Below are 106,870 nucleotides of genomic sequence, written 5' to 3' on the forward strand. Positions count from 1 at the left end.
AAGCGCTCTCGTGTACGAATTCAGCCGCATGAAACTCAATCGCAACTGCAGTTTGCTCAAATTGAGTCCCGGCATAAGAAGGAGCAAGCACGCTGCCCTCAAACGGACGCGGTTCACGCCTGCGCTCAGCGAAGAAATCTCCCGATATGCCTTCGACGTGCCCGTTCGCTTCAAAGCGCAATGTTTGCGTCGTATTCAATGGAACGGCCAGCGCCTCCGGCCAAATCTCCTGCAATGCCAGGAAGGAAGCATAATTAAGAGCCCGGTTCGTAAGCGGAACTGCATCACTGATTGCTGTCACTTCCGAGTCCACAAGGGGGTATAGGACCTGGCATTCACGGTCCGTCTGGCTCGTTTGAGCTTCCAGATAGCGGCTGGAACGCTGATCACGGGCGAAGTTGTAGAGGACCTCCACATTCGACACTGCCGCCATCGAACTCATCCAGTCCTCCACGACGCGAGCACAGTGCTCTGAATTCTCTTCATTCACAAGCCCAGCGGCACGCGTGGCAATGCGGAAGGCAACGATTGCCTCTTCTGCCGTCGGGATCTTGTCCAGATAGCCTTTAAATAACGGCCACTGGCCGAGAGAAATCGCCCCACCACCGTGAAAAGGTGCCGTCGGGGAAAACGGCGCTACCAGTGATTCCGACGGGATCAGGCCTCCGCTGTCGAGGATCGACTTCGTGAGAGACGCGAAATAGTCCCCCTCCACGAGCGGCTCAGGTGCTTTGACGATGTGCTCGACGCCGGCGAGAGCAGTGATCTCAGATGCAATCGCTACCTCGCGGTCAGATTCAACACCGTGCGTGACGCAAATAATATTCTCTTTCCCGCTTCTGCGGAACAAGCCGAGCAAAAGACGAGAATCGAATCCACCACTGAGTCGAATTTGGAGCTCAGGATACGCGGAGCGCTCCATGCAACGCTCTGCTGCGTTGATAAGCGCATGCGCTAGCTCGGGTGCAGCTTGAAAACGCGCGTCATCGCGTTCCTCGACGTCGTGGGATGCTTGCTGCGGAGCCGGAATGAACGAATAGCTGGAACCGTAGATGGACAACGCGCTTCTCGATGGCAAAGTCCGGACGCCTTTGAAAGGCGAAACCCCCGAGAAGGAATATCCGAATTCCAAATACTCGACCATGTAGGTGTGGTCCAGGTCCTCCGGCCCAAGGTCTTTCCTGGCCATGGCCAGCTTGCACATCACTGGCCGGTTGCTGATGTAAAAATAGTCCTCGTCTTCTCCGAAGTAGATGGGATCGATGGACGGTACGGTGTTCCACGCGATGATCCGCGACGAACCCCTGTCACCGTGCACTGCTGCAAACGAACCCCACACTGGCTCCGAGAAATAGATTGATCCAGCTCGGGAGCGAATCTTCTTCATGAGATCGTGCGCAGTCTTATTGGCTGTAGACGCCGCCCACTTCCCGCCTTCAAGAGCGAAGATATCGTCATCATTCCCGTTGGCCGCAGTCCACTGGGCGAGCCATGTACCCGTGTCGTTGAGGTCAGTGTGAACCTCGGGGGTGTCCGCATACCGTGAGCCGAGAAACAGTCCCGTGCTGCGGCCCAAATGCTCTAGGATCTCGTCCCGAGTTTCCTCGTTGCCAGGTAAGTATCTCTTCGGCGCAACGACGAGGATTAACGACATCTAACTCTCCCCCTGCGCTGGATTGCCACCATCTGACTCAGAGTGTCCCAAGAATAACTCGGCCCATTGTGCGGTGAGGACCTGCGAATCCCACTTTTGAGCTTGAGATTTAGCTTGTGCGGAGGCTTTCTCGAAGGCCGCCGACTCACGCAACGCCGTAATTCTTTCGACGGCCTCACCCAAGGATGCGACCACATAGTCCCCGAAGATTTGTCGGGCCCCTTCGCGCTCCCAAACGACCGGGATCGAGCCCGACGCCATTCCTTCTGCTGGCGCCAAATGGAAACTCTCGAGCGAACTCGGTGACAACGTGAACCCCATTCCGCGCTGCCACGAAGCGATGTCCGCACTGAACGGTTCCACAACCACGCTCTTCCTGAGCAGCGGATCACGAGAGATTCTGTCGAATAACTCCAAATACGCTTGTTTCTGAAGCGCTTTGTTCCACTCATACGAATAATCCCACGGCAGCCTGCCTTTGAGATGCAACGTGTAGCGGCTGTCCGCTTCGAGGAGCATGCTCAAAAGGTCGACGGCTCGATCCGGCCGCTTAAGGAAAGGCACGTACCCGACCATGCCCACGTGGAATTGTGCGTTCGGCAGTTTCGGACGGTCGAAATCCGCTGTATCAATCGCATTCGCAATGATGTGCGTCTTGCTTTCTTCAATGCCGAAGCGCTGCACAACCTGGTCTCTGATGAAGGATGAGACGAACACGAGGCCGTTGACATTGTCCCAGGCCACATCGTCCATCCACGCGCCGTTCATCTCGAAACGGTGCAGGCGGGAATACAATCTCGTCCTGGCAGGCGCGTTCACGGAATACCAACGCAAAGCTGGCCCGGCCCACTCGCAGAAGACAATGTCGGCCCACTGCGCAAGCTTCGTGGACTTCTTCTCGTCGTGGGTGTGCAAGGTCTTCCATTCGTCGACCCTGACTTCAAAACGACCATCCTGTTGGAAGAACTGCATGAGTTCGCCCATGAACTTCATGTCGTGGGAAGCCACGACCAATTTAAGTGGGCGGGCGCCAGGATCCTTGCTTCCTGTAGCACTCACCGTAGCTTTGCGGCGGAACACCTCCCGCAGGTACACAGCTGCTTCGTCCATTGTGTAGGCCGAAGTAGCGTCTGCGGCTCTCCTCACAGCTTCATCGAGGGAACCGATTTTCGCGACCAAAAGCTCAGCTAGGTTGGCTGCTGTGGTATCTGACGTGACGAAGAACGGATAATCTGCACCGAACAAAGCCTCGTGGTCCACGGTGCGGTTTATCACCGGAACCGTTCCACTCAACGAGTACTCGAGTGCCTTCGTCGAGATTTCCAAGCTCGAATCCAGTTCCCGAGAGCGCCACCCGATTCCAATATCGGAACGAGCGATTTCCTCCAACGACTTCTCGCGTTCTAAGGCACCGAGCCAACGGACACCCGAATGAGGATCATTAGCCGCCGTCGTCAGCGCATCGCGCATTCTGGAAACCCAGCTCGGGTCCGCGCTATCGCGATTGTATTTGTCTCCCACAACCACCAGCTCAGAGTGCACGCCCCTTTTTTCCAGCTCTCGCGGGAGCTCGAGCATTTCGAGCGTCTTCCACGGCTTTGCGAATTTTCCTGAATACACGAGACGCAGTGGATTTGCTGCTGTTCCCAGTCCGCTGTGATCCCGTGTGCGGAGTTGAGTCGCGGGAATCATAGGCCGCATGAGGCTGGTCTTCCCCGCTGCCGCCGGACAAACGGCTTCAAGGTACGAACGAGAGGCTTCAGTTTGGGAGAACATGCCCCGGCTCGCAGTGGCGATGTCGTTCAGTAGTTCCAGCCGCTGTGGTGCAGCATTCTCAAGTGGGTACGGGAGGTCAGTGACGTAGCTGTAGAGCGTTTTCGCAAGCGTGGGACGCTTGGCGAATTCCCCGCAGGCGTCTAAACCGCGCACAACAATGGCATCCACTGGGCCCCGCTGCACACGATGTTCTGCGCTCTGCGCCGCTTCAGCTGCGGTTAGAACACGACCCGGAGGTTCGTGAAGCCACACATTCGGAATGCCGCTCACCGAAGAGATCAATCTCTCGTTTTCGATCGGAGCTTTAAGAATGATGTCTACTCGGTCGAAGACCTTAGAGAGGACTTCTGCCGCGGACACGAGCCAAACTGACGAACCGTCGATGATATTCAGATTGACATCGCCGTAAAGGATGACAGCTTCGGTACTGGAACTCACGGTTCGACCACCTCACTGTGCTTCCCGCTTCTTCCCATGACACCGCGAATGAAATCAAAGACCGGCAGCGAGTCGTATAGGTCGTCTGACTTAACATCTAGCGACCCATCGAGTGCGATATCCGCAATCTGTTCCAGACCCGCCGACAGATTGCTCGGCACATCTTCCCTGATAAGCACGATTGCTGCGCCATTGCGCTTGGCTTGCATCACAAACTCGTAGACAGAATGGAAGGACAGGACATTCAGTGAAGAGGTCAGGTGCTCCCACGCGGAGCACGCGGTATCGGCGAGGTTCAGGACCACGTACGACGCCCCCGGGTTCGGCCTCCCCATAGCAACGCCCGGGGCGATCGTTTCAATGATCCAGCCTTCCTGCTCCGGCACATCGCCTGGCACAGGCCCAAGCCAAATGACCCGGCGTTGTCTTTGACTGTCGGAAGCGTGATAGATACGCCCCAGCTGCAAGCTGCTATCGGCTCCCATCTCCTGGGTCGCCGCAAGACGCCCTGCGGTATGAGCATGGGGCTTATCTTTCACCGGTGTTGTTGTGATGACTCCAGGAGAATAAACAGTCCCATTCCCACGCGAACGAAGTGGATCAACGCCTAGGTGCTCTGTCTCGCCTGCTTCCACGTGTGACGGAATTCCTCCGTATTCGAAAGCACCGTTCAAAGCCGCGAGCTGGTCAGCTAGCAGCTTCTGGCTCGCGTTTTGTTCTGCTCTGGCCGATCGGGCAAGGGTCGCTTCATGTTTGAAGGATGTGATAGTGCCAACGACGACCAATGCCCCGATCCCTGCGCCGAGGACGAGAAAAAGCTTGCCCAGCACCCCTGGTAGCAGCGTGCCCATAACCAGGAACAAGGCGGAAACCGCAGTCAGGCCGATTAACCACCGCCCGGTAGAAAGCTTTCGCGCCAGCTTCCGCATATTTCTCCTCACTTTGTCCATCACCTGAAACTATAGATCAGCCCTCCCGCGGCCGATGCAGGCGAGAGAGCCACTTGCGGCTGCGCAAAGTCACCTGGTTAGTCGCGCGGTAATCTACACCTATGTATTTCCAGCCGCCCCTTCACGCATCACGGGCGGTCTAGCGAAAGCACGCGAAGGAGTGGAACAACCATGCGGCTTGGCTCGGTCGACAGCGCTCAGCTTTTGAGACGCATCAAAGCGAAGTCTCGGCGAGCATTCTTCCAGCACGCTCCGAAACCCGTCATTGTCCAGGCGCGCAAGATCGTCTCGCGGCAAAGGAGCCGGTCCAAGGCTCGTGCGGAAGCGGGGGGTTTTCCAGCGGTCACCACGAACAGCCCGCTCCATGCACCTGTGAAGCAACCCCATTTTCCGTTTCGCGTCGGTTACATCATGGATGAGTTCTCCCTTTCCGCATGGGGGCCAGAATTCAATCTAGTGCCAGTCACACCTGGCGCAACCGAAGAAGAGCTGTCTGATCTGGACTTTTTCTTCGTTGAATCAGCCTGGAATGGAAATGACGGGCAATGGCAGTATCAACTCACTGGCCCGAACTCGCCGTCTGCTGAGCTGACACGAGTCGTGGATGCCTGCAAGAAGATCGGAGTGCCCACTTTCTTCTGGAATAAAGAAGATCCCCCGCACTACGACGACTTCTTGAACACTGCGAGGCTGTTCGACGTTGTCGCCACCACCGACTCCAATTTGCTTTCGCAGTACGCCGCAGCTTTGGGCCACGAGAACGTGATGGTACTTCCCTTCGCGGCGCAACCTGCTGTGCACAATCCTGCTCGAAATGGAGTTGAGGAACCCGTCGGTGATGTCGCATTCGCCGGCACGTACTTCCGGGAGAAATATCCCGAGCGGAGAAAGCAGATGGATCTTCTGCTCGGCGCTGCACACAATGCGGCGGAAAGCTACGGTCTCAAGTTCACCATCTTCTCTCGGCATGCAGGTGGCGAGAAGAAATACCAATTCCCCCGCCGCTGGTCGAAGCATGTCGCCGGCTCATTGCCCTATGCCCAAATGCTCGGAGCATACCGCTCGTTCAAGACCTTCTTGAACGTGAATTCGGTGACGGAAAGCCCAAGCATGTGCGCGCGGCGCATTTTTGAAATCGTGGCATCCGGAACCCCTGTCATTTCCACCGAATCAGCAGCGCTTCGGAATTTCTTCACACCGGAGGAGGTTCCGTCTGCCAGCACAGAGGAGGAGGCTGAACTTGTCATTCGCGCGCTGACGAACTCGGACCAGCTCCGGCGCAGAACCGTTCACCGCGCCCAACGCCGTATCTGGGAAGAGCACTCTTACCGCCATCGTGCAGAATCCGTCCTGCACGCTCTCGGTTTTGAGCACGACGAACGCACAACGCCCAAGGTCTCCGTCATCTGCTCCACGAACCGCGACAGCGAGCTCGACCATCTCCTCGAGCAGGTCGCGCATCAGACTTATCCCGAAATCGAGCTACTCGTCGTGGGCCACGGAATCGACATCGCCGCGGACTTTACTAGCCGTGCACGCCGAGCAGGTATCGACGATGTGACTGTCCTTTCCGCCGATGGTTCAACCTCCCTCGGCTATTGCCTCAACCTCATGATCGCCCACGCCAGCGGAGATATCATCGCCAAATTTGATGACGACGATTACTACCTGCCCAATTACCTGCGTGACCAGGTGAACACTTTGTGCATCAGTAATGCCGATCTGGTTGGAAAAGCCTCGTTGTACTTCTACCTGCCAAGCATCGACTCTGTGGTTCGTCGATGGCCGCGGCGGGAGCACACGTGGCACCGGTTCGTATCTGGTTCGACCTTGGTGGGGTGGAAAGAAGTCTTTGACGAAACGCCCTTCGCCAACAGAACCAAAGGCGAGGACAGCGATCTGTTGATCGAATTGGAAAGCAAAGGACGACGCGTCTACTCGTCGGACAGCTTCAACTACCTGTGCGTGCGCGGGAATTCAGAACACACCTGGAATATCTCGGAGGCAGAGATTCTCGCTAACTCGGTTGTGGAAACACACGGTCTCAACATCGCGCACGTGGAGGTCTAAGCGGAGTATTCGGGGACTTTAAGAAAGGTCCCGGTACATCTCGATGAGACGCGAAGCACCCATTTCCCACGTCGAAATCTGCGACGGCGCACGTGTTTCCCGCCCGCGGTCGAGGGCACGAAGCACAGTGTCTGCTAAGGCACGCGGATCGTCCGGTGGGATATAGAAAGCCTCTCCCCCAGTCACTTCCCTGAGCGCGGGAAGGTCGCTGCACACGACGGGAATTCCGAAGGACTGCGCCCGTTGCATTTTCATCGGCGTGACCACGCGCGTCACCCGGGTGTCCTTCCTGGGGGCGACGAAGACATCGAGCGCGCAGTACCAGTCCGTGATCTCTTCTGGTGCCTGCCGCCCAGCGAAAACTACTCGGTCCCTTACGCCCAGTTCCGCGGCCAATTCTCTCAGTGCGGGAAGCACACTTCCGTCGCCGACGAAGAGAGCTTTGACGTTCTCTGGCAGGTAAGGGAGCGCGCAAATAACATTGTCGAATCCTTCGTAATCGACAATCGAGCTGACCGCCCCAATGAAGGGTCCAGAGCCAAGTCCCAGTTTCGCTCGGGCATCCTCTGGCGGGATAGCGCGGGAGAGCTCCGCTTCCCTGACGGAGTTAGGAATGATGTGTGCTCTACCCACGCCACGAGACCGCGCCTCGCTGAGAGACACCTCGCTCAAAACGACAACAGTGGCAGCAGCAAGCATCGCTTCTGTCTCTTTGCTTTTCGAGGACTGGTAGAACTCGCTGGCCAGCGCCTCCTCCGGATGAGGTTGAGCCGCTGCCCACGTTGATTCGGGTTCCCCTCTAACCTCGTACACCCACGGTATGCCCAGGATCTGAGCTGCTATCGACGTCGCGGCGGCATTGGGCCATGGCGTGGTCGTGTGCAGAACCCCCGCCCGACGTTGAACAGCCTCCTCGACGATGAGGTTCGCTTGGGCCCGGATGCTCCGTGAGAAACTCAGCGGGTGCCACGTCGGCAATGCTCGGGAGTATTCCACGTTGTCGATCACATCAGTTTCGCGCGACGGCCAACGACCGATGACGGCGGGATAACCAAGACGAGTGATAGCGGAAGCTTCAAACCCTCCGGAATTCAATGCCCTCAGTAGTTCATGGCTCCGGTGGGCGTAACCACCGTGTGAAAACGGTAACGAGTTCGTCAACACTTGCAGTACACGCTCCTCCCCGAGAGCCGCGGAGGAGGTGAGAATAGGCACATCGAAATCCCGTTTACGCGAGCCTCCGAGCGGGGCGAATGTCGCGTGAGAATTCATGGCCTGTCCACGCAGCCGCACCGACACTTTATTGGCGAGGTCTAACGGATCACGTGCCAGCTGATAGGCCATTGAGGACAGGAAAAGCGAAGCGGATTTCACTTCGAACACTCCGCAGCACGCTCAACGCTATGCAAAAAGACTGCGGGAGCGTTCTCTTCCCGCTCTTTTTCTAGCCATGCGGCTCCTTTATCTCCGACGCTCAGCCGCTCCGGATGACGGGCTAATTCGCACCAAAGGTCCGCCAGTTTTTCCGGTTGTTCCGGAGGCACTACGTCCCCGACTTCGAGGCGTGAAATGAGTCGTGCGGTTTCACCGGCGACCACTCCGGAGATATGAATTTTCTGACCGATCAGTTCGTACGTCTTTGAGGGGACGGCGCGGCGTAGCGGCTCCCAATCAGTCAGATGCACAAGTGCGGTATCCGCCCACAGATAGTGCTCGGCTAGATCGTTGCTGCTCCTGCGATGCACAAATTCGGCGTCGAGCCCCATCTGTTGCGCTGCTTTCTCCAATTCGTCTCGGGCTGCTCCAGCTCCAACAAAGCGGAGCTTGATATCCACGCCTTGATCACGCACAAGCTGTGCGGCATGCAGGGCATTCTTAAGATTCTGCGCACGACCGAGAGTCCCGGCGTAGAGCACACGCAAAGAATCTTTTTCAGTCTCATGCCTCCGACGGATGTCCGTCTCCGCGGGAAAGACGTTGCGAACTGTTACGACCGGCGGGCCGTCTACGTCATCTGTTCGGAGCTGTTCAGCAAGATCCTCTGCGGTCACGATGATCGCAGCCGCCCGTTTGTACACGAAGTGGAGCACATGGTGAGTCAGCGAAGAGACGAGCTGAAGAGGCCCTTTGGAAAAGACCTTCTGGCGGAAAGATACCCCTCCTGTAGCGGCATTCCACTGATCGGAATATTCGAGCAATTCCGGCCAAGCATCACGCAGATCGATGATGTACGGAGCATGAAGACGCTTTGACGTGACATACGTGACCACAGCCGTCGGTAGGGCGGGCACCGTGCCAATGATCACATCCGGCGCGAATACCTGGATTCGCCCGTTTCTGCGGGCCACCATCCGCATTGCCCCGAGTGCCACGGACGCCTGGTTGATCACTTTTTGCGTGATCGACATGCCACCAGGGAAATACCCCGAGCGGTAAATCGTCTCGCCGGCGGGGCCGGTGTCAACTGCATTTTTGACGCGGTCGACGCGGCTGCGCACCCACTCCCGAAAAGTCTGTTTCCTCAAATAGTGAGGAGGCGGAGCAAGCACTCGGACATCGTGACCAGCCTCGAGGAGAATCCGCGTCAACCACGACCACCGTCGTTGAGGAACGCCGTTTTCAGGAGCCCAGTATTGCGAGATGATCAGAATCTTCACGCCAGTCTCCTCCCTGGATTCTCGTACCACTAAGCCTGCTCCGCTTAATACGGTGATTCTGATCGTATCCGCTACGGATACTTCGGCTGGAACTCTTCTACTCGGGTGCCGACGCCTTTCAGCTCAGCGATCGCTTCAACTGCTCGATGCGCGGCTTGGCCGTCACCGTAAGGATTGACTGCGTTGGCCATCGCCTCGTAGGACACCGTGTTTTCCAGCAGATTAGTCACTTCTGCAACGATCAAGTCGCGGTCAGAGCCGACGAGCTTCACTGCTCCCGCCAGCACTGCCTCCGGCCGCTCGGTATTCTCGCGCATCACCAGCACTGGCTTTCCGAGTGAAGGAGCTTCCTCCTGGACTCCGCCTGAGTCTGTGAGCACAATATGCGCGCGATTCATCAAGGCGATGAACTGGTCGTACGGTAATGGATCAGCGATGATCGCATTCGGTAAATCCTCCAGCACCGGCAAAATACCTAGACGAACCTTCGGGTTCAAGTGCAGCGGCAACACAGAATAAGTGTCCTGGTGTGATGCCGCGAGGTCTCGGATCGCCCCAGCGATTTCCGCCATCACTTCCAAGTTTTCCCGGCGGTGTGTTGTCACCAGAACCATGCGGTCAGACGTATTGCTCAGAGCAGCAAGCCGTTCATCGTCAAAGGGAACATTCCATTGCGAGGCTTCGAGCAAGGAATCAATGACTGTGTTTCCGGTGACGACGATGTCCTTGCTGTGGATATTTTCCCGCCGCAAATTCTCTTTCGCGTCCGGAGTGGGAGCAAGATGAAGGCACGCCACCTGACTGATGATTTTGCGGTTTGCTTCCTCCGGAAACGGCGAGCTGATGTTTCCAGTGCGCAACCCAGCTTCGAGGTGCACAATATCCACACCGCGATGGAAACCAGCAAGGGCTGCAGCCATTGCCGTCGACGTGTCCCCCTGAGAAATAATGACGTCGGGCTGCTCGGTGTCGATGATCGCGTCGAGCCCGAAAACCGCCCGCGAAACTATCTCGTTGAGAGTCTGGTTCGGCTTCATCAGCGCTAAGTCATGATCAGGATCGATGCCGAAACGCTGGTTCACCTGACGCAGCATTTCGTGGTGCTGGCCTGTGGAAACGACGACAGACTCGAATCTCTCATCGGTTTGAAGACGGCTCACCACCGGCGCGACCTTGATCGCTTCAGGTCGCGTGCCATAGATCGTCATGATTCTAGGTCGTCGGGACACGTCTTCCTTACTTCACTGGGCGCGGCTAAACGCCCATCATAGGCGGGGCTTGACCCCTAATAATCTACACAGCTTTGAAACGGCAATGAACCGTCAACCGCTGCCACGGCTAGTCCTGATCCAATTCGGCAACTATTCCGTCAAGGATGTCCTTTTCGCTGATCACGAAGCTACTTACGCCCGCCTCACGCTCAATAACGTCCATGAGCTCTTCAACGATGACCGCGCCAGACCCAATGACATCCGCGCGCCCTGCGTGAACCACCGAATTCGCACGACGTTGTTCCGCAGTTTGGCTACGCACGTACGCAGTCATGACACGCATGTCATCGAAGGAAAGCTCCGACATGTGAATACGCTCGGCATCATAGACGTCTAATCCCTGCGCCAGCGCTGACAACGTAGTGAATGTCCCGGCGCAACCGATCACTTCACGGGCGCTCGCGAGAGGTACGGCAGCCAAAGCTTCGTGCACGCGCTGGCGGATATAGCGTCGCGCTGCTTGCGTTTCGGATTCCGTCGCAGGATCCGAATGCATGAATCGTTCGGTCATGCGCACGCATCCCATTTGGGTGGAAAGCGCGCGAATTGTGCTCTCGACTTCCATGACGAACTCAGTGGAACCGCCACCAAGGTCGATCACACAGAATGGTCCACGCCCTTCATCTATGTCGGCGGTGGCACCACGGAACGACAGCGCTGCTTCCTCCTCCCCGCTGATCACCTCTGCGCCGACGCCTGGCTCAATTTGGCCGAGCAGATCGCGAGACATCTCAAAGAACGCATCGCGGTTTGATGCGTCCCGGGTTGCCGAGGTTGCGACCATACGTACTCGGCTCACGTTCTCTCGCTGCATCTCCTCGACGTAGGACTCGAGCGCAGCGCGTGTTCGCGCAATGGCGCTTTCCGCGAACCGCCCGGTCTCATCGACCCCTTGGCCAAGCCGGACGATCGTGTTGCGGCGGGAAATTTCACCTGCTTCATCATCGTGGATGAGGAGGCGGATGGAATTAGTGCCGCAATCAACCGCAGCTACACGTGTCATGCCAGCCCCTCTCCAGCGCTTTCGAGTGAAATGCCGAGCTCAGCAAGGGTCGGCCAATCAGACGGAATAGCAGTTCCTCCCAAACCGGCGTGCGCGGCGGCAAGAGCCACTGCCTCCGTGCCAAGCTGAACCCGCTTTGGCCCTTCTGCCAGAGCATAAGCGATCAGCACATGGAGGCATTTGACGCGGCTTGGCATTCCGCCTCCCGAAAAGTCGGTGCCGAGATCGTGAATTGAGTTCCGCTCCCGCAGGTAGTTCTCGTGGGCAGCTTGATAGTCCGCACGGAGGACTTCGCCCTCCGGAGATTCTTCGTTGAGCCGGGCCTCCATCCACTTCATCACCTGGGCGACTTCCAGCCTGGATGCTTCTGCCGTCAGCCTGGGATCGGTGAGGTAGTAGAGAGTTGGGAACGGCGTGCCGTCGTCAAGCTTGGGTGCGGTCTTGACTACGGCTGGTTGCCCGTCAGGCGTGCGATACGCAACCTCAAGGACGCCTCGCGGCGCGCGCCCTAGTTGTTTCTCAACGATCGCAAGATCACTCTCACTCACTTTCATGTGCGCTATTGTTCCACAGCCAGTTTCATGCATTGGAGCGGTGCGGAGACACTGTGCAAACAGAGACACATAACACACCTCTAGCCCCAACAGACTCTGCGACATGTGGTAGTTTTCCAGAGAGTTGCCCGCTCTTTCACAGGAGCATTCTGGCTATAGGTTTATTGGCAATCGTGGACGTGGGGTCGAAATGTCAGCGCAACGCAAAATGGCGATGCTAGTAGGAAACTCGGTAGAAGGAGACTCCCGAGTGGAGAAGGCGGCAGTCTCCGCCGCTAAAGCCGGATACGATGTCTATCTTGTAGGCATCAAGGACAAGACCGTTCCGTTTTACGGTTCCTACCGATCTATCCCGATCCTGCGCCCACTTCCGGACTGGACAGAGTACAACCAGTGGCGTCGCGCGCTGAATGACGACTCGGAGCCCGCAGAGGACTTTGTCGACCGTAAACAAAAAGAATTCGAAGACAAGAGCCGCGAGTGGGGCGTGACGGTTGCCCGCTACTTCGCAGATGCCGACTCTGTCCGCTCTCTTCCGCACCTCCTTGCCCCGAATAAGTTCGCTGCACCGAACCGCCCGGCCAAAAACTGGTTGGGTGCGGTCAATAAAGTCATTCGCCCGGCAAACGCGGCCTACCGGCGCGGACTGCGTGCCACTGTCAACGCACGCAACGCAAAGCCTTGGCTGCGCAGCGGACTTCCCGGTGAGTGGCGTGAACTCTGGCCGCAGATCTCGGGCTTCGAAGGCGCATTCTTGGAAGCTCTCCGTACAATTCAACCGGACATTATCCACGTCCACGACCGGCACCCCATGTCGGCTGCCGCTACCTATCACGAAGATATGCTGGCGCAAGGAGTCTACGTACCGTGGGTTTACGATGCCCACGAGTACCTGCCGGGGCAGCGCTTCAGCGGACCGGCGCAGCACCGCTTCGGTTGGCTCAACTTGGAAGCCGACATGATCAAGCGCGCAGATGCCACTATCACTGTGTCCGATCAGCTCGCGGCTTCCCTTGCCAAGCGCCACCACCTTGAGGAGCGTCCGTTCGTTGTTGAAAACGCCCCTGTCGGTGCCTTTACCCCGAACCCCGACCCAGCGCGCGTGTCGCTGCGAGAGGAACTTGGAATTCCCGAAGGCGAGCCACTTGCTATCTACGTGGGCAAGCTTGCGGAGCGACGCGGTGTCTTCGACGCTGTTGCCGCGGCGGCTAAGGTCCCCGGACTCCACCTTGCATTCGTGGGTTCGCGCGACTCTGCTCCCCGCAACAAGATCCTCCAGATGGGCAATCAACTCAAGATTAGGAACCGTCTCCACATCGTGGACTACGTCCCATCTAGCAATGTCACCAGTTACATTTCTTCTGCTGATATCGGACTTAGCCCGCTGTTTAGCACCCCAGCCCACGAACAGGCTCTTGCCACGAAGATTCTGAATACATCGTTTCCGGTCTCCCGATCGTCGGCAGCGATCTGAAGGCTCAGGGGCAGTTCATCCGCCAGCACGACATCGGTGAAACACACGCGGCGAATGACCCAGCCGATATGGCTGCGGCCATCGAGCGGGCGATGAAGAGGCTGCCGCAGCTCAAGCAGAACGTCGAGAAAATCCGCGAAGAACACACCTGGGAGAATCAGGAGACAAGTCTCTTCGCCGCATGGGACGCCGCCGAAGCCAAGAGCAACGAGTCCGCGTCGTCTCCGGCTAAGACTGGTTCTATTCGAGCAGAGATCGAGCCGGCCCCCGAGTCCACCGGCCCACTGTTCGGACGGACTCCTCTTCGCCGGCTTGCGCCGCTTTTCACGGCAGTCGACGCAAGCGAGCAGCGCATTGCATACGCTGTGAAGTCCCAGATCGTCATGCGCACTGAAAACGGCGATTGGGAGGTTCTGGGGCCGGCCTCGGGAGACATCGAAGACACCTTCCAAACGTGGTCAAAGCTTGTGAAGCGTGCAGACGCTTTGGTCGCCACAGACTACGAGCCGTTGTTCGTGGAAGCTATGGGCACCGGATTAAACCTTGCGCATCAGCTCAGGAACAGCGGCCTCGGCTTCTTCAATTGGACTAGCCCGGATGCACTGTCTATCTCCGATGGAGAGTTCATCTCTCCGGAAGGCCAGCGAGCCGCGACGCTTGCACTCAAGATTGCTGCTCAGCGTGCTTCGACGATTCTTTCCGATGATGCTTCGGTTCTTCTCATCGAGCCAACCGCCAAGTGGTTGCCGCCGGTGCTTCCAGAAAACAGCTCCATCCAGAAACAGAGCGATCTGGATGACATCATCACCGCAATCATCGCTGTGCGCCACCGCACGGAAGAAGAGCAGGAGGCTCTCGAGTCTTTGCGCTCCCAGTTCCCGATGATCGACTTCGTCGAAGCGGACGGCTCTGAGCCGGTCGAGGGCACCATCTTCATTGATAGTTTGAGCGGTGGAGCGTGGAATACCCTTACAGAGGAGGCCTTCGTGGCGGGGATCCCAGTGCTCGCTAATTTCGAAGAAAAATTAGGAAAACTTCTCGATCTCCAGCCTCCGTACATCGCTACCCCGACCGACCTTTTGAACGTCAACTTCAGATTGGCACTATCCGGTCGATGCGAACTCCCCGATGCCTCCGAGTACTTCGAGCAAAGGGAGCACCTCCTGAACCAGGCGTTCCAGCCACGAGACCTCTAGGACATTTCATAGGAGTAGGAGTCCACGAGCTGCGACGGACACCGGGCAAAGTCGCTGCTGCGCTATTGTGGCTCCATGACAACAGGTATGTACCGCAAGGAACCTCTTTTCCTTGCGGTTTGCTCGGAGGAGCCGATTTCTTTCGAGCGGCTTAAGCGGGATTTGCGGGAGTTCTTCTCTATTCCCAACGACGAATTGGTCAGCCTCGAGACTGACCGTCTAGGGGCTTTCTACACACCCGGTTATTTCGAGCCCCTGGCTGGGTCATTTCTCAACCAGCAGGGAGAAGATGCCATGACGGTTTCTTCGCATTCAATTTATGAGGAAGAGTGTATCCAGAAGCCGGAGCATGGCCTCACTCGCTTTTTCGGGCGCGTGCATTCTGGCAAGGCCGATATCGCTGATTTTCCAGCTCCGTTGGCCATATTCCAGGTCAAGAAACCGAGCGAGAGCGTTGTCTGTTACAACGATTCATTTGGCGCGGGGCGGATTTATTACGCACGCGAGAAAAACTTCACCGTCGTATCAAACAGCATTCCGGCAGCAGCTCTTGCCCGACGGCGTCAGTGCGAATCCAATGAGGATTTTTGGGCGCCCTATTACTGCGGTGGCGCGGTAGGCGAAGCTACCTTCATTCGCGGTATATCACTCGTGCCTGCTGGCAGCCGCCTCGTCATCAAACCAGGAACGTTTTCCCTGCGCTCAACACCCCTTGGCACCCAGCTCAAGCAGCAGATCAACGAACCAGTCAAAGCAACAGGTACGTTGGAGACTCTTCTTTCTCCCCTCCGGGCACTTTCACAGCTGATTGAATTGCCTCGCCCGATTGTCGGTTTGAGTGGCGGGCGAGATTCACGTTTGGTCGCGGCATTGACGCTCAACGCGGGAATGGCAGCTCAATACCAAACGTGGTTCCCTCCGAAATTGGAAACTGAGATTGCCGCTGAACTCGTTGGAGCACTTTCCCAGGATGTCGACTGGGTTTCTATCGACCGATCGGAGTTGAAAGCGGACTCCCCTGTCGGCGATCTTCGTTCCCGAACCCGCGACTGGTTCACTTTCACGGGAGGAGATCACTGGTCGACGTTCATCCGCCGTGCTGCTCCCCCGAAAAACACCACAAGCCAAACGGTACCCGACTACTCTATTTCTGGCCTCGGTGGCGAGGTGACTAGGGGGTCGCTGTACCTTGAGTCGGAGGCGGCTGCAGGCGATGCCGAGCCAGCGCTACGGCGTTATATTGACCGTTCCTTAAAATACTGGCCGCTTATCTCCAGAGACATCCGGGAACGATCAAGAATCCTTTACCAAGAGGCTTTGCTTGAAAGTTTTGTCGAAGGATTCAACGGGTTCCATGCATTGGACTTGACGGAGATGAACACCAATTACCGCCGGATGATTCCTCCCCCGAATCCCGGCATCGTCGCTCCGCTTTTCAGTCTTTCCCTAGCGCGCGCGGCATTTGGGGCTTCCCCGCTGGAACGAATCCGTTCCCAACCGCTCAGAGAAATCACTGAGATGCTCGTACCAGAATGGATTGGTAAGCCCTACTACCATGAAGTCGCTGCCACGCGTAATGATCCAAAGGACAATAAGGTTACTATCCAACCAACGCACTGGGAGGTGGACCGTGCGGACTTCCTGGAATCCATGGAGGCAGCTCTGGCTGTCACGGATTTCGCAAACCTGACCATGGGAGAAGTAGAGAAGGAGATCGAATCCCCGTCCGACGGTAGAAATCGGACGAATATTCTCTTCGAAACGATCCTTTGGCACGGTGCAGCCACAGAACAGGTCATCGACATCAACCGCATATTGAGGCGTCCATAACTCCCCTATCTACGGCGACGAAGAGTCAGTTTCGTTTGGTTCTGGGTTCACACTTCCCGGGACCCAACAGCGGCGATCTCCCTCATTGCGTGGATTCGAGCATCCCAATTCTCCTCGGCCCACACCTTTCGCCATTCGATATTGGATGCCTTCTCACCACGTGTGATCTGCTGCATGACGGACAAGACGTCGCTAACATTCCGCTCAATGCTCTCGACAACACCATGTCGGCCGAACACCCGGTGCGCAGGACTTCCCTCGTAAACAAGGAAAGGGATTCCCTTCTCGATGTACGAAACCGACTTATACGGCAGCGCCCCGTTGGCATAGGCGGACTCCAGCAAAAGCACACCTACGATGCCCGCGGTGAGCGGGCGGTATTCGTTGAGGTTTCCGTTGAGCACGCGTATCGACGTGTGCCCGTGCAGTCTTCGGTCCCTCAACTGCCGCTTCAACGTCGACTGTTCAGTAGGCCGCACCAGGAAGTCAAAGAAAACTTCTTCTCCATCTGCATGACCGGAAAGGAATTCTGCAACAGCATCGAGGTAAATGCCCATCTTGTAGGCATCACCGATTCCTCCTGCGTAAAGGAAAGTCGTCCCTGCGGTCCCGCCACGCAGTAGCACGCAGTTCTCCCGCGAAACAGCTGGGGGCAGCTCATGTGGAGGGAACTTGATATCAATGTGGCCTTTGGTCAACTCGTTGAAAAGTTCAGCACTTTCGATAGACGGCGAGGCCACCGTTCCTGCGGAACGGGACATGCGCTCCAGTTCGAAGGCCCCAGCTTGACGAGCCTTCGCCGCGGCCTTCTTGGAGAACAGATCTGGGTCGAGCCAGTGGAGATCGCGAACGAACCAGCAGGAAGGCGTGGAGTAGCCCGACGCCAGTTCATCGAGGAACCGATAGGTCTGTATTACCGCATCTACGCTCTGAACAGGATTCGTGGAGTTTTCTCCGTAGACGACCTCACAATTGATCCCGTTATCAAGCCACGACCTGATGAGCTTTAAACGTCGTCCAAGGACCGTCGGATCGAGATTCACTTGAATGGTCGGGGTGCTCCTCGACAGCGCCAGATACATATTGCGGATTCGCTGCGGCCGCGCCCCGTCAGATCGGTTCTCAACCGCAGCGACTGTAAGGAACACCGCGAAAGAATCAAGATCGCCGAAATCCTCGAAATAGTCCGGAAGGACCTGCGCTTCCATGATCGAGTCGAGGATCTCAACCAGGGGGCGTCCAAGCGAAACACTCGACTCAGGCAAATCCGCCAGCACCTCGACTGTTCCTGCCAAACGTGCGGCCCACGTATCAGTGCTGGATACTGCGATGTTTGGCTTCTCCCGGCAGATGAGACCGGCAGCCACTGAAGAAGCGACCATCACCTCTCCCGGCTCATTGTCCATGCTCGCGTACGAGATGATGCTGTCCGCGTCCTCGTCCACGAACAGGGCGTGCGAAACGTCTTTCAACCTCAGTCTGAGCACATTGGCGAACTTACGACCCATCATGAAGTCGCTGTACCAGTAGAAAGAATTCGCAGGCATGAACTCGACGCTCTTACCGAGTTGCTCAGCTGTGTCCTTCAAACTGTCGAATGCGCTATCTGTCTCGATGTCAGTCGCTACCCGCTTGGAATCGTCGTAGATAACGGCGATCTTTCCGCCATCTGAATGAAGCGGTGCAACATGTGCCGAGAGGTCGGCAGGATTCCACAGGAAGTGCGGCGTAGTAGAACCGAGCGAAACCGCCTTCGTCATTTCCCACTCATTGACAAAGATAAAGCTACTGCTGTGTCGATTCACCGCAGCAAACGTCCGCGATTTCGCTCTATTCTGGGGGCTGAAATCAAGGTCGCCGGGAGTCATCAGGGTAACGAGGGGGAATCCGGCGAATTCATCGATAGCTTTGGACGCTGAAGCCAGCCCGAGCGCTAGCACTACAGCAGGTGCAGAGGCCCACTTCTCTGTTTCCTTGAGCCGTGCCCGCATGAGCTCATCACCAGCGTGTAGCCACGGAGGTTTATAAGGCGCTGGCCCAACGAAGCGGTCTTCCCTTTGGAAGTGCACAGTCGGCGAGATGCCAATTGACTCGACCTCGCTCAACACCGCTCCCAGCAGAGGGGAGATCCTGTTCGTCGTTATGAGAATGCTCACGCCAGTGCTCCCCCTTGCTTCTTCATCAATGCCAGTTCTTTTTCGACTGTCTGCAGTGCACCATTTTGCTTCCTGATCCGATCGGCTGCCGCTCGAGACATCTCGGTGAACTGCGCGGGATCATCGAGGATCTCGAGGTACTTGGACACCGCGGCTTGCGCATCTCCCTCGTTGAACAGGACAGATGACTTCTCATCTGTGAATTCGGGAACGGCTGTGACAGGACACGTTATCGGGATCAGGCCGGAAGACATCGCTTCGTCCCTGCTTACGCCTTGGGTATCAAATCGGGTAGGAACCAGGAAAAATCCATAGTTCTTGTGCAAAGCCGTAATTTCTTCTTGCCCGATGAATTCGCGACGAATGGTAACTACAGGATCGTCCGCGAATGCATCGAACTCGCCGAAGAACTGGCCGTCGCCGACGATGCAGATGTCCAGGTCGGACCACACGTCCGTGCCCCGGAGACGGCGCAGAAAATCTGCAGCGATATCAGCTCCGTAGCTGTGCGAGTGGGCGCTCCTGACCCATAGAATTTTGAATCGTTGGTCCTGATTCTTCTCTTCATAAGAGAACAGATCCGTGTCGACAAAATTGTGAATGACGGCGCTGTTTTCGGAGTCGAATACTTGATTCAGATCGTCCATCGCGGCCCGTCGCCACCAGTCGGACACAAAGACAAAGTGCGCTTCGCCAGTGCTGTTGATTTCACGCCAGACATCTTCGTTGCGCAGGGATCGTTCAATACGCGCGTTGAGATATTGAGAATCCTTGATGCCGTAGGGCAAACGCGACCAGTTCCGCGCCTCGTACCCGTGCACGTACACCAAAAGAGTCGTGCTGTGCGGAATGTTATCTTTCAGCACTTTCCACATTTCAGAATTCATGAAGTGGACGCTGATGGACTCGTACTCCCGCGCCGCGAGCAAGCCCGCTAGCTCGTTCCCGTACCCCGCAAGGACCTTGACTCCGTCGTAGTCGTACACATCCTTCTGGACGCGTTTACCAAAAGCCACGACATCCACCTGAACGCCCTTGGCCTGGTAGTACTTCACACGACGATGAATGAAGCCATTCGCGTAGCGCTTCGGTTTTGAGGGATACTCATTTGCAACAATGAGGTGCCGCGGCGGCACGGCATCCTCAGTTTCGCGCAGGAATTGTCTAACGAATGCGTACCGGGCATCGTCTTCAAGACTTTCCCGGTCGGGCAATTCGGCTCCATCCCCCACGTTGAACGCCGGCCGAAGAGACTTCAGGTAGGCATTTTCCAGGTAGAGCCGCGAAATCAATTCGTCGTCCGAATAAGACGGAGCGATGAGTTCGCGTGGAATGGGGAGATCGGAAGTCGGATGCATGCTTCGTAGACGCCTCTCTTCAGTGGGTGCGGAGGCAGTGATTCTAGCCGATGGTCAGGCGGGGAACTCCGTCCCATCTCTGCGGATCGGTGACACTGCGACCGTCGAAAAGAACCTTCACACCAGGAACGTCGGCCGGGGTGAGCTTGGCATATTCCTTGTGGTCCGCTTGAATGATGGCTGCAGCTGCGGATTCACCTTCGTGGTACGGCTCCCATCCGAATGCTTCGAGCTCCTCGTCGGAGTACATCGGGTCGTGAACCTTCACATTCGCTCCACGCTGACGCAATGCGTCGACGGTAGCGAAGATTCCGGAGAACGCAGTCTCCTTGACTCCACCTCGGTAAGACGCACCGAACACCGCGACAGTTTGTCCCTCGAGCGAACCAAGTTCGCCCTCCAGACGCCCCACACAGTATTCCGGCATGCCCGCGTTGTAGTGGCGGGATTCGCGGACAATCGACGCATCCGGATCCGTCGAAAGGTACAGTCTCGGGTACACCGGGATGCAGTGACCACCGACTGCGATGCCCGGGCGGTGAATGTGGCTGAACGGCTGGGAATTGCACGCGTCGATCACCGCGTTGACGTCAATGCCTTCCTTGTCCGCGTAGACAGCGAACTGGTTAGCGAGCCCGATATTCACGTCGCGGTACGTAGTCTCTGCGAGCTTAGCCAGCTCGGATGCCTCAGCGGTGCCCAAATCCCACACGCCGTTGTCACGGGGAAGATCTTCGCGCTCATCAAACTGCAGCGCTGCTTCGTAGAATTCGCGTCCGAGCTGCGCACCCTGCTCGGACAGCGCGCCGATCAGCTTGGGGTAGCGGCGGAGGTCCTGGAAGACTCGGCCAGTCAGCACACGCTCCGGGCTGAAGACCAGGTGGAAATCCTCGCTCTCCTTCAAGCCGCTGATTTCCTCGATCATCGGCTTCCAACGGTTCCGGGTGGTGCCGACAGGAAGCGTTGTCTCATAGGAAATAAGCGTATTCGGGGTCAGGTGCTCCGCCAGCGACTTTGTCGCAGCGTCCATCCAATCGAAGTCGGGCTGCCACGTCTCCTCGTTCACGAAAAGTGGGACGACGAGGACAATCACGTCTGCATCGGGAATTGCCTGGGAGTAGTCGGTGGTGGCTTTGAAATTGCCGCTTTCCACGACCTCCGGAAGGTACTCATCGAGATGAGCCTCACCCGGGAAAGGAATCTTTCCCTGGTTGACAAGATCGACAGTGGTCTCGTTGATGTCGACACCGGTCACATTGAAACCGGAGCGGGCGAACTGGACAGCGAGCGGCAAACCGATTTTGCCGAGAGCAACTACAGCGACGTTTTTCATTTTTAGTCCTCCACGTTGACAACGGAGTTGGATTTGGCAGATTCAAGGACAGCTTCGACCACGCGCATCGTACGGAGACCATCCGCGAACGTTGCGATGCTCGGTGTGCCGTTGAGAATCGCCTCACGGAAATTACGGTGTTCGACAGCCAGTGGCTCGGGCTTGTTGATCGCGTAGCGGGTGACCTCGCCTTCAGAGACACCGCGGAAGTTACTGATCTGGTCCCACTCAATACGGTCAACGCCGTTCTTGTAGTAGGTTAGGTCACTCAAAACTGTTTCTGCGACGAGCGCACCGTTTTCTCCGGTGACAACCGTCTTACGTTCCTTGTACGGGCTCATCCAGTTGACGAGGTGATTGACGATCACTCCGTTGTTCAACTGGCCGGACACAGTCACGAAGTCCTCGTGTTCCCTGCCGGAGGAATGCTTGGTCGAAGCGGACACAGACGCGTACGGGCTGTCGGCAACCCACGCAGTCAGATCGAGATCGTGTGTGGCGAGATCCTTCACCACTCCGACATCGTTAATCCTGGCCGGGAACGGGGACTGGCGCACAGTGGCGATCTGGTAGATCTCCCCGAGCAGGCCTTCCTCAATCTTCTGCCGCAAAGCGCTGATCGCCGGGTTGCAACGCTCGACGTAGCCGACGGCACCGACCACGTTTTTCTCCGCGGCGAGATCAGCGAGTTCTTGAGCTTCCGCAACGGTTGCAGCCAGGGGCTTTTCGACGAGCACGTGAATACCGTTCTCAATGAGCTTCTTCGCCACATTGTGATGCTCGGACGTAGGTACTGCAACCACAACCGCATCCACACCAGCTGCAATCACGTCGTCAACATTCGAGTACAAAGGCGTGTCGCCAGCGACCCCGAATTTGTCGCCAAACGGGTCTGCCAAAGCGACGAGCTCGGCCCCTTCGAGGGCTCGGACATTGCGGACGTGGTGCCGCCCCATCGAGCCAAGACCGATAACTGCGTACCTCAAGTCCGTCATTATGCTCCAGCCTTTCCAACAGCGTTGACTGCCTCGACGATTCGCTCGAGATCGTCCTGGGAAAGACTCGGGTGCACCGGAAGAGACAGGCACTGCTTGGCGTACTGCTCGGTGCGGGGCAGTTCGACGCCTTCGGCGAAGTGAGCCAAAGAAGGCAAGCGGTGGTTCGGAACGGGGTAATACACACCGGAGCCGATACCGTATTCGTCGTTAAGCGCCTTCTGGAAACCGTCGCGGTCGTCCTCAACCAGGACCGTGTACTGGTGGTAGACGTGGGTAGCTTTTTCATGGACCTTCGGTGTCACAGCCCCAGTGATATTCGCAGAGAGGAACTCCGCGTTCTTCTGACGGGTGGCAGTCCAGCCGAGGAGCTTCTCAATTTGGACCAGACCGATGGCGGCGTGCACATCGGTCATACGGTTATTGAATCCGACAAGCTCGTTCTGGTAGCGCACCTCCATACCCTGGTTACGCAGCAGCCGGACGTTCCTCCTGAGCTCGTCATCACCGGAAGAGACAAGGCCACCTTCTGCAGTAGTCATGTTTTTGGTCGGGTAGAAGCTGAAACCACCGAAAAGGCCGAACGTTCCGACCGGCTTCCCGCCCCAGGTGGCAAGGTGAGCCTGTGCGCAGTCCTCGAACAGGAGAAGGTTATTCTCGTCGGCAATTGCCTGAAGCTCATCGATATTTGCCGGGTGGCCGTAAAGGTGAACGGGCATGATGCCCTTGGTCTTCTCGGTCACACGATTCTTGACATCCACCGGATCCAGGCAGAAGTACTCGTCGACATCCGCGAAAACCGGGGTTGCGCCAACCGCGGCGACGGAGTTTCCGGTCGCGGCGAAGGTGAAGGACGGAACGATCACTTCGTCACCGGGGCCCACACCTGCTGCGAGGAGACCAAGGTGCAAAGCGGACGTACCCGAGTTGACGGCCACTCCGGGAACGCCACCCAGAGCGATCTCGGAGAACTTCTGCTCAAACTCCTCGACACGCGGCCCCTGGGCAATCATGCCGGAAGCAAGGACTGCGTCGACGGCCTTACGCTCGTCATCACCCACGATCGGCTTTGCAGCTGGAATGAATTCTTTGTCAGTCATTGACTTCAATCTCCTCAAGTTTGTCGTTACGCTCGCGGAACTTTTTTCCAGTCGTGGGGCACTCGTAAATATCTTCGGGATCCTGCAGCTTGGCCAAAGGCTGTCCCGCAGGCCCGACCCAACCGATCCGCTTCGCAGGGGTTCCTGCGACAAGCGCGTAATCCGGCACGTCCTTGACCACCGTTGAGCCAGCTGCGACCAGCGCCCAAGCTCCAATCGTGACGGGTGCTACAAGTACGCTCCGAGCGCCGATTGCAGCGCCGGTACCGACTGTGACTCCGACAGGCTCCCAATCTGAGGCGTCCTTCAGCGTGCCGTCCTCATTGATCGCGCGCGGGTACTGATCATTGGTCAGCACGACCGCAGGACCGATGAACACGCCGTTGCCGAGCACAGCAGGCTCGTAGACCTGAGCGAGATTCTGGATTTTGCAGTTGTCGCCGACCTGCACACCTTCACCGATATAAGCAGCTCTGCCGATAATGCAGTTTTCCCCGATCTGTGCATTCTCACGCACCTGCGCTAAGTGCCATACTCGGGTGCCGTCTCCAATCGTGCTCTCATTGGATACATCGGCATTGGGTTGAATGCTGACTGCCAAATTTGACTCCATCTTCTCGCTGTGAAACCTGTCGGATTTCACGCACGGTCTGCGACTTTTCATCATAACCCGTTTAGCACGATGCTGCGCGGCAGAGACTGGAAACAATCAGTGCTTAAGGAACCTCGCGCAGAGAGTTCCAGAGCACCTCGTTCCACGGCGCATGCGCGTCAGGATCCTCCGCCTGTTCACTTGTGATGGTCGTGCCCTCCATGCGGGGGTCGATAATGCGCCACGCTGTCTCACCGGGCTCCATCATGCCGAGGCGGCGGCGGGCTTCCTGCTTTACGTATTCAGGGTCACTGTACCGCTCCAAGTCCTCCTCTAGGCGTGCCTTTTCTCTTTCCTTGGCGGCAATAGACTCGTTGAGTCGAGCAATTTCTGCCCTGCCAGCGTAGTAATTGCGTAGCGGAACAGCGATGGCAATAAGCACGACAAGAACGACGGTGATGAGTACCGCGACGCCCACGATGTCGCCCTTGAGCAAGTCGGTGCGCCGGCGCTTCTGCTTCTTCGCAGCACGCTCGGCGTCACGGCTGGCCACCGGGACCGTCGTCGAGCGACGACGTGAGCCCCCAGCGCCTCCGGACATGCCGGTGCGCTGGGGGCTGGAGTCGCTGGCGGATGAAGTGGCCATAGTGACTGTGTAGTCTACGTGGCCGCGCTACCCGCTTTGCGTATGGCGCGCGATGTGCGCGTTACTTGTCGAAGCGCGGGAACGCGTCGCGGCCGGCATAGACGGCTGCCGGGCCAAGCTCTTCCTCGATGCGGATGAGGCGGTTGTACTTAGCCACGCGCTCGGAGCGTGCCGGAGCACCAGTCTTGATCTGGCCGCAGGACAAAGCGACAGCCAGGTCGGCAATGGTGGTGTCCTCGGTCTCACCGGAGCGGTGCGACATCATGGTGCGGTAGCCGTTGCGGTGCGCGAGCTCGACAGCGTCGAAGGTCTCGGTGAGGGTACCGATCTGGTTGACCTTGACCAGCAGAGCGTTCGCAGCGTTCTCCTCGATACCGCGGGCGAGGCGCTCCGGGTTGGTGACAAAGAAGTCGTCGCCGACGATCTGGACCTTGTCGCCGATCTCGGCGGTGAGCTTGGTGTAGCCCTCCCAGTCGTTCTCATCCAGCGGATCCTCGATGGACACGATCGGGTAGTTCTCGACGAGATCGGCGTAGACCTTGGCCATCTCCTCGGCGGAGTGCTGGCCGCCCTCGAAGTTGTAGGAGCCGTTCTCGAAGAACTCGGAGGAAGCGACATCCAGAGCCAGAGCAATGTCGGCACCCGGTTTAAAGCCAGCCTTCTCGATCGCCTCGACGATCAGGTCCAGAGCCTCCTTGGTAGAGCCCACGGACGGGGCGAAGCCACCCTCGTCGCCAAGCCCGGTGGAGAGGTCTTTTTCCTTGATGACGGACTTGAGTGCGTGGTAGACCTCCGCGCCTTGGCGCAGCGCCTCGGTGAACGTCTCGGCGCCGATCGGGGCGATCATGAACTCCTGGACGTCCACGCCGGAGTCGGCGTGCGCGCCACCGTTGAGAATATTCATCATCGGGACCGGCAGAACGTGTGCGTTCGGGCCGCCGATGTAGCGGTAGAGCGGCAGACCTGCAGAATCAGCAGCTGCCTTCGCCGCAGCCATCGAGACACCGAGAATCGCGTTCGCGCCGAGGTTTTTCTTGTTGTCGGAGCCGTCGACCTCGATCATGGTCGCGTCGAGCACGCGCTGGTCATCAGCTTCAATACCTGCGATCGCGTCGGCAATCGTTTCGTTGACGTTGCGCACTGCGTTGCGCACGCCCTTGCCCTGGTAACGGTCGTCACCGTCGCGCAGCTCGTGCGCCTCGTGCTCACCGGTGGAAGCACCGGACGGAACGGCGGCAAGACCGTGGGAACCGTCGTCAAGGAAGACCTCGACCTCGACGGTGGGATTACCGCGGGAATCCAGGATCTCGCGGGCGTACGTCAACATGATGTCAGCCATTGATGTTCTCCTTTAATCGAAGGTGGCTTGTACAGCTCCGATTGTTCCAGAAAATCACGTGGGCGGTCAGTGCGCTTTCCCCTGTAGAACCGCTCCATCTTCCCACTGTTCCCAGTTGGCTCATCGGGCCCGATCTTCATGCACCCCATGCTAAGCTCGCGCAGGCACCTTTACGCCGCCATCAGCTCCGAAAGGCCCCCATGCACCTCCTTCGCCGCACCGTCAAAACCACAGCTGTAGCAGCTGCGCTCGCTCTCACCGCCGGCATTGCAACTGCCACGCCCGCCCACTCCGCTGAACTCAACATGGAAAATCTGCGAAAGGTCGTGGCCAATGCCGACTCCATCTCCTGCCCCGACCTGAAGAAGCAGCTGGACAAGACCGGACGCGTGAACGCCAACACCACCCGAGCCGATCTGGTGAAGATGGCAAATGCTGAACTGGCCTCCAAGCCTCTCCTCCGTGCCGCCGCTGGCCCGACCATCAACAAGGTCGCCAACCGCGCACTCGCTTGCGGCTTGGTCAAAGCTAACAAGGCAAGCACTCCGGCAAAGCCGGCGCCGGCACCTGCACCTGGCAACCGCACACCTAGCGTCCCCGCCAAACCGAGCAAGGATGCTGGCAACACCACTTCCGAGACCCGCGACCAGGCTAAGAACTTCCGCAGCCAGGTCAGCTCCCTGTCTTCGATGTCCAGCCGCTAAGAAACGCCAGCCAGCCCCTTCAGCCCTTCCCGTCGGGAAGGGCATTTTCATTTTTCTTGCACTCGGCAACGAGCCCCACGCACCACATTCTTTCCATACGTCACTTGCGTTACGCCCTGCTAAGCTGTTCCACATACAAATCCCAGCCATGCCTGCCAAGAAAGGAAACCATGCGTTTTAATCCCGCCAAGATCGCGGCAGCCGCAGCTGCTGTCACCGTCTCCGCCGGCATTTTCGCCGCCGCGCCGGCCCAGTCCCAGACCGCCAACTACGAGAACCTCATGAAGGTCGCCGCCCAGGCCGACACCATCTCCTGCCCCGACCTGAAGAAGCAGCTGGACAAGACCGGACGCGTGAACGCCAACACCACGCGCACCGACCTGGTGAACATGGCTAACGCCGAGCTGGCTTCCAAGCCGAGCCTGCGCATCGCCGCTGGCCCGACCATCAACAAGGTCGCCGACCGCGCCGTCGCCTGCGGCCTGGTCAAGTCTGGCAACGGCGGCAAGTCTGCGCCAGCCCCCGCCCCGGCCCCGGCACCGGCCCCTTCTAACCGCGCGCCGAGCGCACCGGCCCGTCCGGCTACCCCGGCACCGGCAAACCCAGTCGACCAGATCGTCTCTCAGGTGAACCAGGCTATTGGCAATCCAGCGAAGATGTCCTCGGACATCCAGTCCCAGATCCAAGGCCAGATTAACGCCTACCGTGCACAGGTCAACGCTGTACTTCCTGCGGGTTCGAGTATCTAGGCGTAGCCGCTCCACCAACAGCACAACGAACCTCTCCCACAGGGAGAGGTTTTTTCATGTGCACTCCTTACCGGTGTGCAGGCTGCCCCACGGCATAGTTCGCGGCGGCGTCCCGCACGCGGATCACATAATCGTTGGAGCGGTTGTACCCGAGGATCGCATCTTGCCAATCTTCAGGCGTCGACAAATCTCGTCCGCCAGAACACAACAGGTTCGCCGCACCGAGTGCCGCATCGTCAATCTGCTGCGGGTCGGCATACCCGTCGCCATTAGCATCGCGCCCGTAGCGCGCCCACGACTCCGGAATGAATTGCATCGGCCCTACCGCTCGGTCAAATTCGGTGTCGTTGTCGTACTCGCCGCCGTCGGTGTCGGTCACGTGCGCGAAGCCATCGCCGTCCAACGCCGGTCCAATGATCGGCGGGAACGCCCGGCCGTTCTCGTCCAGCCGCGCACCTGCCGCAATCTTGCCGCTGTAGGTGCCGTGGCGCGTTTCCACCCAGCCCACGCCAGCGAGCGTGTTCCAGTGCAGGTTGCACTCCGGCCAGGCCTCGCGCGCGATCAGCTCAGCATTGCCGTAGGCGCGCACCGCCTGCGGGTCAATCTCGATGCCGTCAGCGATCGGCCCCGCCCACTCCCCCAGCAGGTCAGATGTACGCCCTGGCCCATGCACGTCGATGCCCGGCGGGCTCACGGCGGCAGCCGGCGGCACGTCCGCCGGCACCGGCGCACGTTTCTTCGTGCTCAACGGCGCATCGAGAATGCTGAACAGCCACATCAGCAACGAGATGATCAGCATGATCGCCATCACCACAGCAAACACAGCCCCGCACCCGCAGCCCGCGGCATAGCGCGGGCGCCCAGGGGTTCTACGAGACGGTTTCACGATCGCTCACTTTACCGCTGGCGACTCCACACCCAACTATTCGCACGCAATTTCCCAATCAGATCACAATTTTCACTTCAGTCACTGTAGTATCAATATTCGTCTGGAAAACCAGATTCAAACTGCTCCAGCGCAACCACCCCGAAAGGACCCTCACACATGCGTTTCCGTACCGCCGCTACTGCCTCTGCACTCGCCGCCATTGCCACAACCGGCATCATCAACGTCAGCCAGGCTGACGCACAGAACAACACCGTCGAGCTCGTCCGCGCCCTCAACGGCGGTATCGCCACCATGGACTGCAATTCTGTGGGCACCCTGCTCCGCGGCGCCAAGCTTGCCGACGACACCACGACACGCTCTGAGCTCACCACCAAGCTGAACCAGCAGTTCGGCGCCGATGCGACCCTCGCTTTGGTCACCACCCCCACGATCAACGCCATCGGTGACCGCGCCCTGGAGTGCGGCGTCGTCAAGGCCGACCCGGTCACCCCGCAGTCCCAAGCCATCGACTTCGCTTCGAAGCTCTCCTCCCAGGCTGGCCTGCCCGAGCTCCGGAATCTGGCCCCAGTGCTGTCGTCGCAGAACAACTCCAACTAAGCGGGGGCTTTAGGGTCCTGTCGGATAACCGCGCCTGTTCTACACGAATTCAACGTGCATGGGAGGGTAGGTCTCCCTGCACGCTTCCATCACTTGCTGAGCCTTGTCCGGATCATTAGTTTTCAGCAAAGCAGAGAATTCCTCGTACGCCCCGCTGACTTCTTCTGCAGGTCCGTCAGCGATGAGGTCCCCCTGATGGATCCAGAGCGCGCGCCCGCAGTTTTGTTTTACGTACCCGAGCGAGTGGGAAACGAGAAAGAGATTTCCGGCACCAGCCAAGAGACCTTGCATGCGTTCCTGCGCCTTTGCGGCGAATGCGGCGTCTCCTGTCGACAGCGTTTCATCCACGAGCAAGATCTCAGGGCTGATCGCCGTCGAAATGGCGAAGCTCAGCTTGGCGCCCATACCCGATGAATACGTGTTCATTGGGCGGGAGGCGGCTTCCCCTAACTCAGTCCACTCAATAATGTCGGGGATAGCCTCCTTTGCTTCCGCCGGCTTCATCCCAAGCGCAAGCAAACCGAGGTAGATATTCTGCTCGCCGGTCAGCCATCCCTGCAAAGCTGGTGAAACTCCAAGAAGGGAGGGCTGGGCCGAGACCATTATCTTGCCTGAAGTAGCGGCTTCTCCCCCGGCAATAATCCGCAAGAGAGTGGATTTTCCGGAGCCATTTCGCCCGACAATACCGACCGATTCGCCCTTCCTGACCACAAATGAAACCCCGCGCAACGCGTCCACGTCTCGGTCGTGCTTCTTCTTTCCGAGGCCGCTTCTCACCGCTGAACTCTGCAGCTTGTAGATCTTGCCGATGTTCTGGGCGACAACGGCGGGATCTTCGTATTTGGTTGCTTCCACGATTACTCCCACCTGTTATTTGACGTGAATATAGCGTTCTTCGGCACGCCAGAAGAATAAAAGTCCGATAAAGAACGCCCCGAAGGACCAAGCCGCCAGATAGCCCCATGTTTCGGCGCTCGGAATGGTGTCGTAGATGACGGTTTCTCGCACCGACTTGAGGAAAAGATAGGCCGGGTTATAGCAGAACATGCGGTACAGAGTCGGGTTGTCCGCGAAACGTTCGAGCGAGAAGAAGATGCCGGAGCTGAAGAACCATGCTCTCAATCCAAGATTAATGAGGACCTTGACATCCGGGATGAACGCGGTCAAGCGTGCCACGATGAACATCAATCCCGTGCCGAAAATCCAGATCATCAAAATCAGCGGAATGACGAGCACGATCTTCCAGGACAAGGGAGTTCCCCACTGCGCTCCGAGAGCAAAAGCGATCGCAATTATGAGTCCAGGAAGATTGTCCAACATGTAGCGCAACGACTGGGACAGAACCAGGGAAGCGCGAGGGAATTGGAACGTCTGCATGAGGTTTCTCGACGTCTGCAGCAGCGACTGCCCGCCGTTGAGCAGGGCGCTCATCAAACCGAAGAAAGTCACGCCGAGGACGAGGAACCCCAGGTAGTTGTCGATTCCTCGAGACGTCTTCAAAAGCAGCCCGAAAATGACACCGTACATCGCTGCTTCCAACAGCGGTTGAGCAATGATCCAGAACCGCCAGAGGTTGTAGCTCTTTGCTGTGCGAAATGCCCTGAAACGTGCATCTGCAAGCACAAAGAACCGACGTTCCCACAGTTGTGCGAGATACGCGAAAAACCCGGGACGGACATTCAGCCGTTTCAGGTTCGCTGAATCAACGCGGATGATTTCCCCGTCGTACTCGTCGTCGGTTGCCTGCTCGAGGACTTGGGCGCGCCGCGATGAACGTTTCCTGAGCCTGTGCTTGCCCATTGTCTCTTCCACCTTCGAAGAACGTCGCAGAGTTGTTTCTCTGCATTTTTCTCTGGTCTGCATTAGCAGGGTACTTCGCTATTCCTTGCGAGCTTGAATTCCGACAAGCCGCGACACTAGTTTTTCTCTTTGCGCTTCCCCTCCGCCCACAAGCGGTCCTGCTTGTCGACGGGGACGGTGCCCGTGGAACCGTCGAAGAGGTAAGGAGCGCGGTTCTTCATCTTGTCCACGAACGCTTGGGCGACATCGGGGAAAGCAAAGGCCCCACGACGAGAGGCAATCTCGGCGTGAAAGAGAATCTGAAGGAGCAAGTCGGACAGTTCCTTCTTCAGGGCCTCATCAGGATGCTGATTGCGGATAGCCTCGATGAGCTCATTCGTCTCTTGCTCCAGATATGTGATGAGCGTTTCGTGCGTCTGGGCCATCTCCCATTCGCCGCGGGAGCGGGCCGCGCGCATGATGGACTGCGCTTGCAAAAGCGGATCAGCAAGCGAGGGCGCCTCGATACGCCTCTCCCCCGCTGAGATGCGATCCTGAGCTTCCGGGTCGGCGGGGTCTGTGGTGACCAAGGTGCCCTGTGCGGACTGGGTGGCAGAAATGTCTTCCAAGTCCCAGCGGACTGAGACAGGTACCTCGTCGGTGTACGTGATCGGCCCTTCAAGGTTCGTGGCGGCTGCCAACGGGATCATGTCGGGCCAGCGGGGGTCCAAGACGAGAATGGTCATAGAACTGATAGTAGAGGGTGCACGTCAGCCGCGGAATGCCCGGTCGTTCAGCTCCCGCCGCGCCTGCTCGAGGGCGACGAGGTCGGAGAAGAGGGCGTTGTAGGCCATCTCGTCGTCGCTGGGTCGCATGCGCTGCAGCTGGGACTTGAGCTGGGCGATCTGGTTGCCCACGCGGACTTCTTGTAGACGGGACAGGACGGAATCGGCGTAGGAGGCGGGGTCTTCGGCGAGGATCTCCTCGACGGCGAGTTCGGAGACGAAATTGCGGCCGGCGGCGTCGGTCATCTCGTCGGCGATGTGCGCAATCCAGCTGGAACCGGCATTGGAGGCACCGCCGACTGTGCCCATGGCGTCGCGGACGGCGCGGTAGGCGGGGTGGGTGAACGCGTCGGGGTTGATGCCGTCGAAATAGCTTCCGGCGGCCTCCGGGAATTGCAGAGCTACCTTGAGTGCTTCGCGCTGGGCCCACAGCAGAGGGTCCTGCGGGTCGGGTAGATCAAATGCCGGTTGGTTGGGAGCAGGCTGGTTCTGCCGGGCCGTGGCGTCCTCCCACGCGTTGCGCTTGACCTGCTTCGGCTTTTTGGCTTCCTCGCGGACCTGGCGGATCACTTCGTTCGGGTCGGGCCAGCCCACCCAACCGGCGAGCTGACGGGCATATTCGGTCTGCAGCGGGGTGTCGCGGATCTGGGCGACGACGGGCACCGTTCGACGAAGCGCCTGCAAACGGCCTTCGGCGGTATCGAGCGAATAGTCCTGGAGGAGGGATTCGATGACGAACTCGAACATCGGAACGCGACTAGCCACCAGATCGCGGACGGCCGAATCGCCCTTGGCCATGCGCAGATCACACGGGTCCATGCCGTCGGGGGCAACGGAGACAAAAGACTGGCCGGTGAATTGCTGGTCGCCTTCGAAGGCGCGCATCGCGGCTTTTTGGCCGGCCTCGTCGCCGTCGAAGGTGTAGATCAGCTCGCCGCGGAAGTAATTGTCATCCAGCATGAGACGGCGGATGATGCTCATGTGGTCCTTGCCGAAGGCAGTGCCGCAGGCAGCGACAGCTGTTTTCACGCCTGCGGCGTGCATGGCCATGACGTCGGTGTAGCCCTCCACCACCACGCACTGGTGGCCGGCGGCGATATTCTTCTTCGCCAGGTCGAGCCCGAAGAGCACCTTGGACTTGTGGTACAGCATCGTGTCCTGGGTGTTCATGTACTTGCCCATCGGGTCGTCGTCGAAGAGCTTCCGGGCACCGAACCCGATCACGTTGCCCGCGACATCCTTGATCGGCCACAGCAGGCGGCGCCGGAACTTGTCGATGGGCCCGCGCCGCCCCATTGTCGACAAGCCTGCATCGACAAGCTCTTCGACCTCGAAGCCTTTGCGCAGCAGGTGCTTCGTCAGCGTGTCCCAGCCATCGGGGGCGTACCCACACTCGAAGTGGTGGATAATGTCGCGGTCGAAGCCGCGGTCGAGGAGGAAGCGCCGGCCCACTTCCGCTTCCGGCTGCTCCAGCATGTCGCGGTAGAACTCGTGCGCCGCCTTATTCGCTGCGATGAGACGGGCACGGGTCCCGGGCTTCACATCGCGCGCGCCCGTGGATCCGCCCTGGTAGTTGATGTGGTAGCCGATCTCCTCCGCGACGGCTTCGACCGCCTCGGGGAAGCTCAGCTGCTCCATCTCCATCATGAAGGAGAAGACGTCGCCGCCTTTGCCCGTGGAGAAGCAGTGGTAGTATCCGCGTACCGGACGCACGTGGAATGACGGCGTCTTCTCGTCCTTGAACGGGCTCAGCCCCTTCAACGAGTCGTGTCCGGCGGGCTTGAGCTGGACGTACTCCCCCACAATGTCCGCGATATTGGCGCGCTCGCGGATAGCCTCGATGTCACTATCCGGAATTCTGCCCCTAGCCATGGCGCACATCCTACCGCGCGGGGGTGTGTTTAAAATGAACCCATGTCTACTGAAGGAGACAGTTCGAGCCATTCAGTGGCTCTGCCGTTGATCCTCATCATCGGCCTCATCACGCTCGTTGCCACCGTGTACTCAATCGTGCACGATCCGGACAGCACCGACGGCATCAGCGAGTGCAGGTCAGTGCCGCAAGAAGCAACACAGCTTATCGACGTCATCCATGCCGGCGGCCCCTTCCCCCACCCCTCCAACGACGGCAAACACTTTGGCAATTACGAGCAGATCCTGCCGGCGGAGAACTCCGATTATTACCGCGAGTACACCGTGGACACACCCGGCGTGAACCACCGCGGGGAACGCCGCATTGTCACCGGCGGCGGCACCGAAACCGACCCGGACGTGTACTACTACACCGACGACCACTACGAGTCCTTCTGCGAAATGGTGGTGGAGTAATGCCCGTGAACACCATCGTCATCGCCCGCCCCGTCCACTCCATCGAGGACCTCGGCGTCGGCATCATCGATGCCGTCTACGCCTCCGACGAGCGTCCCATCCCGCGCAACCTCGATTCACTCGCCGACCTCCTGCGCGAAACCCGGACGAGCCGCCTCGTGGTCTCGGATTGGCGGGTCCCCGAAGAACTGACCGGAAAGCTACACAACGTGTTCTCCCGCGAAAGCATCATGCTGGTGCGGTAGCATCAGGATCATGCAACCCACTTCTGTCCGTGGCACTTTCGACGTTTCCCTGACCCCCGCTGAAGCTAGCGGCCAGTTGGGCCGATTCCAATTCACCAAACAATGGCATGGATCACTGTCCGGTACGAGCTCCGGCGAGATGCTCTCCGTGGGCGATCCGAGCACCGGCACTGCGTCGTACACTGCGCTCGAGGTATTTGAGGGCGAGCTCGACGGGCGCAGTGGCGGCTTCGCGTTCCACCAGTACGGCACGATGGTCGATGGCGCCGACGAGCTGCGTTACACCATCGTGCCGGCGTCCGGCTTCGGCGACCTAGAGGGTATCTCCGGTGCACTTGAGCTAGACGTCGATGCTGACGGGACGCATTCCTACACCTTGAGCTACGAGCTGACCGCGTCCTAGAGGTAGCCCTCGAAAGATGCGGTCTTTTTCGCCGTGCGCTCCAGACGGGACTCGGTCATGGACGCGATCTGGTCGATGATCACGCGCTCGCGCTCGGCGTCCGTGCTGGCCTCGTGCCACCAGGCTGCGAACATGGTGTCCAACGAGCCCGGCGCGCCGGCGAACAGGTAATCGTAGACACGGACGATGCGGTCACGCTGGCGGTCTTGGCGGGCGATGTGGGCAGGCATGTCCATCACGTAGAGGACCGCGACGGTCTTGAGTAGGCGAACCTCGGCCTCAGCCTCAGGCGGAATCACGAGCGTGCCGTGCATGCGGCCGACGGGGAAAGGATTAGCAGCCTCCGTAGCGGTGATCACCGCGCCAACGTAACGCCCGACCAGCTCAGACGTCATTTTCTTCAAGGTGACGTAGCCGGAAAGCGAGAAGTCGAAATCAGCGGCGGCGGCGACGATGGGAAGGGAACGGAGGCGGGCGGCGGCGTCGATAAGCTCGTCTGCTGTGCCCCCGAATGCCGCCGCTCCTTTCGCTGCGAGCGCGGCGAGCTCGACGAGATCCCACAGCACCTTCAAATCCACGCGGCCAGAAACGATGCCGTCCTCGACATCGTGGACGCTGTAGGCGATGTCGTCGGAGCAGTCCATCACCTGCGCCTCCATGGGCGGCATCTCATCGGCGTGCCCCTCGCGCAGCCATGCCAAGACCTCAGCGTCCTCGTCGTACGCGCCGTATTTGCGGTTCACTGACCCGTCCGGGTTCGTGCGGGTACGCGGGTATTTGCACGCGGCATCCAGCGCCGCGCGGGTGAGGTTGAGACCGAAAGAGCCACCGTCCCCGAGAATCTTCGGCTCCAGGCGCGACAAGATCCGCAGGGTCTGCGCATTACCTTCGAAGCCACCACATTCACGGGCAAGCTCATTGAGCGCCACCTCGCCGTTGTGCCCGTAGGGCGGGTGGCCGATGTCGTGGGTCAGGCCGGCCATCTCGCACAGGTCAGGGTTCAGGCCCAGCCCCATGCCGATGCTGCGGGAGATCTGCGCGACCTCCAGCGAGTGTGTCAGGCGCGTGCGCGGCGTGTCTCCGTCGCGCGGGCCGACCACCTGGGTCTTGTCCGCCAGGCGGCGTAGTGCCGCGGAGTGCAGGACGCGGGCGCGGTCGCGGGCGAATGCGTCGCGGTGCTCCTCCATATTGGCGAGCTGCGAGCCTTTCTCCCCCTCCGCCGTGCGGCGCGCAAGGTCCGCGGAATCATACTGGTACGTCATAGCGCCATCGAGCCTAGACGTGTTTGTTTCTTGTCCCCGGTCACCACGCGCACGGGTACCCTAGTGGGCATGACTTCGCGTTACGTCCGTATTGCTCTCGCCGCCCCGATGATCGCCGGCGGCCTCGCATTTTCTGCTGCTCCCCTGGCGCTCGCTGCCACTGATTTCGTGGATGCCCAAGCCACCACAACGGCGGAAGCGTCACTGGCGCCGACGGAGTTGAAGGACAAGGTCACCGACGAAGCCGGTGTGCTCTCCGGCGGGGAGAAGGCAGAGATCGAGGACGCGATCGCGCAGCTGCAGCAGTCCAAGCAGCTCAACGCCTACGTGGTGTACCTGAGCACCTTCGGCGGCGAGGACCCCGCGGAGTGGGTGCGCGCAGCGATCACGGACAAGGGCCCGAACACCGCTGTGATCGCGATTTCGCCGGATGACGGAAAGTACAACGTCAACGCCGGCTCCCAGTGGTCCAGCAGCGATGTGGACGCAATGTCGAACGCTGGTTTCGACCAGCTGACCGCGAAAAACTACGGCGCGGCGGGCTTGGACGCGATCAATGCGGTCAACGGCTCCTCCAGTGGCGATGGTGCTGGCCTCGTCGCCGGCGGTCTCGGCGCGGCGGCTCTCGCCGGCGGCGGCTTCTGGCTCTACGGGCGCAACCGCAACAAGAAGCGGGACAGGGAACAGTTGGCCTCGGCACGCGAACTCAATCCGGGAGATGCCGATTCGCTCGGCCGCCTGCCCACGCCGACCTTGGAACAACTGGCCCAGGACACGCTGGTCAACACCGACGAGTCCATCCGCGAGGGCAAGGACCAGTTGGAGGTGGCCACCTCTGAATTCGGAGCCGAGCGCGTCCGCCCGTTCACGTCCGCGATGAATGAAGCGACCTCCGCATTGCAGCGCGCATTCGGTATTCATCACCGCCTCTACGACGCGATCCCGGAGACCGAGCCGGAAAAGCGCGCGATGCTGATCGACATCATCACCTCCTGTGGCAAGGCCGACCAGGCACTGGCCGACAAGAGCCAGGAGTACGAGGACATGCGCAATGTGCTCATGAACGCCGACAGCGAAATCAACTCGATCTTCCAGCGCACGGTCGACCTGCGCGCACGCGTCGAACCAGCGCGCAACACGTTGGAAGGCCTGCAGTCCCGCTATTCGGAGCAGATTCTGAGCTCGATCACGAACAATGTCGACATCGCTTCCGAGTCCATCGACGAAGCGGAAAAGCAGTTGGAAGAGGCACGAGAGCTCTCCTCGCAACCTGCCGGCAAGCAGGGCGCACTCGTGGACATTCTGCGTGGGGCGCAGCGCACAGTCGAAGTCGCGGATAAGAACCTCGGCGCGATCGAGCACGCCGACACCAATATCCGTACGGCAAAGACGAACCTGCCCGCGCTCATTCAGGAAATCGAGGACGAGCTGCGCGAGATCGAGCAGCTCAAGAACGAGCGCGAGCACGGCGCACGCATCGATATCGCTGCCCTTGATTCGATCTCGGCGCGGGCCCACGAGGAATTGGGCGCAGTCGGCAACCGGGGTGAGACCGATCCTTTGGCTGTCTTCACGGAACTGACGGAGCTAGACGCGGATATCGACGACGAGATCGACAAGGCCCGCGGCGCCGCCACCGACCAGCAGCGTAAACTCCAGCTCCTCGACCAGCAGCTGCAGGTCGCAGCAGCTCAGCTGCAGAGCGCCCAGGACCTCATCGAGTCCCGCGGCCGCATCATTGAGTCTCAAGCGCGCGCCCTTTTGGCTGAAGGCTCCCGCCAGTACGCGGAAGCCCAGAACAACCGCACAAAGAACACGTCGAGCGCGATCGATTCAGCACGCAAGGCAACGGACACTGCCCGTCGCGCCGCGCAGGCAGCCGAGAACGATATCGACGACTACCGCCGCCAGCAGACTGCCCGCACCACCAACTCCATGGCGAATGCCATCATCTGGGGTTCACTGCTGTCGGGAGGAGGCGGATTCGGGGGCGGCGGCTTCAGCGGGGGCGGCGGCTTCAGCGGGGGCGGCGGCGGAGGTGGCTTCGCCGGCGGTATGAGTGGCCGCGGAGGAAGCTTCTAGATCTTCGTGGTGCGCCCGGGAGTGTCCATGAAGGTCAGCGCCCAGGTGATGAAAGCGAGGTCGGAAAGAGGGGCGGCGTCGTCAAGCTCGACGTGCAATTGAGTGCCTCGGCGCGGACGCGTGCGCGCAACGACGACTCCTTCTTCGTCGACGATGGTGCGGGCCGTGCTGAATGCACCCTCGCGTTGTGCGCGGTAGCTGCGCGGGCCGCAATGGGCGACGAGGTTGCTTGTTCCAAGCCCGCGCATGCGGATTGAGAAATTCTCGTCTGCGCTTTCACCGCTGACCTGCCAACGAAGAGCGCCGGCGGTGTGGGAAACTGCGATGCGCTTCCCGTCAACAGTCAGTTCGTTATCCGCGGTGACGGCGGCGACGACATTTCCGTTGGTGACGAGGCTCGCGCCTTCCCACACTGCGTTGATCATGCTGCTCCTGCTTAGCTCGGTCCGATGAACCACACGGCGACGATGAACACGCTGAGCAACACCATGAAAGCGATGAGCGCGGTGGAATTGATCATCTTCCGTGCTTCGAGCACGAGCCGGCTGACCCATGCAAGGGCCACGATATCGATGTTGGCGAGGTCTGTCTCGCCCTCGAATTCGAGGATTGCGCGGCGCACCCCGTTGTGGTCGGAGGTGAATTGGGCGACTTTCTGCCCGTCGGCATTGTCGATGATCCAATTCTTGGAGGTCTCCGCCACCATCACGTACCGGCGGTTTTCGATGATGACCGGGATCTGCTTGTCCCGGCGCAGGGAACCGTCAGCGCGGACGATATCGCGGCCGTCGCGACGCGCAATAGCGCCACCCTCCGGGGTGGTGATCAGCTCCCACACCTCGCCGGAGGTCAGCTCGGCGCGCTCGTGGGTGAATTTCGCGAGCGCGTTCGGCCCCTCTTCGGCGAGCAGCACCGGCGCATCGCGGTCCGCGCGGTCCCAGCTGATGTAGTGCATGGCTAGCAGCCGATCAGGCGAGCGGCCAGGTAGGCCTCGAGCTCGTCGAGCTTGACGCGCTCCTGCTCCATCGTGTCGCGCTCGCGGACCGTCACGGCGTTGTCCTCGAGGGTGTCGAAGTCGTAGGTGACGCAGAACGGGGTGCCGATCTCGTCCTGGCGGCGGTAGCGGCGGCCGATCGCGCCGGAGGTATCAAAGTCGACATTCCAGTGCTGGCGCAGCGAATCAGCCAGTTCCTGTGCCGGCCCGGACAGCTCCGGCTTCTTCGACAACGGAAGCACGGCCACCTTGACCGGGGCGAGGCGGCGGTCGAGCTTGAGCACGACGCGCTTGTCCACGCCGCCCTTCGCATTCGGGGCCTCATCCTCGTGGTACGCGTCGATCAGGAAGGCCATCATCGCGCGACCCAGGCCGGCGGCCGGCTCGATGCAGTACGGGATCCAGCGCTCATTCGTCTCTTGGTCGAAGAAGCTCAGGTCCTCGCCGGAGGCCTCCGCGTGCGTCTTCAGGTCGTAGTCGGTGCGGTTGGCCACGCCCTCCAGCTCGCCCCACTTGGAGCCCTGGAAGCCGTAGGCGTACTCGATGTCGACGGTGCGCTTGGAGTAATGCGACAGCTTCTCCTGCGGGTGCTCGTAGAGGCGCAGGTTATCCGGGTTGATGCCCAGGTCGATGTACCACTGGTGGCGGTCGTCGATCCAGTACTGGTGCCAGGTCTCGTCCTCGCCCGGCTTGACGAAGAATTCCATCTCCATCTGCTCGAATTCGCGGGTGCGGAAAATGAAGTTGCCCGGGGTGATCTCATTGCGGAACGACTTACCAGTGTTGGCGATGCCGAACGGCGGCTTCATGCGCGACGAGGTCATGACATTCTTGAAGTTCACGAAGATGCCCTGCGCCGTCTCCGGGCGCATGTAGTGCAGGCCCTCCTTGTCGTCGACCGGGCCCAAGTAGGTCTTCATCAAGCCGGAGAATTCGCGCGGCTCAGTCCAATTGCCCGGCTGGCCGGTCTCCGGGTCGTTGATGTCGGCCAGGCCGTTTGCCGGCGGGTGGCCGTGCTTTTCCTCGTACGCCTCGAGCAGGTGGTCGGCGCGGTAGCGCTTGTGGGTGTACAGGGACTCCACCAGCGGGTCCGTGAACACATCAACGTGGCCAGAGGCGACCCACACCTGGCGGGGCAGGATGATGGAGGTATCCACGCCCACAACGTCATTACGCGATTGCACCATGTGCTTCCACCACTGGCGCTTCAGGTTCTCCTTGAGCTCGACGCCCAAGGGACCGTAATCCCATGCGGAACGGGTGCCGCCGTAAATCTCTCCGGCTGGGTAGACCAAGCCGCGGCGCTTGCACAGGTTCACAACGGTATCGATCACGGTCGAAGCCATGGGTAGTTCAACTCTCCTGAAAACGGTTTCTTTACGTCAACGGGAACAAGTGTAGCGCCTCCCCAGAAGCGCAGGTACGGCGGTATCGCGTTAACATTCGCGGAGGAAATTGCGATGAGAAAAGTATGAAGATCTCTAAGAAGCTCGTCGCCGCTGCGACCGCGGCAGCACTCACTGCCGGCACCCTCGCCCCCGTTGCTTCCGCTCAGGAGCCTGCTCCCCAAGGCGGCAGCGCGATGTCGTTGTACACCACCGTCATGAACGGCGCACTCAACGCAATCGCAGGATTGCGTGGGGACCGCCACCCAACTGAAACATTCATGATGGACATATTGCTGGTCGGGCCGTTGGTCATTCTGCTCTTCCCTCTGCAGATGATCGGCGAAGCCGAAATCAACTTGTCGAGCAAACTCGGTTAGAAATTGCTCGACTCCTGAGGCTTTGCTGAACACTGGAACACTTTCTTATTAAACTGAAGCAGCAACTATCTTTCACAAAATCCTGGAGTGACCCGGACGATGAGCGACCCAACGATCTGGCCTGCGGAAAAGCTCGAGCACACCGCAGGGATCATTGGCGCCCTCGACTCCCCCATGCGCTTGCAAATTCTTCTTCTGCTGCATGCCCGGGACCACGTCGTGCACGAGCTCGTGCGGGTGCTGGGTAAATCGCAACCCCTGGTCAGTCAACATCTTCGCGTTCTCAAAAACGCTGGTTTAGTCGGTTCGTCCCGCTCCGGCCGCGAGGTGGTCTATCGCCTCGCGGTGCCCGGTGTCATCGCCACCTTAGAATCCCTCTCCCTGCTCGCTGAGCGGACGAAAGAGACTGAAGATCAGGTCGACGAATTGGCTGCGCGCAGGAAGAAGGGCCCGGATTTCATCGACGCATCGAAGAGCGCCGGCGCCGCCGCTGCTTTCGGGCCACTGCCGGATGTGACTCCGGACAAAGATCCGGGCTTGAAACCGAACACCCCAGTCCCGCCGGCCTGAGAACCAATAAGGTATAAGGCATGACTACTCGGCCGGATAAGACTGACACATTGAAAATCGGTGCGCGGAATACCCGCCAGCGTGCCGCAGTGGTCGATATTCTCCAGGACATCGACCGCTTCGCGTCCGCCCAGTCTATTCACCGCGAGCTGACCGACCGCGGTCAAAAGGTCGGCCTGACCACTGTTTACCGCACGCTGCAGACACTCACCGAGGTCGGCGCGGTCGACGCGCTCAATTCTGAGACCGGCGAGACGCTCTACCGGCACTGCCTCACCGACCGGCACCACCACCATTTGGTCTGCACCAATTGCGGCCGCAGCGAGGAGATCGACGGCGGCCCCGTCGAGGAGTGGGCGAAAGAGACCGCCGAGAAATACGGCTTCCAGCTCAGCGGGCACGATGCAGAAGTATTCGGTGTCTGCCAGACGTGCCAGAAGCTCTAGGCTCCCACGAACGCGCCGAATACGACGCCGAGCAGGTACGTCACCAGCGCTGCGCCGAGCCCGATCGCGAGCTGCCTGAACGCCCGCAACGCCGGCTTCTTGCCGGAGAGCAGACCGGTGATGCCGCCAGTGATCAACAGCGCCCCAGAGACCAGAACAAGCGCGATGATCGCACCCAGACGCGGAGATGCTCCGAACAAGAACGGGATGATCGGCACGAAAGCACCCGTGGCGAAGAAGATGAATGACGCGATCGCGGCCGACCATGCGCCGCTGGCATCGGAATCCTCCGGCTCGAGCCCGTCCTCGACGTGGTGGTGCTGGTGTCCGGTCATCATGGACCAGAACACATTCTTCGCCTGAGCGTCGGCTTCCTCCGCACTCATGCCGCGTGCGCGATACACCAAAGCGAGCTCGTTTTGGTTCACATCCAGTTTCGGCAACAGGTCACGGGCTTCGGGGGCGGGCGTCGATGCGTCGAGAAGCTCTGCCTGCGATTTCACCGACACGTATTCGCCCGCCGCCATCGACAGCGCACCGGCAAGCAGTCCGGAAATGCCGGTGAGGAGAATGAAATTCGAGGACACGCCCGAGCCCATCACGCCGAGGACGAGCGCGACGTTGGACACCAGCCCGTCGTTCGCGCCGAACACGGCCGCGCGGAAAGAACCGGAGAGCTTCTCACGGCCCTGCGTGGCTAACGCTCGCACGACCTCCGCGTGCATCGCCTCGTCCGCCGCGATCTCGTCCGGCGCGTCGTCGTCCTCGAGGTACGGCGATCTTTGCTCCGCGGTCTGCATCAACGCCAGCGCGAACACGGGCGAGACAGTCCGCGCCAGAAACGACATGAACCGCGTGTGCAGGTCCGGTTTGATGGGCATGCCCACCTCGGGCCCGAGCTTGTCGCGCCAGTATTTCTCGTGGCGTGATTCGGCATCGGCGATCTCCTCGAGAATCTCCCGCTCGTCGCCCTCGCGCTTCTTCGCCAGCTCACGGTACGTCGCCGCCTCCGCGCGCTCATTGGCCAGATACTGGCGCCATTTGCGGATTTGGCTACGGGTGGGAGCCTCCGTCATTTCTTCACGCCTCCGAAACGACGGTCGCGCTGCGCGTATTCCAGCACTGCATCGTAGAGATCATCCGCGGTGAAATCCGGCCAGAGAATATCGCGGTAGACCATCTCCGCGTACGCCGATTGCCACAGCAGGAAATTCGACGTGCGCTGCTCGCCCGACGGCCGCAGGAACAGGTCGACGTCGGGCATATCGGGACGGTACAAGAATTCGCTTATCGACGCCTCGTTGATCTCCCCCGGCTTCAACTCCCCCTTCTTCACTGCCGTGGCCATTCGCTTCATCGCATCGGCGATCTCTGCCCGGCCGCCATAATTGATGCACATGGCCAGGGTCAGGCCGGTGTTGTTCTTGGTCATCTCTTCGGCTGCTTCGAGCTCGCGGATCACTGAACGCCACAGGCGCGGGCGGCGTCCCGCCCACACAATGCGCACATTCTTCGCGTGCAGCTGGTCGCGTTCCGCCCGCATGATGTCGCGGGAGAACCCCATGAGAAAGCGGACCTCGTCCGCGCTGCGGCGCCAGTTCTCCGTGGAGAAGGTGTAGGCGGACAACCATTCGACGCCGCCGAGCTCGATCGCCGCGTCCACCATGTTCATCAGCACTTTCTCGCCAACTCGGTGGCCTTCGGTGCGCGGCAGGCCGCGCTCTTGCGCCCAGCGGCCGTTACCGTCCATGACGAGCGCGATGTGGCGCGGAATGAATTCGTGGGGGATCTCGGGGATGGTGCTCACCCCGTCTATTATGCCTGCTCCATGATCTTCAACGACGAAACGGCCGATTCCACGTTGAACTGCAGGTGAGCGACAGAGAGCCGGTGCACCTGCGCCGCCGTGGTCTCCGTCAGCTTGTCTTGCGCGGCACCGAAATAGCCTTCCGTGAGCAACCACATGATGTGCAGGGTGTCTTCCTCCACATCGAAAGATCCAGGCGGCCGGCAGTGCACGCACGCTGCCCCGCCCACGGCCGGGTGGAAAGCATGGTGCGGTCCCCTCCTGCCGCATTGCGCGCAGTTGAACAGGCTCAGCCCCCAACCGGAATGCGCAGTCGCACGCAAAATGAACGCGTCGAGCACCAGCGTTGGAAATTGCGTGTCTTGCAGAGCTTTCAATGCAGAACCAACCTCGTCGAACAGGAACTCGTCTGCCTCGTCCGCGTAGCTGAGTTTCTCCGCCGCCTCCATCACGGCGCATGCAGAGGTATACCGGTCGAAGTCGTCGATAATGCCGCTCCCGTAGTACGCCACCGTGTCCGCCTGGGTGATGGTGGCCAGATTCCGCCCCGGATACAGCTGGACGTCGATGTCAACGAAGGGTTGCACGCGTGAGCCGAAGCGGCTCTTTGTCTTCCGCACGCCTTTGGCGACAGCTCTGACGAGACCATGTTCTTTGGTCAGCAGCACCACGACGCGGTCGGCCTCACCGAAGTCGTAAGTGCGCACTACGAAAGCGCGATCGCGGAAGCTGGGTTTAGAAGCCAAGGCGCCCCAAATGCTTCGGGTCGGACTGCCAGTTCTTCAGCACCTTGATGCGCAGATCCAGGTACACATTCTGGCCCACCAGATCCATGATCTGCTTCCTCGAGCGCTGGATGATGCCGCTCAATCTCCGGCCGTCCCTGCCCTCGATGATCGCCTTCTGGCCTGGGCGTTCGAGGTACAACACCGCGTAGATTTTCGTCCTGGTGTTGCCGCGGTCGTCGGTCTCTGGAAGCATTTCATCGATCTGCACCGCCACCGAGTGGGGCAGCTCGTCGCGCAGCCCTCGCAGGGCTTCCTCGCGAATCAGCTCCGCGATGCGGGTCTCGGTGTCCTCGTCCGTGATGTGGTCTTCCGGATAGAACCGCGGTCCTTCCGGGAGGTTCTTCACCAGCACATCCAACAGAACATCCAGCTGCACATTCTCTGTCGCTGAGACGGGCACGACGTCGACATTCTCATTACCGGTCGCTTCGACCAGCATCTCGTGCAAACGGACCAGCTGCTCACCCACCTGGTCTTTCCCAACTCGATCAAGCTTCGTCACGATGCCCACGATCGGTGTGTCCGGCTTGGTCTTCATCACCGCGTCGAGGATCCAGCGGTCGCCGGGGCCGATTTTCTCGTTCGCCGGAATAGTGATCCCGATGACGTCCACGTCCGCGAAGGTGTCCTTGACCACCTCGTTGAGCCGCTCGCCCAAAAGAGTCCGGGGACGGTGCAGCCCAGGGGTGTCCACCACGACGACCTGCGCGTCCTCGCGGTTCACGATGCCGCGGATCGGGTGACGCGTCGTCTCCGGCTGGTCCGCCATGATGGCGATCTTCTCGCCCACCAGCGCATTCGTCAGCGTCGACTTACCGGTATTCGGGCGCCCGACAAAGCTGACGAATCCGGAGCGAAAACCTTCCGGGGTGTCGGTGAACTGGGAAAGGTGGTCCATGCCTGCATATGGTACTGCCACGAAACTGTCTTCCGGCTCCACGATGAGGTCCTGTCGCTCGACTAATGGAAGTCCGGCAAAGCTGTTGTCCAGTCGCGTGGTCTTCTGCGCTGCCACGACCATCCCGTACAAGGAGCTCGCAATGTGCTCGAGGCGGTCCTTCGGGGTCTCGTCGATAAGCGCCGTGTACATCGCTGCCGCGAGGTCGCCCGCACCGACGACATTGCCGCCAATGCGTGGCGTTTCCACGTACCAGGCAAAATCACCATCGATGTCCAGCATCCCAATGGTGTCCGGATCGCCCGTGTCCACGCTGGTGATCAAGGCCCTCCCCTTCAGGGAGCGCGCTGCCTCGATCGTCTGCTCGATCGTGTTCAGCTCATAGCCGGTGAGTAGCGCTAGCTCCCACTGGTTCGGGCAGATCGCGTCGGCGAGCGGAATGATCTCGTCTTTGAAAATGCCCGGAATATCGTCGTCGACAAAAGACCCCACCTTCGCATTACCGATGACCGGGTCGCACACCCACTCCGCATCCGGATTGGCGTGCTTGATCTCTTCTACTGCCTCGACGATGACGGAGGCAAGAGAAGAGGAGCCCAAATACCCCGTCAGCACTACGTCGACATCCGGGTAGGCGAAACTCATCCCGTCGAGAACATCCGCGACGTGCTTCGGCGGGATCTTCGGCCCACGCCACGACGGGTACTCGGTGTGGTTGGAGAAATTGACGGTGTGCACCGGCCAGACCTCGTGGCCGAGCCTCTGCATGGGAAAAACGGCCCCGGAATTGCCCACGTGGCCGAAAGAGACGGACGATTGGATCGAGAGAATATTCACAGCGCTTCGACCTCGAACTGCATCTTCTCGAGGGCAACACTTGCATCCCACGATTCGACATAGTGGCCGACAAACAGCGCGAATGCGTCGTCGCGTTCGTGCTTTAACGGCGCCGACCACTTTTTCTCACCGACCACCGCGATCATCTCGTTCTCGGACATGGCCAGAATCGTCGACGGGCCCAGAGCCGACTCGAGTTCTTCCATGCTCACCGCAGCGACATCCGCCACAGCCGCAAGCTTCGAATCCGTCACCGCGCCACAGCAGTACACCGCATCCGGGTTCAGTTCCTTGACCTGCGCGACCGTGTCCACGACGACGTCGACGAGATCACTACCGATATCCCCGGACAGCACCACGTCGACGTCTTTGAGCGCCCCACGGTCGTTGATGCCGGCGATCACTTCGCGGACGTCCTCCGCCGGAATGATCGGTCCCCTCCACGCGCCATAGCTAGTGGGGTTGGAGAGGTTCGCCGTGTGCACCGGCCACACCTCATGCCCGAGCCGCTGCAGCGGGTAATCACCGACACCGCCGTAGGCAACAGCCGGTCGGATGGAGAGGATGTTCTTCATGCACCTATTGTGCACCGTCACCGAATGTGTCCTTGACGAGGGTCCGCTCGGGAACGTCGATAAGCACGGTGCGCACCTTCACGCGTCCGCGGCGGTCGTGCCCGCCTTCTGCGGTATAGCGTAATCCGTCGACTTCCACATAGGACCCCGGCAGCGGAACGCGCCCCAGCTCGTACGACAGCAAGCCCGCCACCGTCTCGACATTGTCCGTGATCTCCTCGTCGAATTCGAGCTCGTAGTCGATCTCGTCGTCGAGAAAATCAACGAGGTCATCGAGCGGAAGGCGTGCCTGGGCACGATACGTGCGGTCCATGACCAGCTCGATCGGCGCCTCTTCATCCGCGTCGTACTCGTCGGCGATCTCGCCCACGATCTCCTCGAGAATGTCCTCCATGGTCATCAGGCCCGCAATACCGCCGTATTCGTCGACGAGCACCGCGATGTGCGTCTGGTCCCGCTGCATCTCCGCCAGCAGATCGTCCAGCGGCTTCGAGTCCGGCACGAATTTCGGCTCGCGCATCAGATCGGACACGCTCACCCCGCTGCCGCCGTCGGTGCGGTTGTAGGTACGCTCCACGATGTCTTTCAGGTAGATCACGCCCACGATGTCGTCGACGCTCTCCCCGATCACCGGCACGCGCGAATGCCCCGAACGGATCATCAGGTTCGCCGCCTGGCCGGCAGTCTTCTCCGCCTCGATCCACACCATCTCCGGGCGCGGCACCATCACCTGGCGCGCGTGGGTATCGGCCAGATCAAAAATATTCTGGATCATGCGGTGCTCGACGGTTTCCACCACGCCCTGCTCTTGAGCCATATCGACTGCTTCGCGCAGCTCGACATCGGTGGCGTACGGATTCTCCAGCGCCTCCTCACCTGGGGTGACCAGGTTGCCGATCCAGATCAGCAGCTTCGACAACGGCCCCAGCACGACATAGACCACCGTCAGGATCTGCGCTGCCCGCAAAGAGATCGAGTACGGGTTCAGCTTGCCAGCACGCCGCGCGATCACACCGATCACGCCGAAGCGCATGAGCGTGACCGCCACGATCGCCGCCGTGATCGCCCAACCGTGAGATGGAATCGCATCCAAAGCAGCCAGCAGCGCGAACACCGCCGCCAACGTATCCAGCACGGTCTGGATCAGCGCGAGCAGCCCCAAGTGGTTCGGCCGCGCATCGACGACCCGAAGTAACGAGGTAGCGCCCCCGATATCGTCTTTGACCATCGATTCCACACGAGCCCTCGAGATGGGCACCAGCGCGGACTCGAGCATTTTGATCACGCCGGCCCCCAAGAGGGAGACCAGCGAGATCAGCAGGTAGGTCACCCAGAGGTCCACTACTCGCCCCGCTTTTCGACGAGCCCGTCAAGCTCCTCACGGTCCGCCGCCGACGGGAATGCGTGCTTTCCGTCCGGCTTCGGCTGGAATTCAATGCCGCGGGCCGACAGATCGTCATACCAGTCAGCGAGAATCTCATTCTGCAACGCGAACATTTCCCGCTCGTCCGCAGGTGTCGCGTGGTCATAGCCCAACAGATGCAAACACCCATGCACCGTCAGCAGCGCCATCTCGTGGCCGAGCGAATGCCCAGCCGCGTCCGCCTGCTTTCTGTCGTAGGCAGGACACAAGATGATGTCCCCCAGCATGGACGGGCCAACAGGCGTTGCATCCGGTCGGCCGGAACCGGGCGTGAGCTCGTCCATCGGGAAGCTCATCACGTCGGTGGGGCCGGGCAGGTCCATCCAGCGCACGTGCATATCCGCCATCGTGTCGGTGTCCACGCAGGTGATGGTCACCTCGGTGTCTGGGTGGACATCCATGGCGGTCAGGGCGAACGAGGCGACGTCGACAAGCATCTCCTCGTTGACGTCGGCCTCCCCGGACTCGTTGAGGACCTCGATGCTCATTGCTCATCTCCCTTATTTTGTGCGTCATACCGGTCGTAGGCGGCGACGATGCGGCTGACCAGCCTGTGCCTCACAACGTCCTTCGCGCTGAATTCCTGGAAGTGAATGTCTTCGACATCCCGCAAAATTCTCCGTGCCAACCGCAAACCGGATACGACTCCGCGCGGCAGGTCCACCTGCGAGATATCGCCCGTGACCACCATCTTGGAGCCAAAGCCCAAACGCGTCAGGAACATCTTCATCTGCGCCGGCGTCGTATTCTGCGCCTCGTCCAAAATCACGAAAGCATCGTTCAGCGTGCGCCCGCGCATGTACGCCAGCGGCGCGACCTCGATAATGCCGGCCTCCATCAGCTTCGGGATCATCTCTGGGTCGAGCATGTCCCGCAGCGCGTCGTAGAGCGGGCGAAGATACGGATCGATCTTGTCGTTCAGCGTGCCCGGCAAGAACCCGAGCTTTTCGCCTGCCTCCACCGCCGGGCGTGTGAGAATGATGCGCTTGACCTCTTTGGCCTGCAAAGCCTGAACTGCCTTCGCGACCGCCAAATACGTCTTACCCGAGCCCGCCGGGCCGATTCCAAACACAATCGTGTTCTCATCGATCGCGTCGACGTACTCTCGCTGCCCAGCCGTCTTCGGACGAATGATCTTCCCGCGGCGCGCGACGATCTCCTGCCCGAGAATCTCCGCCACGGATTCCGGCATGTCCGTGGCCATGATGTCCACTGCGTGCGTCACGGCATCAGACGTGATCACGATGCCCCTCCGCGCCATCGCCTCCAGCTCGGAGAGCACGCGGGAGGCATGCGCCACCTTGTCCACCGGGCCGCGCAGCATCACTGAACCGCCGCGCGCGAAGAGATCCACGCCCAGAAGATCGTTCAGGGTGCGCAGATTCCCGTCCGTGACGCCCAAAACAGACTGCGCCAATTCGGGGTCGAGCTCATAGGAGCTTGAGACCAGTTCTGCCATGCGGTTCACCCTACCAGCGGGAAAGTGCCCCAATGGCACTCAATCCAGCGAATGCCGCCGACGCCGTACGCAGCACTTCCGGCCCCAGCTTCACTTTCACAGCATTCAGCAGCTCCAGCTCGTCCTCGCCGATTCCGCCCTCAGGACCAACAATGAGGAACAGCTTATCGACGTCAAAATCCACCTCACCGATCCCCTTTGTCGCATCCTGATGGAGAACGAGCGCCGTTTCTCCCTGAATCAGCTCCGCCAGCTGGTTCGTCGTCACCGGCTCATGCACCTTAGGGATCCATGCCCTCCTCGACTGCTTCGCCGCTTCCCGCGCAGTCGACTGCCACTTCTCCATATTCTTGGCCACCTTCGCGCCCTGCCACCGCGCGATCGTCCGGTGCGAGATCCACGGAAAAATCACGTCCACCCCGCCCTGCGTGGCCAAATCGACGGCGAGCTCCGCCCGCTCCGATTTCGGGATGGCTTGGACGACGATCACTTCCGGCCTCGGCCGCGGGACTTTTTTCAGCTCCACGACGTCGCCAGAAAGCTTGTCCTTTCCAGAAGTATTCGTCACTTCGACTTCAGCCACAGTCCCGCGGCCGTCGATAAGCGCAATGCTCTCGCCGACCGTGATGCGTTTGACCGTGACGGCGTGCCTGCCTTCCGGCCCATCGAGGACTCCTGACGCCGGGTCGTCGGCGATGAAATACGGCAGGCTCATTAGAAGCGGAACCGGTCTCGCAGGCGGGAGAAGAAGCCTTCGTCCTGGCCTGCTTCTTCCTCGACGAATGCTGACCCATCGTGCGCGTCGCGCAGCTCCTCGAGGCGGTGGCGCTGATCCTTGCTCAAATCAGTCGGAATGACCACCTGGACGTGCGCGATCATGTCGCCCGCGCCCTCCCGGCGCAGCCGCGGCATGCCCTCGCCACGAAGAACGATCTCCTCCTCCGGCTGCGTGCCCGCCGGAATATCGATCGTCGTGGTCTCACCAGAGAGATCCTCGACCTCCACCGACGTTCCCAGCGCCGCGTCGAACATCGGGACATTCACCTTGAGGTGCAAATTATCGCCCTCGCGGACGAAGACCGGGTGCGTTTCCGTGTCCACCTCGACGTACAGGTCGCCCGCCGGGCCGCCGCCGTGCCCGACCTCGCCCTGGCCTGCCATGCGGATGCGCATGCCACCGACGATGCCTGCCGGAATCTTCACCGAAATATCCCGGCGCGAACGCACGCGCCCCTGGCCACCGCACTTCTGGCACGGATCCGTGATGATCTCGCCGAAACCAGAGCACTTCGGACACGACGTCGTCGTCATGATGTTGCCGAGGAAAGACTGCTGGACCTGCTGCACCTGGCCCTGGCCACCGCACTCGTCACAGGTGACCGGCTTCGACTCCGATTCAGAACCCGTTCCGTGGCAGTGCTCGCACAGGATCGCCGTATCCACCGTCACGTCCTTGCGAGTCCCTGAATAGGCTTCCGCCAGCGAAATGGTCGTCCGTAGCAACGCATCGTTGCCCGGCTGCACGCGAGACTTGGGGCCGCGTCCAGCACCGCCGCCAGTGTCTCCGAAGAACGCCTCGAAGATATCCCCGAAGCCAAACCCACCCTGCGGACCAGCTGCACGTCCCTGCTCCATCGGGTCTCCACCGCGGTCGACGATGCTACGCTTTTGCGGGTCCAGCAGCACCTCCTGGGCCACGGAAATCTCACGGAATTTCTCCGCGGCTTCTTCCGTGTCGTTCACATCGGGGTGGTACTTGCGCGCGAGACGTCGATAAGCCTTCTTGATCTCCGCGTCCGTTGCACCCTGGTCCACTCCGAGAATGCCGTAATAATCGCGAGCCATCTAAAATCCTTTGTTGCTAAATCTGTTTTCGTCTACATGTCCGGTAATGGTCAGCCGCCCTCTTCACCGAGGATGTTGCTGATGTAGTGCGCCACGGCAGCGACTTTACGCATGGTACCGGGGTAGTCCATATACGTCGGCCCAAGAACACCGAGCCCGCCTAGCGTCTCACCCGAGGCACCGTACCCAGAAGTCACGATGCTCGCCTTCGACAGCTCCTCGTCCTCATTCTCCTGGCCGATCACCACCGAGACATTGCCTAGCTCTGGCAGGTTGGTCAAAAGCTTCAGCACGACCACCTGCTCCTCGAGCGCCTCCACGACGCTAAGGAGGTCCGTAGTTTTCGGCACCAGGTTCGCAGCTCCTGCAATGAGCACTCGGTCGCTCGGGTTTTCCACCAGCGTGTCGATGAGCACCGAAATCGCCCTGTTCAGCGGGTCTGCAATATCGTTCGGTGCCTCCTCCGCGAGGATCACCAGCGAGGTCGACGCATCCGCCATCGTCTTGCCTGTCAGAGCTTTATTCAGCAGGTCCCGCAACTGCGTGAGAACATCGTCGCCGATGGGAGATGCCAATTCGACATTCCTCTGGTCTACCCGTCCGTTATCCGTGATGAGCACCAGAAGGAGCCTTGTGGGGGTCAGAGCCACCACTTCGCAGTGCTTCACCCGCGAGACCGCCAGGGTCGGCAGTTGCACCACCGCCGCCTGGTGGGTGAGCTGCGCCAAAAGATACGCCGACCTGCGCATCACGTCTTCCAAGTCGACGCTCGATTCCAAGAACTCCGAGATCGCCCGTCGCTCAGGCAAAGAAAGCGGCTTCACGTCGTTGATCGCGTCGACAAAAGCCCTGTAGCCCTTCTCCGTCGGGACGCGTCCAGAGCTCGCGTGCGGCTGCGCGATGAAGCCTTCGGCCTCCAGCACCGCCATGTCGTTGCGGATCGTCGCCGACGACACATTGAGTTTGTGCCGCTCCACCAGCCGCTTCGAACCGACCGGCTCCTGGGAGGAGATATAGTCCGCAACGATCGCGCGCAGCACTGCCTGCCTGCGCTCGCGTGCGACACCCGCCATACTTGGCACTCTCCTTCCTCGACTGCTAAGTCACGAGTGTAGCGCCCTCGCTACTCCGCGGCCAAGATGTCCGTGATCACCCCGTCGATCAGCAGTCTGCCCGCATCAGTCGCGAAAATCCGTCCCGCCTCTTCCGCGAGCACACCACCGCGCACATGCTTATCGACGACCCCTTGAGCTCCCCCGCCAATCCATTCCCTTGGAATCCCTTCCTTCAGACGCAGACCCAGCATGATCTTCTCGAAGTGCTCTTCTTCGTCCGAAATCGTCTCCGAGCCGTCGATCGGAAAAGCATTCTCGGCGAGCATCTGCTCGTATTTCTCCGGCCGCTTCACATTGAAATACCGGAACCGATCGACATATCCGTGCGCTCCAGGACCTGCACCCCACCAGTTTCCTCCCTGCCAATACAGCAGGTTATGCCGGCACTCCCCGCCCGGCTTCGCCCAATTCGACACCTCGTACCAGTTGAATCCAGAAGATTCCAGGCGCTCCGCGATGATCTCGTACCGGTCGGCATACACATCTTCTTCCGGCGCCGGAAGTTGACCTTTCCTGATCTTCCGCGCCATCGCGGTGCCGTCCTCCACGATGAGGGAATAGGCAGACACATGATCTACCTCCGCGCTGAGCACAGCATCCAGAGATTTTTTCACATCATCGTCCGTCTCCGTCGGCGTGCCGTAGATCAGGTCCAAATTGACATGCTCGAAACCGGCCCTTTTGGCCTCTTTCGCCGCCTCCACCGCACGCCCCGGCGTGTGCTGGCGGTCAAGCACCTTCAACACCGGTGTCGACGCCGACTGCATTCCCAAGGACACCCGGTTAAACCCCGCTTCCTTGAGTCCCTCGAAATAGGCCGGGCTCGTCGATTCCGGGTTCGATTCCGTGGTCACCTCTGCGTCTGTGGCCAACCCGAAGGTGTTTCTGATCCGTGTCAGGATCCGTCCCAAGCCATCTGCCCCCAACAGAGACGGAGTGCCGCCGCCGACAAAGACCGTTTCCGCCGTCCGGCCCACTTTTTCTGCCGCCAGCTCCAGTTCTTTTTCCAATGCGACGAGATATGCCTCGTAGGAGCTTTCCGTCTCACTCGGCGTGTACGTATTGAAATCGCAGTAGCCACACCGGGTCGCACAGAACGGAACGTGGACGTAGACGCCGAAACCTTTGGTCATAGAGGTCACTTTAAAATCCCGATGGATTTCGATCACATTCTTGCCACCTCAAGCACAGAAACCCCAGCTCAGATTTGGTTGAGCCGGCAAGCACTCGGTCTATATCCACCCGCTAGGCCCCGCGCCGCGACCGCTTCGCCGCCACCTTCGCCACGATGGCGTCCACGCGGGCACGCTCCTCCAAGAACTTCGGCGGGTTCGACCCGCGCATCGCCCGGGTGAACCCGGGGTGCTCAGCTGCCACCGCATCGAGCCAGCCATCCACGGCCGACTCCACCAGCTCACCCACCCGCGCATACAGGTGCGGCAACGAAACCGCGGCGAGGTTCTGCGCCACCATGTCGGTCTGTTCGAGGGTGTAATCGACCACTTCCTCGAGGTGCTGCACGATCAGGTCAGTCCTTTGGGTGCACACCTCCGTCATCGCCTTCACCGGGGAAGGCGAGCTTAACGGAAACAGCTCGAACAGCCCGACCGCGTCGAGCGGCTCCGGCTCCGGCAGCCGCTCATTAGCGGGCAGCGCAGCAGAGATGGACCCTGCTTTCACTCCCGAGACGAGCGCCTGGCGCAGACCGATCAGCTCGCCGACCACGCGGCGAGCATCAGTGCGGGCATCGTCAACGATCTCGGAGAACTCAGCCAGACAGTCGTCGGTAAGCTCCCCGTCGTAATCCGCGATGGCCTCAGCAATGTGCTCGATGTACTCCGCGACCTCGTCGCCGATGTTGTAGACCTCTTGGGTCAATTCGCGGTGGCGCAGCGTCGCGGCAGTCCGGTGCACACTGGCCCCCTTCAATTCGAGTCACATTATGGCGTTCGAGCGTTGACTCTAGGCCACAGCTTCACAGCGTTTTGTACGGCGCGCCGAGACCTACCCGTAAAGCTTCCGCATCTGGTGCGCGAAATGGTCCATCACCACTGGACGCTTCACTTTCAGCGTGGCCGTGAGCTCGCCGTCTTCTTCGGTGAGGTCGCGGGGAAGAATCCGAAATTTCTTGATCTGTTCCGCCCGACTGACCGAAGCATTCACTCGATTCACCGCATCCTGCACCTCGCCGCGCAGCTCAGGCAGCTTGGCCAATTTGTATGTCGGCATATCCAGCCCGAGCTGCTCTTTCCAGCGCACCAACGCGTCTTCATCGAGCGCGATCAGCACACCGATGAACGGCTTTCCGTCGCCCACCACGACCGCCTGGGAAATCAGCGGATCCTGTCGGAGCATTTCCTCGAGCGGCTGCGGTGCGACATTCTTTCCGCCCGAGGTCACCAGAATGTCTTTCTTGCGGCCGGTGATGGTGATGAAGCCATTCTCATCGATTTCACCGAGATCGCCGGTGTGGAACCAGCCGTCGATAAGCGCTTCTTTTGTTGCTTTCTCGTTCTGCCAATACCCGACGAAAATCCCGTCGCCCGAAAAACAGATCTCCCCGTCCTCGGTCGTCTTAGCGGAATAACCGAACATCGGCTTGCCCACGGACCCGATCTTCGCGTCTTTCCCGAAATTCACGGCGGCCGCCGATGCCGTCTCCGTGAGCCCATACCCTTCGTAGACCGGCAGCCCGGCCCCGCGGAAGAAATGCCCGAGCGGAACGCCCAACGCGGACCCGCCCGAAATTCCGTACTGCACATTGCCGCCTAGACCTGCGCGGATTTTCGAGTACACGAGCTTGTCAAAGAGCTTTTGCTTGAGCTTCAAGCTTATCGACGGCCCCTGTTTTTCCATCGCCTTCGAGAATTCAATGGCAGTCTTCTCGGCCTCTTTGAAGATCCGCGCGCCGATCGCTGAGCCGTCCGACGCCTTCACGTAGGCGGCATTGCGTGCCTTCTCGTACACGCGTGGAACTCCCAACACCACGTCCGGCTGCGCGCGCTGGAATTCCGCCGCGATCGTCTTCACATCCGACCAGTGAGTCTGCAACGTGCCCGAAATCGTCGCGAGCAGGTGCACCGACCGCGCCATCACGTGCGCGAGCGGCAAATACGTGACCATCTTCGTCCCCGGTCCTGCGATCTTTCCGATCGGGTGCTGCTGCAGGCCGCGAACCTGGAAGATCCAATTCAGGTGGGTAATGATGCAGCCTTTGGACCTGCCCGTCGTCCCGGATGTGTACACCAGCGACGCGATATCGTCATGAGAAATACTCTTGATTCTCTCGTCCAGATCCTCATCGCCGACCACTTCCCCGGCGCGTTCCAAATACCCAATCGCGTCCTCGTTGAACAGGAGAATCTGTTGCAAGTCCGTCTCGGTGAGGTGCTCGAATTTCACGCCGTGCTCGTGCGTTTCCCCGATCGCGAGCATCGCGCCGGAATCCTCCACGATCCACTGCACCTGGTCGAGAGAACTGGTCGGGTAGATCGCCACCGTTGTGGCACCGGCCGCCATGATGGCGAAATCAATGACCGCCCATTCGTAGCGCGCCCCTGACAGCAGCGCGATTCGATCGCCTTTCTCAACCCCGATGCCGATGAGTCCTTTGGCGACTTTCCGCACATGCGCGACGAATTCCGCCGCCGTCACATCGACCCAGTCAAACGCCCCGGGCCGGGAGAAAAGCACGATATCCGGACTCTTCTCCGCAGTGGCCACCAGTGCCGAGTAGCAATTCTCGTCGGGAGCAACCTCGAAGCCAGCAGGAACAGTGAATGTGGTCACGAAAAGCCTCCTTTGCGGCAAATACTTTCTGACTACAAAGTACTTGCCACAAAGGAGGCTCGCGGGCGTTTTAGCGGTACATGCGCTCGATCTGCTTCTCGAAGTTCTCCATGACCACCTTGCGCTTCACCTTGAGCGTCGGAGTGATCTCGCCTTCTTCCTCGCTCAGGTCGCGGGTGAGAATGCGGAATTTCTTGATCTGCTCGGCATGGCTGACGGTCTTATTCGCCTCGTTGACCACGTTCTGGACGGCTGCGCGCAGCTCGGTCGTCTTCACCAGTTCCTTCAGCGGACGGTCGCCCAGGCCGTTATCCGCCTGCCAACGACGCAGCTCGTCTTCGTCGACGGTCACCAAGAGACTGACAAACGGCCTGCCGTCGCCCACCACGACCGCCTGGGAGATCAACGGGTCGGAACGCATGATGTCTTCCAGCGGCCCAGGCGAGACATTCTTGCCGCCGGCGGTGACGATCAGGTCCTTCTTGCGGCCCGTGATCTTCACATAACCCTCGTCGTCGATCTCGCCGAGGTCGCCGGTCACAAACCAGCCGTCGACAAGCGCTTCGTTCGTGGCTTCCTCGTTGTTCCAGTAGCCCTTGAACACGCCGTCGCCCTTGAAGCAGATTTCCCCGTCCTCGTTGATCTTGACGGAGTAGCCGTTATTCGGCTTGCCGACGGTGCCGATCTTCGTACCGCCCGGGTAGTTCACGCAGGCAGCCGCCGCCGTCTCGGTCAGGCCATATCCCTCATAGATCGGGATGCCCATGCCGCGGAAGAAGTGGAGCAAATCAGTCGAAATCGCGGATCCACCCGAGATAGCGAGCTGCGCCTTGCCGCCAACAGCATCACGCAACTGCTTGTACACCAGGCGGTCGAAGATCTTGTGGCGCACCCGCGAACGCAGCGAAAGACGCTCCCCCGAATCCATCGCTTTCGAGTGCTCGATGGCGACCTTTTCCGCCTCGAGGAAGGTCTTCGCCTTGAATGCGGAACCTTCCGCGGCCTTGTTGTACGCACCGTCGCGCACCTTCTCGAACACGCGCGGAACGCCGAGCAGCATCTCCGGCTCGAAACGCTGCAGCGCCAGAGTCAAAGTGCGCATATCCGACCAGTGCGCCTGGTGCGCACCGCCGATAGCACTCGCAAGCGCCACCGAACGCGCCAAAACATGCGCCAGCGGAAGAATCGTCATGTAGTGCGTCGCGTCTTTGTCGTTGATCAGATGGCCGATCTTGTTGGTCAGCAGAGCCTTTGTCTGCGACGCCCACACCAGGTGGGTGAGGATGCAGCCCTTCGGGCGGCCAGTGGTGCCCGAGGTGTACACAAGCGACGCCAAATCATCATGCTTGATATTGGCGATGCGCTCGTCGATCACGGAGTCCTCGATCTCACGGCCGTCCGTGGTCAAAGCGCCTACAGCACCCGTCGCGAAAGACAGCGAACGCTTCACCTGCGACGGAGACCCTTCGAGGCGCGGAGTGCCGTCCTCGCGCAGAATCAGGTGGTCGTACAGGTGACGGTTCCGCTCACTGTCGGTGATCACGAGCTTCGCGCCGGAATCCTCCGCAATCCACTGCACCTGGTGCTCGGACGACGACGGGTACACCGGCACGCTCGCCGCGCCCGCCGCCCAGATTGCATAGTCCAGCAGCGCCCACTCGTAGCTGGAGTCCGCCATCAGAATGACGCGATCGCCCTGCTCCACCCCATTGGCGACAATGCCTTTGGCGACAGCGCGGACTTGCTTGGCAAATTCCTCGCCCGTCACCTGCACCCAGTCGCGCCCCTCCGGGCGGGAGAAGAAGGTCTGATCAGGATGCTTCTCACATTGGGCGAGCATCATGGTCAGACAGTTGTCTCCCGGCGCCAGCGTGAATTCAGCAGGCTTAGTGAAGACTTTGGATTCTTGTGCAGTCACGGTGAAACCTCCCTCGGTGTGGGCTATCTAACACTGACCGTACTACTGCCCCATACGTCACCGCTCACCAGCACCAACACTTTTGACCAGGAAATCTGTGAAAGCTTTCATTCTTTGGCACAATGACGTGTTGTGGCTGATACGGAACTGCTCGAGCAACTCGCAACCGCCTACGGTTTCAGTTTGACCTACCGAGGCCAGAACAACGAGATCGTGGCTTCGCCGCGCGAGTCCCTCGTCCGCCTGCTCAAAGCGCTTGACGTTCCGCTTTCCGACGACCCCGCGCCCGAAGAGCTCACCGAAGCCCTCCACGCGTGGCGTACCCATTGGGACACCCGCCCGCTACCCCCAGTGGTCATCGCCCGTGAGGGCCGTGAGACCTATTTCAACGTCCACGTTCCCGAGGGCGCGCCGGCGGAGGTGACCATCACTCTGGAGGATGGAACGACATCCACCGCTTACCAGGACGAGAACTGGGCACCGCCGACTGAAGGTTGGGGCGAAGCCACCTTCCACACCCGCGGCGACCTGCCGACCGGCTGGCACACCATTCACCTGAAATCAGATGGAATCGACGAGACGTGCTCCCTCGTGGTCACCCCCCAGGTGATCCGCCGCAATCTCGAGTTCCTCAACGACCCGGCATACGGCGTGATGGCACAGCTCTACTCGGTGCGTTCGAAGCATTCCTGGGGCATCGGCGACTTCCACGATCTTGGAAAGCTCGCAGAAGTCCTCGCCCGCAACGGCGCCGAGTTCCTGCTAATCAACCCCGTTCACGCAGCTCAGCCCCTTCCCCCGATCGAGGACTCCCCGTACCTGCCCACATCCCGCCGCTTCATCAACCCCATCTACATTTCGGTCGAGGATGTCCCCGAATACGAGCTTCTCGACGATGACACCCGCGAAGACATCGAAGAGTTAGCCGCCGAGTTCAAGGCCCTCAACACATCGCCCGCATTCATTGAGCGCAACGCGATCTTCGATGCGAAACTCGCCGCCCTCAACGAGCTCTTCTACGTTTTCGAAGAATCCGGGGACCACGAGGCATTCCAGGAATTCGTCGAATTCGAGGGAACCGGATTACTCGATTACGCACGCTGGTGCTCAAAACAGGAACTCGACATCGACTCCGACGACCTGCCCCGCTTCTACATGTGGCTCCAGTTCGTCGCCGACAACCAAAGAAAAGCAGCGCAACAAGCGGCTATCGACGCCGGCATGTCCATCGGCATCATGACCGACCTCGCAGTGGGAGTTCACCCCGGCGGATCAGACGCTCATACTTTGCGCAGTGTTCTCGTCCAGGACGCCTCCGTCGGCGCCCCGCCTGACGCTTACAGCCAGTACGGACAAGATTGGTCCCAGCCGCCGTGGAACCCGTTCAAGCTGGCAGAGAATGGATATATTCCATGGCGCGAACTGCTCCAGACGGTCCTGCGCCACTCCGGCGGCATCCGTGTCGACCACATTCTGGGCCTGTTCCGCCTCTTCTGGATCCCGCGCATGGGCACCCCGGCCGAGGGCGCTTACATGAACTACGACCACGAGGCCATGCTCGGCATTCTGGCCCTCGAGGCCGACCGGGCAAACGCCGTCGTCGTCGGCGAAGACTTGGGCACCTTTGAACCGTGGGTCCAAGAGGAGCTGCGCGACCGCGGCGTGATGGGCACCTCCGTCATCTGGTTCGAGCATTCCCCCACCGGCCAGCGCCCCATGAACCCGCAGGAATACCGCAATCTCGCGCTTTCCTCCGTGGGCACCCACGATCTCCCGCCGACTGCCGGTTACCTCTCGGGCGCCCACAACGAATTGCGCTACCAGCTCGGGCTCGTGGATGACTCCTTCGAGGAGCTCGATGCCCACGATGTCGCCTGGCAATCCCACGTGCTCAACACCGCACGCGAACACGGTTTCTTCGCCGACACTCCCCTTGCCGACACCGATTTCGACGGACTTGGAAGAGACGAACGAGGAGATGTCGACGACCTAGTCATCGCCCTTACCCGCTTCATCGCCGGAACCAGTTCAGCACTGACCTGCACCAACCTTGTGGACATGGTCGGCGATACCCGCATTCAGAATCAGCCGGGCACGAACTCCCACCAGTACAAGAACTGGTGCGTGCCGTTGAGCGATAAAAACGGCAATGCCGTCCTCATCGAGAATCTGGAAGACATCGACCTCTTCCACAAGGTCGCCGCGGCTAGCGCTAGAACAGCCCGATAATCCCCATCACCAGCACGAGTGCGATGAGCACCCACAATGCTTGGGTGACGCGGGAGCGGGGATACTTCCTGCGCGCCTTCGGCAATTTCATGTCCTCTTTGCGCAGGTCTTCGGGGTTAGCCATGGCTTCCTACTCTACGTCACCAGCCAGCCAGTCCACCAGCCTCAAGATACCGACGGCTACGAGCACAGCAATGGGCAGCGCAAACACCAAAACAATGGGCAGCTGCAGCCACGGACTTGCCTGCGTCAGTTCGATCATGTCGCTTAAGCTTAGACTCCATGAGCTCTCCCGTTGAAGTGACGTGCCCTGCAGGGGCTGTGATTGGAAGATCCGGAGGAGAAATCTCCTATTTCCACTCCATCCCTTTTGCGCATTTCCCCGCTCCTTTCGACGATGCAGAAATGGCACCGAAGGGAGAACTCATCGACGCGCAAACGCCCGACCCCGAAAAAATCGCCCTCACCATCGTCGCGCCGAAACACGCAAAGGAAGCTCCCGTCGTCGTCCATATTCACGGCGGTCGCTTCGAAATGGGCGACCACGAAGACGTCGCATCGCCCGGTGAAGCGCTCGCCGAAAGCGGTGTCATTCTCGTGCGCATCGGCTACAGGAAGAAGCTTGCGGGCCTCGTTCCTTTTCGCGACGACCAGCCCCACCATTTCCGCGCGGTCAACGACGTCAACCTCGGTCTCGAGTGGGTCCAGCAAAATATCGAGGCTTTCGGCGGCGACCCCACCAATGTCACGCTCACTGGCCAATCCGCCGGCGCCGCCATCGTATTGTGGCTCATGAGGAAAGATCACTACCGCGGCGCTTTTCGACGGGCCGTGGCCATGTCCCCTGCCTTTCCCCACAAGAATTTCCGCCAGAGGAAATCCGCCCTTCGGATTCCCACCACCAGAACGTGGCTCAATAAGGCAAAACCAGACACACTCGAGCGCGCATACAAACGTTTGCGCCGCCGCTACCCGACGGACATGGCTTTGGGCCCCACCCCACTGAAACCCGAAGAAATGGCAGACATCCCTCTGGTCATTTCCTCCCATGACAAGGAATTCCAGCATCCGATCATTGGAAATCGCCTGACCAACAAGATCATTCTCCGCTGGGTCAAAGCAGTAGTCGACAACGCCCCAGGAAAAGTCTGGCACGTCCGGTTCACTGAAGGCTCAAAGCATTGCGACGAGCTATTTCCGCTTTTCGACGGCCCCCTTACCCCCTGGCTCGTCGACTATGCAAAATTCGGCAACCCGAACCTCACTGAGGAAACTGCTCTAGCTCTTCCACCAGCCACGGCGAAAAGATGAATGGAAAACTTTTGACCACTTTCTTCAGATCTTCAAGTGAGACCCACTCGTACTCGCAGACCTCGTCCGGGTTCGGCTTCAGTTCCCCGTCCAATTCCGCGAAAAAGACCGGGCAAATCTCGTTCTCCACGATCCCCGACGCATCCACCGCTCGGTAGCGAAATTCGGGCAGGACCGACTCGATATTTTTCACTGTCGTGCCCAGCTCTTCAGATGCCCTTCTGACCAGCGCCTCTTCAAATGTCTCGCCAGGCCCTGGGTGCCCGCAGAAACTGTTGGTCCACACTCCCGGCCACGTGAGCTTGTTCAAGGCCCGACGCGTCAGGAGAACGTTGCCAGCATCATCGAAAAGCCATGCCGAAAAAGCAAAATGAAGAGGAGTACTGGCTGTGTGCACCTCGCGTTTGCGGGCAGTTCCCTTCTCTTTTCCGTCCTCGGTGCACAGCACCACGAGCTCATCCACTAGTTGCTCAGATTCCCTTCAAAAACGACGTTGCCGATCTTGAACGTCGCGTCGTAAAGATTGCCCGAGCTCACGTCGAATGCGTACTGAACATTCATCGTCGCACCTTTGCCCAGCGGAAAATCAAGCCCTTCAAGCTCGATGCCGGCGTCTTCCGCACTGATGCGGCTGGCTTTTTCTCCGCCGTCGTACGTGAGTTCAGGCTCGCCGAGCGCCTCCGGCGGCATGATGTTGTCCGAGTGGTTCTTCACCGCGACCGTGACGACGGTCCCGCCGTTCGGCGCGTAGTTGGTTCCCTGCCACTTGTAGGAGACATCCATGCCCGGGTCTTCGACGGACTCGCCGCTGATCTCGTCGGTTGTGAGCGGCTCAGCGCTGTGTGTCTCGAATTCTTCCGGCTCTTCAGTCGGCGTCGCCACACCCGTGGTCGGGGTGAGCGAGCCCTCTTGGTCCACGACCCCGTCATCCCCACATCCAGCGAGCAGAAGCAATGAAGATACTGCCGCGATGGTCCCAAGAGCCTTGCGCGTCATCATGAGCCTTCCCTGTCGACGAAACTTCAACACACTTTACAGTGGAGTCCGTGCAGCCACTATTTCGAGTCATCCGTAGCGCGTCCGCACTTTGGCCCTACTACGTCGGCATTGTCGTCATCTCCTCGGTCACTGCGGCGCTCCACCTTGTGTCCCCGTTCATCATTCGCGAGGCCACCGACACGATTGTCGAGGGAAAAGATCTCGACCCCATTGTCTGGCTCGCAGTCGCCCTGTTTGCGGCGTATTCCGCAAACACATTGATGCAGAATATCGGCGGCTACCTCGGCGATGTCGTCTCCGCACGGATCAGGCAAACACTCTCGACGCGGTATTTCGCCAAACTGTTGTCGCTGCCCCAAAGCTATTTCGACGGCCAGGTCACCGGCACGATCATCGCCCGCCTGGACCGCTCGATCATGAATATCACGCAGACGGTCCAGAGCTTTTCCAACACGTTGCTGCCGATGCTCCTGCAGGTCATCGCGATTCTCGGCATCACCGCTTTCTTCTACTGGCCACTCACCCTCCTCCTGCTTGCGCTATTTCCTATCTACCTCGCGCTGACTGCTATGACGTCGAAACGCTGGCAGAAATACGAGAAGGAAAAAAACGAGCAAATCGACCTCGCCAACGGCCGCTTCGCCGAGGTCGTCGGCCAAGTGAAGGTCACCAAATCTTTCGTCGCTGAGACGCGTGAGCTCCAAGCCTTCAGCGTTCATTACGGAAAGACCATCGACCTCACTCGCCCGCAGTCCCGCTGGTGGCATGGAATGGACGTTGCCCGCGGTATGGCGATGAATGCCGTTTTCTTGGGCATCTATTTGATCCTGTTCGTCCAGACCTACAACGGCCGCTTTTCCATCGGCGACATGGTCATGCTCATCCAGCTGGTCACCATGGCGCAACAACCAGTCCAGATGATGAGTTGGCTTGTAGATTCCGCACAGCGCGCCATCGCCGGCTCCCGCGACTATTTCAAGGTGATGGACCAGCCGATCGAGGCCTCCGCAAACCCCCAAGTCGTCTCCGCGACGAATTCCGCCGATGTTCCTGCGCTGGACACCAGGCCGACCCAGCCACTTCCTGCGGCCGAGCCGACCATCCGATTCGACAACGTCAGCTTCTCCTACGACGCCGAAGAGCCCGTCCTGTCCGATATTTCCTTTTCCGCTCGCCATGGCGAAAAAATCGCGCTCGTCGGCGAGTCCGGCGGCGGAAAATCCACGCTGGTCAACCTCATTTTGGGCTTGTATCCCATCAATTGCGGCTCGCTCACCATCTGCGGTAAAGACATCGATACCGCCGATATCGAACGCGTCCGCGCCTCCGTCGGCGTCGTCTTCCAAGAACCCGCGCTCTTCTCCGGCACGATCCGCGAGAACATCGCGTATGGGAACCCAAACGCATCCGAAAACGAGATCATTGAAGTAGCCAAGCGCGCCAATGCACACGCTTTTATCTCCGGCTTCGCCGACGGCTACGACACCGTCATCGGCGAACGAGGACTGAGGCTTTCCGGCGGCCAAAAACAGCGCGTCGCCGTCGCCCGCGCCATGCTCAAAGACGCTCCGCTGCTCGTCCTCGACGAAGCGACATCAGCGCTCGACACCAAATCCGAACGCGCCGTCCAAGCCGGGCTCGACGAATTGATGAAAGACCGGACCACCATCATGATCGCGCACCGCTTATCGACGATCGCCTCCGTCGACACCATCATCACCCTCAAAGACGGAAAAATTGACGAGATTGGCACACCCTCCGAACTCGCCGTCTCCGGCGGAATTTATTCAGAGCTTCTCGCACTAACAGCGTCGTCTTCTGCAAAAGACCGCAAGCGCCTCAAAGCCTTCGGGTTCAAAGCGTAGGTTGGGAGCCATGCAGTTCCCAGATCTTGAGACCCTCCGCGCCCGCGGCACCCGCAAGTGGACCCAATTCGGGGACGAGATTCTCCCACTGTGGGTCGCCGAGAGCGATTTTCCCACCGCCGAGCCGGTGAAGCGCGCGATTCAGGATGCGGTGGACCGCGAGATGTTTGGCTACACCCCCGCCCACCACACGCTCGGAAACTCCTTGAGCAGGTTCTATTCCGAGCAGTACGGATGGACACCGAACCCAGAACACATTTTCCCCGTCGCCGACGTGGTGCGTGGCATGTTGTTGGGCATCCAGTACTTCACCAAGCCCGACTCTCCCGTCATCGTTCCGGTTCCCTCATATCCTCCATTCCTCGAGCTTTCCGAGACTGCCGGCCGCGAGATGGTCGAGGTCGGGGCAAAGGACGGCTTGGACCTCATGGAGGTCGACGCCGCATTCAAAAACGGCGCCGGCTCCATCCTGCTCGCATCGCCGAATAATCCGTGGGGCTACACATTCGACGAGGAGGAGCTCGTCCAACTGTGCAATATCGCCGCCAAATACGGCGCCCGCGTGCTTGTCGACGAAATCCACGCCCCCATCGTTTACGAGGGAAAACACCTCTGCGCCGCTAATGTCAGTGACACTGCTGCAAACGTCTGCATCACCGTCACCGCCACGTCCAAGGCATGGAATGTCGCCGGTCTCAAGTGCGCCCAGATGGTCTTCAGCAATGAAAAAGACGTCGACACATGGAAAAAACTCACCGGAGTAGCAAAGGACGGCACTGGCACCCTCGGCATCGTCGCCGCCCAAGCCTGCTACGACCACGGAAAAGAAGCTCTGGACGACCAACTCAAAACTCTCAAGTCCAATCGAGATTTTTTGATCGAGAACCTCCCAGAAGCCATCCCCGGCATCGAATTCACCAAACCTCAAGCCACCTACCTCATGTTCCTCGATTTCAGTGGCACTGAGGTCAAAAATGAGAAACCGGCTGCGTGGATTCGTCGAGAAGCGAAAGTCGCGCTGAATGAGGGAATCACTTTCGGAACCGGCGGTGCGCACCACGCGCGTCTGAATTTCGCCACTAGCCCCGAAATCCTGGCCGAAGCACTCGATCGAATTTCGACCGCTATTGTTAGGGGCCATGGACGCGACTGACGAGCAAGGCTTCCTCATCGAGGCAGACGCCAGCGAATACGATGCCCCCACCCCCGCTCCCGGCAACGAGCCCTGGGAGCGCCCCGACCCTGAGTGGTACAAAGACGCCGTCTTCTACGAAGTCCTCGTCCGCGCTTTCTACGATCCAGATGGTTCTGGCTCCGGCACCCTGAAGGGCGTCGAAGAAAAGCTCGACTACCTGCAGTGGCTCGGTGTCGACTGCCTGTGGCTCCCGCCGTTTTACGATTCGCCCCTGCGCGATGGCGGCTACGATATCCGCGATTTCCGCAAGGTCCTCCCCGAATTCGGCACCGTCGAGGACTTCGTTTCGCTTGTCGACGCCGCCCACAAGCGCGGTATCCGCATCATCACCGACTTCCCCATCAACCACACCTCTGACACGCACCCGTGGTTCCAAGAGTCCCGCCGCGACCCGAACGGCCCCTACGGCGATTTCTACGTCTGGTCCGACACGCCTGCCCCGTACTCTGAAGCCCGCATCATCTTCATCGACACCGAGGAGTCCAACTGGACCTACGACCCGGTGCGCAAGCAGTACTTCTGGCACCGCTTCTTCTCCCACCAGCCAGATCTCAACTACGACAATCCTCAAGTTCAAGATGCCGTCATCGATGTCATCCGTTTCTGGCTGGACCTCGGCATGGACGGCATCCGCCTCGACGCCATCCCATACCTTTTCGAGCGCGAAGGCACGAACTGCGAAAACCTCCCCGAGACGCACGAATTCATCAAACGCGTACGCAAGCTTTTCGACGAAGAGTACCCCGGTCGTTTCCTCCTCGCCGAAGCCAACCAGATGCCTGACGAGGTCGTCGCTTATTTCGGTGACAGCGACGAGTGCCAGATGGCATTCCACTTCCCGGTGATGCCCCGCATATTTATGGGGATCAGCCAGGAATCCGCGCAGCCCATCATTGACATCCTGCGTGAGACCCCCGACATCCCCGATTCCGCCCAGTGGGGCATCTTCTTGCGCAACCATGACGAGCTCACCCTCGAGATGGTCTCGGAGGACGAGCGCGACTTCATGTACACCACTTTCGCCACCGATCCCCGCATGCGCGCGAATGTCGGCATCCGCCGCCGTCTCGCTCCTTTGTTGGGTGGCCACCGCGACCGCCTCGAGCTGGCGCACGCCCTCCTGCTGTCGCTTCCCGGTTCCCCATTCCTCTACTACGGCGACGAGATCGGCATGGGCGACAACATCTGGCTTCCCGACCGCGACGGTGTCCGCACCCCCATGCAGTGGAATGCCGACCGCAACGGCGGCTTCTCCCGCACCGATCCCGAGCGCCTCTACCTACCGGCCATCCGCAACGACACGTACGGCTACCAAGCCATCAACGTCGAATCCCAGATGGAACGTGAAAATTCCCTGCTCCACTGGGTCCGCGAGCACGTGCACATCCGCAAGCAATACAAAGCTTTCGGGCGCGGCGACTACCAGGAAGTCGAGCACTCCAACCCCCAGGTTCTCGCCTTCATCCGCGAATACGACGGAGAACGAATTCTCTGCATCAACAACATGAGCTCGCTGCCTCAGCCAGTCGAAATGAACCTGTCACACTTCGCAGGAGTCGTTCCCCGCGAGCTGTCCGGCAATATCGAGTTCCCCGCCATCGGTGAACTTCCGTGGCTGGTCACCCTCGCCCCGCACGGACACTTCTGGTTCGATATTTCCTAACCCCCACAGATCATGGACCTGAAAAAGACTCGTTTTTACGGCGCGAAATCAGAAGAGATTCTGAACCAAAAAGTCATCGCCGAGATCCCCGCCCAAGATTATGCATGGCAGATTCTCGAAGTCGACCACGGCAAAATCGACCATTATCAGGTCCTCATCTCTGACGACGAGGACATCCTCGACACCGCTGAGGGCGCCCAAACGTACGTGGACCACCTCCCCAATTTCGGTGAAATTTCCGGGGACATGTCGGGAAAGACCGCTCACCCACTTCGAGCTGATCAGTCGAATACCTCCCTTATCGTGGATGAGAAGTGGATCCTGAAGGTATTCCGCAAGCTCGAAACTGGATTGAACCCCGACGTCGAGCTTTTGAGCGAAATTTCCGACTGCCCGTACGTCGCCGGCGTTCGCGGCCACCTCACCCGCGATGGCCAAACCCTGGCGATGATGCAACAGTTCATCACCGACGGCCGCGACGGTTTCCAACTCGCGCTCGACCCAGGTCTGGAAAGCGAGCATGAACTCGGCGCCGCCATCCGGACCGTGCACGAAGCACTTTCGGACGCTTTTGGCACGGAATCAGTCTCTGGCTCCCAGATCCGCGATTCACTCAACGCGCATCTCGACGAGATTCTCACTCAAACTGATGCTCTCTATCCTTTCGAGGACAATTTGCGGGAAATTTACTCACGGGTGCCGGATGATCACGTGGAGATTCAGCGCATCCACGGTGATCTTCACCTAGGTCAGACTCTCCTTTCTGATCGCTGGTATTTGATTGATTTTGAGGGCGAACCCGCCCGCCCCCTTGAACAAAGACGGCTTCCGGATCATCCTTTGCGGGATGTCGCCGGAATGGTGCGAAGTTTCGGATACGTGCATGCAATGGGGGGTCAGGCTGACGTCGATAAGCTGCTCGCTGGGTACGAAATCGAGCCGAACCCGATCCTCGATGCGTACATCGCTGACAAAGCTGCGTACGAAGTCGTCTACGAATCCAACAACCGGCCCGACTGGGTCGAGATCCCGTTGCGCGCGATCCGCGAACTGTCCTAATCCTCCGGCGGCGGCTCGTAGGTGGGCATGGGCTCTGGGTGGAAGGGGAAGCGCAGTCCGTACTTCTCCTCCAATTCCAGGAGTTTTTCGAGGCACGCTTCGTATTCGAAGTCCTTCTCGAAATCATCCAGGACCTTGTGGCACTGCGCGAAGAACCTCGCGTTTTCGCGCTTGAGCCGTCTGACGTCGTTGAGCGAACGCGACCACTTCGGATTCGTCGGGGTGATCTGGCTTTCGAGCACGCTTTCCGGTTCCACTCGGGCGTACGTTCCATCCGCGAAGAGCCACACGACCTCACCTGTGACCGGATCCGGGACGTAGAACGCCAGACGGTCAGTCTTCATATTGTGGTGATGCTGGCAGAGGCAGTAGAGATTATCTGCGTTCGTCTGACCTCCTTCGTCGTACGGAATCCGGTGGTCGAGCTGGCACGACCAGGCATCGCGGCTGCACCCCGGGTAGATACAGGTTCCGTCGCGGCCGCGAACAAAAGCTTTGACTTTCTCGGGTGCGACGTAGCCGGCAACGGTGTGAACCGCAGCCCCTTCAAGGTCGATCACGCTGATATTGAACGAGTGGAACATTTCGGTGCCGACGGCGCCCGACCACCCGAAACCGGGAATGAACACGGGCTTGGTGGTGTCCACGCTGCCATCCGGTTTCTTCGGCGCGTAGGCGAAGATGGTGGCGGGCAGCTCAGCGGCGACGCGGCCCGTGAGGAGCTTGAGGGTCGCGTCAGAATCGGAGAGACCGTGCTTACGTGCGGTCGCCCTGATCGAGGACTGGGCTGCGGCCATCGTCGCGTTGTCCGCGGAAAAGGTCAGACCAGACAGTCCGACTCCCGAGGGATCGGGATGGAAATCGAGCTGGCCGAAGCCAGGGGGCGTCTCCCCGCGCTTCTTCTTTTTCTCTGCGTCAAAGGCCACGGAGCAATCCAGGGTGGCCATCAGCAGGTTGAGCTGACGGGTGACCATATACGGCGTCGGCAGCTGCTGGTTCGGGGTATCGGGCGTGAACAGGCCGACGAGGAGATCGTCGATCTGTTCGTAGTCCTCGGCAGCGGCATCATTGCCCAGCCGGTTCACTGCTTTTTCGATGGCGCACAACCGCTTGATGTCCAAGCGCTGCTCCTCATCTTGAAGGGCGCGCAGGCGGGGCAGCTGCTGGAGAGTCATGTAGGCGAACATTCCCTCCTTCACATAAGAGGGAGTCAACCCGGTGCTGATGCTCACGGCAGTGACTTCCGCGTCCGCATCGTGGGAACCAAGGAATTCGTCGTTTTGTGCATATCGGCCGAAGATGGCGTGCTGTGCGCGCCGCAGATAGATGCCTGCGGTGCTGTCTGGGTCATCGGGATTCTCGCTAGCGAAGAACGCACCGGGCGGCGGAGAATGCCCGGGCGCTTCGACTTGGGCGCTCATGGTCTGCTCCTTATCTCATCGGGATCGTTATGGATCGCTTTCAGACGCATTTGAAACATCTGTGCGAACAGTATTGCAAACGCACCAGACACACCTCCTTGAAAGCGCTCATAGTTATCCACAGATTCGCTATTCTGTTCGAATTCTCATCCACAAAATGCAGGTCGCATCGGAATTGGGAAGGAGGAATTTCGAACATGGACGGGACGTCGATAAGCAATTTTTTCACGCAATGGAACCCTGTTCCGCAGCATGAGATGATAGGGTGACCCCTACGATTAGTTCATTTTCCTAGGGAGGCCCAATGTCTACTGCGGTGTCTAGCGGCAACAAGACGCAGACCAGCGCGATCGTGATCACAGTGCTCGCACTCTTCTCGATGTTCTTCGGCGCCGGAAACCTCATCTTCCCGCCCATGCTCGCGGTACAGGCGGGTGAAAACTTCTGGCCGGCGATCCTCGGCTTCCTCACCACGGGTGCGTTGCTGCCCGTGCTCGCCGTGGTCGCGATCGCACTGTCCGGCTCGAATGTGCGCGACCTTGCGCAGCGCGCAGGCTCCCTGTTCGGCGTGGTGTTTCCCGTTCTCGCGTACCTCTCGATCGGCGCGTTCTACGCTCTTCCGCGTACAGGTGCCGTGTCCTTCGAGGTCGCCATCACGCCGGTGTTCGGTTGGGACAACACACTGACCGCGGCAGTCTTCAATATCGTGTTCTTCGGCATCGCCCTCGCCCTTTCCTGGAATCCGACGCGCATCACCGACACGCTGGGCAAATTCCTCACGCCAGCGTTGGTGATACTCCTGGTCGTCATGATCGGCATGGCGCTGTTCACGATGACGAACCAGCACTACACCCCGAGTGAGGATTACGCCTCCAGCGCATACCCGGCAGGCGTCCTCGAGGGTTACCTCACCATGGATTCGATCGCCGCACTGGCATTCTCCATCGTCGTCATCGCATCCCTGCGCAATAAGGGATTCGCCGAAGGTAAGCCCCTGGTTCGCAGCACCATCCTCGCTGGCCTCGGTGCGAGTATCTTGCTCGCACTGATCTACCTCGGCCTCGGTCTGATTGGCCGCGCCATGCCTGAAGCGACGCAGTACGACTCGGGGGCACCTTTGCTTGCCGACGCAGCCCTGCAGCTCATGGGCCGCCCCGGCCAGACCATCTTCGCGCTGATCGTCGTTCTCGCTTGCTTGACCACCGCGATCGGTCTGATCACATCCACCGCGGAGTACTTCTCCCAGCAGTTCACTGGCTCGTACCGCACGTGGGCCATCGTTTTCGCCGTTGCCTCCGCGATCATGGCGACGCAGGGCCTGGACTTCGTGATCGCCATCGCTGGTCCGGTCATTGGTTTCCTGTACCCGCCGGCGATCGCCCTGATCTTCGTTACCCTCATCGAGCCGCTGTTCCGCCGCCGCACACGCCTGCGCTGGGGCTTCTTCTTGCCGATCTGGGTCGCCGTCATCTGGTCGCTGATCTCCACCTTCATCAGCCTCGGGTGGGCTGCGGACGCACTGACGCCGCTGGTCGCGTGGTCACCGATGCAGGGCTTCGATCTCGGCTGGCTGCTGCCGACAGCAGTGGCATTCGCAATCGGTGTCGTCATCGACCTTGCCAAGCCGCACGCCCCGCTGGAGATCGGCACGCAACGCACTGTGGAGGGCGAGACTCTCGAAGAAGCTGAAGCCAACCTCACCTAACCAGAAATAAAGCGTCCTTCCACTTTGTTGCAAGGGGTGTACATTGCCCCGACTGGAAGGACGACCATGACTCCCCTATCCCTGCTGGATTTCTGCACTGTCCGAGACGACGAGACCCCTAGCCAGTCCATGGAGCGTTCCGTGGAATTGGCACAGACGGCAGAAAAGCTGGGATATGGCCGGATCTGGTACTCCGAGCACCACAACATGCCGTCGATCGCGTCGTCGTCGCCGGCGGTTCTCATCGCGCATATCGCCGCCAAAACCGAGAAGATTCGTCTCGGCGCTGGCGGCGTCATGCTTCCCAACCATGCGCCGTATGTGATCGCGGAGCAGTTCGGCACATTGGCCGAGCTGTATCCGGACCGGATCGATCTCGGGCTGGGCCGCGCACCAGGAACGGACCAAAATACGCTTGGTCGTGCTCTTCGCCGCGACCCGATGTCCGCGGAGAATTTCCCGAATGACGTGCTGGAGTTGCAAGGCTATCTCGCCGGGGATTCCGTCGTGCCAGGCGTGACCGCCGTACCAGGGGCGGGCACGAATGTGCCTCTGTATATTCTCGGCTCGTCCATGTTCGGAGCGACGCTGGCTGCAAAGCTGGGTCTTCCCTATTCCTTCGCGTCCCATTTCGCGCCGACGCACTTGGAAGAGGCGACGACGTACTACCGCGAGAATTTCCAGCCTTCTGAGCACTGTGAAGAACCGTTCGTCATCGCGGCGGTGAACGTCACTGCATCGGAGAGCGAACAGGATGCGGCGCGGCAGACAGAACTCGTGCGCCGGAAGCGCGTGAAGGCGTTCCTCGGCCGCCAGGGGCGGTCATTGACCGAGGAACAGTTGGACGCGGTGATGAATTCTCCGCAGGGCCACCAGATCGTCGGCATGTTGCGCTACACTGCACAAGGCACGGGCGAGCAGGTGGCGGAGTATCTGGAAGGTTTTGCGGAGCACGCGAAGGCCGATGAATTGATGATTTCTTTCCAGTCTCCGACGCATGAGGAAGTGCTGCATTCGATGGAGATCTTCTCCACATTTATGTAGACGAGGCTATGCATATAAATGTTGGTTTCCGCCTCAAGCGCTGTATTGTACGCATTATCCAGTGAAAACTTGACAGGAGAACTGCCATAGCCCGCCAACAACATCAGGAGATCGCGAACTACCTCCGTGGCCTGATCCACGACGGCACGCTCGCCCCGGGCGACCCTCTCCCTTCCGAAGCCGAGCTGTGCGAGAAATTCGATACGTCACGCGGCCCCGTCCGCCAAGCGGTCGCAGCGCTCCGCGGCGACGGTCTGATTTCTTCCGGGCGCGGGCGGCGTTCGCTCGTTCTGAAAGCCCCGCAGTCCAACAGCTTCGACGCGCTGATCTCCGCCTCCTCCCTTTTCGCGGAGGCACAGCAGGAAGCGGGCGAGCGGATCCTCCGGGTCGCGCGCGAGTCCGCGTCCCAGAATGTCGCGGAGGCGCTCAACCTTCAGGTCAATGACCCGGTAGTGGAGATTGTCCGCATCCGCACGGCGAATGAGACCCCGGTCCTGCTGGAAAGGCTCGTGTTCCCACTCAAGTTCGGAGAGCGCTTCCTCGCGCTAGTTCCGGGCGAGCAGCCGGTGCACCAGCAGCTTTTCGACGAAGGCGTGGTCATTGACAACGCTTCCCGCACAGCAGAGGCGTCTACGGCAACAGCTCGCCAGGCAGAGCTTTTGGACATTTCCGAGGGCGACCCGGTGTGGCGGCTCGAAATGCGGGCTTTCACGTCCCAGGGTGAACCCGTCGAGTACGCGGAGAATCTCTATCGGGGCGACATGGTCAAGGCCGAGCTGAGCAGTGTGAGGGGCGCGTCCATACCGGTGAAGTTTGAGATCGCCGCAGCGCAAGAATAGCCTTTTGCCCATGAGAGCATTGGGTGCCGCAGTGGCGGTGCTGTCGGTCGGATTGCTGTCCGCATGTTCCGCGGGCAGCACAGCGTCGAATGTCGGCCGCATCGAACCGGACAGTGTAGTCGTGGGCACGACATCGCCGCCCGCTTCGCTCGACTTCACCACCACGGGCGGTGCCGCGATCCCGCAGGCGCTCATGAACAACGTCTACGAGACGCTCGTGCTTATCGACGACACCGGCCAGCCCCAACCCCTCCTCGCCGAGAGCTGGGATGTCAACGAGGACAGGACGGAATACGTCTTTCACCTCAAAGACGGCGTGACTTTTTCAAATGGCGAGAAATTCTCCGCCGACACGGCTGCCTTTTCCATCAATTATGTGCGCGAGGAATGGACGAATGGACTCGCTAAACAGATGGATCCGGTCAAAGACGTCGAGGTGGTGGATCCACTGACATTGAAGGTGACATTGGAGGCTCCGTCTAATAGTTGGTTGTGGTCGATGGGGACATTGACGGGGGCGATGATGGCCCCTGGGGGCGTCGATAAGCTAGCAACCGATCCCGTGGGGACCGGACCGTACGTGGTGGACAGCTTCGCGCTCGGCGAGTCCATTTCTTTTGATGCCCGGGAGGATTACTGGGGTGAGCCGGCGCGCCAGGATGCCGCTATCCGGTATTTCTCGGATGCTGTGTCGTCGGTGAATGCTCTGCGCGTCGGCGATGTCGATGTGCTGTGGGGGCTGCAAGCGCCGGAATTGCTGGAGACGCTTCCAAACTCTTTCGGCGTCGAGGTCGGAACGACGAACGGCGAGGTGCTGCTCAGTTTGAACAACCGGCGCGCTCCCTTCGACGACCCGGACGTGCGGAAAGCGGTGGCCTACGCGATCGACAGAGACGCGCTTAACGACGTCGTGTGGAAAGGCATGGCGAAAGACACCGGCGGCGCCCCTGTGTCCCCGAGTGATCCGTGGTTCACCGGGAAAGACTATTTTCCATTCGACCCCGCCAAGGCCAGGGAATTGCTGCACGGAAAATCGCCAGAAGTGGTGATCACGGTGCCGTCACTTCCGTACGCCCAAGATGCGGCGGAGTTGATCTTCTCCCAGCTGAAAGACGTCGGCTTCGACGTGAAGCTGAAGACCGTGGAATTTCCGGCGGTGTGGCTGAACCAGGTCCTCCAGCAGGCGGACTACCAGTCGTCGTTGATTGCTCATGTGGAGCCGCGTGATATGCCGCAGCTGTTCTCCCCCGATTATTACCTCGGGTTTGATTCTGAAGCTGTGCGGGATTCCTTTGCTCTCGCCGACGCGGGAACTCCTGAAGAAAATATCGAGTATATGAAGGATGCCGTCGATTCGATCATGGAAGACGCGGGCGCTGTCACGTTGGCGAATTTGCCCAATATTGTCGTCACCGCCCCTGGCGTGGAAGGCGTTGATCCGACGGTGGTCACTGACGGGATCGACCTGTCGGAGGTGACCAAGCAATGAGATCTGTGGTGCGGTTCTTCTCGATGCTCTTCGCGGCGAGCGTGATCATCTTTCTCTTGCTGAGGGCTGTTCCCGGCGACCCGGCGCGGATCGCGCTCGGCGTGACCGCCTCCGACGAGGATGTGGCGAAGCTCGCGAACCAACTGGGCACGGATAAACCTCTGGTCCAGCAGTATTTCAATTGGATCGGCGGCATGGTGACTGGCAATTTCGGCACCTCGTTGACGAGCAAGCAGGACATCACTCCCCTGGTGCTCGACAGGATGCAGGTCTCCCTGATCCTGACGGTGAGTGCGATGATCCTGTCGATGGCGATCGCGGTTCCTTTGGGAACGTATCTGGTCCGGCGCCGCGGAAAGTGGGACACGGCGATCGTGTCTGCGCTGACACAGGTGGGGATCGCTGTTCCGAGTTTCTTGGTCGGCATTTTGACGGTGGCGGTCTTTTCCGTGTGGTTAGGCTGGTTGCCCGCCAATGGGTGGGTGCCGCCGAATGCGGGATTCTGGGATTTCTTGGCGCACCTGGTGTTGCCGGTGATCGCGCTGAGTTTGGTGCAGGCCGCCATTTTGACGCGGTATGTGCGCAGCGCAGTCAACGAAGAACTGGACAAGGACTACGTGCGCACAGCGAGGGCAGTGGGCTTATCGACGAGGCAGGCCCTGTACCGGCACGCGCTCAGGAATGCATTCCTCCCTGTGTTGACCGTGACTGGTTTGCAATTCACCACGCTGATCGTGGGCGCGGTGGTGATCGAGAAGGTGTTCGCTCTGCCGGGAATCGGCTCAATGCTGCTGGATGCGGTGGCGACCCGTGATCTGACCACGGTGCAGACCCTGATGATGCTGCTCGTGGTGTTCACGCTCGCGGTGACGCTGATTGTCGATGTGCTGTACCGCTTCATCGACCCACGTTTGAGGAGGCAGGTATGAGAAAGATAATCGGCCTGGTGCTCGTGGGAATCGCGGTGGCGTTCGCAGTGGTGGCGATGGTGTGGACGCCTTTCGACCCGGTGCATGCGGTGCCGGACGAGAGCCTGCAAGGTTCGTCGCTCACTCACCTGATGGGCACGGATCAGTACGGGCGCGACGTGCTCAGCCGCGTCATGGACGGCGCGCGGACAACGCTGACTGTGGCTGTTGCGTCGGTGCTGCTGTCGGCTCTCATCGGTGTTCCGCTCGGAGTCGTCGCCGGCATGAAGCGCGGCTGGACGGACGGGCTCATCATGCGGACGAACGATCTGCTGCTGGCGTTTCCAGCGCTCTTGTTGGCGATCGTGTTCACTGCTGTGTTCGGCGGCTCGATGTGGATCGTGGTGCTAGCGATCGGCATCGCCGGGATTCCGGGGTTTGCGCGGGTGTCGCGCGTTGGGGCTTTGCAGGTGATGGCGCAGGACTATGTGCTCTCGGCGCGGGTCTCTAAAGTCCCCGGGTTTTTGATCGCGTGGCGGCATGTGTTGCCGAATATCACCTCGACATTGGCAGTGCAGGTGTCGGTGGCACTGGCTCTGGCAATCCTGGCGGAGGCGGGGCTGTCTTTCCTCGGGCTCGGCACTCCTGCGCCGTATGCGTCGTGGGGCAGGATGCTGCAGTCGTCGCAGGCGTATCTGTCGACTGCTCCGCACCTGGCGCTGTGGCCGGGCCTGGCGATCGCGGCGACTGTTCTGGGCTTCAACCTGCTGGGAGATGCTGTGGCTGATAGGAGGTCACGATGACCCTGGTGCACATTGAGGATCTGACGATCGACGGGATCCTGGAGGGCATCTCTTTCGATATTTCTCGTGGCGAGAGGCTGGGGCTGATCGGGGAATCCGGTTCCGGCAAATCCATGACCGCGCTGACCATCATGGGGCTTCTCGACGAAAAGCTCACTCCCCGTGGAACCGTCACTCTCGATGGCACCGACATGATCAAGTCTTTGCCACGCGTGAAAAGAAAGCTGCGCGGCAAGAAAGTGTCAATGATCTTCCAGGAACCGATGACAGCGCTGGACCCGCTGATGACGGTGGAGCGCCAAGTCGCAGAGGCCTGCTCGTTGGAGAAGGCCCGGGAGCTCCTGCGGGAAGTGGGCGTGGAGCGCACGTCGAGTTACCCGCACGAACTGTCTGGCGGGCAGAGGCAGAGGGTCTTGATCGCCTTGGCCATCGCAGGCGATCCTGATCTGCTCATCTGCGACGAGCCGACGACCGCCCTGGACGTGGAGGTGCAACAGCAGATTCTCGATGTGCTCGACTCCCTCGTCCGGGAGCGCGGAATGGCGCTGTTGTTCATCACGCACGACCTCGCCGTGATCCGGAAGATGACTGACCGCGTGATCGTGCTCAAGGGCGGACAGATCGTGGATGCCGATGCGGATCTCGACGATCCCCAGGTCGATTACACGGCTCAGTTGGTGGAGGCATCGAAGCCGGGTGCACCGGCGCAGCTGCGCACGACTGGCGATCCAGTCGTCGAGCTGAAGGACGTCACGTGGCGCCGCGGAAACACATTGGCGCTGGACAACGTGAATCTGACGGTGCACAAAGGTGAGAGGATCGGCATTGTCGGTGGCTCGGGATCGGGAAAGACGTCGCTGTTGCGCGTCATTTCCGGGCTGAGCGTGCCGGATTCTGGGTCGGTGCGCGTCGACGGCGGTCTGCAAATGGTCTTCCAGGACCCGTACTCATCGCTCAACCCGCGGCGAAAAGTACGTGATTCCATCAGGGAGGCCGGCTCAGACGAGGCGCGGGCGGAAAGCGTGCTCACCCAGGTCGGTCTGGAAGGAATGGGTTCGAGGTTCCCACACCAGTTTTCGGGCGGGCAGCGGCAAAGGATCTCCATCGCGCGTGCGGCGGCCCCGCACCCGGAGATCCTCATCGCGGATGAGCCGGTGAGTGCGCTCGATGTGTCGGTGCGCGCGCAGGTGCTCGAGCTGATCGACGACTTGGTGGTCCACGACAACGTCACACTCATTTTCGTTTCCCACGACCTGTCTGTGGTGAGGCAAGTCTGCCCGACGATCGCGGTGCTGTACCGCGGCAAGATCGTCGAGACGGGCCCCACCGAAGAGGTGTGGGCGAACCCGCAGCACGAATACACACAGTCCCTCCTGTCCGCGATTCCGTAGGCTGAGGACATGAGCATCGTCGTTGTCGGCTCCATCAACGCAGACCTGACCATCAATGTGGCGAGGCATCCTCTCCCCGGCGAAACCCTGTTGGGCACAGGCGGCAGAATCACGCCCGGAGGCAAGGGCGCGAACCAGGCAGTCGCGGCGGCGCGCCTCGGATCCGAGGTTTTCCTCGTGGGAGCAGTTGGTGAAGATGCGCATGCAAAAGACGCGACTAATTTGCTTATTGACGCCGGCGTGGACCTTAATGCCGTCGAGATTTCCCCGAAGCCGACTGGTCTGGCGATCATCACGGTGGCAGCGGACGGAGAAAATACCGTCATGGTGGTGCCGGGGGCGAACGGTGATGTGGGGGCAGGTGTCGTCGATAAGCATGCTGCGTTGGTTGCGGGCGCGGACCTGGTCTTGTTGCAGGGCGAGATTCCTGCAGACGGTTTTGCGCGGGCGGTCGAGCTGGCTAAAGGGCGCGTCGTAGTGAATCTGGCGCCGGTGATCGATGTGGACCGGAATGCTTTGAAGCGCGCTGATCCGCTGATCGTGAACGAGCACGAAGCGCAGCTGGTGCTCGGTAAGAAGTCTTCTCCTGAAGCCTGCGCGGAAGAGCTGTTGCGCGAATTTCCTTCTGTCGTCGTCACGTTGGGCGCGGACGGGGCGCTGGTCGGGGACAGCACTGGAATCGTCCATATTCCCTCGCCTTCAGTGGTCTCGGTCGATTCTGTCGGCGCGGGCGACGCGTTCACCGGCGCGCTGTGCCACCGATTGCTCGCAGGAGACTCGCTCATCGAGGCGGCGACATTCGCTGCGCGCGTCGGTGCGTTCTCCGTGACCCGCCCCGGCGCACAGCCGTCGTACCCGGATTATTCCCAGCTAAGCGCCGATAACGGCGCGGAATAGTTCGTCTCCATGCACGTAGATGGCGTCGTGGTCCCACTCCGGGTGGGTCCAGACGGTGAGATTGCCGATCGCGAAGGCTGCCTGTTGTGCCAGGTCGATCGGAACGAACATATCTTTTTCAAAGAGGGCGACGGTGGCGGGAACCTCGTTTTTGGCGAGCTGGGCTTCGTCGAAAAGAGGGGGCCAGTCGTATGTTTCCATCTCCTCGACCGCGGCTCTAAACGGTGTTAGCGCGGGATCTTCTTCGAAATGGTGCGCGAAGAAATGGTTGCCGAGCAAATAGTAGGGCTCAGCCGAGGTGGGGTCTGCTGCGAGGCGTGATTGCCCCACCGCGTCCGAGGAACCGATGAGGGTCTGGTGGACGACCGGCCACAGCGGGTTCACCTCCGTGCTGATGAAGCTGCTGACCTGGGCGAGAAAATCCTTCCGGAGTCGTTTCTCGTGCTCGTAGAAGGGCGATTCGAGCAGGTTGGCCAGCATGCTGAAGCCGAATTCTGCGCCCAGCGCCACCCCGATGAAACGGAAACGGTTGGCGGAGAGCCTCTCCCCCGTCGGCAAGAATTCGTCTGTTTCTTGCAGGTGCGCGCACACTTTTCGGACGTTCTCTTCGGCATAAGGAACGGCATCGTAGAAGCTCTGGCAGCGCTTATCGACGAGATCCAGCGTGATCTCGTTGTACTCATCCGGGGTCCAGCCGATGTGGGGCAAAGCACCGGTGAGAAATGCTCTTCCGAGTCCTTCCGGTGCAAAGGACAAATAGGCGCCCACACAGAGGGCGCCGAAAGAGTTTCCGAGGACATCCCATTTCTCGAACCCGAGGTGCCGGCGCAGGTCTTCTGCATCTGCGACCACGTCCGGGCAGCGCAGTTTGGACAGGATCTCCGGGCGGATGAGGTGCGGGGTTCCCTTGTCGATCTTGCCGGAGCGGCCGGTGCCGCGTTCGTCGAGAAGAAAGACCCGGTAGTGCTTCAGTGCCTCCGGAATCCACCCCTGCATCACACGCGGGGCCGGGTTGCCTGGCCCGCCCTGAAGAAAGAGGAGCGGCGGAAGACCAGGATCTGTATAGAGTTCCCGTGCGAACAGGGTGAAGGTGCCGAGTTCCGGCTTCGATCTATCCCACGGCACGTCAAGCTCGTGAATTCGGGTGGACGCTTTCGGAGGGATGATCGTGGAAAACACGCTTTGAGTATAGGCGGGATTAATCCAGAGCTTTTCCATCCAGAAATTCAAATGCGTCAATCCACCTGACGTTGCCCGTGTTCGGTGGAATACGGTCAGCGGTGATGAGATAGCCGTTTCCGTTCAAGGGACGCAATTCACGCTCGAGGGTGGACGGGTCTTCGGTTGAGAGTGCGACCTGGATATTTTTGGTGTCATTTCCACGCGTGGCCACGAAGTCGATCTCGGCAGTGCGCAGATGTCCTGTCGCGACTTTGTAGCGACGTCTGCGCAGCTCGAGATAGACCATGTTTTCCAGATCGTGGCCCCTGTCGACATCCCTCGAACCGAGCAAAGCGGTGCGCAGCCCCGGGTCGACGAAATAGTATTTTCCGTTTGTCTTCAACCATTGTTTTCCCTGCGTGTCGAACCGGGGGCAGCGGTAGATGAGGTGGGCATCCTCCATCAATGCGAGGTAGCGGTCGACTGATTCGGGCGAAGAAGAATAGCCCTGGCTCTTCAAGTGGTTGCTAATCCGGTTCGTCGAAAGCGGCGAGCCTGTGTTGTCGAATATGAAACGCGCGACGCGAAGGAAGACTTCAGTGTCACGGATTTGGCCACGGGTAGCGATGTCACGGGTGAAAATCGAGTCGAAAAGACCCGAGTTGATCTGATCCGTGATGTCCGGATCCCAAGCGAGAACTGCCGCCGGAAAACCGCCGATGCGCATCCATTCGCGGTAGGATTTTTCGATGCTCTCACTGTCTTTCCTGAACCTGCGGAACTCCGCGAGGGAGAGCGGCAGCATGTGGAGCTCGATATAGCGGCCGGCGAGATAAGTCAGTGACTCTCCCGAAAACATGGTGGCATTCGACCCGGTGACGCAGATTTCCATGCCGGGATTCACGCGCAGGGAATTGATCACTCGTGACCAATCGTCCAATTCTTGAACTTCGTCGACGTGGAGATACTGCACCCCCTTCGACTCGTGCTGCTCGAGCACATACCCCAGGAAATTCTCTGGATCGCGCAGTTTGTCGTTTGCGGCATCTTCGAAATTGATGGTGAGAATTTGTTGGGGGTCCACTCCCCCGCGAACGAGATCTTCACGGTAGAGCTCGAGCAGGGTGCTCTTTCCGCATCGGCGCACCCCGGTAATGATCCGCACGAGATCGCGGTCGGTGACGCGACGCAGGAAGTCGAGATAGTTGTCTCGCGGAAAAGCTCTCATATTTTTCAGGTATACCTGAAAAACTTGCAAGAGTGGAAAGTTTTCAAGGTATACCTGAAAAACTTGCAAGCTCTGCGTTGTCTAGCGGAGTGTGAATTCTTCGAGGATGTCGTAGCGGGAACCGCCGCTGCGCCCTTCCCCAAGGTGGGATTCAACGAGGCAGATCTTGTCGGCGGTGAAGTCGGGGCCGCGGTAGACGGACAAGGCGCGGACGATATCGGGGATCGCGTACGGGTCGCGGGAGCGGCGGTCAGTGCGGCCGATGGTGAGGTGGGCGCGCTGGCGGGGGCGGACGTCCTGGACCGGGTCGGCGCTTTCCGCCATCAGGGTCTTGAGGTTGTCGGTGTCGCCGCCGACGCCGGTCCATAGGGTGCGGTTCTCGAATGCGCCGGCGCCGGCGAGGTGCAGGTTCAGCGGCGAGTGGAACGCGGAGATCTGTGCGAGGTGAGCGCGGATCGCAGCAGCATCGTTCGGCTGGTCGCCGTAGAAGGCGAGGGTGAGATGCCAATTATCTGGGTCCGTCCAGCGGATCTCCTGGCGGGAGAAATCGCGGATCGGGCGCAGCGCCGTGACAAGGTGTTCTTTCGCCTCGTCGGATGGGAACAGCGCCGCGAAGACCCGGATCATTATTCCTCGTCGGTGGACAGCGCCGCGACGAATGCCTCCTGCGGGACTGTAACGGAGCCGATGGACTTCATGCGCTTCTTACCGGCCTTCTGCTTCTCCAACAGCTTGCGCTTACGGGAGATATCGCCGCCGTAGCACTTGGACAGGACGTCCTTGCGCAGGGCGCGGATATTCTCGCGGGCGATGATCTTGGAGCCGATCGCCGCCTGGACGGGCACCTCGAATTGCTGACGCGGAATGAGCTCTTTGAGCTTCTTGGTCATCTTGTTGCCGTACCACTGAGCGGAATCGCGGTGGACGATGGCCGAGAATGCGTCGACGGGCTCTCCCTGCAGGAGAATGTCGACCTTGACCAGGTCGGCTGGCTGCTCGCCGGCTTCTTCGTAGTTGAGGGAGGCATAGCCCTTGGTGCGGGATTTGAGCATGTCGAAGAAGTCAAAGATGATCTCACCGAGCGGCATGATGTAGCGCAGCTCGACGCGCTCCTCGGAGAGGTACTCCATATTCTTCATCTGGCCGCGCTTGGACTGGCACAGCTCCATCGTGGTGCCGACAAATTCCTGCGGAACGATGAGCGTCATGTTGACGATCGGCTCGAAGACCTCCTGGAGCTTTCCGCCGGGCCAGTCGGAGGGGTTGTGCACCAAGGATTCGGTTCCGTCTTCAGCGACGACACGATAGGTGACGGACGGCGCGGTGGAAATCAGATCGAGGTCGAATTCGCGTTCCAGGCGGTCGCGGGTGATCTCCATGTGGAGCAGGCCCAAGAAGCCGCAGCGGAAACCGAAGCCGAGGGCGACGGAGGTCTCGGGCTCCCAGGTGAGCGAGGCGTCGTTAAGCTGAAGCTTTTCCAAGCTCTCGCGCAACGTCGGGAAGTCCTCCTGGGAGACGGGGAACAGGCCCGAGTAGACCATTGGTTTGACGTCCTCGAAGCCTTCGAGCGGCTCATCGGCACCCTGATTTGCCCAGGTGACGGTATCGCCGACACGGGTCTCGCGGACATCCTTCACGCCAGTGATAAGGTAGCCGACCTCGCCGGGGCCGAGACCTTTTGCCTTCTGCATCGTCGGGGAGACAATGCCGATTTCGAGGATGTCGTGGGTGACGCCGGTGTTCATCATGGTCACCTTCTGGCCGGATTCCAGCTTTCCGTCGATCATGCGGATGTAGGTGACCACACCGCGGAAGGTGTCGTAGACGGAGTCGAAGACCAGAGCGCGCGCGGGAGCATCGACGCCTTCTGCGGCGAGAGGTGTCGGCGGCGGGACAAGCTCGACGACCTTGTCGAGCAGTTCCGGAACTCCCTCGCCTGTTTTTCCGGAGACGCGCAGGACGTCCTCCGGCTCGCAGCCGATGATGTGGGCGATCTCTGCGGCGTATTTCTCTGGATCGGCGGCGGGCAGGTCGATCTTGTTCAGCACCGGGATGATCTCGAGGTCATTTTCCATCGCCATGTAGAGGTTGGCGAGGGTCTGGGCTTCGATGCCCTGCGCAGCGTCGACAAGCAAAATCGCGCCCTCGCACGCGTCCAGCGAACGCGACACCTCGTACGAGAAGTCCACGTGGCCGGGCGTATCGATCATCTGCAGGATCGTCTGCTGCCCGTCCTTTGTGGTCCACGGCAAGCGCACATTCTGCGCCTTGATCGTGATGCCGCGCTCGCGCTCGATATCCATGTTGTCCAGGTACTGGTCGCGCATCTCGCGCGCCTCCACAACGTTGGACAGCTGCAGGATTCGGTCCGCGAGGGTGGACTTGCCGTGATCGATGTGCGCGATGATGCAGAAATTGCGGATCTGCGCCGGATCCGTGAACGTCGTCAACGCGAAATTCTTGTGTGCCATCGCCATCCCTCCTCAAAACTAAGGTCACCATACCGTGCGCTGAAGAACGAAGGGCAATCGCCATTACGCGCTAAAGTATGCGAGCAGAAAGGAGACCCGTGTGACTGACAACAATCCTTGGCTCGGCGCGCAGCCGATGCGCCGCGAATGGAGTGCATCGGCGGAATTATTCCCGAAGGATTACAGCCGCTTCGTGCTACCCCAGAGTCTGTCTCAGCTGCTGAACGGCACGAATGCGCACACCTTCCGCACCTACGACGAGTTCATGCACTTCATCGAACCTTCAGCGCCAGCGGCCCCGACACGGAAAAGATCGGTCATGGCCACCAGCCGGTTCCTGCTGGCCGGGATCTGCTTCGTCGTCGCACTGGTTGTGACGCCGATCGGCATAGCCATGTCCGGCCCGGGGGTCATCGCCACGGGCATCGGTTTCGGTGCGGCATCGGTCATTTTCGCGCTCGTCGCACTCGGCCAGCAAGCGATCTATAGTTCTGCGCAGAAACGGCAGCTTCCGCCCCAGCAGCGGTTGGTCCAGAAATTCGGCGGGGATCCTGCGACGGCCCTGCCGGTCTTCATCGTCGACCGGCTCGCCATGACTGCCGAGGAGAATGATGTGCTCGATCAGTGCATCGGCCTCTATAACTACTGCCAGGCGAATAATTTGCCGTTGAGCGCCGACCACTGGCGGTCGCTGACCCAGCACGCGCTCGCCCAAACACGTTTTGCGCGCAATACGGATCAGCCCAAAGCGCTCACAGATTTGCGGGCAAGCATTGAGCGCCTCGAGCTTTAATTTGCTTATCGACGTCGCGTAAGCTCAGGACCATGAGATTCCTGCGGCACAAGCCGACCGCGCTGGATCAAGGGCTGCAGATCCTCAACGAGCGCATGGGCAATTCCCCCACCAGTGAGCGCCGTCGCGCCGCTCGTGCCCGCGTGATTCCCACCAAAGAAATTTCGCGCAATATTTTCTACGCCCCCGACATGGACGGCCAAGCCGAACCCGGCGAAGTGGTGTGGTTCAACGTGCCCAGCACCCCTTTGAAGGAGCGGGCAATGCTTATCGTGGGCCGCGACCGGCATGAGGTGTTGGGGCTGCTGATCTCAGCTAATGAAAATCACGCAGACGAAAAGAATTGGGTAGCGATCGGCTCCGGCGCGTGGAAACCCACCGGCGAACCCTGCTGGGTCCGCATGGACAAGACTCTCTTCGTCGCAGAGACAGATCTGCGACGCCGCGGCGCGCTTTTTCCTGCCCGCCTCTTCGAGCACATCGCCGACCACCTGCGGAAGCACTTCGACTGGGTCTAAGGCGATTTTGGGCCAGCCCCCATTGATTGCTAGGGTTTAAACGTTATTCGGCGCGCCGCACACCGCGGACAGGACCTTGGGTTCGCGGTCGCTCACAAGCTGTGGCGCTGCACGTTCCGAATGCACGTTCATTTCACATCTGAAGACTGTCAAGAGGTACATCATGGCTAATATCAAGCAGCAGAAGAAGCGCGTCCTGACCAACGAGAAGCGTCGCGTCCGCAACAAGGGCATCCGCTCCGCAGTTCGCACCGAGATCCGCAAGTTCAACGAGATCGTCGAGGGCGGCGACAAGACCGCAGCTGAGGAGCAGCTGCGCGTCGCATCCCGCAAGCTGGACAAGGCAGTCACCAAGGGTGTCTTCCACCGCAACAGCGCGGCCAACAAGAAGTCCAACATGGCTCGCGCCCTGAACAAGCTCGGCTAGAATCCAGCCCTCCGCTCACCGTTTCGGTGGGCGGAGTTTTTCGTTCCGGGAACCGAAGTGACATGTTAAGTTCTTCGCCGTAATATCCCCCTCATGAAAAAACTCCGCCGCGGTGTGTGCGCTGCATTTGCTGCCGCACTTTTCTTCGCCGCACCGGCGCAAGCACAGACTTCTTCGATCTCTGCCTACTCGAGCGGTTCGAGCCAGGCCTCTGGCATGGCGACGTCGCTGGTCGAGTCCGGCATTGGTTTCCGTTTCGTCAACGTCGACGGCATGGTCCGCCCGTACACGGTGGTCCTGCCGCGCGGGTATAACCCGTTCCAGTCGTACCCCGTCATCATTGGTTTCGGCGGGGTGCATCACACCGCTGGCCGCACGCGTTCGTACCAGCGGCTGGAGCACGCTGCGGCTGGTCGTGCCATTGTCGTGTACCCGCAGGGAATGAATAATTCCTGGGGAGGAGCACCGTACGCGAAAACGTCGATGAACTCCGATATCCGCTTTATTCGCGCGGTGATCGGGAACCTCGGGTCTATGCACAAGATCGACAAGAAGCGCGTGTATGCAGCGGGGCTGTCCAATGGCGGCGGCATGGCACTCGCCCTTGCCTGCCACGCCCCGGATCTCGTGGCCGGTGTCGCCGGTGTTGCTGGGGCGTATTACGAACAGACGGTGACAAATTGTGCGCCGGGCAAGGTGAAGACTCTGCTCATGCACGCGGATAACGACGACGTCGTGCACTACAACGGCGGCTCCCGCAACGGCACCCCGTACCGCGCCGTCCCGGACGTGTACGCGTCCTTTTCGAAGCGCAACGGCGACGCTGCCCGCACGGAGTTGCACACGGTCAAGGGCGGCGGGCACACGTGGTTCCCGGATGCCACCGGTCGCGTGGTTCGTTTCTTCCTGGACTAGGATCCCAGTCCGACGATGCCGCGGACGAACAGGACTGTTCCGGCAAGGATGAAGAACCCGCCGGCTCCCATATCGATGTAGGGTCCGGCTCGAAATAGCCTCCGGCGCACGCGTTCGGTGGACACCAGGAGGCTGAACCCGATGAACAGCAAAAGCGCGGGGAACCAGAGCGAGACGATCACTATGGCGGCTGTCCCCATGCCCGGACTCGGCGGCAAAAGTGGTGCGACGAGCGCGACGAGGAAAAGGACGATCTTGGGGTTGGAGAGATTCGTCGTCAAGCCTTTGAAGAAGCTCTCGCGCATGGTGCCGAGGCGCGAAGCTGCATCGTCGAGATCGGCCGGCGGATTTTCCCGGTCCTTGAATCCCTGTCGGGCCGTGGTGTAGCCCATGAAAATGATCCAGGCGCCGCCGGCGACCTGGATGAGCTCGAGCAGCCATGGAAAGGCAGTCAAGAGGGCAGCCGCGCCCAGGACAGTCATGGTGATCCAGAAAAACGCGCCGAGGTAGATGCCGAGCGTCGCTGCGAGCGCATGGCGGCGCGACCGCGTGGCAAAGCGCGTGAGCAAGACGATATCCGGACCTGGCGTGGCCGCACCTGCCAGATTCACCAGGACGATCGCCGCGAGGTCCGCGGGATTCACTTGCTCATCTTCTCCACGAGGTCGTCGCGTTCAAACATCTTCGCGGTCGAGATAGCGTCGGGGGTTCCGGCGGTGGGGTCGGCACCGGCGTCCAAGAGGACGTCGATAAGCGCGTCTTCTTTTTTGAACACGACGCCGGCGAGCGGTGCCTGGCCGCGGTCGTTGAGCTTGTTCACGTCGGCGCCGCGCTCGATGAGGCCTTTCACGAGCTCGACGTGGCCCGCATACGACGCGAGCATGAGGAAAGAGTTGCCGTCCTGGTTGGTCATGTCCACGGCGACGCCTTGGTCGACGTAGTCCAGCAAGGTGGTGTCGCCGCCGCGCGCCATATCGAAGAGACGCGTGGCGAATTCTTGCACGTCTGCGGGAATCTCAGTCACGGTGAGGCACACTATCACGCCAACTGGGCGATGCGCCGAACAGCGTCCTCGACGGCGAATTCGGGGTCCCCGCCCTGCCCTTTCACCGCGGCATCGAGGTCCGCGACGATGATCACAGCCTCGCTGACGGCATGGCCGGACCAGTTGCGCGCGACCTGCATTGTTTTCTTCGCGACAAACGGGTGCATCCCTACCGTCCGCGCGATCTGTTCGGGGTTGCCGCGGGTCTGGTACAGCTTCGCGATGTCGCCGACCTTGTTCGCGAGCGCAGCCGCGATCGCGACCGGGCTGATGCCGAGCTGCAATGCTCTGCGCGTGCTGGCAAGGGCTCGATCAGTGCGGCCTGCGACTGCCTGGTCAGCGATATCGAAGCCGGAGACTTCCGCGACACCGGTGTAGTAGGCGCGGACACTCGCGACGGTGATTTCGCCTTCAGTGTCGGCGACGAGCTGCTCGATCGCGGAGGCCAGCTCGCGCAGGTCCGACCCGACCGATTCGAGCAGCGCCCCGATCACGTCGGGCGTAGGACGTACGCCATGCCGCCGAAATTCGGCGGTGACCCAACTCTGCCGTTCGCGCTGATTCGGAGGATTCACCTCGTGCACGTCGGCGGCTTTGCGGAATTTGGCGACATAGGACTTATTGCGCCCTTTGCCGCTGTGCACGATCACCAGCGTCATGCCCGGCGCGGGGTCGACGGCGGCCTGCAGCAGCAATTCGGTCGGTTCCTTGCCGGCCAGTTCGGTGTTGGTGACCACAACGACGCGTTCTTCGGCGAACAGCGACGGACTGGTCGCCTGAGCAAGCTCCGATGCCGTCACGTCGCCTGCGCGGAGGGTGGATACTTCCGCGCCGGGGCCGACTTCGTCGATGATGCTCTTCGTGGCGCGCTCGGCGAGGAATTCGTCTTCACCGACGACGAGGTGGACCGGGTTGATCATGCTGGTCATTGTACGGATAGATCACGGGAATGCCGTCGGGGGTGAGCGTGGGCCGGTCCCTATGTCCTTCCCGCACGATGATGACTGTGGTCCCAGGCGGTACTGCCCCAATATCCGTATCGCGTTCTACGACAAAGGGCTTTCGCTTATCGACGTCCACCTGCTCCCCCATCCCCACGCCGAGAAGAACAACGACTGCGACGACCGCGACCGTGAGCCGGGGGCGAGACGCGATGAACCCGGCGAGAATCCACCCGTAGACGACGATCGCCTGCAGTGGTTCCGCCTCGATCGTGGTGGCGGGCAGGCGCGCCCCGGTGTCGGCCACCGTGCGGATCCACCCGACCAGCGGTTGGATGACCCAGAGCAGCGGCGCGGCGAGAATGTGGTGGAATTGCGCGAGAATCGCTGCGGCCATGCCGAGTACAGTCACTGCTCCGACGACCGGACTGACGAGCACATTGGCGATGACAGCCACGAGGGAGACTCGCCCCGCCATTCCCGCGATGATGGGCGCGGTAGCCAGGTCCGCGGCAATGGCGACCGAGAGTGCTTTCCCGAGGATGTCCGGCCACCCTAAAGGTGCGAGCGCACGATAGATCAGCGGTGAAATCGCCACGATTCCCGCAGTCGCTGCGGTGGAAAGCGCAAAAGCGTAGTTGACCGCCAAATCGGAGTCCACGAGCACGAGACCGATGATGGACAGACTGAGCACGTGGATCGGCTCTGCGCGTGTGGAGGAAATGATGGCGATAAAGCCGACCAACCCCGTAACCGTCGCGCGCAGCACGCTCGGTTCGGGCCCAACGAGCCCCGCGTAGACGAGCAGTGCGATTCCCGCCGCGATTGTCTGCCCGCGCAGCCCGAGCCGGCACAGCCCTGCCACGAGCAGCGCCGCAGTGGCGACGTACATGCAATTCGCGCCGCTGACTGCGCTCAGGTGGCTTAAACCGGTGTCGATATAGGCCTGCTTCTCCTCGGGACTTTGCATCGAGACGTCGCCGAGCACCATCCCGGGAATGAGACCACGAACGTGCTCCCCCACTATCTCTTCAACCGCGGACGCGAATGTCCCGCGCACACGGGCGGCGAAAGCGGCGAATCCGGTCGGCGGCCCGAGAACGTCCACGTCACCGCTCACGGTCACCGCGCCGATACCGGGTCGTGTGGATTCACCGATGCTGCCCGATACTTCGACTGCCGTTCCCGCGGGAAGGCTGCCCTCGAGGTCGTCCACGAAGACGGGAAGCGGCACCGGGTAGCCGTCCACATTGACATTCACGAGCCAATTGCCCGAGTCGAGCTGCTTCGGTGCCCCGCTGACGGTACCGGTGATGGTCTCCCCGAATTCACTCGTGCGGGCCGACACGCACCGCGCCCACGCGATGGCGGCGGAGCAGGCACCGAGACCGCCGCACAGAATCGCTTGCCCAGGCTCGCGAAGCAGGATGCAGCAAACCGAAATCACCGTCACTATTGCTAATGCCCACACCGGCCCGGCGACAATGACGGCCAATGCTGCTGCCCACACCGCGAGCGCGGGAGGCACGAGCCGAAGTTCACTCATCAGAGGCTGACCAGGTCTTTGATGGCCTCGAACTTAGCGGGACCGATGCCCTTGACATCGAGGAGCTGTTCGACGCTCGTAAACGATCCGATGGATTCGCGGTGTGCGACGATCGCAGCGGCTGTCGCCTCCCCCACTCCCGGCAATTCGGTGAGGTCTTGCGCCGAGGCAGTGTTCAGGGAGAGGCCTGAACCGGCTTCTTCAGCGGCAGGAGCATCACCGTGCACAGGAACGACGATCTGCTGGCCGTCAGCGAGGAGCTGGGCAAGATTGAGGCTGAGCAATTCCGCCTCAGGCAGCGGTTGAGCCTGCTCAAGTGCGTCAGCTACGCGCGAGCCTTCATCAAGGGTGACAAGACCGGGTTCCGCGACTGCGCCGACGACAGAGACGACCACATTCGCGGGAGGTAGATCTGGGGGCGCCTCGATATCAGGCTCGTCATCGCGGAGGACGAACCACCCGGCGACGAGCAGCAGGACAGCGCCGACTGCCGCGGCCGCTTGTTTCGGCGGAACGGCGACCCGCGGCTTTGGGTACGACACCGCGAGGAGGTCTTCCTCGCCGGTCGGGCGTGTAAGTTCAGCGAGGCGTTCAGATACGTTCATGCCGCTCACGCTAAAGCGCGGCGGCGACCTCAGAAAGCGTCCGGGATTTTTCCTGTGGATAACCGCGTTGACGCGTCACCGAACTGTGGAATTCGTCTTAGGGATAGAAGACGGACAGCCCGATCGCTCCTTCACCGGTGTGGGCAGCCACGGCGTCGGTGAGGGGGAAAAGGTGGACGGACGAGCCGTTGACAAGCGCTTCTTCCAGCATTTCCGCGAGCGTGACCGCACTGTCGTCGTCGGCGCTGTATTGCACTGCCGCGAAGACGGGCGAGCCGTCGGCGCGGTTGACGACGTGGGCGACGAGCTTCGCGAAAGCCTTCGATTGGGTGCGGGTCTTGATCGCGAGTTCGAGTTTGCCGTCATTGACGCGCAGGATCGGCTTCGTGGCCAAAAGCGCGGCAGACAGCATCGCGGTGGTCGCGGACAGACGCCCAGATTTGCGCATATCGTCGAGTTGGCGCAGGTAAAGCCATGTTTCGGACAAGGCGAGGGCACCTTCCGCGGCGGCCGCGCACCCGTCGAGGTCGGCACCGGCGCGCGCGAAGGAGGCCGCGACGATCGCTGCCGCGCCAACGGCCATGCCCGCAGAATCGGTGTCCACGACACGCACGGCATCGTCGAAGACCGCGGACGCGCTGACCCCCGCAGACCACGTCGACGACAGGCGCTTCGACAAGTGCAATGCCACGATTCCGTCGTCGCCGCCGCGCTCCAACTGTCGGGCATACGCCGCGGCGAGTTCGAGGGCGGTGAGCCCGGAAGTGGAGGTCTCTTCGTTTTCCATCACATGCAGGTCGAGGACAGTGATGTCGAGCTCGTCCGCGAGCTCTGCCGGGATCCCCGCCGAAGAGTCGACGACAACGCGCACCGCCATCAGCAGGCCCCCTGATTCCACGCCTCGAGGTACCACTGCACGTCGTCCCAGGAGCCGTCGCCGCCCATCCGCGGGCGTGCATAAAGTTGCGACGTGTTCGTGTTATCCAGGCTTTTGAGCAGCGGATACTGGGCGTGCTCGAGATCGAGCAGTTTCGACGTCAACGCCGAGATCGTTCCGCCGTGCGCGACGAGCAGCACGGCGGCATCGTCCCAACCTTCCCATTGCAGGAGCTTATCGACGACCGGCCTCGCCCTTTCCGCCACGTCCAGCCTCGATTCGCCTCCCGGAGGCGTCCACGCCGGGTCGTGCCTCCACGCTGCGCGGGCGCCCACGTATGCGCCGTCGACTTCCTCGTGCGTCATTCCCTGCCAGTCGCCAAGGTGTGTTTCACGCAAGCGTGGATCCAGCTCGACCTCCAGGCCGAGTTTTTCACCGATGATTTCGGCGGTGGCGCTCGCGCGGGACAGGTCAGACGAAACGATCTTCACGATGCCCATGCCCTTGACCCATTCGGCAGCGGCGTGGGCTTGCGCCAACCCGGCGTCGGAAAGCTGCGTGTCCAGCTGTCCCTGCATGCGGCGACCAGCGTTATACGTGGTCTGGCCGTGCCGCATCATGATCAAACGTCGGCTCATGAGCGCCTACATATCGTCGTCGTTGCTCGGGCCCTCGCCGGCGAGAGGCAGATCCTCGATGTCCTCGAGCTCGCGCACGCCCGCACCGTCCGCGAACTGGCCCGGCCGCGCCGGCGGCTCGATCCCCTCGACCTCGATGAGCGGGCAATCGGCGTACAGGCGGTCCAAGCCGTAGAACTCACGTTCCGCATCGCGCTGCACGTGCACGACGAGCATGCCGTAATCCAGCAGGACCCAACGGAACTCACGGTTGCCCTCGCGGCGCTTCGGCTCCGCCCCAGCCTTTGTCAGCGCATCCTCGACTTCGTCGACGATGGCTGCGACTTGGCGCTCACTATCAGCAGAAATGACCACGAAGATATCCGTGATCGCCATGACATCCGTGACATCGATGACAGCGATATCGCGTCCAAGTTTCTCGTCGGCGGCTTTCGCGGCGGCGACGGCCAATTCGCGGGCGGTGTCAGAAGCAGTCAAACGAGCAATCCTTCTTGAGTCAGTTCTCTTTCAACCTACGCATTGTCCCACGTCGGTGTCAGTCTGGCCAGTTGGCGTACATCTCGTTCTTGGCGATGTACTGCACCACCCCGTCCGGCACCAAGTACCACACCGGCCTCCCCTGCGAGGCACGCTCGCGGCAGTCTGTCGAGGAGATCGCCATCGCCGGAATCTTGATCAGGTGGGTTTGTCCGCGGTGAACCTCCGGGAGCATGTCTTCCGTGAGTTCGTAGCCCGGACGGGTCACACCGATGAATTCAGCGAGGTCGAACATCTTCTCCCAGTCGCGCCACGACATGATCGATGCCAAAGCGTCGGCGCCGGTAATGAAGAACAGTTCGTCGTTCGGGTAGAGCGCCGCCATGTCTTTCAAAGTGTCCACCGTGTAGGTGGGTCCACCGCGGTCGATATCCACCCGGGAGACGTGGAAGCGGGGGTTAGAAGCGGTGGCAATCACCGTCATCAAGTAGCGGTCTTCCGCGTCCGAGACTTTTCGATCGGCTTTTTGCCACGGCTCGCCCGTGGGAACGAACACGACCTCTTCCAGATCGAAAATGTCTGCGACTTCACTCGCCGCGACGAGGTGGCCGTTGTGGATCGGGTCGAAAGTTCCGCCCATGATGCCGATGCGGCGCGGCGCCGCGCCAGCTTCTTCCGGCTTTCCCTCGGTGGGAAATGCCTCCGCTGCGCTCGGTCCTGTCATAGCGAGATGGATTTGCCCGGCAGGTAGTAAAGGATCAGACGACCAGACGGGTAGAGCTTCCGGATCAGGCCAGCCAGACCGGCGATGACACCGCCTGTCACCAACAGCGGAACGAGCCACTTTGCCACGTTTGGCTGCTGCTTATCCTCCGGCTGCTCATTATCCTTCGGATGCGCCAGACCACGGTCGGGTTCGCGCGAGGGGTCGGGGTCGACCTTGCGGTACTGACCACCCACAAGCACGTGCAGCTCGCCGTTGATCATCACAGCGGGCGGAGCGTCTTTAGCGGGGGCCTCGACGGGGGTATCCACTACCTCAATTTGGGCGTGCGCCACGGGCACAGCTAACACTGTACTTGCCAGTGCGACTGTTGCTGCCGCAACCATTGGCGCGAAACGCATGCCGAACTTCTTTCCTTCAAAAATGGCCTGTGAACTGGTCTTGCCCGATTTACTTTACAGTTCCATTGAGGCATCTTTAATTAACCCTTATTAATATCGTACCCCATCTACCCAATTACCAAAACGATCGGCGACGACATTATCCCACCGCGACTTGAACACGAAATAGCGGCCGTGGCTGCCGCCGTTTCGCTCGGACGCACGGAGCGTGGCGATCGACGCATCGCACACGCCATCCAGCGGCAAGCAGTAGTTGGCGCGGTTGCGTGTCGCGGCGGTGGTCTTGGAGTTCAACGGAGACCAGCCGACGAGACCGCCAGCGCCACCGCCAGCGACACCGACGGTGGCAGGGTCACCCGCTGCGGTCATTGGGTTGCCCAGGTAGACAGCGCCTGCGAGCTGACCGCGGCGTGCGATCTCACGCTCGGCATCCTGCAGGATCATCGCGCCTTGAGAGAAACCGACGACGACATACTGCGGGCGGCAGCCGGTGGTGCGCTGGTAGTTGTCGATCTGCCGGATCACGCCTGCGCGACCCGTCCCGACAGAGTTGATGAAGTCGCGAGCGGCCTGCACACCCATATTCAGCATGGGCATTGCGTAGATGCCCACGAGGTTGAGTGCCTGCGCGAGCGTGCGCGGCAGTGCAGGAACGGTACCGGTGTACTCGGGCGCGAATGCCGGGTAGTACTCGGGGCCGAGGCCGAGCACCTCGACATTATTCATGAGCGATTTGCCACCGTGAGTGGCGCGGTAGCGGCTTTCGGAGGTGCGCAGGAAGGCGCTGATGTGCTCGCCCTCCCATCCGTTGGACACCCAGGGGCTCTGGGCGTAGCTGGTGCGGCCGCTATTGGGCTGGCCGGAACCGCGCGCGGCGATGACCGCGACAGCCGGGCAGGTGCGCGCTTCAGCACGCTTCGGGGCGGCGGGGACGATGGTGGCAGTGACAGCGATGACGAAGGCGAGGACTAGTGCGAGCGCGCGACGGCGCAGGAAGATATGTGACACGGAGAGTATTCTAAACCTAAACTAATCTCGCGTCTGTCCTGTTCCTTCCAAGATCCACTTTGTGCTGGTCAGCTCGGGCAAAGCCATGGGCCCGCGGGCGTGGAGTTTCTGAGTGGAAATGCCGATCTCGGCTCCCATTCCGTATTGCTCGCCGTCGGTGAAGGCAGTGGAAGCGTTGACCATCACCGCGGCGGCATCGACTTCGGCGGCGAATTTCTGGCAGGTGTACGCGTTGTGCGACGCGATCGCCTCGGTGTGCCCCGACGAATACTGCGCAATGTGCGCGATGGCGCCGTCTACCCCGTCGACGATCTGTGCGGCGATGTCCATCGAGAGGTACTCGTCGGACCAGTCCGTCTCCGTCGCGGCGACAATTCCTTCCGCGCCTAAAGCAGCGAGCTTATCGACGTCACCATGCACCGTCACCCCCGCCCCCTGCAGTTCAGTAATGACGCGGAGTTGGTCTACGGGGGCAAGCGCTGCGTCGATAAGCGCTGTTTCTGTCGCGTTGCACACGGAGCAGCGGCGCGTCTTTCCGTTGATGAGCATCGCGATTGCTTCGTCGAGGTCCGCATCGACGTCGATGTAGAAGTGGCAGTTGCCGGTACCGGTCTCGATCGCCGGCACCGTCGCACCGGTGACCACTGCGTCGATGAGGCGGGCGGAACCACGCGGAATGACCACATCGACAAGTCCGCGCGCCGTGATGAGGTCTTGTACTGAATCGTGCGTCTCGCACGGTAGGAGCTGCACGATCTCGCGCGGCAAGCCATGTTTGTCCGCGACGTCCTGCAGAATCTCGACGAGCGCCGCATTCGAGTGCTTTGCCGATTTCGACCCGCGCAGCAGCGCGACGTTGCCCGACTTGATCGCCAAGCCGAACGCATCGACTGTGACATTCGGGCGTGCCTCGTAGACCATGCCCATCACGCCCAGCGGGACACGCACCTGCTTCATCTGAATGCCGTTCGGCATCAGTCCGCCGCGCAGCACCTCCCCCACCGGATCCTGCAGCGACGCCACCTGGCTCAGACCGCCCGCAATCCCCTTGATGCGCGCGGCGTCGAGCGCGAGACGGTCGATGAGCGATTCGCTCAGACCGTTAGCTTTTCCGTCCTCGATGTCCTTGCTATTCGCGGCGAGGATCTCTTCTGTGCGTGCGACGAGCGCGTCCGCCGCGGCGTGCAGCACCGCGTCCTTGTCCGGCGTTGCGAGCGTTGCCAGCACCGGCGCCACCTTCTTCGCCGCGCGGGCTTTGGTCAGGACTTCTTCGCGTTCCAATACTCTCGCATCAGTCATGGTCGCCCACTGTAGTGGTTGTGCTACAGACGCGAAGCGTAATTAGAAAGGTAGTCCGCATGAATGACGGAGCGGCGTTGGTGCGGCGGAAGCTCGTCGGTGTGCTTGCCTAGCATGCCAGTGAGTTCAGTGGCATCGTAGCCGACGACACCGCGGCCGATGGCTTGGCCGTTGGGCCCCAGAATCTCGACGATGTCGCCGGAATGAAAATCGCCGTCGACACCGGTGATGCCAACTGCGAGAAGGGAGGTGCCGCCGCGGGTGACGGCTTCGACGGCGCCGGCGTCAAGACGCAGCACGCCTTCGGCGTCGGCGGCGTAGAGCACCCAGAATTTCCAGGCGGAAAGCTGCGATTCCGGGCGAGTGTGGAAGACGGTCCCGACAGAGGCGTCGCCGAGCGCGTCCTCGATATTCTCCGCAGACGTCAGAAGGACCGGCACGCCGCCACGGGTGGCCAGGCGCGCGGCAGAGACCTTCGAGGCCATGCCTCCGGTGCCGAAAACACCGCCATCGCCGGCGACGATTCCTTCGAGGTCTTTGCCGGAGCGGACCTCTGGGACGAACGTGGCTCCCGGTTCCTTCGGATTGCGGTCGTAGAGGCCGTCGACATCGGACAGCAGGATCAAGGCGTCGGCGGCGGTGATCGTCGCGACGATGGCCGAGAGGCGGTCGTTGTCACCGAAGCGCATCTCTGAGGTGGCAACGGTGTCGTTCTCATTGACGATCGGAACCGCACCCAACTGACGCAGCTTGTCGATGGTGCGCTGCGCATTCCTCGCACGCTCGCGCACACCTGCATCGGACTGTGTGAGCAGCACTTGACCGATGGTGCGGTTATAGCGCTCGAAAGAGCGGCCCCACGTCTGTGCCAAGTGAATCTGCCCCACCGAGGCGGCGGCCTGCTTCAACGCGAGGTCTTTTGGCCGGGTGGATAGTCCCAGAGGAGTCATGCCGGCGGCGACAGCACCGGAGGAGACGACGATGACATCGCCGCCGCGATCTGTGCGCGCTTCGATCGCATCCACGATGCGGTCGATCTTTTCTTGGGAGACCACGGAGTTGGAGTCCACGAGCGAACTCGTGCCCAGCTTCACGACGATCTTTTTCGCCCCAGCAATCTGTTCGCGCAGAGTCTCCGGTACTACACCCGGCATCGTCATTAACCTTGCCACCTCTCTCGGTCGGCTTCCTGCCGATCGAGCAGGTCGTCGCCGTAATCGTATTCGTCGATAAGTCCTCGACGGGCCTGCGATGCGCGCTTGCGCTCAGCTGCGGACATGCGGTCCGTGCCGCCGAGGCGCGCGTCTTGGCCGCGGCCCGCCTTCGTGGGATCGCCGACGATCGACGGCTCCCAATCAAAGGAGATCTCCCCGATGGTAACGGTGTCTCCCTCGTTCGCGCCGATTTTCCGCAATTCTTCTTCGACGCCAGCCTTATTCAAACGATCCGACAGATAGCCGACCGCTTCGTCGTTCTCGAAGTCGGTCTGGCGGATCCAACGCTCCGCTTTCTCGCCGGTGACGAGCCAGCCGCCCGGGTACAGCGGGTCCGGGATGACCTGGATATCGTCGCTCTGGTCGACCGCACGCGGGCGGATAATCTGCGCGGCTTTCTTGTCGGCGGCTTTACGGGCGACTTTCGGCTGTGCCTTGCGGGCGGCCTGGACGATCTCCCACAGCGCCCACTTCAGCTCATCGAGACCTTCGCGGGTGGCGGTGGAGATCATGTAGATCGGCCAGCCGAATGCTTCGGCGAGGTCCTCGCGCAGGAACTCCGCGAGCTCTTTCGCTTCCGGGACGTCGACCTTGTTCAAGACGATGATGCGCGGGCGCTGACGCAGGTCACCCAGACCCGAATCGCCGTCTTCGGCCTCAATCAAGTCGGCATAGGAGTCGAGCTCAGCTTCCAGCGCCTCAATATCGGACTGCGGATCGCGGCCCGGCTCAAGCGTGGCGGTGTCGACCACGTGAGCGAGCACAGCAGTGCGCTCGATATGGCGCAGGAAGTCCAAGCCCAGCCCCTTGCCCTGACTCGCACCCGGGATCAGGCCGGGAACGTCGGCGATAGTGAAGGTGTCGTGGCCGACATCCACCACGCCCAAATTCGGCTGCAATGTCGTGAACGGATAGTCCGCGATCTTCGGCTTCGCGGCCGACAACACAGAAATCAGTGAGGATTTGCCCGCCGACGGGAATCCCACAAGGCCGACATCGGCCATGGACTTCAGCTCGAGAATCAAATCGTGCGCCTGGCCCGGCTCACCTTTCAACGCGAAACCGGGGGCCTTACGCTTCGCAGTGGCCAACGCCGCATTGCCGAGGCCGCCATAACCGCCCTCCGCCGCCAAAAACTGGGTGCCCGGAACGACGAGATCGGCGAGCATATTGCCGTCGGCATCACGCACGACGGTTCCGACGGGTACCTCCAGCACCAAATTTTCCCCACGCGCGCCGTTGCGATGGTCGCCTTCGCCGTTGCCGCCGCGCTTTGCCTTCACGTGCGGGCGGTATTGGAAATCCAGCAGGGTGTGGACCTGGGTGGACACCTCCAAGATAATGTCGCCGCCGTGGCCACCATTACCACCATCGGGGCCGCCCAGCGGCTTGAATTTCTCGCGGTGCACCGACACGCATCCATGGCCGCCGTCGCCGGCCTGGAGGTGCAAAACTGCGCGGTCGACAAACTGAGCCATCGGGGGATGCCTGCCTTTCAGATGGGGTTTTCCACGTGGAAGCGAGTGTACGGCCGTCGATAAGCGAAAGCGCCGTGTGACCCCCGGAAGGATCCACGGCGCGATCAAAGATAGTGCGGGAAGTTACGCGGTAGCGGACTTCTCCTCGACGACAGCGTCGTCGACCAGGCCAGCGTCGTTCGCGGCCTCGAGAACCTCAGAGGAAACGCCCTCTGCGTCAGCCGGAATGATGTTGACGATGCGGCGCTTCTTCTTGATGCCGAACTGCACGGAACCTGCAGCCAGAGCGAACAGCGTGTCGTCGCCGCCGCGGCCGACATTGTCGCCCGGGTGGAACTTCGTGCCGCGCTGACGGACGAGAATCTCGCCTGCCTTGACCTGCTGGCCGCCGAAGCGCTTCACGCCGAGGCGCTTGGACTCGGAGTCGCGGCCGTTCGAGGAGCTCGATGCACCCTTCTTGTGTGCCATTGTGGTTGCCTCCTAAGTGGCGTCTCGGATTATTTGATGCCGGTGATCTTCAGCGTCGTGTTGGGCTGACGGTGGCCCTGACGCACCTTGTAACCGGTCTTGTTCTTGTACTTGAGGATGTTGATCTTCTTGCCCTTGCCGTGCTCAACGATCTCAGCGGAGACGTTGACCTTGGCGAGGTCCTCGGACTTGGAGGTGACGTTTGCGCCGTCGACGAGGAGAACCGGGGTGAGCGCCACAGAATCGCCAGCTTCACCCTCGATCTTCTCGACCCGAACGAGGTCGCCTTCGGCAACCTTGTACTGCTTGCCGCCGGTCTTGACGATCGCGTACATAGCGGGTTACCCCTTTCTTCAACTCGCAACGGCGCCGGCATGCTGCGGCACCGAAAACCATCGGATAAACTTAAGCGTTTCGGGGTTTACGTGGGATGTACGTCGCTACCTCGCTCGCATGCGTGTATCCGCGAAGGCGCGCCCCAAAACAGCGACTGTCAAAGACTACACCGCACCCTCGCGAAAGACCAAACTGCTTTGACTGGATCAATTCGGGAACATTTTTCGCGCTGGCCTCATTACACTGACGGAAGACACATGGTTTCACTCGGCGAAAGGAGGTCCCATCATGAACGAGTTCAATGAACCAACGGTTCTTCCGCCGTTCGGCGAGCTTTTCGCCGATTCCGCCCCCAGCGACGAGGCTCTTGCGCGCATGCTCGATGTCGCCGTCGACCCATCTACGCCGGATCCCGGCGATTCGCTCATTCCAGGTTCCGAGGAGGTCTCGCTCGACGAGTTCGACGAGGGCACTTCGCTTGACGACGGTGCTGTGGACCCGTCCGACCCACTCCCCGACGAAGAAACTGACTCTGCATTCCTCGATTCGGATCCCCTCGCCGACGATCCGGTTGATGAATCGCTCTCCGAGTCGACGCCTGAGTCGATGCCTGACGAGCCTTTGCCAGATGATTCGTCCGATGCTTTCCCCGACGATCCGTTGGCAGATTTCTAAGGAGGGATGACGTGGACCGCGAACGCGAACAGGAACTAGTGGCTCGCGCCCAAGCGGGCGACGAGAAGGCTTTCGCCGATCTCATCTACGACGCGAAGCGCCGTATGTGGGCCGTCGCCATGTCCGTGACGGGCAACAGCCACGATGCCGAGGACGCCATGCAGAACGCCATGATCTCTGCGTGGAAGAACATCGACCGGTTCCAGCCGCAGGCGCGGTTTTCCACCTGGATGTACCGCATCACGTCGAATGCGGCGCTCGAGCTTTTGCGCAAGCGCCGCGACATTCCCGACGACGATGCCGGTGCTGATACCCCCGATGCCTCTGCCCCGATCCAGCAGCGCATCACCACCACCATGGTTGTGCGTGAAGCACTCGAGACACTCGATCCCGATTTCAAGGAGGTCCTCGTCCTGCGGGAATACGGCGGCTTGACCTACGACGAACTCGCCGCGCAGCAGGGAATTCCTGTTGCGACGGTGAAGAGTCGCCTCAACCGCGCCCGCCGCAAGTTAAAGGATGCCCTCGTGGCGCAGGGCATTTAAGCCTCGGCCCTTTATCTCGTCGCGATAATCATAATGACGATGAGCAGCACTACTGCTCCGACGCCGACGCCGGCCAGGAGTGGAGTGTTGCTCTTCTGTTTTTTCGGGGCACTCGGCACAGGTCGCTGAGACATGGCAGCCATCTGCTGCGGGCGCTGCTGCGGCTGCGGTCCTTGTGGTCGTTGCGGGCGCTGCTGGGGTGGCGCGAAACCAGGACGCTGACCTTGCGGTCCCGGCGGTCCGAAATTCGGGCGGGGAGGCATGGGTTGCCCACCCGGACGAGGCGCGGGACGCGCAGCAGGGGTCGGGGTGGGGGCAGGACGGGGTCCAGATCCGGGTCGAGGCGCATGACCGGGGGCAGCACCAGGGGCAGGACGGGGTCCCGGGCCGAATGGGTTATCGCCGCTCTGCTTCGGCCCACCTGCGACGGCGGACTGAGTGAAACGGCGCAGCGTCGCGACGAGGGCGCCGCGGCAGACGACGGTCTTCGGATCGTCGAGACGCATGACGCGGCCAACCTTGCCCAGCTCATCCTGCACGTACGGGATACGCGAGGAACCACCGGTCAGGTAGATCGGAGTCGCCGGATCTTCGACACCAGCCTCGCGGAGCACGGCGCGGGTCATGTCGGTCGCGCGCTCGATGGGCTGAGAGATGACGCTATTGAATTCGTCGCGGGTGATCAGGATGTCCTTCTCGCCCGACGGGGACGAAATGGTGATGGTCGCCGACGACGTGTCGGACAGCATCTCCTTCGCCTCGCGGATATTTTCCTGCAGCGAATTCATCACGGATGCAGGGGCGTTGCGCAGGGAATCGGCGAGATCCGGATCGTCGTGGTCAATCTGCTCGATCACCCAGCGGTAGACGAGATTGTCAATGGTGCGGCCGCCCAGCGAGTTATCGCCCTTCGCGGCCACGACGCGGTAGTCGCCGTTGCGCTCGGCACGCAGCACTGCGATGTCGAGGGTTCCGCCGCCGAAGTCGAAGACGACGACATGCTTACCGACGGGAATTCGCTGCTGCGCCGCATAATGAATCGCCGCGGCACGCGGCTCAGAAATGGTGCGCAGACGACGAATGTCCAAGCCGGTGCCACTGGCAGCGTCAACGAGATTGCCCAAGGCATTGTGGGACCACCGCTCCGGGTGCGTGAAGGTGACCGTGGCGGGGTCGGTTCCCGCGTGCTGAGATTTCGCGCGCTCCAGCACCGACTGAATGATCGCACCGAAAATCTTCTGCGCCGACACATCGTCGCCCTCGAGCTGGACGGTGTCATGGTCGATGAAGCGCTTCGGGGACAGCACCAGGCGGGATGGGTCGCGGCGGCCAGCAAGCAGAGCCGAGTCGCCGCTGATGACTTCACCGGACTCGTCGACAAAAACGGCCGAAGGCATGAGGTTTGACCGGTGGCTCAACGCCAATGCCTCCACGGAACCACCCGCGGGACTGGTGTGCGCTGCTGCAGAGTTCGACGTTCCAAAATCAACAGCTAGGTGCCACGGTGGGGCCACAGTTTCGTCCTCCTTGTTATTTACCGGAGCCAGTGTATCGTGCTAGGCGGCTTAAGGGCACGATTAGCTCGCAATCTTATTCCACGCGGCTTGATACGCGACGATGAGACGCTCACGGGCATCATCCTCCGCAGCCGACAGCGGTGTCATCGCCAATTCGCGGAGATCACCGAGCTCCCTACGGAGAGCAGCAGTGACTTCTTCCGGCAAGGCGGTGTCTTCCAGCCCTACCTTCTGCGCTGGGGTGATCCCCTGAATCGCGGCGAGCAGACGCGGAATGAGCACGGAATCAGGCGAGTCGCTGACGGTGTTTTTAAAGCTGCGGTAGAGCATCACGTCACGCATCGCCGGCTGGGACTCAAGAATCGACTGAACCCACAGGACGTGGTCGCGGGTTTCCGGGGCATTCGCCAAAGAATCGAGGACGTCGACGACGCGGACAGCGCGCTGCAGCATGGCGAAATAGGGCATCGTCTGCGTGATGACGCTCGTCAAATAATCAATGCCCGAGGTCGCGCGCATCCATTCCAACAGTCCTGCTGCCCCTTGCTGCGCCGCGACGCCCCGGCCGTACACCAGCCCGTACTCCCCCACCACGTCGAGCAAGTAGTCGCGGTTTTCGGAAGTGAATCCGTGCACCACGATCCCTGGGTCGTCTGCCTCGACGAAATCGATCAGGTCCTCGCGGTCCAAATGAGCCAAATCCGCCAGGTCTCGAGCCACGGATTCGGTAATGCGTCCCGTCAGCGCCGATTCCGCCAGCAGGCCTGAGAGCGGAACCATCGTTCCAACATGCCCGCCGAGCTGTGCTGCGATCCGCCCCGCATAGTGCTGCGCCATCTCCAGAGGGTCATAGTGTCCAAACGCTCCCGGGCCGAAGGAATCTGCGCGCGACAGGACGCCCACAGTGGTCAACGGGGTCATGCCGAGCTCGGAGAGAAACCTTCTTTCGTCCTCACGCGGTGCAGAATCAGAAAGAAACACGACACAGTCGGCCCACGAGCTGGCGCGTTTGGTGTCGCGGGTGCCGTCGAGAAGCGTGCGGCGCGTGCGCGCCTCGTTTTCGACTGTGAGCGTCGCGGTGCCCGGCGTGTCGATGATGCCCAATGTCGACAACCGCGCGATCGGGATGAATTGGCGCACGAAATCCACCTCATCGAGCGGCCTCTGCAAATCCGTCAGCGCCTCGCCGGCGAGCGGAATCGCCGTCACCTTCCCATCAAGCCCGACGATCTCCGCGCGCGCTGGCGCTCCCTCGTCGTACACGCTCACCGCCATCGTGCACTCAAGCGAACCGGTCGCCGCGATCCGCGATTCCGTCAACGCATTCACCAGCGTCGACTTTCCCGACTTCAGACGGCCGATCACCGCCACGCGCGGCGGACGCGTCACCATTTCCCGCAGTTCCGAAGCCGGCGTCTCCAACTGCGGGCCGCCTCGCGCCAAAGCGTCGACGCTCTGCCGCAAAAGGACATCCAAGGCTTCGGTGTTCTGCTCGTGCACCGGATGTGGAGCATTCATCGTCGCAATCCTTCCTAGATTTGGCGGAGATGGTTCCGCAGCTCGTCGATCGTGGCCTGGAGAATCTTCTTGTTCTTCGTCAACCGCGTGATCGTCTCTTGGCGGCTCGACTCGGTCGCCCGGGCCGCGTCGCGCGCTTCCTTGATGTGGCCTTGGACCTCCTTTTGCTCCTGACGCAAATGCGAGCGGTAACGCAGCACCATCTCGGTGCGCGCCGCCGCAATCATCGTGTCCAGCATGCGCACAATAGACATACGCGTCGTCTGCACTGTTTCACGCAGCCACTGGATCAGGTGATTCTTGCCGTTGCGAAGGGCTCGGAAACCCATGTTGATGCCCACCCAGACAGCACCGGCCAGCGGCGCAACCGGGATCACCGCGAGGAGCATGCCCGAGCCGATCATGCCCATGGTGACCATCGACGGGTCAATCAGATCCTTCGTCTTCTTCTCCACGTCGCGGCCCTTGACCTCCTCCACCGTGATGGACTCCACCGCCGCGCCCGCCACCGAGTGGACGATCTCCGGGCGGTCCGGGAACAGTTGTTGGGCACGCTGCTTCAGCCCGGCGAGCTGCTTGTCCAGCGTAGTGCCGATAAGGTCAGTCAGTTCTGTTTCGATCTGGCTGGTGAACACCTGCGGCTTCGACCGCAGCACGCGCATTCCTTCGCTGTTGATTCGCTTCGTCCACTTATTGCGCAGCTGCTCGATGTCCCCGTCGAGCTCATCTGTGATGCGGTTGCGCATCAGCTGGATATCGCGGCTGAGCAGCTGCTCCCACTCCGAGGCGTGCTCTTTGAGTTCTTCGAGCTCTTTCTGTTCCTGCTCGAGCTTCGCCACGCCTTCCGTCGGCTCGGCGTTGACCTCAATCTCGCGGTCCGTGCGTGCGACGAGCTCCACCAGTTTCGTCGTCACCGATTCCATCGCGCTGCGCAAGCCCAGTGCCTGCGGGTTCGCCAACAGGGTGGTGATCTGGCCGCGCAACTCGACGATGCCACTGCGTTGGGCGATCCCTGCTGCGCGCTGCGGGTCGGTGGCCGCCATGTCCACCGCGTCCATCGCTCGCAGGCTGGACACGCCGATCACGGGCACGTCCGCTCCGAGGTGCTCGCGAATAAGGCGCCTGTCGTCTTCGACAATCGCGCGCCAGCGGCGGATATTCTTGTCTGTCTTCGTAACCGCCACGACCACGGCGCCGACTTCTTGCCGCGCTTCGGCGAGAATGTCCATTTCCGGTTTCGTGATCGGGGTGGACGCATCGCACACCATGAGCAGCAGCCCGGCGCGGTGCGCTTCGCTGAACGCGGCCTGCACCGCGTGCTCATCGAGGCCGCCCACGCCAGGCGTATCGACGACCATCACTCCCGCCAGCGGCGGAAACTCCAGCGTCACAGCCGCAGCGGTGGCTAGGTCGTTCTCGTCGCTGCCCGCTTCCGCCCCGGCAAGCCCGTCGATGGTGACGTACCGCGGCAGCTCCTCCACAGCGATCGGCTGCCGTCCCTGTCCGCGCACAAGCTGGACATCGGGCGCCGTGGGCCCCTCCCCCGCGCCCGTCAGGGAGACGCGGATAGGAGCGCTTGTCGACGTCAGCACGTCCACCGGCAACAGTTCCCTTTGCCCGATCAACGCATTGACCAACGACGACTTTCCGCGCTTGATCTCCCCCACAACCACGACTGTTCCGCTACGGAACGACGCATGCATGAGCGATTCCGCCGTCTCCGCCGCATTGGTCTCCCCGTAACGGCGCAGAATGCTCAGCGCCCGTCCCAGCGACTCCTGCGGGGTACGCCGCTGCTGCGGGGTCTGCGAGGGCTGCATCCGGTCTCCTTTTCAATCGACGAAGACGTGTGTTTATTCCTTGAGCACCCGAGCTTACGTGTTTTTCCGCTCGGATTTGTCCCGAAAGCCAACTAAACAATCGCACCTTAACCTGCTGTTTTCTACCGCTTGCCGAAAAGTTTCAAAATTTTCTCAGCCAAACGGGAACCTTCGACATAGGCTGCGCATTACACGGGTGACTGGACAGAACGTCAGGTCAACACAGTCCGGTGGCACCCGGGCACCACAACACGACCGCACCGAATACCTACTCAAAGAAAGGTTCACATCATGTCCGACCAGAACAACACCCCGAACACCAACCAGAACAACGGCGAATTCTCCATCGTTGACCCGGAAGGCAACACCGTCTCCGGCACGATCCTGGGCGGCCAGGACACCAACTACGACGGCAAGCTCGATTCCCTCCAGGTCGACATGGACGGCGACGGCAGGGCTGAGACCCGCGTCACCGACCGTGATGGCGACGGCCGCGCTGAGAAGGTCGAGCAGGACACCGACGGCGACGGCGTCGCGGACATCCTGGCCGAGGACACCAACAAAGACGGCAAGATGGACATCGTCAGCGAGGACACCAACAACGATGGCTTGATGGACACCACCGTCCGCGACACCAACTACGACGGCATGAGCGACAAGGCTGAGATCGACACCGACGGCGACGGCCAGGTAGATGTGACCATCCGTGACACCAACTACGACGGCACCCCGGATTCCCTCTCCGTCGACACCGACGGCGACGGTGTTGCTGACTACTTCGAGTACGACACCGACGGCGACGGCGTCGTCGACTCCGCCAGCGGCACCCCGGGCGGCATGAACCAGACGCAGCGCGAGTTCCTCGAGGGCGGCGCCGCACCGGAGGGCACTGCACCGGCGCCCGAGGCACCGGCTCCTGAGGCACCTGCACCGGAGGCAGCTGCACCGGCTCCTGAGGCACCT

102 protein-coding genes and 2 pseudogenes (1 of these 104 running past the window's edge) are annotated in these 106,870 nt (G+C 60.5%); 35 read left to right on the forward strand and 69 right to left on the reverse strand.

The window, feature by feature from the left end:
- The 3 genes in view from M3G19_RS03835 to M3G19_RS03845 are tightly spaced (each overlapping or abutting the next) and all read right to left on the reverse strand, a layout consistent with a single transcriptional unit that may run on beyond the window.
- Positions 1-1,654: the 5' portion of a hypothetical protein gene (locus M3G19_RS03835; protein ID WP_259900584.1), read on the reverse strand. It extends 182 nt beyond the left edge of the window; the window shows 1,654 of its 1,836 coding nt (coding positions 1-1,654); it begins with the start codon at positions 1,652-1,654; its stop codon lies beyond the left edge, outside the window.
- Positions 1,655-3,868: a glycosyltransferase gene (locus M3G19_RS03840; RefSeq protein ID WP_259900587.1), complete on the reverse strand. Its 2,214-nt coding sequence runs from the start codon at positions 3,866-3,868 to the stop codon at positions 1,655-1,657.
- The gene (locus M3G19_RS03845; protein WP_259900589.1) at positions 3,865-4,818 is read right to left on the reverse strand and encodes a hypothetical protein; all 954 of its coding nucleotides are present in this window, start codon (positions 4,816-4,818) and stop codon (positions 3,865-3,867) included. Before M3G19_RS03845 ends, M3G19_RS03840 begins: the two co-directional genes overlap by 4 nt.
- A 171-nt stretch (positions 4,819-4,989) precedes the next feature.
- Between M3G19_RS03845 and M3G19_RS03850 the strand changes: the two genes are divergently transcribed.
- Positions 4,990-6,888, forward strand: a complete 1,899-nt coding sequence (locus M3G19_RS03850) for a glycosyltransferase (protein ID WP_259900590.1) — start codon at positions 4,990-4,992, stop codon at positions 6,886-6,888.
- Positions 6,889-6,906: 18 nt separating this feature from the next.
- Here the strand turns inward: M3G19_RS03850 and M3G19_RS03855 are convergent, their stop codons facing one another.
- The 5 genes from M3G19_RS03855 to M3G19_RS03875 form a co-directional block, all read right to left on the reverse strand.
- The gene (locus M3G19_RS03855) at positions 6,907-8,232 is read right to left on the reverse strand and encodes a glycosyltransferase family 4 protein (RefSeq protein ID WP_311198333.1); all 1,326 of its coding nucleotides are present in this window, start codon (positions 8,230-8,232) and stop codon (positions 6,907-6,909) included.
- A 26-nt stretch (positions 8,233-8,258) separates the two neighbouring features.
- On the reverse strand, positions 8,259-9,545 hold the full coding sequence (locus M3G19_RS03860; protein ID WP_259900593.1) for a glycosyltransferase family 4 protein: 1,287 nt from the start codon (positions 9,543-9,545) through the stop codon (positions 8,259-8,261).
- A 71-nt stretch (positions 9,546-9,616) separates the two neighbouring features.
- Positions 9,617-10,753, reverse strand: coding sequence for a non-hydrolyzing UDP-N-acetylglucosamine 2-epimerase (wecB, locus tag M3G19_RS03865; RefSeq protein WP_259900595.1), 1,137 nt, complete (start codon positions 10,751-10,753; stop codon positions 9,617-9,619).
- A 130-nt stretch (positions 10,754-10,883) separates the two neighbouring features.
- Positions 10,884-11,819, reverse strand: coding sequence for a Ppx/GppA phosphatase family protein (locus tag M3G19_RS03870; RefSeq protein ID WP_259900597.1), 936 nt, complete (start codon positions 11,817-11,819; stop codon positions 10,884-10,886).
- Positions 11,816-12,373 (reverse strand): DUF501 domain-containing protein, encoded by a 558-nt coding sequence (locus M3G19_RS03875; protein ID WP_259900599.1) that lies wholly within the window; start codon positions 12,371-12,373, stop codon positions 11,816-11,818. Before M3G19_RS03875 ends, M3G19_RS03870 begins: the two co-directional genes overlap by 4 nt.
- A 250-nt stretch (positions 12,374-12,623) precedes the next feature.
- Between M3G19_RS03875 and M3G19_RS03880 the strand changes: the two genes are divergently transcribed.
- The 3 genes from M3G19_RS03880 to M3G19_RS03890 all read left to right on the forward strand — a co-directional run bounded on the left by M3G19_RS03880 (position 12,624) and on the right by M3G19_RS03890 (position 16,873).
- Positions 12,624-13,847 (forward strand): glycosyltransferase family 4 protein, encoded by a 1,224-nt coding sequence (locus M3G19_RS03880; RefSeq protein WP_259900601.1) that lies wholly within the window; start codon positions 12,624-12,626, stop codon positions 13,845-13,847.
- Between the two features lie 68 nt (positions 13,848-13,915).
- Positions 13,916-15,043, forward strand: coding sequence for a hypothetical protein (locus M3G19_RS03885; RefSeq protein ID WP_259900603.1), 1,128 nt, complete (start codon positions 13,916-13,918; stop codon positions 15,041-15,043).
- Positions 15,044-15,118: 75 nt separating this feature from the next.
- Positions 15,119-16,873 carry a hypothetical protein gene (locus M3G19_RS03890; protein ID WP_259900605.1) on the forward strand — a complete coding sequence of 585 codons (1,755 nt, stop codon included), beginning with the start codon at positions 15,119-15,121 and terminating at the stop codon, positions 16,871-16,873.
- Positions 16,874-16,920: 47 nt separating this feature from the next.
- Here the strand turns inward: M3G19_RS03890 and M3G19_RS03895 are convergent, their stop codons facing one another.
- The 8 genes from M3G19_RS03895 to eno all read right to left on the reverse strand — a co-directional run bounded on the left by M3G19_RS03895 (position 16,921) and on the right by eno (position 26,392).
- Positions 16,921-19,029, reverse strand: coding sequence for a hypothetical protein (locus M3G19_RS03895; RefSeq protein ID WP_259900611.1), 2,109 nt, complete (start codon positions 19,027-19,029; stop codon positions 16,921-16,923).
- The gene (locus tag M3G19_RS03900; protein ID WP_259900613.1) at positions 19,026-20,387 is read right to left on the reverse strand and encodes a glycosyltransferase family 4 protein; all 1,362 of its coding nucleotides are present in this window, start codon (positions 20,385-20,387) and stop codon (positions 19,026-19,028) included. The genes M3G19_RS03895 and M3G19_RS03900 overlap by 4 nt, the downstream gene beginning before the upstream one ends.
- Before the next feature lie 43 nt (positions 20,388-20,430).
- Complete coding sequence (locus tag M3G19_RS03905) at positions 20,431-21,720, reverse strand: nucleotide sugar dehydrogenase (RefSeq protein ID WP_259900619.1); 1,290 nt, start codon at positions 21,718-21,720, stop codon at positions 20,431-20,433.
- A gap of 2 nt (positions 21,721-21,722) precedes the next feature.
- Complete coding sequence (locus M3G19_RS03910; protein WP_259900620.1) at positions 21,723-22,715, reverse strand: Gfo/Idh/MocA family protein; 993 nt, start codon at positions 22,713-22,715, stop codon at positions 21,723-21,725.
- A complete protein-coding gene (locus M3G19_RS03915) occupies positions 22,715-23,815 on the reverse strand; it encodes a DegT/DnrJ/EryC1/StrS aminotransferase family protein (RefSeq protein ID WP_259900622.1) in 1,101 nt (366 codons plus the stop codon). The genes M3G19_RS03910 and M3G19_RS03915 overlap by 1 nt, the downstream gene beginning before the upstream one ends.
- Positions 23,808-24,416 (reverse strand): acyltransferase, encoded by a 609-nt coding sequence (locus M3G19_RS03920; RefSeq protein WP_259900623.1) that lies wholly within the window; start codon positions 24,414-24,416, stop codon positions 23,808-23,810. Before M3G19_RS03920 ends, M3G19_RS03915 begins: the two co-directional genes overlap by 8 nt.
- 115 nt (positions 24,417-24,531) lie before the next feature.
- Positions 24,532-25,053, reverse strand: a complete 522-nt coding sequence (locus M3G19_RS03925) for a septum formation initiator family protein (protein WP_259900625.1) — start codon at positions 25,051-25,053, stop codon at positions 24,532-24,534.
- 61 nt (positions 25,054-25,114) lie between these two features.
- On the reverse strand, positions 25,115-26,392 hold the full coding sequence (gene eno / locus M3G19_RS03930) for a phosphopyruvate hydratase (protein ID WP_259900626.1): 1,278 nt from the start codon (positions 26,390-26,392) through the stop codon (positions 25,115-25,117).
- A gap of 200 nt (positions 26,393-26,592) precedes the next feature.
- On the opposite strand from eno, the gene M3G19_RS03935 reads away from it, so the two are divergent.
- Positions 26,593-27,096 carry a hypothetical protein gene (locus M3G19_RS03935; protein WP_259900627.1) on the forward strand — a complete coding sequence of 168 codons (504 nt, stop codon included), beginning with the start codon at positions 26,593-26,595 and terminating at the stop codon, positions 27,094-27,096.
- 170 nt (positions 27,097-27,266) lie between these two features.
- The gene (locus M3G19_RS03940) at positions 27,267-27,845 is read left to right on the forward strand and encodes a hypothetical protein (RefSeq protein WP_259900628.1); all 579 of its coding nucleotides are present in this window, start codon (positions 27,267-27,269) and stop codon (positions 27,843-27,845) included.
- Between the two features lie 67 nt (positions 27,846-27,912).
- Here the strand turns inward: M3G19_RS03940 and M3G19_RS03945 are convergent, their stop codons facing one another.
- Positions 27,913-28,659, reverse strand: a complete 747-nt coding sequence (locus M3G19_RS03945) for a lytic transglycosylase domain-containing protein (RefSeq protein ID WP_396121741.1) — start codon at positions 28,657-28,659, stop codon at positions 27,913-27,915.
- 231 nt (positions 28,660-28,890) lie between these two features.
- Here M3G19_RS03945 and M3G19_RS03950 point away from each other — a divergent pair, with 231 nt between their 5' ends.
- Entirely contained in the window at positions 28,891-29,331 is a 441-nt protein-coding gene (locus M3G19_RS03950) for a hypothetical protein (RefSeq protein ID WP_259900629.1), read from the forward strand.
- A 39-nt stretch (positions 29,332-29,370) separates the two neighbouring features.
- On the opposite strand, the gene M3G19_RS03955 is transcribed toward M3G19_RS03950, so the two are convergent.
- The 4 genes from M3G19_RS03955 to dnaG form a co-directional block, all read right to left on the reverse strand.
- Complete coding sequence (locus M3G19_RS03955; protein WP_259900631.1) at positions 29,371-30,186, reverse strand: ABC transporter ATP-binding protein; 816 nt, start codon at positions 30,184-30,186, stop codon at positions 29,371-29,373.
- Between the two features lie 15 nt (positions 30,187-30,201).
- Positions 30,202-31,131 carry an ABC transporter permease gene (locus M3G19_RS03960; RefSeq protein WP_259900632.1) on the reverse strand — a complete coding sequence of 310 codons (930 nt, stop codon included), beginning with the start codon at positions 31,129-31,131 and terminating at the stop codon, positions 30,202-30,204.
- Positions 31,132-31,247: 116 nt separating this feature from the next.
- Positions 31,248-31,856 (reverse strand): MazG nucleotide pyrophosphohydrolase domain-containing protein, encoded by a 609-nt coding sequence (locus M3G19_RS03965; RefSeq protein WP_259900633.1) that lies wholly within the window; start codon positions 31,854-31,856, stop codon positions 31,248-31,250.
- 24 nt (positions 31,857-31,880) lie between these two features.
- Positions 31,881-33,767, reverse strand: coding sequence for a DNA primase (gene dnaG / locus M3G19_RS03970; RefSeq protein WP_259900634.1), 1,887 nt, complete (start codon positions 33,765-33,767; stop codon positions 31,881-31,883).
- 42 nt (positions 33,768-33,809) lie between these two features.
- Here dnaG and M3G19_RS03975 point away from each other — a divergent pair, with 42 nt between their 5' ends.
- From M3G19_RS03975 to M3G19_RS03985, 3 genes are read left to right on the forward strand one after another with little or no spacing between them, the layout of a single operon-like run.
- Positions 33,810-34,223 carry a ribonuclease domain-containing protein gene (locus M3G19_RS03975; protein WP_259900635.1) on the forward strand — a complete coding sequence of 138 codons (414 nt, stop codon included), beginning with the start codon at positions 33,810-33,812 and terminating at the stop codon, positions 34,221-34,223.
- Positions 34,223-34,468: a hypothetical protein gene (locus tag M3G19_RS03980; protein ID WP_259900636.1), complete on the forward strand. Its 246-nt coding sequence runs from the start codon at positions 34,223-34,225 to the stop codon at positions 34,466-34,468. Before M3G19_RS03975 ends, M3G19_RS03980 begins: the two co-directional genes overlap by 1 nt.
- Before the next feature lie 10 nt (positions 34,469-34,478).
- Positions 34,479-34,871 (forward strand): DUF3224 domain-containing protein, encoded by a 393-nt coding sequence (locus tag M3G19_RS03985; protein WP_259900637.1) that lies wholly within the window; start codon positions 34,479-34,481, stop codon positions 34,869-34,871.
- Here M3G19_RS03985 and M3G19_RS03990 read toward each other — a convergent pair.
- Positions 34,868-36,133 (reverse strand): deoxyguanosinetriphosphate triphosphohydrolase, encoded by a 1,266-nt coding sequence (locus M3G19_RS03990; RefSeq protein WP_259900638.1) that lies wholly within the window; start codon positions 36,131-36,133, stop codon positions 34,868-34,870. The two genes, M3G19_RS03985 and M3G19_RS03990, sit on opposite strands and share 4 nt — an antisense overlap.
- Before the next feature lie 69 nt (positions 36,134-36,202).
- Between M3G19_RS03990 and M3G19_RS03995 the strand changes: the two genes are divergently transcribed.
- Positions 36,203-38,215: a TPM domain-containing protein gene (locus M3G19_RS03995; protein WP_259900643.1), complete on the forward strand. Its 2,013-nt coding sequence runs from the start codon at positions 36,203-36,205 to the stop codon at positions 38,213-38,215.
- Here M3G19_RS03995 and M3G19_RS04000 read toward each other — a convergent pair.
- Genes M3G19_RS04000 through M3G19_RS04010 form a run of 3 tightly spaced genes read right to left on the reverse strand, consistent with a single transcriptional unit; the run spans position 38,212 to position 40,555 of the window.
- Positions 38,212-38,640, reverse strand: a complete 429-nt coding sequence (locus tag M3G19_RS04000; protein WP_259900644.1) for a hypothetical protein — start codon at positions 38,638-38,640, stop codon at positions 38,212-38,214. The two genes, M3G19_RS03995 and M3G19_RS04000, sit on opposite strands and share 4 nt — an antisense overlap.
- 11 nt (positions 38,641-38,651) lie before the next feature.
- Positions 38,652-39,170, reverse strand: a complete 519-nt coding sequence (locus M3G19_RS04005; RefSeq protein ID WP_259900645.1) for a hypothetical protein — start codon at positions 39,168-39,170, stop codon at positions 38,652-38,654.
- Positions 39,171-39,172: 2 nt separating this feature from the next.
- Positions 39,173-40,555 (reverse strand): glycine--tRNA ligase, encoded by a 1,383-nt coding sequence (locus M3G19_RS04010; RefSeq protein WP_259900646.1) that lies wholly within the window; start codon positions 40,553-40,555, stop codon positions 39,173-39,175.
- Between the two features lie 125 nt (positions 40,556-40,680).
- Between M3G19_RS04010 and M3G19_RS04015 the strand changes: the two genes are divergently transcribed.
- From M3G19_RS04015 to M3G19_RS04025, 3 genes are all read left to right on the forward strand, one after another.
- Positions 40,681-40,974: a hypothetical protein gene (locus tag M3G19_RS04015; RefSeq protein ID WP_259900647.1), complete on the forward strand. Its 294-nt coding sequence runs from the start codon at positions 40,681-40,683 to the stop codon at positions 40,972-40,974.
- A 99-nt stretch (positions 40,975-41,073) separates the two neighbouring features.
- Positions 41,074-41,544 (forward strand): helix-turn-helix transcriptional regulator, encoded by a 471-nt coding sequence (locus M3G19_RS04020; protein ID WP_259900651.1) that lies wholly within the window; start codon positions 41,074-41,076, stop codon positions 41,542-41,544.
- A 20-nt stretch (positions 41,545-41,564) separates the two neighbouring features.
- Positions 41,565-41,990, forward strand: coding sequence for a Fur family transcriptional regulator (locus M3G19_RS04025; RefSeq protein WP_259900652.1), 426 nt, complete (start codon positions 41,565-41,567; stop codon positions 41,988-41,990).
- On the opposite strand, the gene M3G19_RS04030 is transcribed toward M3G19_RS04025, so the two are convergent.
- The 16 genes and pseudogenes from M3G19_RS04030 to M3G19_RS04105 all read right to left on the reverse strand — a co-directional run bounded on the left by M3G19_RS04030 (position 41,987) and on the right by M3G19_RS04105 (position 58,444).
- A complete protein-coding gene (locus M3G19_RS04030) occupies positions 41,987-43,066 on the reverse strand; it encodes a VIT1/CCC1 transporter family protein (RefSeq protein ID WP_259900653.1) in 1,080 nt (359 codons plus the stop codon). The two genes, M3G19_RS04025 and M3G19_RS04030, sit on opposite strands and share 4 nt — an antisense overlap.
- Positions 43,063-43,740, reverse strand: a complete 678-nt coding sequence (locus tag M3G19_RS04035; RefSeq protein WP_396121742.1) for an isoprenyl transferase — start codon at positions 43,738-43,740, stop codon at positions 43,063-43,065. Before M3G19_RS04035 ends, M3G19_RS04030 begins: the two co-directional genes overlap by 4 nt.
- A gap of 65 nt (positions 43,741-43,805) precedes the next feature.
- Positions 43,806-44,543 carry a DNA repair protein RecO gene (recO, locus tag M3G19_RS04040; RefSeq protein ID WP_259900657.1) on the reverse strand — a complete coding sequence of 246 codons (738 nt, stop codon included), beginning with the start codon at positions 44,541-44,543 and terminating at the stop codon, positions 43,806-43,808.
- On the reverse strand, positions 44,533-45,483 hold the full coding sequence (gene era / locus M3G19_RS04045) for a GTPase Era (RefSeq protein ID WP_259900859.1): 951 nt from the start codon (positions 45,481-45,483) through the stop codon (positions 44,533-44,535). Before era ends, recO begins: the two co-directional genes overlap by 11 nt.
- A gap of 81 nt (positions 45,484-45,564) precedes the next feature.
- A pseudogene (gene pdxY / locus M3G19_RS04050) lies at positions 45,565-46,371 on the reverse strand (pyridoxal kinase); the annotation flags it as partial.
- Complete coding sequence (locus tag M3G19_RS11930) at positions 46,317-46,895, reverse strand: hypothetical protein (RefSeq protein WP_396121738.1); 579 nt, start codon at positions 46,893-46,895, stop codon at positions 46,317-46,319. The gene M3G19_RS11930 and the pseudogene pdxY, both read right to left, overlap by 55 nt.
- Before the next feature lie 4 nt (positions 46,896-46,899).
- The gene (locus M3G19_RS04060; protein ID WP_259900658.1) at positions 46,900-48,237 is read right to left on the reverse strand and encodes a hemolysin family protein; all 1,338 of its coding nucleotides are present in this window, start codon (positions 48,235-48,237) and stop codon (positions 46,900-46,902) included.
- Positions 48,237-48,806: an rRNA maturation RNase YbeY gene (gene ybeY, locus M3G19_RS04065; RefSeq protein ID WP_210572587.1), complete on the reverse strand. Its 570-nt coding sequence runs from the start codon at positions 48,804-48,806 to the stop codon at positions 48,237-48,239. The genes M3G19_RS04060 and ybeY overlap by 1 nt, the downstream gene beginning before the upstream one ends.
- The gene (locus M3G19_RS04070) at positions 48,803-49,777 is read right to left on the reverse strand and encodes a PhoH family protein (protein ID WP_259900665.1); all 975 of its coding nucleotides are present in this window, start codon (positions 49,775-49,777) and stop codon (positions 48,803-48,805) included. The genes ybeY and M3G19_RS04070 overlap by 4 nt, the downstream gene beginning before the upstream one ends.
- Before the next feature lie 10 nt (positions 49,778-49,787).
- On the reverse strand, positions 49,788-50,492 hold the full coding sequence (locus M3G19_RS04075; RefSeq protein ID WP_259900674.1) for a 16S rRNA (uracil(1498)-N(3))-methyltransferase: 705 nt from the start codon (positions 50,490-50,492) through the stop codon (positions 49,788-49,790).
- The gene (gene dnaJ / locus M3G19_RS04080) at positions 50,492-51,622 is read right to left on the reverse strand and encodes a molecular chaperone DnaJ (RefSeq protein ID WP_259900676.1); all 1,131 of its coding nucleotides are present in this window, start codon (positions 51,620-51,622) and stop codon (positions 50,492-50,494) included. The genes M3G19_RS04075 and dnaJ overlap by 1 nt, the downstream gene beginning before the upstream one ends.
- A 50-nt stretch (positions 51,623-51,672) precedes the next feature.
- Complete coding sequence (gene hrcA, locus M3G19_RS04085) at positions 51,673-52,695, reverse strand: heat-inducible transcriptional repressor HrcA (protein WP_259900680.1); 1,023 nt, start codon at positions 52,693-52,695, stop codon at positions 51,673-51,675.
- Positions 52,696-52,745: 50 nt separating this feature from the next.
- Positions 52,746-53,870, reverse strand: a complete 1,125-nt coding sequence (gene hemW, locus M3G19_RS04090; protein WP_259900686.1) for a radical SAM family heme chaperone HemW — start codon at positions 53,868-53,870, stop codon at positions 52,746-52,748.
- Positions 53,871-53,982: 112 nt separating this feature from the next.
- Complete coding sequence (locus M3G19_RS04095) at positions 53,983-54,651, reverse strand: hypothetical protein (protein WP_076599563.1); 669 nt, start codon at positions 54,649-54,651, stop codon at positions 53,983-53,985.
- A gap of 90 nt (positions 54,652-54,741) precedes the next feature.
- Positions 54,742-56,526 (reverse strand): long-chain fatty acid--CoA ligase, encoded by a 1,785-nt coding sequence (locus tag M3G19_RS04100; RefSeq protein ID WP_259900689.1) that lies wholly within the window; start codon positions 56,524-56,526, stop codon positions 54,742-54,744.
- A gap of 70 nt (positions 56,527-56,596) precedes the next feature.
- Positions 56,597-58,444, reverse strand: a complete 1,848-nt coding sequence (locus M3G19_RS04105) for a long-chain fatty acid--CoA ligase (RefSeq protein WP_311198334.1) — start codon at positions 58,442-58,444, stop codon at positions 56,597-56,599.
- 132 nt (positions 58,445-58,576) lie between these two features.
- Between M3G19_RS04105 and M3G19_RS04110 the strand changes: the two genes are divergently transcribed.
- On the forward strand, positions 58,577-60,673 hold the full coding sequence (locus M3G19_RS04110; RefSeq protein ID WP_259900690.1) for a 4-alpha-glucanotransferase: 2,097 nt from the start codon (positions 58,577-58,579) through the stop codon (positions 60,671-60,673).
- On the opposite strand, the gene M3G19_RS04115 is transcribed toward M3G19_RS04110, so the two are convergent.
- Positions 60,657-60,797: a hypothetical protein gene (locus M3G19_RS04115; RefSeq protein ID WP_200803293.1), complete on the reverse strand. Its 141-nt coding sequence runs from the start codon at positions 60,795-60,797 to the stop codon at positions 60,657-60,659. The genes M3G19_RS04110 and M3G19_RS04115 overlap by 17 nt on opposite strands.
- A gap of 6 nt (positions 60,798-60,803) precedes the next feature.
- Positions 60,804-60,935, reverse strand: coding sequence for a hypothetical protein (locus tag M3G19_RS04120; RefSeq protein WP_259900692.1), 132 nt, complete (start codon positions 60,933-60,935; stop codon positions 60,804-60,806).
- A 20-nt stretch (positions 60,936-60,955) separates the two neighbouring features.
- Here M3G19_RS04120 and M3G19_RS04125 point away from each other — a divergent pair, with 20 nt between their 5' ends.
- Positions 60,956-61,984, forward strand: a complete 1,029-nt coding sequence (locus M3G19_RS04125; RefSeq protein ID WP_259900693.1) for a carboxylesterase family protein — start codon at positions 60,956-60,958, stop codon at positions 61,982-61,984.
- Here the strand turns inward: M3G19_RS04125 and idi are convergent.
- A complete protein-coding gene (idi, locus tag M3G19_RS04130) occupies positions 61,935-62,447 on the reverse strand; it encodes an isopentenyl-diphosphate Delta-isomerase (protein ID WP_259900695.1) in 513 nt (170 codons plus the stop codon). The two genes, M3G19_RS04125 and idi, sit on opposite strands and share 50 nt — an antisense overlap.
- Entirely contained in the window at positions 62,447-62,983 is a 537-nt protein-coding gene (locus tag M3G19_RS04135) for a hypothetical protein (RefSeq protein WP_259900696.1), read from the reverse strand. Before M3G19_RS04135 ends, idi begins: the two co-directional genes overlap by 1 nt.
- A gap of 47 nt (positions 62,984-63,030) precedes the next feature.
- Here M3G19_RS04135 and M3G19_RS04140 point away from each other — a divergent pair, with 47 nt between their 5' ends.
- The 4 genes from M3G19_RS04140 to M3G19_RS04155 are packed head-to-tail and all read left to right on the forward strand — an operon-like array spanning position 63,031 to position 68,765.
- Positions 63,031-64,848 (forward strand): ABC transporter ATP-binding protein, encoded by a 1,818-nt coding sequence (locus M3G19_RS04140; RefSeq protein ID WP_259900697.1) that lies wholly within the window; start codon positions 63,031-63,033, stop codon positions 64,846-64,848.
- A 10-nt stretch (positions 64,849-64,858) separates the two neighbouring features.
- Positions 64,859-66,001, forward strand: a complete 1,143-nt coding sequence (locus M3G19_RS04145) for a MalY/PatB family protein (protein WP_259900703.1) — start codon at positions 64,859-64,861, stop codon at positions 65,999-66,001.
- Positions 65,988-67,706 (forward strand): maltose alpha-D-glucosyltransferase, encoded by a 1,719-nt coding sequence (treS, locus tag M3G19_RS04150; RefSeq protein WP_259900706.1) that lies wholly within the window; start codon positions 65,988-65,990, stop codon positions 67,704-67,706. Before M3G19_RS04145 ends, treS begins: the two co-directional genes overlap by 14 nt.
- Before the next feature lie 12 nt (positions 67,707-67,718).
- Positions 67,719-68,765 (forward strand): phosphotransferase, encoded by a 1,047-nt coding sequence (locus tag M3G19_RS04155; RefSeq protein ID WP_259900707.1) that lies wholly within the window; start codon positions 67,719-67,721, stop codon positions 68,763-68,765.
- Here M3G19_RS04155 and M3G19_RS04160 read toward each other — a convergent pair.
- Positions 68,762-70,186 (reverse strand): HNH endonuclease signature motif containing protein, encoded by a 1,425-nt coding sequence (locus tag M3G19_RS04160; protein ID WP_259900708.1) that lies wholly within the window; start codon positions 70,184-70,186, stop codon positions 68,762-68,764. The genes M3G19_RS04155 and M3G19_RS04160 overlap by 4 nt on opposite strands.
- A gap of 304 nt (positions 70,187-70,490) precedes the next feature.
- Here M3G19_RS04160 and brnQ point away from each other — a divergent pair, with 304 nt between their 5' ends.
- From brnQ to M3G19_RS04200, 8 genes are all read left to right on the forward strand, one after another.
- Positions 70,491-71,891 (forward strand): branched-chain amino acid transport system II carrier protein, encoded by a 1,401-nt coding sequence (gene brnQ, locus M3G19_RS04165; protein ID WP_259900712.1) that lies wholly within the window; start codon positions 70,491-70,493, stop codon positions 71,889-71,891.
- A gap of 66 nt (positions 71,892-71,957) precedes the next feature.
- Positions 71,958-72,935: an LLM class flavin-dependent oxidoreductase gene (locus M3G19_RS04170; protein ID WP_259900713.1), complete on the forward strand. Its 978-nt coding sequence runs from the start codon at positions 71,958-71,960 to the stop codon at positions 72,933-72,935.
- 110 nt (positions 72,936-73,045) lie between these two features.
- Complete coding sequence (locus tag M3G19_RS04175) at positions 73,046-73,774, forward strand: GntR family transcriptional regulator (protein WP_396121743.1); 729 nt, start codon at positions 73,046-73,048, stop codon at positions 73,772-73,774.
- A gap of 10 nt (positions 73,775-73,784) precedes the next feature.
- Positions 73,785-75,263 carry an ABC transporter substrate-binding protein gene (locus M3G19_RS04180; RefSeq protein WP_259900714.1) on the forward strand — a complete coding sequence of 493 codons (1,479 nt, stop codon included), beginning with the start codon at positions 73,785-73,787 and terminating at the stop codon, positions 75,261-75,263.
- Complete coding sequence (locus M3G19_RS04185; RefSeq protein WP_259900715.1) at positions 75,260-76,192, forward strand: ABC transporter permease; 933 nt, start codon at positions 75,260-75,262, stop codon at positions 76,190-76,192. The genes M3G19_RS04180 and M3G19_RS04185 overlap by 4 nt, the downstream gene beginning before the upstream one ends.
- Positions 76,189-76,974, forward strand: coding sequence for an ABC transporter permease (locus tag M3G19_RS04190; RefSeq protein WP_259900716.1), 786 nt, complete (start codon positions 76,189-76,191; stop codon positions 76,972-76,974). Before M3G19_RS04185 ends, M3G19_RS04190 begins: the two co-directional genes overlap by 4 nt.
- A complete protein-coding gene (locus tag M3G19_RS04195) occupies positions 76,971-78,365 on the forward strand; it encodes an ABC transporter ATP-binding protein (protein WP_259900718.1) in 1,395 nt (464 codons plus the stop codon). The genes M3G19_RS04190 and M3G19_RS04195 overlap by 4 nt, the downstream gene beginning before the upstream one ends.
- A gap of 9 nt (positions 78,366-78,374) precedes the next feature.
- Positions 78,375-79,262, forward strand: a complete 888-nt coding sequence (locus M3G19_RS04200) for a ribokinase (RefSeq protein WP_259900720.1) — start codon at positions 78,375-78,377, stop codon at positions 79,260-79,262.
- Here the strand turns inward: M3G19_RS04200 and M3G19_RS04205 are convergent.
- The 4 genes from M3G19_RS04205 to lepA form a co-directional block, all read right to left on the reverse strand.
- Positions 79,236-80,441, reverse strand: coding sequence for an alpha/beta fold hydrolase (locus tag M3G19_RS04205; RefSeq protein ID WP_259900721.1), 1,206 nt, complete (start codon positions 80,439-80,441; stop codon positions 79,236-79,238). The genes M3G19_RS04200 and M3G19_RS04205 overlap by 27 nt on opposite strands.
- Positions 80,442-80,460: 19 nt before the next feature.
- On the reverse strand, positions 80,461-81,651 hold the full coding sequence (locus M3G19_RS04210) for an ATP-binding protein (protein ID WP_259900723.1): 1,191 nt from the start codon (positions 81,649-81,651) through the stop codon (positions 80,461-80,463).
- 81 nt (positions 81,652-81,732) lie between these two features.
- On the reverse strand, positions 81,733-82,278 hold the full coding sequence (gene thpR, locus M3G19_RS04215; protein ID WP_259900728.1) for an RNA 2',3'-cyclic phosphodiesterase: 546 nt from the start codon (positions 82,276-82,278) through the stop codon (positions 81,733-81,735).
- Positions 82,278-84,128 (reverse strand): translation elongation factor 4, encoded by a 1,851-nt coding sequence (gene lepA / locus M3G19_RS04220; protein WP_259900733.1) that lies wholly within the window; start codon positions 84,126-84,128, stop codon positions 82,278-82,280. Before lepA ends, thpR begins: the two co-directional genes overlap by 1 nt.
- Before the next feature lie 94 nt (positions 84,129-84,222).
- Here lepA and M3G19_RS04225 point away from each other — a divergent pair, with 94 nt between their 5' ends.
- The 4 genes from M3G19_RS04225 to M3G19_RS04240 all read left to right on the forward strand — a co-directional run bounded on the left by M3G19_RS04225 (position 84,223) and on the right by M3G19_RS04240 (position 86,775).
- Entirely contained in the window at positions 84,223-84,915 is a 693-nt protein-coding gene (locus M3G19_RS04225) for a hypothetical protein (protein WP_259900734.1), read from the forward strand.
- A gap of 32 nt (positions 84,916-84,947) precedes the next feature.
- Positions 84,948-85,433 (forward strand): type II toxin-antitoxin system PemK/MazF family toxin, encoded by a 486-nt coding sequence (locus M3G19_RS04230; RefSeq protein WP_210572494.1) that lies wholly within the window; start codon positions 84,948-84,950, stop codon positions 85,431-85,433.
- A gap of 163 nt (positions 85,434-85,596) precedes the next feature.
- On the forward strand, positions 85,597-85,860 hold the full coding sequence (gene rpsT / locus M3G19_RS04235) for a 30S ribosomal protein S20 (RefSeq protein ID WP_259900745.1): 264 nt from the start codon (positions 85,597-85,599) through the stop codon (positions 85,858-85,860).
- Positions 85,861-85,953: 93 nt separating this feature from the next.
- Positions 85,954-86,775 carry a PHB depolymerase family esterase gene (locus tag M3G19_RS04240; protein WP_259900754.1) on the forward strand — a complete coding sequence of 274 codons (822 nt, stop codon included), beginning with the start codon at positions 85,954-85,956 and terminating at the stop codon, positions 86,773-86,775.
- Here M3G19_RS04240 and M3G19_RS04245 read toward each other — a convergent pair.
- From M3G19_RS04245 to rplU, 16 genes are all read right to left on the reverse strand, one after another.
- Complete coding sequence (locus M3G19_RS04245) at positions 86,772-87,419, reverse strand: LysE family translocator (RefSeq protein WP_259900756.1); 648 nt, start codon at positions 87,417-87,419, stop codon at positions 86,772-86,774. The two genes, M3G19_RS04240 and M3G19_RS04245, sit on opposite strands and share 4 nt — an antisense overlap.
- Positions 87,416-87,748 (reverse strand): ankyrin repeat domain-containing protein, encoded by a 333-nt coding sequence (locus M3G19_RS04250; RefSeq protein ID WP_259900865.1) that lies wholly within the window; start codon positions 87,746-87,748, stop codon positions 87,416-87,418. The genes M3G19_RS04245 and M3G19_RS04250 overlap by 4 nt, the downstream gene beginning before the upstream one ends.
- A 65-nt stretch (positions 87,749-87,813) precedes the next feature.
- Positions 87,814-88,749: a DNA polymerase III subunit delta gene (gene holA, locus M3G19_RS04255; RefSeq protein WP_259900757.1), complete on the reverse strand. Its 936-nt coding sequence runs from the start codon at positions 88,747-88,749 to the stop codon at positions 87,814-87,816.
- A complete protein-coding gene (locus M3G19_RS04260; protein ID WP_259900759.1) occupies positions 88,709-90,307 on the reverse strand; it encodes a ComEC/Rec2 family competence protein in 1,599 nt (532 codons plus the stop codon). Before M3G19_RS04260 ends, holA begins: the two co-directional genes overlap by 41 nt.
- A complete protein-coding gene (locus M3G19_RS04265) occupies positions 90,307-90,912 on the reverse strand; it encodes a ComEA family DNA-binding protein (RefSeq protein ID WP_259900761.1) in 606 nt (201 codons plus the stop codon). The genes M3G19_RS04260 and M3G19_RS04265 overlap by 1 nt, the downstream gene beginning before the upstream one ends.
- 97 nt (positions 90,913-91,009) lie before the next feature.
- Positions 91,010-91,789, reverse strand: coding sequence for a DegV family protein (locus M3G19_RS04270; protein ID WP_259900763.1), 780 nt, complete (start codon positions 91,787-91,789; stop codon positions 91,010-91,012).
- Positions 91,789-92,427 (reverse strand): histidine phosphatase family protein, encoded by a 639-nt coding sequence (locus tag M3G19_RS04275; protein WP_259900765.1) that lies wholly within the window; start codon positions 92,425-92,427, stop codon positions 91,789-91,791. The genes M3G19_RS04270 and M3G19_RS04275 overlap by 1 nt, the downstream gene beginning before the upstream one ends.
- Before the next feature lie 6 nt (positions 92,428-92,433).
- Positions 92,434-92,904 (reverse strand): ribosome silencing factor, encoded by a 471-nt coding sequence (gene rsfS, locus M3G19_RS04280; RefSeq protein WP_210572480.1) that lies wholly within the window; start codon positions 92,902-92,904, stop codon positions 92,434-92,436.
- Between the two features lie 58 nt (positions 92,905-92,962).
- Positions 92,963-93,628 carry a nicotinate-nucleotide adenylyltransferase gene (gene nadD / locus M3G19_RS04285; protein WP_259900774.1) on the reverse strand — a complete coding sequence of 222 codons (666 nt, stop codon included), beginning with the start codon at positions 93,626-93,628 and terminating at the stop codon, positions 92,963-92,965.
- Positions 93,625-93,969 (reverse strand): hypothetical protein, encoded by a 345-nt coding sequence (locus M3G19_RS04290; protein WP_259900776.1) that lies wholly within the window; start codon positions 93,967-93,969, stop codon positions 93,625-93,627. The genes nadD and M3G19_RS04290 overlap by 4 nt, the downstream gene beginning before the upstream one ends.
- A gap of 150 nt (positions 93,970-94,119) precedes the next feature.
- Positions 94,120-95,037: a hypothetical protein gene (locus M3G19_RS04295; RefSeq protein WP_259900778.1), complete on the reverse strand. Its 918-nt coding sequence runs from the start codon at positions 95,035-95,037 to the stop codon at positions 94,120-94,122.
- Between the two features lie 21 nt (positions 95,038-95,058).
- The gene (locus M3G19_RS04300; protein ID WP_259900780.1) at positions 95,059-96,336 is read right to left on the reverse strand and encodes a glutamate-5-semialdehyde dehydrogenase; all 1,278 of its coding nucleotides are present in this window, start codon (positions 96,334-96,336) and stop codon (positions 95,059-95,061) included.
- A 23-nt stretch (positions 96,337-96,359) separates the two neighbouring features.
- Positions 96,360-97,490 (reverse strand): glutamate 5-kinase, encoded by a 1,131-nt coding sequence (gene proB / locus M3G19_RS04305; RefSeq protein ID WP_246874873.1) that lies wholly within the window; start codon positions 97,488-97,490, stop codon positions 96,360-96,362.
- 5 nt (positions 97,491-97,495) lie between these two features.
- A complete protein-coding gene (obgE, locus tag M3G19_RS04310) occupies positions 97,496-99,028 on the reverse strand; it encodes a GTPase ObgE (protein ID WP_259900785.1) in 1,533 nt (510 codons plus the stop codon).
- Between the two features lie 123 nt (positions 99,029-99,151).
- Positions 99,152-99,496 (reverse strand): 50S ribosomal protein L27, encoded by a 345-nt coding sequence (gene rpmA / locus M3G19_RS04315; RefSeq protein WP_259900792.1) that lies wholly within the window; start codon positions 99,494-99,496, stop codon positions 99,152-99,154.
- A gap of 29 nt (positions 99,497-99,525) precedes the next feature.
- A complete protein-coding gene (rplU, locus tag M3G19_RS04320; RefSeq protein WP_210572468.1) occupies positions 99,526-99,831 on the reverse strand; it encodes a 50S ribosomal protein L21 in 306 nt (101 codons plus the stop codon).
- Between the two features lie 289 nt (positions 99,832-100,120).
- Between rplU and M3G19_RS04325 the strand changes: the two genes are divergently transcribed.
- Positions 100,121-100,507 (forward strand): hypothetical protein, encoded by a 387-nt coding sequence (locus tag M3G19_RS04325; protein ID WP_259900801.1) that lies wholly within the window; start codon positions 100,121-100,123, stop codon positions 100,505-100,507.
- An 11-nt stretch (positions 100,508-100,518) separates the two neighbouring features.
- On the forward strand, positions 100,519-101,052 hold the full coding sequence (locus M3G19_RS04330) for an RNA polymerase sigma factor (RefSeq protein ID WP_259900802.1): 534 nt from the start codon (positions 100,519-100,521) through the stop codon (positions 101,050-101,052).
- A gap of 11 nt (positions 101,053-101,063) precedes the next feature.
- On the opposite strand, the gene M3G19_RS11890 is transcribed toward M3G19_RS04330, so the two are convergent.
- The 3 genes from M3G19_RS11890 to M3G19_RS04345 form a co-directional block, all read right to left on the reverse strand.
- On the reverse strand, positions 101,064-102,449 hold the full coding sequence (locus tag M3G19_RS11890; protein ID WP_311198335.1) for an Hsp70 family protein: 1,386 nt from the start codon (positions 102,447-102,449) through the stop codon (positions 101,064-101,066).
- Positions 102,450-102,629: 180 nt separating this feature from the next.
- A complete protein-coding gene (locus M3G19_RS04340) occupies positions 102,630-104,087 on the reverse strand; it encodes a dynamin family protein (protein ID WP_259900805.1) in 1,458 nt (485 codons plus the stop codon).
- A gap of 14 nt (positions 104,088-104,101) precedes the next feature.
- Positions 104,102-105,907 carry a dynamin family protein gene (locus M3G19_RS04345; RefSeq protein ID WP_259900807.1) on the reverse strand — a complete coding sequence of 602 codons (1,806 nt, stop codon included), beginning with the start codon at positions 105,905-105,907 and terminating at the stop codon, positions 104,102-104,104.
- A 291-nt stretch (positions 105,908-106,198) separates the two neighbouring features.
- Here M3G19_RS04345 and M3G19_RS04350 point away from each other — a divergent pair.
- Positions 106,199-106,870: pseudogene (locus M3G19_RS04350) on the forward strand (hypothetical protein); the annotation flags it as partial.

Origin of the sequence: Corynebacterium sp. p3-SID1194 (genome assembly GCF_025144155.1) — a bacterium.
Classification (GTDB): Bacteria; Actinomycetota; Actinomycetes; order Mycobacteriales; family Mycobacteriaceae; genus Corynebacterium.

Coding starts and splice junctions, on each gene's coding strand:
- M3G19_RS04070 (WP_259900665.1), bottom strand. CDS start 49,777: ATGGCAGAACTGGTCTCAAGCTCCTATGAGCTCGACCCCGAATTGGCG.
- M3G19_RS04020 (WP_259900651.1), top strand. CDS start 41,074: ATGAGCGACCCAACGATCTGGCCTGCGGAAAAGCTCGAGCACACCGCA.
- M3G19_RS04345 (WP_259900807.1), bottom strand. CDS start 105,907: ATGCAGCCCTCGCAGACCCCGCAGCAGCGGCGTACCCCGCAGGAGTCG.
- M3G19_RS04300 (WP_259900780.1), bottom strand. CDS start 96,336: ATGACTGATGCGAGAGTATTGGAACGCGAAGAAGTCCTGACCAAAGCC.
- holA (WP_259900757.1), bottom strand. CDS start 88,749: ATGACCAGCATGATCAACCCGGTCCACCTCGTCGTCGGTGAAGACGAA.
- M3G19_RS03910 (WP_259900620.1), bottom strand. CDS start 22,715: ATGACGGACTTGAGGTACGCAGTTATCGGTCTTGGCTCGATGGGGCGG.
- M3G19_RS03975 (WP_259900635.1), top strand. CDS start 33,810: ATGTCTACTGAAGGAGACAGTTCGAGCCATTCAGTGGCTCTGCCGTTG.
- M3G19_RS04125 (WP_259900693.1), top strand. CDS start 60,956: ATGAGCTCTCCCGTTGAAGTGACGTGCCCTGCAGGGGCTGTGATTGGA.
- eno (WP_259900626.1), bottom strand. CDS start 26,392: ATGGCTGACATCATGTTGACGTACGCCCGCGAGATCCTGGATTCCCGC.
- hrcA (WP_259900680.1), bottom strand. CDS start 52,695: ATGGCGGGTGTCGCACGCGAGCGCAGGCAGGCAGTGCTGCGCGCGATC.
- rpmA (WP_259900792.1), bottom strand. CDS start 99,496: ATGGCACACAAGAAGGGTGCATCGAGCTCCTCGAACGGCCGCGACTCC.
- M3G19_RS04155 (WP_259900707.1), top strand. CDS start 67,719: ATGGACCTGAAAAAGACTCGTTTTTACGGCGCGAAATCAGAAGAGATT.
- M3G19_RS04180 (WP_259900714.1), top strand. CDS start 73,785: ATGAGAGCATTGGGTGCCGCAGTGGCGGTGCTGTCGGTCGGATTGCTG.
- M3G19_RS03990 (WP_259900638.1), bottom strand. CDS start 36,133: ATGACGTACCAGTATGATTCCGCGGACCTTGCGCGCCGCACGGCGGAG.
- M3G19_RS04010 (WP_259900646.1), bottom strand. CDS start 40,555: ATGGCTTCGACCGTGATCGATACCGTTGTGAACCTGTGCAAGCGCCGC.
- M3G19_RS04195 (WP_259900718.1), top strand. CDS start 76,971: ATGACCCTGGTGCACATTGAGGATCTGACGATCGACGGGATCCTGGAG.
- rpsT (WP_259900745.1), top strand. CDS start 85,597: ATGGCTAATATCAAGCAGCAGAAGAAGCGCGTCCTGACCAACGAGAAG.
- M3G19_RS04035 (WP_396121742.1), bottom strand. CDS start 43,740: ATGGACGGTAACGGCCGCTGGGCGCAAGAGCGCGGCCTGCCGCGCACC.
- M3G19_RS04240 (WP_259900754.1), top strand. CDS start 85,954: ATGAAAAAACTCCGCCGCGGTGTGTGCGCTGCATTTGCTGCCGCACTT.
- M3G19_RS04075 (WP_259900674.1), bottom strand. CDS start 50,492: ATGAGCCTGCCGTATTTCATCGCCGACGACCCGGCGTCAGGAGTCCTC.
- ybeY (WP_210572587.1), bottom strand. CDS start 48,806: ATGAGCATCGAGGTCCTCAACGAGTCCGGGGAGGCCGACGTCAACGAG.
- M3G19_RS03940 (WP_259900628.1), top strand. CDS start 27,267: ATGCGTTTTAATCCCGCCAAGATCGCGGCAGCCGCAGCTGCTGTCACC.
- M3G19_RS03900 (WP_259900613.1), bottom strand. CDS start 20,387: ATGCATCCGACTTCCGATCTCCCCATTCCACGCGAACTCATCGCTCCG.
- M3G19_RS11930 (WP_396121738.1), bottom strand. CDS start 46,895: ATGAAGAACATCCTCTCCATCCGACCGGCTGTTGCCTACGGCGGTGTC.
- M3G19_RS04270 (WP_259900763.1), bottom strand. CDS start 91,789: ATGGCGGTGCGCGTTGTCGTCGACTCTTCGGCGGGGATCCCGGCAGAG.
- M3G19_RS04115 (WP_200803293.1), bottom strand. CDS start 60,797: ATGGCTAACCCCGAAGACCTGCGCAAAGAGGACATGAAATTGCCGAAG.
- proB (WP_246874873.1), bottom strand. CDS start 97,490: ATGCCGGGTGTAGTACCGGAGACTCTGCGCGAACAGATTGCTGGGGCG.
- M3G19_RS03965 (WP_259900633.1), bottom strand. CDS start 31,856: ATGACCATTCTCGTCTTGGACCCCCGCTGGCCCGACATGATCCCGTTG.
- M3G19_RS04265 (WP_259900761.1), bottom strand. CDS start 90,912: ATGAACGTATCTGAACGCCTCGCTGAACTTACACGCCCGACCGGCGAG.
- lepA (WP_259900733.1), bottom strand. CDS start 84,128: ATGGCGATGGCACACAAGAATTTCGCGTTGACGACGTTCACGGATCCG.
- M3G19_RS04190 (WP_259900716.1), top strand. CDS start 76,189: ATGAGAAAGATAATCGGCCTGGTGCTCGTGGGAATCGCGGTGGCGTTC.
- M3G19_RS03905 (WP_259900619.1), bottom strand. CDS start 21,720: ATGAAAAACGTCGCTGTAGTTGCTCTCGGCAAAATCGGTTTGCCGCTC.
- nadD (WP_259900774.1), bottom strand. CDS start 93,628: ATGACAGGACCGAGCGCAGCGGAGGCATTTCCCACCGAGGGAAAGCCG.
- M3G19_RS04260 (WP_259900759.1), bottom strand. CDS start 90,307: ATGAGTGAACTTCGGCTCGTGCCTCCCGCGCTCGCGGTGTGGGCAGCA.
- M3G19_RS04170 (WP_259900713.1), top strand. CDS start 71,958: ATGACTCCCCTATCCCTGCTGGATTTCTGCACTGTCCGAGACGACGAG.
- M3G19_RS03980 (WP_259900636.1), top strand. CDS start 34,223: ATGCCCGTGAACACCATCGTCATCGCCCGCCCCGTCCACTCCATCGAG.
- dnaJ (WP_259900676.1), bottom strand. CDS start 51,622: ATGGCTCGCGATTATTACGGCATTCTCGGAGTGGACCAGGGTGCAACG.
- treS (WP_259900706.1), top strand. CDS start 65,988: ATGGACGCGACTGACGAGCAAGGCTTCCTCATCGAGGCAGACGCCAGC.
- M3G19_RS04210 (WP_259900723.1), bottom strand. CDS start 81,651: ATGAGAGCTTTTCCGCGAGACAACTATCTCGACTTCCTGCGTCGCGTC.
- M3G19_RS04160 (WP_259900708.1), bottom strand. CDS start 70,186: ATGAGCGCCCAAGTCGAAGCGCCCGGGCATTCTCCGCCGCCCGGTGCG.
- M3G19_RS04015 (WP_259900647.1), top strand. CDS start 40,681: ATGAAGATCTCTAAGAAGCTCGTCGCCGCTGCGACCGCGGCAGCACTC.
- M3G19_RS03875 (WP_259900599.1), bottom strand. CDS start 12,373: ATGAAAGTGAGTGAGAGTGATCTTGCGATCGTTGAGAAACAACTAGGG.
- M3G19_RS04250 (WP_259900865.1), bottom strand. CDS start 87,748: ATGGCGCGCGGCGGCGACACCACCTTGCTGGACTACGTCGACCAAGGC.
- M3G19_RS04000 (WP_259900644.1), bottom strand. CDS start 38,640: ATGATCAACGCAGTGTGGGAAGGCGCGAGCCTCGTCACCAACGGAAAT.
- M3G19_RS04340 (WP_259900805.1), bottom strand. CDS start 104,087: ATGAATGCTCCACATCCGGTGCACGAGCAGAACACCGAAGCCTTGGAT.
- era (WP_259900859.1), bottom strand. CDS start 45,483: ATGGACCACCTTTCCCAGTTCACCGACACCCCGGAAGGTTTTCGCTCC.
- M3G19_RS03985 (WP_259900637.1), top strand. CDS start 34,479: ATGCAACCCACTTCTGTCCGTGGCACTTTCGACGTTTCCCTGACCCCC.
- M3G19_RS04145 (WP_259900703.1), top strand. CDS start 64,859: ATGCAGTTCCCAGATCTTGAGACCCTCCGCGCCCGCGGCACCCGCAAG.
- M3G19_RS04005 (WP_259900645.1), bottom strand. CDS start 39,170: ATGCACTACATCAGCTGGGACCGCGCGGACCGCGATGCGCCGGTGCTG.
- M3G19_RS03850 (WP_259900590.1), top strand. CDS start 4,990: ATGCGGCTTGGCTCGGTCGACAGCGCTCAGCTTTTGAGACGCATCAAA.
- M3G19_RS04185 (WP_259900715.1), top strand. CDS start 75,260: ATGAGATCTGTGGTGCGGTTCTTCTCGATGCTCTTCGCGGCGAGCGTG.
- M3G19_RS03960 (WP_259900632.1), bottom strand. CDS start 31,131: ATGGGCAAGCACAGGCTCAGGAAACGTTCATCGCGGCGCGCCCAAGTC.
- M3G19_RS04025 (WP_259900652.1), top strand. CDS start 41,565: ATGACTACTCGGCCGGATAAGACTGACACATTGAAAATCGGTGCGCGG.
- M3G19_RS03855 (WP_311198333.1), bottom strand. CDS start 8,232: ATGGCCTATCAGCTGGCACGTGATCCGTTAGACCTCGCCAATAAAGTG.
- thpR (WP_259900728.1), bottom strand. CDS start 82,278: ATGATCCGGGTCTTCGCGGCGCTGTTCCCATCCGACGAGGCGAAAGAA.
- obgE (WP_259900785.1), bottom strand. CDS start 99,028: ATGGCTCAGTTTGTCGACCGCGCAGTTTTGCACCTCCAGGCCGGCGAC.
- M3G19_RS04135 (WP_259900696.1), bottom strand. CDS start 62,983: ATGATGACGCGCAAGGCTCTTGGGACCATCGCGGCAGTATCTTCATTG.
- M3G19_RS03935 (WP_259900627.1), top strand. CDS start 26,593: ATGCACCTCCTTCGCCGCACCGTCAAAACCACAGCTGTAGCAGCTGCG.
- brnQ (WP_259900712.1), top strand. CDS start 70,491: ATGTCTACTGCGGTGTCTAGCGGCAACAAGACGCAGACCAGCGCGATC.
- M3G19_RS03995 (WP_259900643.1), top strand. CDS start 36,203: ATGACTTCGCGTTACGTCCGTATTGCTCTCGCCGCCCCGATGATCGCC.
- M3G19_RS03925 (WP_259900625.1), bottom strand. CDS start 25,053: ATGGCCACTTCATCCGCCAGCGACTCCAGCCCCCAGCGCACCGGCATG.
- hemW (WP_259900686.1), bottom strand. CDS start 53,870: ATGACCAAAGGTTTCGGCGTCTACGTCCACGTTCCGTTCTGTGCGACC.
- M3G19_RS03885 (WP_259900603.1), top strand. CDS start 13,916: ATGGCTGCGGCCATCGAGCGGGCGATGAAGAGGCTGCCGCAGCTCAAG.
- M3G19_RS04120 (WP_259900692.1), bottom strand. CDS start 60,935: ATGATCGAACTGACGCAGGCAAGTCCGTGGCTGCAGCTGCCCATTGTT.
- dnaG (WP_259900634.1), bottom strand. CDS start 33,767: ATGGCTAGGGGCAGAATTCCGGATAGTGACATCGAGGCTATCCGCGAG.
- M3G19_RS03915 (WP_259900622.1), bottom strand. CDS start 23,815: ATGACTGACAAAGAATTCATTCCAGCTGCAAAGCCGATCGTGGGTGAT.
- M3G19_RS04275 (WP_259900765.1), bottom strand. CDS start 92,427: ATGAGCCGACGTTTGATCATGATGCGGCACGGCCAGACCACGTATAAC.
- M3G19_RS03845 (WP_259900589.1), bottom strand. CDS start 4,818: ATGGACAAAGTGAGGAGAAATATGCGGAAGCTGGCGCGAAAGCTTTCT.
- M3G19_RS11890 (WP_311198335.1), bottom strand. CDS start 102,449: ATGCCTTCGGCCGTTTTTGTCGACGAGTCCGGTGAAGTCATCAGCGGC.
- M3G19_RS03870 (WP_259900597.1), bottom strand. CDS start 11,819: ATGACACGTGTAGCTGCGGTTGATTGCGGCACTAATTCCATCCGCCTC.
- M3G19_RS03950 (WP_259900629.1), top strand. CDS start 28,891: ATGCGTTTCCGTACCGCCGCTACTGCCTCTGCACTCGCCGCCATTGCC.
- M3G19_RS04200 (WP_259900720.1), top strand. CDS start 78,375: ATGAGCATCGTCGTTGTCGGCTCCATCAACGCAGACCTGACCATCAAT.
- M3G19_RS04325 (WP_259900801.1), top strand. CDS start 100,121: ATGAACGAGTTCAATGAACCAACGGTTCTTCCGCCGTTCGGCGAGCTT.
- M3G19_RS04030 (WP_259900653.1), bottom strand. CDS start 43,066: ATGACGGAGGCTCCCACCCGTAGCCAAATCCGCAAATGGCGCCAGTAT.
- M3G19_RS03890 (WP_259900605.1), top strand. CDS start 15,119: ATGACAACAGGTATGTACCGCAAGGAACCTCTTTTCCTTGCGGTTTGC.
- rplU (WP_210572468.1), bottom strand. CDS start 99,831: ATGTACGCGATCGTCAAGACCGGCGGCAAGCAGTACAAGGTTGCCGAA.
- M3G19_RS04230 (WP_210572494.1), top strand. CDS start 84,948: ATGAGATTCCTGCGGCACAAGCCGACCGCGCTGGATCAAGGGCTGCAG.
- wecB (WP_259900595.1), bottom strand. CDS start 10,753: ATGACGATCTATGGCACGCGACCTGAAGCGATCAAGGTCGCGCCGGTG.